The 115,343-nt window shown below is 75.1% G+C and carries 97 protein-coding genes and 2 tRNA genes (1 of these 99 running past the window's edge); 66 read left to right on the plus strand and 33 right to left on the minus strand.

Annotated features, from left to right (window positions below; translation table 11 throughout):
- From CHC04_RS03200 to CHC04_RS03235, 8 genes are all read left to right on the plus strand, one after another.
- Nucleotides 1–158 carry the 3' portion of a F0F1 ATP synthase subunit B gene (locus CHC04_RS03200; protein WP_089402403.1) on the plus strand. 424 nt of this gene lie to the left of the window's left edge, so the window shows 158 of its 582 coding nt (coding positions 425–582); the start codon falls outside the window, past its left edge; the stop codon is at nt 156–158.
- On the plus strand, nt 158–976 hold the full coding sequence (locus CHC04_RS03205) for a F0F1 ATP synthase subunit delta (RefSeq protein WP_089402404.1): 819 nt from the start codon (nt 158–160) through the stop codon (nt 974–976). Before CHC04_RS03200 ends, CHC04_RS03205 begins: the two co-directional genes overlap by 1 nt.
- Nucleotides 977–1,043: 67 nt before the next feature.
- Entirely contained in the window at nt 1,044–2,660 is a 1,617-nt protein-coding gene (gene atpA / locus CHC04_RS03210) for a F0F1 ATP synthase subunit alpha (RefSeq protein WP_089402405.1), read from the plus strand.
- A gap of 1 nt (nt 2,661) precedes the next feature.
- Complete coding sequence (locus CHC04_RS03215) at nt 2,662–3,606, plus strand: F0F1 ATP synthase subunit gamma (RefSeq protein WP_089402406.1); 945 nt, start codon at nt 2,662–2,664, stop codon at nt 3,604–3,606.
- 84 nt (nt 3,607–3,690) lie between these two features.
- Nucleotides 3,691–5,127 (plus strand): F0F1 ATP synthase subunit beta, encoded by a 1,437-nt coding sequence (gene atpD / locus CHC04_RS03220; RefSeq protein ID WP_089402407.1) that lies wholly within the window; start codon nt 3,691–3,693, stop codon nt 5,125–5,127.
- Nucleotides 5,128–5,395: 268 nt separating this feature from the next.
- The gene (locus CHC04_RS03225) at nt 5,396–5,608 is read left to right on the plus strand and encodes a hypothetical protein (protein ID WP_089402408.1); all 213 of its coding nucleotides are present in this window, start codon (nt 5,396–5,398) and stop codon (nt 5,606–5,608) included.
- 115 nt (nt 5,609–5,723) lie between these two features.
- Nucleotides 5,724–6,113: a F0F1 ATP synthase subunit epsilon gene (locus CHC04_RS03230; RefSeq protein WP_089402409.1), complete on the plus strand. Its 390-nt coding sequence runs from the start codon at nt 5,724–5,726 to the stop codon at nt 6,111–6,113.
- Between the two features lie 85 nt (nt 6,114–6,198).
- Nucleotides 6,199–6,600 carry a DUF2550 domain-containing protein gene (locus CHC04_RS03235; protein WP_089402410.1) on the plus strand — a complete coding sequence of 134 codons (402 nt, stop codon included), beginning with the start codon at nt 6,199–6,201 and terminating at the stop codon, nt 6,598–6,600.
- Nucleotides 6,601–6,671: 71 nt separating this feature from the next.
- Here CHC04_RS03235 and CHC04_RS03240 read toward each other — a convergent pair whose 3' ends face one another.
- Nucleotides 6,672–7,244: a cob(I)yrinic acid a,c-diamide adenosyltransferase gene (locus tag CHC04_RS03240; protein ID WP_089402411.1), complete on the minus strand. Its 573-nt coding sequence runs from the start codon at nt 7,242–7,244 to the stop codon at nt 6,672–6,674.
- Nucleotides 7,245–7,303: 59 nt separating this feature from the next.
- Here CHC04_RS03240 and murA point away from each other — a divergent pair, with 59 nt between their 5' ends.
- Nucleotides 7,304–8,584, plus strand: coding sequence for a UDP-N-acetylglucosamine 1-carboxyvinyltransferase (gene murA, locus CHC04_RS03245; protein ID WP_089402412.1), 1,281 nt, complete (start codon nt 7,304–7,306; stop codon nt 8,582–8,584).
- An 18-nt stretch (nt 8,585–8,602) separates the two neighbouring features.
- Here the strand turns inward: murA and CHC04_RS03250 are convergent, their stop codons facing one another.
- The gene (locus CHC04_RS03250) at nt 8,603–8,935 is read right to left on the minus strand and encodes a hypothetical protein (RefSeq protein ID WP_089402413.1); all 333 of its coding nucleotides are present in this window, start codon (nt 8,933–8,935) and stop codon (nt 8,603–8,605) included.
- A 128-nt stretch (nt 8,936–9,063) separates the two neighbouring features.
- Here CHC04_RS03250 and CHC04_RS03255 point away from each other — a divergent pair, with 128 nt between their 5' ends.
- On the plus strand, nt 9,064–11,082 hold the full coding sequence (locus CHC04_RS03255; protein ID WP_089402414.1) for a protein meaA: 2,019 nt from the start codon (nt 9,064–9,066) through the stop codon (nt 11,080–11,082).
- A gap of 12 nt (nt 11,083–11,094) precedes the next feature.
- On the opposite strand, the gene CHC04_RS03260 is transcribed toward CHC04_RS03255, so the two are convergent.
- Both CHC04_RS03260 and CHC04_RS03265 read right to left on the minus strand, forming a co-directional pair.
- Entirely contained in the window at nt 11,095–12,120 is a 1,026-nt protein-coding gene (locus tag CHC04_RS03260) for a Gfo/Idh/MocA family protein (protein ID WP_089402415.1), read from the minus strand.
- A gap of 23 nt (nt 12,121–12,143) precedes the next feature.
- Nucleotides 12,144–12,869, minus strand: a complete 726-nt coding sequence (locus CHC04_RS03265; RefSeq protein WP_089402416.1) for a YqjF family protein — start codon at nt 12,867–12,869, stop codon at nt 12,144–12,146.
- Nucleotides 12,870–12,929: 60 nt separating this feature from the next.
- Between CHC04_RS03265 and CHC04_RS03270 the strand changes: the two genes are divergently transcribed.
- On the plus strand, nt 12,930–13,703 hold the full coding sequence (locus CHC04_RS03270) for an enoyl-CoA hydratase-related protein (RefSeq protein WP_089402417.1): 774 nt from the start codon (nt 12,930–12,932) through the stop codon (nt 13,701–13,703).
- A 59-nt stretch (nt 13,704–13,762) separates the two neighbouring features.
- Here the strand turns inward: CHC04_RS03270 and CHC04_RS03275 are convergent, their stop codons facing one another.
- The gene (locus CHC04_RS03275; RefSeq protein WP_217897143.1) at nt 13,763–14,575 is read right to left on the minus strand and encodes a hypothetical protein; all 813 of its coding nucleotides are present in this window, start codon (nt 14,573–14,575) and stop codon (nt 13,763–13,765) included.
- An 89-nt stretch (nt 14,576–14,664) separates the two neighbouring features.
- Here CHC04_RS03275 and nucS point away from each other — a divergent pair, with 89 nt between their 5' ends.
- The 3 genes from nucS (at nt 14,665) to CHC04_RS03290 (ending at nt 17,506) form a co-directional block, all read left to right on the plus strand.
- Nucleotides 14,665–15,336 (plus strand): endonuclease NucS, encoded by a 672-nt coding sequence (nucS, locus tag CHC04_RS03280; RefSeq protein ID WP_089402419.1) that lies wholly within the window; start codon nt 14,665–14,667, stop codon nt 15,334–15,336.
- A 76-nt stretch (nt 15,337–15,412) separates the two neighbouring features.
- Nucleotides 15,413–17,194, plus strand: a complete 1,782-nt coding sequence (locus CHC04_RS03285) for a 3-hydroxyacyl-CoA dehydrogenase family protein (RefSeq protein ID WP_089402420.1) — start codon at nt 15,413–15,415, stop codon at nt 17,192–17,194.
- A 105-nt stretch (nt 17,195–17,299) separates the two neighbouring features.
- Entirely contained in the window at nt 17,300–17,506 is a 207-nt protein-coding gene (locus CHC04_RS03290) for a hypothetical protein (RefSeq protein WP_245816945.1), read from the plus strand.
- On the opposite strand, the gene CHC04_RS03295 is transcribed toward CHC04_RS03290, so the two are convergent.
- The 6 genes from CHC04_RS03295 to mce all read right to left on the minus strand — a co-directional run bounded on the left by CHC04_RS03295 (nt 17,503) and on the right by mce (nt 23,507).
- Nucleotides 17,503–18,165 carry a class F sortase gene (locus CHC04_RS03295; protein WP_245816946.1) on the minus strand — a complete coding sequence of 221 codons (663 nt, stop codon included), beginning with the start codon at nt 18,163–18,165 and terminating at the stop codon, nt 17,503–17,505. The genes CHC04_RS03290 and CHC04_RS03295 overlap by 4 nt on opposite strands.
- Entirely contained in the window at nt 18,162–19,025 is an 864-nt protein-coding gene (locus CHC04_RS03300) for a DUF4397 domain-containing protein (RefSeq protein ID WP_089402421.1), read from the minus strand. Before CHC04_RS03300 ends, CHC04_RS03295 begins: the two co-directional genes overlap by 4 nt.
- A 103-nt stretch (nt 19,026–19,128) precedes the next feature.
- Nucleotides 19,129–20,064, minus strand: a complete 936-nt coding sequence (locus CHC04_RS03305) for a hypothetical protein (RefSeq protein WP_089402422.1) — start codon at nt 20,062–20,064, stop codon at nt 19,129–19,131.
- Between the two features lie 59 nt (nt 20,065–20,123).
- Nucleotides 20,124–21,527 (minus strand): hypothetical protein, encoded by a 1,404-nt coding sequence (locus CHC04_RS03310; protein WP_089402423.1) that lies wholly within the window; start codon nt 21,525–21,527, stop codon nt 20,124–20,126.
- 118 nt (nt 21,528–21,645) lie between these two features.
- Complete coding sequence (gene ccrA / locus CHC04_RS03315; protein ID WP_089402424.1) at nt 21,646–22,977, minus strand: crotonyl-CoA carboxylase/reductase; 1,332 nt, start codon at nt 22,975–22,977, stop codon at nt 21,646–21,648.
- Between the two features lie 89 nt (nt 22,978–23,066).
- Nucleotides 23,067–23,507 (minus strand): methylmalonyl-CoA epimerase, encoded by a 441-nt coding sequence (gene mce, locus CHC04_RS03320; RefSeq protein WP_089402425.1) that lies wholly within the window; start codon nt 23,505–23,507, stop codon nt 23,067–23,069.
- 212 nt (nt 23,508–23,719) lie between these two features.
- On the opposite strand from mce, the gene CHC04_RS03325 reads away from it, so the two are divergent.
- The 3 genes from CHC04_RS03325 to CHC04_RS03335 are packed head-to-tail and all read left to right on the plus strand — an operon-like array spanning nt 23,720 to nt 27,462.
- Nucleotides 23,720–24,910: an acetyl-CoA C-acetyltransferase gene (locus CHC04_RS03325; RefSeq protein ID WP_089402426.1), complete on the plus strand. Its 1,191-nt coding sequence runs from the start codon at nt 23,720–23,722 to the stop codon at nt 24,908–24,910.
- Nucleotides 24,907–25,941, plus strand: a complete 1,035-nt coding sequence (gene meaB, locus CHC04_RS03330; RefSeq protein WP_245816947.1) for a methylmalonyl Co-A mutase-associated GTPase MeaB — start codon at nt 24,907–24,909, stop codon at nt 25,939–25,941. The genes CHC04_RS03325 and meaB overlap by 4 nt, the downstream gene beginning before the upstream one ends.
- Nucleotides 25,942–25,995: 54 nt before the next feature.
- Entirely contained in the window at nt 25,996–27,462 is a 1,467-nt protein-coding gene (locus CHC04_RS03335; RefSeq protein WP_089402427.1) for a phytoene desaturase family protein, read from the plus strand.
- A 75-nt stretch (nt 27,463–27,537) separates the two neighbouring features.
- Here CHC04_RS03335 and CHC04_RS23885 read toward each other — a convergent pair whose 3' ends face one another.
- Nucleotides 27,538–28,419 (minus strand): endonuclease domain-containing protein, encoded by an 882-nt coding sequence (locus tag CHC04_RS23885; protein WP_089402428.1) that lies wholly within the window; start codon nt 28,417–28,419, stop codon nt 27,538–27,540.
- 172 nt (nt 28,420–28,591) lie between these two features.
- On the opposite strand from CHC04_RS23885, the gene CHC04_RS03345 reads away from it, so the two are divergent.
- The gene (locus tag CHC04_RS03345) at nt 28,592–29,125 is read left to right on the plus strand and encodes a MarR family winged helix-turn-helix transcriptional regulator (RefSeq protein WP_089402429.1); all 534 of its coding nucleotides are present in this window, start codon (nt 28,592–28,594) and stop codon (nt 29,123–29,125) included.
- Between the two features lie 34 nt (nt 29,126–29,159).
- Nucleotides 29,160–30,131: a tetratricopeptide repeat protein gene (locus CHC04_RS03350; RefSeq protein WP_089402430.1), complete on the plus strand. Its 972-nt coding sequence runs from the start codon at nt 29,160–29,162 to the stop codon at nt 30,129–30,131.
- 90 nt (nt 30,132–30,221) lie between these two features.
- Here CHC04_RS03350 and CHC04_RS03355 read toward each other — a convergent pair whose 3' ends face one another.
- The 6 genes from CHC04_RS03355 to CHC04_RS03380 form a co-directional block, all read right to left on the minus strand.
- On the minus strand, nt 30,222–31,616 hold the full coding sequence (locus CHC04_RS03355) for a neutral zinc metallopeptidase (RefSeq protein WP_089402431.1): 1,395 nt from the start codon (nt 31,614–31,616) through the stop codon (nt 30,222–30,224).
- A 48-nt stretch (nt 31,617–31,664) separates the two neighbouring features.
- Entirely contained in the window at nt 31,665–33,050 is a 1,386-nt protein-coding gene (locus CHC04_RS23890; RefSeq protein WP_176449803.1) for a neutral zinc metallopeptidase, read from the minus strand.
- 189 nt (nt 33,051–33,239) lie between these two features.
- Nucleotides 33,240–36,119 carry a 1,4-alpha-glucan branching protein GlgB gene (glgB, locus tag CHC04_RS03365; protein WP_089402433.1) on the minus strand — a complete coding sequence of 960 codons (2,880 nt, stop codon included), beginning with the start codon at nt 36,117–36,119 and terminating at the stop codon, nt 33,240–33,242.
- A 124-nt stretch (nt 36,120–36,243) separates the two neighbouring features.
- A complete protein-coding gene (locus CHC04_RS03370; RefSeq protein ID WP_089402434.1) occupies nt 36,244–37,647 on the minus strand; it encodes a maltokinase N-terminal cap-like domain-containing protein in 1,404 nt (467 codons plus the stop codon).
- The gene (gene treS / locus CHC04_RS03375) at nt 37,644–39,497 is read right to left on the minus strand and encodes a maltose alpha-D-glucosyltransferase (RefSeq protein ID WP_089402435.1); all 1,854 of its coding nucleotides are present in this window, start codon (nt 39,495–39,497) and stop codon (nt 37,644–37,646) included. The genes CHC04_RS03370 and treS overlap by 4 nt, the downstream gene beginning before the upstream one ends.
- A 49-nt stretch (nt 39,498–39,546) precedes the next feature.
- Complete coding sequence (locus CHC04_RS03380) at nt 39,547–41,574, minus strand: alpha-1,4-glucan--maltose-1-phosphate maltosyltransferase (RefSeq protein ID WP_089402662.1); 2,028 nt, start codon at nt 41,572–41,574, stop codon at nt 39,547–39,549.
- Nucleotides 41,575–41,727: 153 nt separating this feature from the next.
- Between CHC04_RS03380 and glgP the strand changes: the two genes are divergently transcribed.
- Entirely contained in the window at nt 41,728–44,277 is a 2,550-nt protein-coding gene (glgP, locus tag CHC04_RS03385) for an alpha-glucan family phosphorylase (RefSeq protein ID WP_089402436.1), read from the plus strand.
- 118 nt (nt 44,278–44,395) lie between these two features.
- Complete coding sequence (locus CHC04_RS03390) at nt 44,396–45,409, plus strand: FHA domain-containing protein (protein WP_089402437.1); 1,014 nt, start codon at nt 44,396–44,398, stop codon at nt 45,407–45,409.
- Nucleotides 45,410–45,545: 136 nt separating this feature from the next.
- On the opposite strand, the gene glgX is transcribed toward CHC04_RS03390, so the two are convergent.
- Nucleotides 45,546–47,687 (minus strand): glycogen debranching protein GlgX, encoded by a 2,142-nt coding sequence (glgX, locus tag CHC04_RS03395; protein WP_245816948.1) that lies wholly within the window; start codon nt 47,685–47,687, stop codon nt 45,546–45,548.
- 63 nt (nt 47,688–47,750) lie between these two features.
- On the opposite strand from glgX, the gene CHC04_RS03400 reads away from it, so the two are divergent.
- The 6 genes from CHC04_RS03400 (at nt 47,751) to CHC04_RS03425 (ending at nt 53,611) form a co-directional block, all read left to right on the plus strand.
- Nucleotides 47,751–48,587: an ABC transporter ATP-binding protein gene (locus CHC04_RS03400; RefSeq protein ID WP_245816949.1), complete on the plus strand. Its 837-nt coding sequence runs from the start codon at nt 47,751–47,753 to the stop codon at nt 48,585–48,587.
- Between the two features lie 37 nt (nt 48,588–48,624).
- Entirely contained in the window at nt 48,625–49,413 is a 789-nt protein-coding gene (locus CHC04_RS03405) for an enoyl-CoA hydratase/isomerase family protein (protein WP_089402439.1), read from the plus strand.
- 116 nt (nt 49,414–49,529) lie between these two features.
- Nucleotides 49,530–50,684, plus strand: coding sequence for an ABC transporter substrate-binding protein (locus tag CHC04_RS03410; protein WP_176449804.1), 1,155 nt, complete (start codon nt 49,530–49,532; stop codon nt 50,682–50,684).
- 119 nt (nt 50,685–50,803) lie between these two features.
- Nucleotides 50,804–51,583 carry an ABC transporter permease gene (locus CHC04_RS03415; RefSeq protein ID WP_245816950.1) on the plus strand — a complete coding sequence of 260 codons (780 nt, stop codon included), beginning with the start codon at nt 50,804–50,806 and terminating at the stop codon, nt 51,581–51,583.
- Between the two features lie 10 nt (nt 51,584–51,593).
- Entirely contained in the window at nt 51,594–52,508 is a 915-nt protein-coding gene (locus CHC04_RS03420; RefSeq protein WP_245816951.1) for an ABC transporter permease subunit, read from the plus strand.
- Nucleotides 52,505–53,611, plus strand: a complete 1,107-nt coding sequence (locus CHC04_RS03425) for an ABC transporter ATP-binding protein (protein WP_089402440.1) — start codon at nt 52,505–52,507, stop codon at nt 53,609–53,611. The genes CHC04_RS03420 and CHC04_RS03425 overlap by 4 nt, the downstream gene beginning before the upstream one ends.
- Here CHC04_RS03425 and CHC04_RS03430 read toward each other — a convergent pair.
- Nucleotides 53,601–55,679 (minus strand): protein kinase domain-containing protein, encoded by a 2,079-nt coding sequence (locus CHC04_RS03430; protein WP_089402441.1) that lies wholly within the window; start codon nt 55,677–55,679, stop codon nt 53,601–53,603. The two genes, CHC04_RS03425 and CHC04_RS03430, sit on opposite strands and share 11 nt — an antisense overlap.
- A gap of 226 nt (nt 55,680–55,905) precedes the next feature.
- On the opposite strand from CHC04_RS03430, the gene cds1 reads away from it, so the two are divergent.
- The 9 genes from cds1 (at nt 55,906) to ligA (ending at nt 68,014) form a co-directional block, all read left to right on the plus strand.
- The gene (cds1, locus tag CHC04_RS03435) at nt 55,906–57,027 is read left to right on the plus strand and encodes an L-cysteine desulfhydrase Cds1 (RefSeq protein WP_089402442.1); all 1,122 of its coding nucleotides are present in this window, start codon (nt 55,906–55,908) and stop codon (nt 57,025–57,027) included.
- A 119-nt stretch (nt 57,028–57,146) separates the two neighbouring features.
- Entirely contained in the window at nt 57,147–57,926 is a 780-nt protein-coding gene (locus tag CHC04_RS03440) for an electron transfer flavoprotein subunit beta/FixA family protein (RefSeq protein WP_089402443.1), read from the plus strand.
- Between the two features lie 39 nt (nt 57,927–57,965).
- Nucleotides 57,966–58,946 carry an electron transfer flavoprotein subunit alpha/FixB family protein gene (locus CHC04_RS03445; RefSeq protein ID WP_089402444.1) on the plus strand — a complete coding sequence of 327 codons (981 nt, stop codon included), beginning with the start codon at nt 57,966–57,968 and terminating at the stop codon, nt 58,944–58,946.
- 80 nt (nt 58,947–59,026) lie between these two features.
- Nucleotides 59,027–60,424, plus strand: a complete 1,398-nt coding sequence (locus CHC04_RS03450) for an MFS transporter (RefSeq protein WP_245816952.1) — start codon at nt 59,027–59,029, stop codon at nt 60,422–60,424.
- Complete coding sequence (locus CHC04_RS03455) at nt 60,421–61,602, plus strand: cysteine desulfurase family protein (protein WP_089402446.1); 1,182 nt, start codon at nt 60,421–60,423, stop codon at nt 61,600–61,602. The genes CHC04_RS03450 and CHC04_RS03455 overlap by 4 nt, the downstream gene beginning before the upstream one ends.
- A 6-nt stretch (nt 61,603–61,608) precedes the next feature.
- Entirely contained in the window at nt 61,609–62,679 is a 1,071-nt protein-coding gene (gene mnmA / locus CHC04_RS03460; RefSeq protein WP_217897144.1) for a tRNA 2-thiouridine(34) synthase MnmA, read from the plus strand.
- A gap of 175 nt (nt 62,680–62,854) precedes the next feature.
- Complete coding sequence (locus CHC04_RS03465) at nt 62,855–64,669, plus strand: bifunctional metallophosphatase/5'-nucleotidase (protein ID WP_089402447.1); 1,815 nt, start codon at nt 62,855–62,857, stop codon at nt 64,667–64,669.
- A gap of 57 nt (nt 64,670–64,726) precedes the next feature.
- On the plus strand, nt 64,727–65,752 hold the full coding sequence (locus CHC04_RS03470) for a uroporphyrinogen decarboxylase/cobalamine-independent methonine synthase family protein (protein WP_089402448.1): 1,026 nt from the start codon (nt 64,727–64,729) through the stop codon (nt 65,750–65,752).
- 111 nt (nt 65,753–65,863) lie between these two features.
- Nucleotides 65,864–68,014, plus strand: a complete 2,151-nt coding sequence (gene ligA / locus CHC04_RS03475; protein ID WP_089402449.1) for an NAD-dependent DNA ligase LigA — start codon at nt 65,864–65,866, stop codon at nt 68,012–68,014.
- A 394-nt stretch (nt 68,015–68,408) separates the two neighbouring features.
- On the opposite strand, the gene CHC04_RS03480 is transcribed toward ligA, so the two are convergent.
- Both CHC04_RS03480 and CHC04_RS03485 read right to left on the minus strand, forming a co-directional pair.
- Nucleotides 68,409–68,819: a hypothetical protein gene (locus tag CHC04_RS03480; protein WP_089402450.1), complete on the minus strand. Its 411-nt coding sequence runs from the start codon at nt 68,817–68,819 to the stop codon at nt 68,409–68,411.
- Nucleotides 68,820–68,916: 97 nt separating this feature from the next.
- A complete protein-coding gene (locus CHC04_RS03485; RefSeq protein ID WP_089402451.1) occupies nt 68,917–69,585 on the minus strand; it encodes an ACT domain-containing protein in 669 nt (222 codons plus the stop codon).
- A gap of 193 nt (nt 69,586–69,778) precedes the next feature.
- On the opposite strand from CHC04_RS03485, the gene gatC reads away from it, so the two are divergent.
- From gatC to gatB, 4 genes are read left to right on the plus strand one after another with little or no spacing between them, the layout of a single operon-like run.
- A complete protein-coding gene (gatC, locus tag CHC04_RS03490) occupies nt 69,779–70,108 on the plus strand; it encodes an Asp-tRNA(Asn)/Glu-tRNA(Gln) amidotransferase subunit GatC (RefSeq protein ID WP_089402452.1) in 330 nt (109 codons plus the stop codon).
- Nucleotides 70,105–71,598, plus strand: a complete 1,494-nt coding sequence (gene gatA, locus CHC04_RS03495) for an Asp-tRNA(Asn)/Glu-tRNA(Gln) amidotransferase subunit GatA (RefSeq protein WP_089402453.1) — start codon at nt 70,105–70,107, stop codon at nt 71,596–71,598. Before gatC ends, gatA begins: the two co-directional genes overlap by 4 nt.
- Nucleotides 71,595–71,774 carry a hypothetical protein gene (locus CHC04_RS03500; RefSeq protein ID WP_089402454.1) on the plus strand — a complete coding sequence of 60 codons (180 nt, stop codon included), beginning with the start codon at nt 71,595–71,597 and terminating at the stop codon, nt 71,772–71,774. The genes gatA and CHC04_RS03500 overlap by 4 nt, the downstream gene beginning before the upstream one ends.
- Nucleotides 71,771–73,270, plus strand: a complete 1,500-nt coding sequence (gene gatB, locus CHC04_RS03505) for an Asp-tRNA(Asn)/Glu-tRNA(Gln) amidotransferase subunit GatB (RefSeq protein ID WP_089402455.1) — start codon at nt 71,771–71,773, stop codon at nt 73,268–73,270. Before CHC04_RS03500 ends, gatB begins: the two co-directional genes overlap by 4 nt.
- A gap of 62 nt (nt 73,271–73,332) precedes the next feature.
- Here gatB and CHC04_RS03510 read toward each other — a convergent pair whose 3' ends face one another.
- Nucleotides 73,333–74,505: a PQQ-dependent sugar dehydrogenase gene (locus CHC04_RS03510; protein WP_089402456.1), complete on the minus strand. Its 1,173-nt coding sequence runs from the start codon at nt 74,503–74,505 to the stop codon at nt 73,333–73,335.
- Nucleotides 74,506–74,584: 79 nt separating this feature from the next.
- On the opposite strand from CHC04_RS03510, the gene CHC04_RS03515 reads away from it, so the two are divergent.
- The gene (locus CHC04_RS03515; RefSeq protein WP_089402457.1) at nt 74,585–75,544 is read left to right on the plus strand and encodes a 2-hydroxyacid dehydrogenase; all 960 of its coding nucleotides are present in this window, start codon (nt 74,585–74,587) and stop codon (nt 75,542–75,544) included.
- Nucleotides 75,545–75,575: 31 nt separating this feature from the next.
- Entirely contained in the window at nt 75,576–75,956 is a 381-nt protein-coding gene (locus tag CHC04_RS03520; protein WP_089402458.1) for a PH domain-containing protein, read from the plus strand.
- On the opposite strand, the gene CHC04_RS03525 is transcribed toward CHC04_RS03520, so the two are convergent.
- Nucleotides 75,938–76,774 carry a helix-turn-helix transcriptional regulator gene (locus tag CHC04_RS03525; RefSeq protein ID WP_245816953.1) on the minus strand — a complete coding sequence of 279 codons (837 nt, stop codon included), beginning with the start codon at nt 76,772–76,774 and terminating at the stop codon, nt 75,938–75,940. The genes CHC04_RS03520 and CHC04_RS03525 overlap by 19 nt on opposite strands.
- Before the next feature lie 82 nt (nt 76,775–76,856).
- Between CHC04_RS03525 and ilvD the strand changes: the two genes are divergently transcribed.
- From ilvD to ilvC, 6 genes are all read left to right on the plus strand, one after another.
- Nucleotides 76,857–78,560 carry a dihydroxy-acid dehydratase gene (gene ilvD / locus CHC04_RS03530; RefSeq protein WP_089402460.1) on the plus strand — a complete coding sequence of 568 codons (1,704 nt, stop codon included), beginning with the start codon at nt 76,857–76,859 and terminating at the stop codon, nt 78,558–78,560.
- Between the two features lie 78 nt (nt 78,561–78,638).
- Complete coding sequence (locus CHC04_RS03535; protein ID WP_141233679.1) at nt 78,639–81,347, plus strand: putative bifunctional diguanylate cyclase/phosphodiesterase; 2,709 nt, start codon at nt 78,639–78,641, stop codon at nt 81,345–81,347.
- Nucleotides 81,340–84,024, plus strand: a complete 2,685-nt coding sequence (locus CHC04_RS03540; RefSeq protein ID WP_089402462.1) for a putative bifunctional diguanylate cyclase/phosphodiesterase — start codon at nt 81,340–81,342, stop codon at nt 84,022–84,024. Before CHC04_RS03535 ends, CHC04_RS03540 begins: the two co-directional genes overlap by 8 nt.
- Nucleotides 84,025–84,254: 230 nt before the next feature.
- Complete coding sequence (locus CHC04_RS03545; RefSeq protein ID WP_176449806.1) at nt 84,255–86,123, plus strand: acetolactate synthase large subunit; 1,869 nt, start codon at nt 84,255–84,257, stop codon at nt 86,121–86,123.
- A gap of 11 nt (nt 86,124–86,134) precedes the next feature.
- The gene (gene ilvN / locus CHC04_RS03550) at nt 86,135–86,662 is read left to right on the plus strand and encodes an acetolactate synthase small subunit (protein ID WP_089402463.1); all 528 of its coding nucleotides are present in this window, start codon (nt 86,135–86,137) and stop codon (nt 86,660–86,662) included.
- Between the two features lie 63 nt (nt 86,663–86,725).
- On the plus strand, nt 86,726–87,754 hold the full coding sequence (ilvC, locus tag CHC04_RS03555) for a ketol-acid reductoisomerase (protein ID WP_089402464.1): 1,029 nt from the start codon (nt 86,726–86,728) through the stop codon (nt 87,752–87,754).
- 70 nt (nt 87,755–87,824) lie between these two features.
- Here ilvC and CHC04_RS23380 read toward each other — a convergent pair whose 3' ends face one another.
- From CHC04_RS23380 to CHC04_RS03570, 3 genes are all read right to left on the minus strand, one after another.
- On the minus strand, nt 87,825–88,475 hold the full coding sequence (locus CHC04_RS23380) for a hypothetical protein (protein WP_141233680.1): 651 nt from the start codon (nt 88,473–88,475) through the stop codon (nt 87,825–87,827).
- A 119-nt stretch (nt 88,476–88,594) separates the two neighbouring features.
- Nucleotides 88,595–88,957: a hypothetical protein gene (locus CHC04_RS03565; RefSeq protein WP_141233681.1), complete on the minus strand. Its 363-nt coding sequence runs from the start codon at nt 88,955–88,957 to the stop codon at nt 88,595–88,597.
- 56 nt (nt 88,958–89,013) lie between these two features.
- Nucleotides 89,014–89,979: a purine-cytosine permease family protein gene (locus CHC04_RS03570; RefSeq protein ID WP_089402466.1), complete on the minus strand. Its 966-nt coding sequence runs from the start codon at nt 89,977–89,979 to the stop codon at nt 89,014–89,016.
- A 186-nt stretch (nt 89,980–90,165) separates the two neighbouring features.
- Between CHC04_RS03570 and serA the strand changes: the two genes are divergently transcribed.
- The 3 genes from serA (at nt 90,166) to cimA (ending at nt 94,633) form a co-directional block, all read left to right on the plus strand.
- Nucleotides 90,166–91,764: a phosphoglycerate dehydrogenase gene (gene serA, locus CHC04_RS03575; protein ID WP_089402467.1), complete on the plus strand. Its 1,599-nt coding sequence runs from the start codon at nt 90,166–90,168 to the stop codon at nt 91,762–91,764.
- A 15-nt stretch (nt 91,765–91,779) separates the two neighbouring features.
- The gene (locus CHC04_RS03580; RefSeq protein ID WP_089402468.1) at nt 91,780–92,802 is read left to right on the plus strand and encodes a 3-isopropylmalate dehydrogenase; all 1,023 of its coding nucleotides are present in this window, start codon (nt 91,780–91,782) and stop codon (nt 92,800–92,802) included.
- A 229-nt stretch (nt 92,803–93,031) separates the two neighbouring features.
- Entirely contained in the window at nt 93,032–94,633 is a 1,602-nt protein-coding gene (gene cimA, locus CHC04_RS03585) for a citramalate synthase (protein ID WP_089402469.1), read from the plus strand.
- Between the two features lie 285 nt (nt 94,634–94,918).
- Here the strand turns inward: cimA and CHC04_RS03590 are convergent, their stop codons facing one another.
- Together CHC04_RS03590 and CHC04_RS03595 are read right to left on the minus strand one after the other, a co-directional pair.
- Entirely contained in the window at nt 94,919–95,248 is a 330-nt protein-coding gene (locus CHC04_RS03590; RefSeq protein ID WP_089402470.1) for a putative quinol monooxygenase, read from the minus strand.
- 118 nt (nt 95,249–95,366) lie between these two features.
- A complete protein-coding gene (locus CHC04_RS03595) occupies nt 95,367–95,747 on the minus strand; it encodes a VOC family protein (protein WP_089402668.1) in 381 nt (126 codons plus the stop codon).
- Nucleotides 95,748–95,802: 55 nt separating this feature from the next.
- Between CHC04_RS03595 and CHC04_RS03600 the strand changes: the two genes are divergently transcribed.
- From CHC04_RS03600 to CHC04_RS03640, 9 genes are all read left to right on the plus strand, one after another.
- Nucleotides 95,803–96,615 (plus strand): fumarylacetoacetate hydrolase family protein, encoded by an 813-nt coding sequence (locus tag CHC04_RS03600; protein WP_089402471.1) that lies wholly within the window; start codon nt 95,803–95,805, stop codon nt 96,613–96,615.
- Complete coding sequence (gene gltX / locus CHC04_RS03605; protein WP_089402472.1) at nt 96,612–98,081, plus strand: glutamate--tRNA ligase; 1,470 nt, start codon at nt 96,612–96,614, stop codon at nt 98,079–98,081. The genes CHC04_RS03600 and gltX overlap by 4 nt, the downstream gene beginning before the upstream one ends.
- Complete coding sequence (locus tag CHC04_RS03610) at nt 98,078–99,313, plus strand: CPBP family intramembrane glutamic endopeptidase (RefSeq protein ID WP_089402473.1); 1,236 nt, start codon at nt 98,078–98,080, stop codon at nt 99,311–99,313. The genes gltX and CHC04_RS03610 overlap by 4 nt, the downstream gene beginning before the upstream one ends.
- Nucleotides 99,314–99,375: 62 nt before the next feature.
- Nucleotides 99,376–99,447: transfer RNA gene (locus CHC04_RS03615), tRNA-Gln, on the plus strand.
- Nucleotides 99,448–99,498: 51 nt separating this feature from the next.
- Nucleotides 99,499–99,571, plus strand: a tRNA-Glu gene (locus CHC04_RS03620).
- Nucleotides 99,572–99,703: 132 nt separating this feature from the next.
- On the plus strand, nt 99,704–100,804 hold the full coding sequence (gene galT, locus CHC04_RS03625; RefSeq protein WP_089402474.1) for a galactose-1-phosphate uridylyltransferase: 1,101 nt from the start codon (nt 99,704–99,706) through the stop codon (nt 100,802–100,804).
- Nucleotides 100,801–101,979 carry a galactokinase gene (gene galK, locus CHC04_RS03630; RefSeq protein WP_089402475.1) on the plus strand — a complete coding sequence of 393 codons (1,179 nt, stop codon included), beginning with the start codon at nt 100,801–100,803 and terminating at the stop codon, nt 101,977–101,979. The genes galT and galK overlap by 4 nt, the downstream gene beginning before the upstream one ends.
- Before the next feature lie 22 nt (nt 101,980–102,001).
- Nucleotides 102,002–103,684, plus strand: coding sequence for a sodium:solute symporter family protein (locus tag CHC04_RS03635; RefSeq protein ID WP_089402476.1), 1,683 nt, complete (start codon nt 102,002–102,004; stop codon nt 103,682–103,684).
- Nucleotides 103,685–103,700: 16 nt separating this feature from the next.
- On the plus strand, nt 103,701–104,015 hold the full coding sequence (locus tag CHC04_RS03640; protein WP_089402477.1) for a hypothetical protein: 315 nt from the start codon (nt 103,701–103,703) through the stop codon (nt 104,013–104,015).
- A gap of 75 nt (nt 104,016–104,090) precedes the next feature.
- Here CHC04_RS03640 and CHC04_RS03645 read toward each other — a convergent pair whose 3' ends face one another.
- Nucleotides 104,091–104,840 (minus strand): IclR family transcriptional regulator, encoded by a 750-nt coding sequence (locus tag CHC04_RS03645; RefSeq protein WP_342743460.1) that lies wholly within the window; start codon nt 104,838–104,840, stop codon nt 104,091–104,093.
- Nucleotides 104,841–104,856: 16 nt separating this feature from the next.
- On the opposite strand from CHC04_RS03645, the gene leuC reads away from it, so the two are divergent.
- On the plus strand, nt 104,857–106,281 hold the full coding sequence (gene leuC / locus CHC04_RS03650; protein ID WP_089402479.1) for a 3-isopropylmalate dehydratase large subunit: 1,425 nt from the start codon (nt 104,857–104,859) through the stop codon (nt 106,279–106,281).
- 1 nt (nt 106,282) lies between these two features.
- Complete coding sequence (gene leuD / locus CHC04_RS03655; protein WP_089402480.1) at nt 106,283–106,879, plus strand: 3-isopropylmalate dehydratase small subunit; 597 nt, start codon at nt 106,283–106,285, stop codon at nt 106,877–106,879.
- Here leuD and CHC04_RS03660 read toward each other — a convergent pair.
- The 3 genes from CHC04_RS03660 to cofC are packed head-to-tail and all read right to left on the minus strand — an operon-like array spanning nt 106,876 to nt 110,597.
- On the minus strand, nt 106,876–107,802 hold the full coding sequence (locus CHC04_RS03660) for an NUDIX hydrolase (protein ID WP_089402481.1): 927 nt from the start codon (nt 107,800–107,802) through the stop codon (nt 106,876–106,878). The two genes, leuD and CHC04_RS03660, sit on opposite strands and share 4 nt — an antisense overlap.
- Nucleotides 107,792–109,897: an RNA degradosome polyphosphate kinase gene (locus CHC04_RS03665; protein ID WP_245816955.1), complete on the minus strand. Its 2,106-nt coding sequence runs from the start codon at nt 109,895–109,897 to the stop codon at nt 107,792–107,794. The genes CHC04_RS03660 and CHC04_RS03665 overlap by 11 nt, the downstream gene beginning before the upstream one ends.
- A gap of 49 nt (nt 109,898–109,946) precedes the next feature.
- Entirely contained in the window at nt 109,947–110,597 is a 651-nt protein-coding gene (gene cofC, locus CHC04_RS03670; protein WP_245816956.1) for a 2-phospho-L-lactate guanylyltransferase, read from the minus strand.
- Nucleotides 110,598–110,707: 110 nt separating this feature from the next.
- Here cofC and CHC04_RS03675 point away from each other — a divergent pair, with 110 nt between their 5' ends.
- From CHC04_RS03675 to CHC04_RS03690, 4 genes are read left to right on the plus strand one after another with little or no spacing between them, the layout of a single operon-like run.
- Nucleotides 110,708–111,526 carry a lysophospholipid acyltransferase family protein gene (locus CHC04_RS03675; protein ID WP_089402484.1) on the plus strand — a complete coding sequence of 273 codons (819 nt, stop codon included), beginning with the start codon at nt 110,708–110,710 and terminating at the stop codon, nt 111,524–111,526.
- Nucleotides 111,523–112,524, plus strand: a complete 1,002-nt coding sequence (locus tag CHC04_RS03680) for an NAD(P)H-dependent glycerol-3-phosphate dehydrogenase (RefSeq protein WP_089402485.1) — start codon at nt 111,523–111,525, stop codon at nt 112,522–112,524. Before CHC04_RS03675 ends, CHC04_RS03680 begins: the two co-directional genes overlap by 4 nt.
- Nucleotides 112,521–113,660 carry a cystathionine gamma-lyase gene (locus tag CHC04_RS03685; RefSeq protein ID WP_245816957.1) on the plus strand — a complete coding sequence of 380 codons (1,140 nt, stop codon included), beginning with the start codon at nt 112,521–112,523 and terminating at the stop codon, nt 113,658–113,660. The genes CHC04_RS03680 and CHC04_RS03685 overlap by 4 nt, the downstream gene beginning before the upstream one ends.
- Nucleotides 113,661–113,664: 4 nt before the next feature.
- The gene (locus CHC04_RS03690; protein ID WP_089402486.1) at nt 113,665–115,305 is read left to right on the plus strand and encodes a TIGR03767 family metallophosphoesterase; all 1,641 of its coding nucleotides are present in this window, start codon (nt 113,665–113,667) and stop codon (nt 115,303–115,305) included.
- The last annotated feature ends 38 nt before the right edge of the window (nt 115,306–115,343 follow it).

Consider the following 115,343-nt stretch of genomic DNA (forward strand, 5'->3'; position numbering starts at 1 on the left):
ACCTCGCCGGCCGGGTGGTGGGCGAGTCCCTCGAGGACGAGGCGCGCCGCCGCGGCACCGTCGACCGGTTCCTCGACCAGCTCGACGGCATGAGCGCCGGGGGTGCCTCCGACGGCCGGACCGGCAGCACCGTATTCGTCCCCGGGACGGACCGCTGATGGACGCCGCCAGCCGGGAGGCGCTCGCGGTCACCCGCGAGCGCCTGGCGGCGACCACCCGCGGCGCCGCGGGTCCGGGGCTGCTGGCCCTGGCCGACGAGCTGTTCGCCGTCGCACGGCTGCTCGACGGGCAGGTCTCGCTGCGCCGGGCGCTGTCGGACGCGTCGGTGAAGCCGGTCGACCGCGCGGGCCTGGCCCGCCGGATCCTCGGCGGGAAGGTCTCCGAGGCCACCGTCGACCTGGTCGAGACGACGGCGCGGCAGCGCTGGTCGCGGCCGCTGGACCTCGTCGAGGCCACCGAGGTGCTCGCCACGGAGGCGGGACTGGACGCGGCCGAGGCGCGCGGCGAGCTCGAGGGCGTCGAGGACGAGCTGTTCCGGTTCGGCCGGATCGTCGCCGGCGACCCGGAGCTCTCGCGCATCCTCTCCGACGACCGCGCGCCCGCCGCCGGCAAGACGGCGCTGCTCGACCGGCTGCTGACCGGCCGGGTCAGCCCGGTCAGCGAGCTGCTGCTGCGCAACACGCTGACCGCGCGGCACGTCGGCAGCGCCGAGAACCGGATCGAGCGGCTCTCCACCGCGGCGTCGGCGCGGCGCGGCCGGTCGGTCGCCCACGTCACGACCGCGGTGCCGCTCACCGCCGCGCAGGAGCGGCGGCTGCAGGCCGTGCTCGGCCGGATCTACGGGCGCACCATCGGCCTGCAGGTCACCGTCGACCCCGCGGTGCTCGGCGGTCTCGTCGTCCGCGTCGGCGACGAGGTCATCGACGGCAGCGTGGTGAACCGACTCGAGGCCGCCGGCCGCCGGCTCACCGGCTGACCGGCGCCCACCCAGACCACCAGAGACCACCCAGCAGCACCACCCAGCAGGGAAGAGGACGCGACCCATGGCCGAGCTGACGATCTCCGCAGACGAGATCCGCAGTGCCATCCAGAACTACGTCACCGAGTTCTCCCCGGACGTCTCCCGGGAAGAGGTCGGCATCGTCACCGAGGCCGGCGACGGCATCGCCCGGGTCGAGGGGCTGCCCTCGGTCATGACCAACGAGCTGCTCGAGTTCGAGAGCGGCGTCCGCGGCCTGGCCCTGAACCTCGACGTGCGCGAGGTCGGCGTCGTCATCCTCGGTGACTTCGCCGGCATCGAGGAGGGCCAGCAGGTCCGCCGCACCGGTGAGGTCCTCTCCGTGCCCGTCGGTGACGGCTACCTCGGCCGCGTCGTCGACCCGCTGGGCAACCCCATCGACGGCGGCGGCCCGATCGCCAGCACCGGCCGCCGGGCCCTCGAGCTGCAGGCGCCCACCGTGGTGCAGCGGCAGTCGGTCAAGGAGCCGCTGCAGACCGGCATCAAGGCGATCGACGCCATGACGCCCATCGGCCGCGGCCAGCGGCAGCTGGTCATCGGCGACCGGCAGACCGGCAAGACCGCCATCGTCACCGACACGATCATCAACCAGCGCGAGGCCTGGGCCACCGGTGACCCGGCGCAGCAGGTGCGCTGCATCTACGTCGCGGTCGGCCAGAAGGGCTCGACCATCGCCGCGATCCGCGCCTCCCTGGAGGAGGCCGGCGCGATGGAGTACACGACCATCGTCGCGGCCCCGGCATCGGAGTCGGCCGGCTTCAAGTACATCGCCCCCTACACCGGCTCGGCCATCGGCCAGCACTGGATGTACGAGGGCAAGCACGTCCTGATCGTCTTCGACGACCTGTCCAAGCAGGCCGAGGCCTACCGCGCCGTCTCGCTGCTGCTGCGCCGTCCGCCGGGCCGCGAGGCCTACCCCGGCGACGTCTTCTACCTCCACTCCCGGCTGCTGGAGCGCTGCGCGAAGCTCTCCGACGAGCTCGGTGCGGGGTCGATGACGGGCCTGCCGCTCATCGAGACCAAGGGCAACGACGTGTCGGCCTACATCCCGACCAACGTCATCTCGATCACCGACGGGCAGATCTTCCTCGAGACCGGTCTGTTCAACTCCGGTGTCCGCCCCGCCATCAACGTCGGCATCTCGGTGTCGCGGGTGGGCGGCTCGGCGCAGATCAAGGCCATGCGCTCCGTGGCCGGCCGGCTGCGGCTGGACCTGGCGCAGTACCGCGAGCTCGAGGCCTTCGCCTCGTTCTCCTCCGACCTCGACGCCAGCAGCCGCGCCACCCTGGACCGCGGTCAGCGGCTGGTCGAGCTGCTCAAGCAGGGTCAGTATCAGCCCTACCCGGTCGAGCGCGAGGTCGTCTCGCTGTGGCTGGGCACCACCGGCAAGCTCGACCGCATCCCGGTGAGCGACGTGCGGCGGTTCGAGTCGGAGTTCCTCGACCACATCGCCCGCGCCGAGCCCGGCGTCTACGACGAGATCCGCACCTCGCGGGTGCTCGGTGACGACGCCGTCAACAGCCTCGAGCGGGCCGTGACCTCGTTCTACGGCCAGTTCACGACGTCGGACGGCAGCTCGCTGGACGGCGACGACGAGGCCGGCGCCACCGCCCAGGGCGTCTCGACGGCGAAGAGGGCCTGACGTGGCCGGATCGCTGCGCGCGCTGCGGCGCCGCATCCGCTCCACGCAGTCGACGAAGAAGATCTTCTCGGCGCAGGAGCTGATCGCCGGTGCCCGCATCGTGCGCGCCCAGGCCCGGGTGGAGGCGTCCAAGCCCTACGCCCGCGAGATCACCCGCGTGCTGTCGGCGCTGGCGTCGTCGGCGTCGCTGGAGCACCCGCTGCTCAACGAGCGGACCGGCACCGGGCGGGCGGCGGTCCTCGTGGTCACCTCCGACCGCGGGTTCGCCGGCTCGTACAACGTCAACGTGCTGCGCCGCACCGAGGAGCTCCTCGGCACGCTGCGCCAGCAGGGCAAGGACCCGGTGCTGTACGTGATCGGCCGCAAGGGCGAGACGTACTACTCCTTCCGCGACCGCCCGGTCGAGGAGACCTTCACCGGGTTCTCCGAGCAGCCGGCCTACTCCGACGCCCAGGAGGTCGGCCGGTCGCTGATCGACGTCTTCGCCCCCGGTGACGACGCCGGCCGCAGCGCCACGGTGGACGAGGTGCACATCGTCTACACCGAGTTCGTGTCGCTGCTGAGCCAGGTGCCGGTCGCCCGGCGGCTGGCCCCGGTCGACACCGAGGAACTGCAGCGCGACGACGAGGACTCCGCGGACGGCACGGGCGTCGGCCCGTCCGGCGTGCCGACGTCCTACGAGTTCGAGCCCTCGCCCGACGCGCTGCTCGACTCGCTGCTGCCCAAGTACGTCACCACCCGCATCTACGCGGCGCTGCTCGAGGCGGCCGCCTCGGAGTCCGCGTCGCGCCGGCGGGCGATGAAGTCGGCCTCGGACAACGCCGAGGAGCTGGCCAAGAACCTCTCCCGCCAGGCCAACCAGGCCCGGCAGGCCGAGATCACCCAGGAGATCAGCGAGATCGTCGGCGGCGCCGACGCGCTGGTCAGCGCCGGCGCCGACGACTGACCCCCTCCGTCCTCCGCCGTCGCGGCGGCCGGAGGACACTGGACTGCGAGACCACCGAGGCCCGAAGGGCAGGAGAGCACCCCCATGACCGTCACCGAGGACCGTCCGACCACCCAGACGACCGGCCGGGTCGTCCGGGTCACCGGCCCGGTCGTCGACGTCGAGTTCCCGCGCGACGCGATCCCGGACCTGTTCAACGCCCTGCACGTCGACGTCACCCTGGCCGACCTGGGCAAGACGCTGACCCTCGAGGTCGCCCAGCACCTAGGTGACAACGTGGTCCGCACCATCTCCATGGCCCCGACCGACGGCCTGGTCCGCGGCGCCGACGTCCGCGACACCGGCGCCCCGATCAGCGTCCCGGTGGGTCCCGAGGTCACCGGTCACGTCTTCAACGCCCTCGGCGAGTGCCTCGACACCCCCGGGTACGGCCAGGACCTGCCGCGCTGGTCGATCCACCGGCACGCGCCGCGCTTCGACCAGCTCGAGGGCCGCACGGAGCTGCTCGAGACCGGCATCAAGGTCATCGACCTGCTGACCCCGTACGTGGCCGGCGGCAAGATCGGCCTGTTCGGCGGTGCCGGCGTGGGCAAGACCGTGCTGATCCAGGAGATGATCCGCCGCGTCGCCCAGGAGTTCGGTGGCGTGTCGGTGTTCGCCGGCGTCGGCGAGCGCACCCGCGAGGGCAACGACCTCATCACCGAGATGACCGAGTCCGGCGTCATCAACTCCACGGCGCTGGTCTTCGGCCAGATGGACGAGCCGCCGGGCACCCGGCTGCGGGTCGCGCTGTCGGCGCTGACGATGGCGGAGTACTTCCGCGACGAGCAGAACCAGGACGTGCTGCTCTTCATCGACAACATCTTCCGGTTCACCCAGGCCGGCTCCGAGGTCTCCACGCTGCTCGGCCGCATGCCGTCGGCCGTGGGCTACCAGCCCACCCTCGCCGACGAGATGGGCGAGCTGCAGGAGCGGATCACCTCGACGCGCGGTCACTCGATCACCTCGCTGCAGGCGATCTACGTGCCCGCCGACGACATCACCGACCCGGCGCCGCACACCACCTTCGCCCACCTCGACGCGACAACGGTGCTCTCCCGGCCGATCTCGGAGAAGGGCATCTACCCGGCCGTCGACCCGCTGGACTCCACCAGCCGGATCCTCGACCCGCAGTACGTCGGGCAGGAGCACTACCAGGTCGCCCAGACGGTGAAGCAGATCCTGCAGCGCTACCAGGAGCTGCAGGACATCATCGCCATCCTCGGCATCGACGAGCTCTCCGAGGAGGACAAGGTCACCGTGCAGCGCGCGCGGCGGATCGAGCGGTTCCTCTCGCAGAACATGTTCGTCGCCGAGGCCTTCACCGGCCAGCCCGGCTCGTTCGTGCCGCTGTCGGAGACCCTCGAGGCCTTCAAGGCGCTCACCGAGGGCAACTACGACCACGTGCCCGAGCAGGCGTTCTTCATGTGCGGTGGCCTCGAGGACCTCGAGCGCAACGCCGAGAAGCTCAAGCGCGGCTGACGCAGCACCGGCCAGTCGACGGCCGGGCGCCCTCCACCGGGTGCCCGGCCGTCGTCGTCTCCCGGGTCCGGCGGCGGGTGGGGCCGGCCGGTGTCCGTGCTCGGCCGGTCACCGTGCGTCGAGACGGGCCACGGCGCGCCCGATCGGGTGGTTGGACACCGGTCGGCCGTGGGCAGGTGTGTGGCGCACAACCCTCAAGCGCGGGAGCCTTTCTGCCGATCGAGCAGACGGCGCCCGGAGGGACCGGTCGCGCGGCGCAGGAGACACGATGGACTGGCTGGACGGGGCGAGCGCTCAGGGCACGGTGAGCGGACTTCCGGTCACCACCCCGGACCTGGAGTGGTCCTGGCCGCCGTCGGCTCCCGTCTCGCACGTCACCGACATCCGGTACGACACCGAGGAGTGGGCTCCGGCCTCCACGGTCCGCCACCCCTGGGTGCGCGTGGGCCGCTGGACGCTGCTCTACCGCCGGGCGGCGTGAGGGAGGACCCGTCCCGGACCCCGGGGACCCCGCCGCTAGAGTGGGCGGGTCCGTCGCCGTGCCTGCCCGGCCGGCGTCCCCAGCACCGCAGCCCCGGTGGGCCCGGAGGAGTGTCGTGGCGACCCTGCAGGTCGAGTTGGTGGCCGTCGAGAAGACGATCTGGTCCGGCGAGGCCAGCATGGTCATCGCCCGCACCACCGAGGGGGAGATCGGTGTCCTGCCCGGCCACGCCCCGCTGCTCGGTGAGCTCGCCCCCGGCGGCGTCGTCACCATCCGCAGCACCGAGGGCCCCGACGTGGTCGTGGCCGCCCACGGGGGCTTCCTGTCGGTGACGCCGCAGGGGGTCTCCATCCTCGCCGAGAACGCCGAGATCAGCTCCGACATCGACGTCGAGCGCGCTCGCGAGGCGCTGCGCCGCGCCGAGAGCGCCGGCGACGACCCGGAGTCCCTGGCCGCCGCGCGCCGGGCGCAGTCCCGGCTGCGGGCCGCCGGCCAGGCCGTCTGAGCGCGACCTCCGTGCGCCCGGGACCCCGCTCCACCAGGCCCGGGCTGCTGCGCGGGGGTCGGGTCCTTCCCCGCGCTCCCCGCCGGTGACCACCGCCCTGCTCCTGCTCGCCGGGGTGCTGGTCGTCGCCCTGGTGGTCGCCTTCCTGCTGCGCCGCCGGCTGCTGCTCATGGGGCTGGGCGCGGTCCCCATGTGGCTGCGCCCGGTGGGCAGCTCGCGGTGGTCGGTGGGCGTCGCCTGGTACGGCGGGGACGCCCTGCTCTGGTACCGCGCGGTGTCGCTGTCGGTGCGCCCGCAGCAGCGGCTGTGCCGGACGGAGTTCCGGGTGGCCGCCCGCCGACCCGCCGGCCGCGACGACGTCGCCCTGCCCGACGACGCCGTCGTCCTCACCTGCGAGACCGACAGCGGACCCAAGGAACTGGCCATGGACACCTCGACGGTGACCGGGTTCCTGTCCTGGGTGGAGTCGGCCCCGCCCGTTCACTAGTCGAAGGACCCTCGTGCCCCCGACGCTCGCGAGCTCGCGCCGGGCCCCTTCACGAGGGCCGTTCCAGGCGGTCACCTGTGCGCGCCGGGCTCCCAGAGCACGTCGCCGTCCGGGTTGGCCTCCCGGGCGAGGATGAACAGCAGGTCCGACAGCCGGTTGAGGTAGCGCGCCGTCTCGGCGTTGGTCCGCTCGCCGTCGGCGGCCAGCAGGGCCCAGACGCTGCGCTCGGCGCGCCGCACCACCACCCGTGCCTGGTGCAGCAGCGCCGCCAGCGGGGTCCCGCCGGGCAGCACGAAGCTGGTCAGCGCGGGCAGCGCCTCGTTGTGCACGTCGCAGGCGGCCTCGAGCCGCTCGGTGTACGCGGCGGTGACCCGCAGCGGCGGGTGCGCCGGGTCGGGGACGACCGGCGTCGCGAGGTCGGCGCCGACGTCGAACAGGTCGTTCTGCACGCTGCGGACCAGCTCGACCAGCTCCGGTGACGGCGACCCCAGCGCCAGCGCGACGCCGAGCACGCTGTTGGCCTCGTCGACGTCGGCGTAGGCGACCAGCCGGGGGTCGGTCTTCGCGACCCGGCTCATGTCGCCGAGGTGCGTCTGCCCGGCGTCACCGGTCTTCGTGTAGATGCGGGTGAGCCGGACCGTCATGGCGCCCGAGCCTATGCGGTCGCCGGAGGCGGGTCGCACGGCCGCCGTAGGGTGGCCCGGTGCAGTGCTTCGAGGTGACCGGCGGCACGCCGCTCAAGGGCCGGGTCCGCGTCACGGGGGCGAAGAACAGCGCCCTCAAACTCATGGCCGCGGCGCTGCTGGCGTCGGGGCGCACGACCATCGACGAGGTCCCCGACATCCTCGACGTGGCCATCATGAGCGAGGTGCTGCGCCGGCTGGGCTGCGGTGTCAGCTACGAGCGCTCCGGCGAGGCCGGTGGCGGCGGCCGGGTCGTCGTCGACGTGCCCGAGGCCCCCGCCACCGAGACCGACTACGACCTGGTCCGCAAGATGCGCGCCTCGATCAGCGTGCTCGGTCCGCTGGTCGCCCGCTGCGGCAGCGCCAAGGTGGCCCTTCCTGGTGGGGACGCGATCGGCTCCCGCGGGCTGGACATGCACATCTCCGGGCTGGAGCGGCTCGGCGCCGCGATCCACAGCGAGCACGGCTTCCTGGTCGCCAGCGCGCCCCGGCTGCGCGGCACCTCGATCTGGCTGGACTTCCCCTCGGTCGGCGCCACGGAGAACCTGCTCATGGCCGCGGTGCTCGCCGAGGGCACCACCGTCATCGACAACGCCGCCCGCGAGCCGGAGATCGTCGACATCTGCTCGATGCTCACCGCGATGGGCGCCCGCATCGACGGCGCCGGCTCGTCCACGCTCACCGTGGAGGGCGTCGAGGCCCTGCAGCCGGTCACCTACAGCACCGTGCCCGACCGGATCGTCGCCGGCACCTGGGCCATCGGTGCGGTGATGACCCGCGGCGACGTCGTCGTCGAGCGGGCGGTGGCCGACCACCTCGCCGTCCCGCTGGACAAGCTGGTGAGCGCCGGGGCCACGGTCGAGGTGGTGCCCGACGGCGTGCGGGTGGCGATGGACGAGCGGCCGCGCGCGGTCGACGTCGTCACGCTGCCCTTCCCCGGGTTCCCCACCGACCTGCAGCCGATGGCCGTCGCGCTGGCGGCGGTCTCCACCGGGACGGCGCTGGTCACCGAGAACGTGTTCGAGGGCCGGTTCATGTTCGTCAACGAGCTGGTGCGCCTCGGGGCCGACGTGCGCATCGACGGCCACCACGCGGTGGTGCGCGGCCGCGAGCGGCTCTCCAGCGCGCCGGTGCTGGCCACCGACATCCGGGCCGGCGCCGGGCTGGTGCTGGCCGGGCTGCTCACCGACGGCGTGACCGAGGTGCAGGACGTGCACCACGTCGACCGCGGCTACCCCGACTTCGTCGAGCTGCTGCGCGGCCTGGGCGCGCAGGTGGAGCGGGTCGAGCGCCCGGACTGAGCGGCTGGAACGGCCCCGCTACGCCGCGGGGAAGGAGGCGACCAGCTCGCGGGCGCGGGCGGCGTCCTCGGGGAAGACGAGCACGTCGGCCCGGTGCGCCTCGGGGAAGCGGATCGTCGAGCGGATCCCGGCGTCGGAGAGCACCGCGCGCAGCGCCAGCGCCGACTCGCGGCGGGAGAGCGTGGCCACGCGGGTCAGCAGGCCGTCGTCGGTGGGCGCGGGCCGCCGGCGGCGCATCCCGCCGGTGGCGGCGCCGCCGAAGGCCCAGCGCATGAACAGCGCGAGCAGCACCATGACGACGATCGCGACGACCGGCCCGGCGATGTAGCTGAGACTGCCCGGCTGCAGCATCCCGGCCTCCCTCGGCGCACCGGCGTCCGGACCCCGCGGCCCGGTCGCCCGCGATCGAGTGTGCCACCGCCGGAGCGCTCCGTCCGCCGCCTGTTACCGGCGGGTAACTGCCCTTACACTCCGCTGGCATGCCCTTCCCCTCGACGCCGGACGAGCGCGACCGTCCCTGGGTCATGCGCACCTACGCCGGGCACTCCTCGCCGGCCGAGTCCAACGCGCTGTACCGGCGCAACCTGGCGAAGGGGCAGACCGGCCTGTCGGTCGCCTTCGACCTGCCGACCCAGACCGGCTACGACCCCGACGACGAGCTCGCCGCCGGGGAGGTCGGCAAGGTCGGCGTCCCGGTCGCGCACGTCGGGGACATGCGGGCCCTCTTCGACGGCATCCCGCTCGACGGGATGAACACGTCGATGACGATCAACGCCACCGCCATGTGGCTGCTCGCGCTCTACCAGGCCGTCGCCGAGGAGCACGGCCACGACGTCGCGGAGCTCGCGGGCACGACGCAGAACGACATCATCAAGGAGTACCTCTCGCGCGGGACGTACGTCTTCCCGCCGGGTCCGAGCATGCGGCTGATCACCGACATGGTCGCCTACACGGTGACGGCCATGCCGCGGTGGAACCCGATCAACGTCTGCAGCTACCACCTGCAGGAGGCCGGGGCCACGCCGGTGCAGGAGATCGCCTACGCGATGAGCACCGCGATCGCCGTCCTCGACTCCGTCCGCGACTCCGGGCAGGTGCCGCAGGAGCGCTTCGGGGAGGTGGTCGCGCGGGTCTCCTTCTTCGTCAACGCGGGTGTCCGCTTCGTCGAGGAGATGTGCAAGATGCGCGCCTTCACGCAGCTCTGGGACGAGCTGACGCAGGAGCGCTACGGCGTGCAGGACGCCCGGCACCGGCGGTTCCGCTACGGCGTGCAGGTCAACTCCCTGGGCCTGACCGAGGCGCAGCCGGAGAACAACGTGCAGCGGATCGTGCTGGAGATGCTCGCCGTCACGCTGTCGCGGGACGCCCGCGCCCGCGCGGTGCAGCTGCCGGCGTGGAACGAGGCGCTGGGGCTGCCCCGGCCGTGGGACCAGCAGTGGTCGCTGCGGCTGCAGCAGGTGCTCGCCTACGAGACCGACCTGCTGGAGTACGACGACCTGTTCACCGGCTCGGTGGTGGTGGAGCGCAAGGTCGCCGAGCTCGTCGAGGGGGCCCGCGCCGAGATCGCCCGGGTGCAGGAGCTGGGCGGGGCCGTGGCCGCCGTCGAGTCCGGGTACATGAAGGGGCAGCTGGTCGCCGCGCTGGCCGAGCGGCGTCGCCGGATGGAGAGCGGCGAGGACGTCGTCGTCGGGGTCAACCGGTTCGAGGCCACCGAGCCCAACCCGCTGCTGGCCGACCTCGACACCGCCATCCAGGTCGTCGACCCCGCCGTCGAGACCGCCGCCCGGGAGGCCGTGGCCGCGTGGCGGGCCGCGCGCGAGCCCGAGCCGGTGCGGCGGGCCCTCGACCGGCTGCGGGCGGCCGCCGGCACGGACGAGAACCTGATGGCGGCCACCCTGGAGTGCGCCCGGGCGGGCGTGACGACGGGAGAGTGGTCCGGGGTGCTGCGCGAGGCGTTCGGCGAGTACCGCGCCCCGACCGGCGTGGCGGCGGCCACCGGTGGCGGCGAGGCCGACGCCACGCTGCTGGCCGTGCGCGAGCGGGTGCGGGCCACCGGCGAGGAGCTGGGCGGCCGGCTGCGGTTCCTCGTGGGCAAGCCCGGTCTCGACGGGCACTCCAACGGCGCCGAGCAGATCGCCGTCCGCGCCCGCGACGCCGGCTTCGAGGTGGTCTACCAGGGCATCCGGCTCACGCCGGCGCAGATCGTGTCCGCGGCGGTCGAGGAGGACGTGCACGTCGTCGGCCTGTCGGTGCTGTCCGGGTCGCACCTGCAGGTGGTGCCGGCGGTGCTCCGGGGGCTGCGCGAGGCCGGGCTCGACGACGTCCCGGTGGTCGTCGGCGGGATCATCCCCGATGGCGACGCCCGCCGGCTGCGCGAGCAGGGCGTGGCCCGGGTCTTCACGCCCAAGGACTTCGGGCTCACCGACATCATGGGCCAGGTCGTCGACGTCGTCCGCGCCGCCCACGGTCTGGACGAGCGGGTGCCCGCGCCCGCCTGAGCGGGTCGGCCCTCAGAGCGCGACGACGACGCCCTCCGTCGCGCTGCGGCGGGCGGCGTCGAGCACCGCGGCGGTGGCGACGGCGTCGCGCGGGTCCACCGGGACCGGCCCCTCGCCGCGGACGGCGGCGGCGAAGGCCGGGTAGAAGGTGTCCCAGCGGCCGCGCTCGGTGGGCACCACCACGGCGTCCTCGCCGCGGCGCAGCCGGCCCCAGCGCTCCTCCGGCTCGACGCCCCAGGCCTCGCCCAGCGTGGCCGGCGTCTGCCCGGCCAGCAGCGCGGCCTCCTGGCCGTCCATCGGTCCGCCGACGACGTAGGCCCCCGCGGTGCCGGTGACGCGGAACCGGTCACCGGGAGCGCCCTCGCTCCAGCTGCCCGACAGGTGCGAGCGGGCGCCGCCGGCGTGGGTGAGGGCCACGAACACGTCGTCGTCGAGGCCGCTGCCGCGCAGTCGCCACTCGGCGTAGACGTGCGTCACCGGGCCGAGCAGCACCAGGGCCTGGTCGACGAGATGGCTGCCGAAGTCCAGCAGCGAGCCGCCGCCCGCGGCCGGCGGCCCGGACTCGGGCGCGAACCGCTCGAAGCGCGACTCCAGGCGCGTCACCGTGCCCAGCCGGCCCGCGTCGACCAGCGCGCGCACGGTGCGGAAGTCGGAGTCCCAGCGGCGGTTCTGGTAGGGCGCGAGCGGCAGCCGGCGCTCCGCGGCCAGCGCCACCGTGCCGCGCGCCGACGGGGCGTCGAGGGCGAAGGGCTTGTCGCAGACCACGGCCAGGCCCAGCCGCAGCGCCTGCTCGGTCAGCGCCGTGTGGGTGTCGGCGGGGGTGGAGACCGCCACCGCCTCGGCCCCCGCGCCGGCCAGCTCCTCCAGGGAGTCGAGCGTGCGCACCCCCGGGTGCTCGGCGGCCACCTGGGCGCGGCGGTCCGGCGAGGTGGTCACCACGCCCAGGAGGTCGACCTGCGGTGCGGCGGCCAGCAGGGGGGCGTGGAACCACCGGCCGCCGAAGCCGTAGCCGACCAGTCCGAAGCGCACGGGGTCCATGCGCAGATCCTGCCGCGTCCGCGTCAGCGCACGCGCGGGCCGAAGCGGACGTCGACGCCGGGGGAGAACAGCACGCTGTCGGGCGGTCCGCCGACGCCGGGCAGGCCGGCCGCGGCGAGCAGGTCGACGTCGCAGGCCAGCAGCTCGGCGCGGTGCAGCGGCCAGGCGGGGTGCTCGTTGGGCCAGTAGCGGGTGCGGCCGAGCACGGTCTGGTGCAGGCCCCAGCGGCCGGTGAGGAAGCGCTCGAGCGGGCCGGGATCGGTCAGCCGCTCGCCCACCCGCAGCTCGATCCGCCCTCCGGCGCCGCGGGGACCGGGCCAGCGCCGGCGGGAGGAGCAGGTCAGCCGGTCGCCCTCGCGGGCGAACCGCATCCGCGACCACAGGTAGGGCAGCCCGGCGGCGCGGGCGACGAGGACGGGCAGCAGCCGGTCGGCGTCGAGGGACCGGAAGACCACGCCCCGGCGGCCGCGGTCGTCGACCGAGTACAGCCGCACGTTGGTCTCCAGGAACGACCCGACCCACGGCAACCCCGGGGAGCCGAGCACGCCGATGCGGCGCATCCGGAAGGGCACCAGGCCGACCCAGCTCGACCCGGCGTGCACGTCGGGGCGCGTGCCCGGCGGCAGCAGCGGCGCGACGACGGCGGGGTCGACCGCCCAGTGCACGAAGGCCACGTCGCGCCAGCCCTGGGTGAACAGCGCCCGCCCGGCGGCGCGGGGGGCGGTGTCGGTGACCGGCTCGGGTTGCACGGCTCCCAGCCTCCCCACCGCCGTTGCCGACGGCGAGCCGCTCGTGGTGAGGTCGCTCACATGACTGCCGAGGGTGCGCCCCGCGTCGAGCGGGACGGCGACGTCGTCCGCCTCACCATGTGCCGGCCGCAGCGGCGCAACGCGCTGTCCCGCGACCACCTGCAGCAGCTGCTCGCCGCGGTGACGGAGGTGGGGGAGAGCGACGCGGCCGGGATCGTGCTCGGCGCCGAGGGGCCGGTGTTCAGCGCCGGCCACGACTTCCGCGACGTCCTCGACGCGCCGCTGCCCGAGGTGCGCAGCCTGCTGGCGCTGTGCACCGAGCTCATGCAGACGCTCGAGCAGGTGCCGCAGGTCGTCGTCGCCCGGGTGCACGCGCTGGCCACCGCCGCCGGCTGCCAGCTCGTCGCCTCCTGCGACCTCGCCGTCGCCGCCGAGTCGGCCGGCTTCGCCGCCCCGGGCGGCAAGGGCGGCTGGTTCTGCCACACGCCGATGGTCGCCATCGCCCGCAACGTCGGCCGCAAGCGGGCGATGGAGATGGCGCTCACCGGGGACGTGGTCGACGCCGCGACCGCGCTGCAGTGGGGCCTGGTCAACCGGGTGGTGCCCGACAGCGGGCTCGACGCCGCCGTCGACGACCTGATGGCCCGCGCGATCCGCGGCTCCAGGGCGAGCAAGGCGTGGGGCAAGCAGACGATGTACGCCCAGCTCGACCGGCCCGAGCGCGACGCCTACGCCACCGCGATCGAGGTCATGGCCGCCGCCAGCCAGATCGACGGCGCCCGCGAGGGCATGCGCTCGTTCCTGGAGAAGCGCCCGCCGGTCTGGACGGACTGAGGAAGGACCCCCTGCTCCCCGCCACTCGCAGGCTCGCGGCGGGACCCTGCAGGGGGCCGTCACCGGACGGAGAGGTCGGCGCAGCCGGACTCGTGCGGCAGCACCGGCCGGAACGCCACCGACCAGCGGCTGCCGTCGGCGGTCACCCACGGGGTGAGCACGCTCGCCGACGCCGCCGCGCCGAGCACGTCGGCGGCCTGCTGCCCGGTCGCGGTCACGCAGCCCAGCCCGGCGCCCAGGGAGGTGCCGGGCAGCTCGGGGCCGGGCCAGGCGACCTCGGGCTGCGGCGGTTCCGGGTCGCCGGTGTACGGCTGCACGACGGCGGCCACCGTCTGCGGCTCGTAGGGCTCCGCCGGTCCGGCGGCCAGGGCGGTGAGCTCGTCGACCAGGTCGCGCAGCCGCCCGCGGGCCTCGGCCTGCTCGGGGGTCACGCTGTCGTCGGGCGTCTCGGCCAGCGCGTACACCTCCCGCACCGTCGCGCCCTCGGCGGTCACGAGGGTGAACCGGGTGGCGGCCGCGTCGGCCAAGGGCGGCGAGCCGAGGTCACCGGTCCCGGTCACGCCCGCCTCCACCGCCTGCTCGACCAGGTCGCGGACGGTGGCGTCGTCGACCCGGGTCACCTGCACGCTGGGCAGCGCCGGCGCCGGCCAGATCGCGATCTGCGCGCCCTGGGTGAGCACGCGGCCGTCGCCGTAGACGCTCACCAGCGGCAGCCGGGTCGCCAGCTCCTCCGGCGTGGTGAACCCGCCGGTGAGCGCCACCTGCAGCACCAGGCCGGCGGGCAGCGGGGCCGGTGACGGCGGCGCGGCGGCCTCCCCGCCGCGCCCCGCGCAGGCGCTGAGGACCAGCGCCCCGGCCAGCACGGACGCCACACGCGCCGCCGTCGTCGTCGCCACGGACCTGCCACGCCCGGCCCGGCTCGGCGGTTCCCGTCGTGACCGGACCGGTACCGTCGGCGCCCGTGCGCCTGGTCATCGCCCGCTGCTCGGTCGACTACATCGGGCGGCTCACCGCCCACCTCCCCATGGCCCCCCGGCTGCTGCTGGTCAAGGCCGACGGCTCGGTGTCGGTGCACGCCGACGACCGGGCCTACAAGCCGCTCAACTGGATGACGCCCCCCTGCACGCTCAAGGACGAGCTGGTCGACGGGGCGGGGACCTGGACGGTCACCAACAAGGCCGGTGAGCAGCTGGTCATCACCATCGAGTCGGTGGAGCACGACTCCTCCCACGAGCTGGGCGTGGACCCGGGTCTGCAGAAGGACGGCGTCGAGGCGGAGCTGCAGCGGCTGCTCGCGCTGCACGTGGAGACCTTCGGGGCCGGCTGGCAGCTGGTCCGCCGCGAGTACCCGACGGCGATCGGCCCGGTCGACCTGCTCTGCCGCGACGCCGACGGCGCGACCGTGGCCGTGGAGGTCAAGCGGCGCGGCGAGATCGACGGCGTCGAGCAGCTGACCCGCTACCTCGAGCTGCTCAACCGCGACCCCCTGCTGGCGCCGGTCAAGGGCGTCTTCGCCGCGCAGGAGATCAAGCCGCAGGCGCGGGTGCTCGCCCACGACCGCGGCATCGACTGCGTGACCGTCGACTACGCCGTCCTCAAGGGCACCGACGACCCCACCCAGCGGCTGTTCTGAGCCGGGCACCCAGCGCCGGTTCCCGCCCTCCCGGGTGCGACACTGCCCCGGTCAGGCGACGGGAGGAGACGGCAGCGTGGCCAGAGAACTGACCGAGGTCGGCGTGGTGGGCCTGGGCACCATGGGGGCGGGCATCGCCGAGGTCATGGCCCGCGCGGGCCTGTCCGTGACCGCCGTCGAGGTCGACGAGCAGGCGCTCGACCGCGGCCGTGCCCACGTCGAGCAGTCCACCGGCAAGGCCGTCGCCCGCGGCAAGCTCGAGCCGGCCGACCGCGACGCCATCACCGGGCGGATCCGGTTCACCACCTCGCTGGAGGACCTCTCCACCGCCGAGCTCGTGGTCGAGGCCGTCCCGGAGCGGATGGAGCTCAAGACCGACCTGTTCGGCAAGCTGGACAAGATCTGCCCGCCGGACACGATCCTGGCGACCAACACCTCCAGCCTGTCGGTGACCGAGCTGTCGGTGGCCACCGGCCGGCCGAGCAAGGTCATCGGGATGCACTTCTTCAACCCCGCGCCGGTCATGAAGCTGGTCGAGGTCGTGCGCACGGTCGTGACCGAGCCGGCGGTCGTCGAGGACGTCGAGGCGCTGGCCACCCGGCTCGGCAAGGTCGACGTGACCATCGGCGACAAGGCCGGCTTCATCGCCAACGCGCTGCTGTTCGGCTACCTCAACCACGCGGTCGCCATGTACGAGCACCGCTACGCCAGCCGCGAGGACATCGACGCGGCCATGCGGCTCGGCTGCGGCCTGCCGATGGGCCCGCTGGCGCTCATGGACCTCATCGGCATCGACACCGCCTACGAGATCCTCGACACGATGTACAAGCAGTCGCGCGACCGGCTGCACGCCCCCAGCCCGGTGATCAAGCAGATGATGACCGCCGGCCTGCTGGGCCGGAAGTCCGGGCGCGGTTTCTACACCTACGCCGCCCCGGGCTCGGCCGAGGTCGTCCCCGACGAGCGGACGCCGTCGGCGGGCAGCGTCACCGAGGGCGCCCGCCCGGTCTCGACCGTCGGCGTCGTCGGCTCGGGGACGATGGCCACCGGCATCGTCGAGGTCGTCGCCAAGGGCGGCTTCGACGTGCTGGTGCAGGCCCGCTCGCCGGAGAAGGTCGAGGCGGTGCTGACGGCGCTGCGGCGCTCGCTGGACAAACAGGTCGCCCGCGGCCGTCTCGACGAGGCCGAGCGCGACGCGGTGCTCGGCCGGGTCCGCGGGACCACGGCGCTGGACGACCTGGCCGACCGCGACCTGGTGATCGAGGCCGTCGTCGAGTCGCTGGCGGTCAAGCAGGCGCTGTTCGCCGCGCTCGGGGAGATCGCCAGGCCCGGCGCGGTCCTCGCGACCACCACCTCGAGCCTGCCGGTGATCGAGTGCGCCAGGGCCAGCGAGCGCCCCGGCGACGTCGTGGGGCTGCACTTCTTCAACCCCGCGCCGGTGATGAAGCTGGTCGAGGTGGTCAGCACCATCGCCACCGCCCCGGAGGTCGCGGCCACCGCGCACGCGGTCTGCGCACAGCTGGGCAAACACGCGGTCTCCTGCGCCGACCGGGCCGGGTTCATCGTCAACGCGCTGCTGTTCCCCTACCTCAACGACGCGGTGAAGATGCTCGAGGCGCACTACGCGACCGCCGACGACATCGACGCCGCGATGAAGGTCGGCTGCGGCTACCCGATGGGGCCCTTCGAGCTGCTCGACGTCGTCGGCCTCGACGTCGCGCTGGCGATCGAGCGGGAGCTCTACACCGAGTTCCGCGAGCCCGGCTTCGCCCCGGCCCCACTGCTGGAGCACCTGGTCACCGCCGGGTACCTCGGCCGCAAGACCGGCCGCGGGTTCCGGGACTACTCCGGCCGCTGAGTGGCCCGGCGGGGACGACGGACCGGCGGCGGGCGGCCGGGGAGCCGCCCTCCGCTGTCCGCTCGCCCCGAGCGGGTCGAGGAGGCCGGCGACGGCGACTGGGTCGTGCGGTCGCTGACCGGCGCGGCCAGCACCAAGCCCTACCGCTGCCCCGGGTGCGACCAGGAGATCCGGCCGGGGACGCCGCACCTGGTGACCTGGCCGGCCTACGCGCGCGACTCCGACCTCGACCCCTGGGACACCGACTCGGCGGCCGACCTGCGCCGGCACTGGCACGCTGCCTGCTGGCGCGCCCGGGACCGCCGCCGCTAGGCCGCCCGCGCGAAGACGACGACGTTGTCCTCGTAGCTGCGGGCCGAGCGGTCGAAGTCGCCGCCGCAGGTGACCAGCCGCAGCTGCGCGTCCGGCGTCGGGCCGTAGACCCGCTCGGTCGGGAACGCGCCCTTGGGGTGCCGCTCGACGGCGGTCACCGTGAAGCGCGCGGTGGTGCCGTCGGAGCGGTCGACGAGCACCTCGTCGCCGTCCGCGAGCCCGGCCAGCCGCGCGAAGACCGCCGGCCCCCGCGCCGAGTCGACGTGCCCGGCCACCACCGCGGGACCGACGTCGCCCGGTACCGGACCGGCGGCGTACCACCCCGCCACGGCGGGGTCGGCCGGCGCCGCGAGGGCACCCGCGGCGTCCAGGCCGAGCTCGACCAGGGTGCTGTCGACGCCGGCCGCCGGCACCCGTACCCGCACGGGCACCGCCGGAGCCGCCGACGGCTGGGCGGCGAGCACCACCGGGCCGGGGACGGAGGCCGGGGCCGACGTCGCCCGGGCGGGGGCCGGCGACCCGGGGACGAACAGCCAGACCGCGCCCGCGACGAGCGCCAGCACGCCTGCGACCACGCCCGGCAGCACCGCCGCGCCCCGGTGGCGGGTGCGGTACCGGGCGCCGCGCCGGGGGGCCCGGTGGCGGGCCGGCGCGGTCACCGGCCCCGCGAGGCGGCGTGCCTCGGCCGGGCCGCCGCGCGCCGCCTGGTCCTCACGAGGAGTCCCGCGCCGGCCGCCAGCGACCCCGCGGCGGTCAGGACGACCGGCAGCGACGGGTCCTCGGCGGGTGCGGTGCCGCCCGCGCCGGCCTCCACGCCGCCGCTCGGGACGACGGCGGGGCCGGCGGCGTCGAGCACGGCCCGCACGGTCAGGCCGCCCCCGGGCCGGTCGAGCACCAGCACGCTGTAGACCGAGCCCGCGGCCGTCTCGACCGGCAGGTCCGTGGCCTGCCCGCCGCCGGGGGTCACGGTGAGGCTCGTGGTCCCGGCGGGGACGTCGACGTAGCCGGTCGCGTCGGCGAAGGCGACGTCGTCGGCCACCTGCGGCCCGCCGGCCACCGCGACGTCGAGGGTGGGCGCCGTCGAGGCGGCCGCGACCACCCGCAGCCGCGACGCCCCGGCTGCCGGTGGTGCCAGGTCGTCCTCGAGGACCTCGAGCCCGACCTCGGCGAACGGGCCGACGCCGGCCACCGTGCGGGCGGTGCCGTCGCCCACCTCGACCGTCGTCGACAGCACCGGGGGTGCGTCCGGCGCGGCCCCCGCGGCGCGCATGCTGATCGCGTAGGTGCCGGCCGGCACGGTCTGGTACTCCGACACCGTGCCGTAGCCGACCGCGGTGAACACCTGCCCCGCGGCGGGGTCGGCGACCGAGTCGACGTAGACGTCGACCGCCGGCGTGTCGGGGGACAGGTGCGCCAGCCGCAGCAGGCCACCCTCCTCCGCGCCCGCCGCGGACAGCGGCAGCCCGGCCAGCGCGGCGGTCAGTGCCGCCACGGTCAGGACGCGGCCGGTCCTCGTCACTCGTGCCTCCCCCGTCTCAGGACCCGGCCGGCGGGGTCCGCACCGCGGCCGGGACGTCCCCACGTCTACCCCCTCGCCGGCGGGTGCGCACGCCGGGGTGGTGTCACCGGGTGGCGTCGGCGACCAGGGCGTCGGGGTCCGGGGCGTAGCGGAAGGAGACCAGCACGCCGTCGTCGGTCACCTGGACGTCGTCGGGCCGGAACGGCGGTCGCTGGGCCGCCAGCCAGGCCCGCAGCCGGTCGGCGGCCGCCGGGTCGTCGGGGACCGCGGCACCGCCGACGGCGTCGAGCAGCACCCGGCGGGCCGGTGTGGCGGCGCCCTCCTCGCCGGGGAGGACCGGGAACGCGGCGACGCCGACGCCCTCGCGGGCGGCGAGTGCGGCGAGCAGGCTGAGCAGCCGCAGGTCGACCTCGCCCGACCGCAGGACGTCGGCGGCCTCCGGGCCGGCGCCCGTGGTCGGGTTGGCCAGCAGCGCCTCGGCCAGCGACCGGCGCCGCTCGAGCTGCTCGGCGGTCGGCTCGCCCGGTCGCGGGTCGACCACGAGGAGCTCGCCACCGCCGGGCCGGTCGAACCGCGCGACGACGCGCGAGTCCGGGGGAGCCGCACCGGTCACGGCGAGCAGGCTCCCGGACGCGACGCCGGCCCCGGCGGGGCGCAGCCGGTCGGGTGGGACGCCGGAGGCGGACAGCTCCTCGCGGACGGCGTCCGCGGCGGCCAGGTCGGTCGTCGGCGGCAGGGCGGCGGACAGCCACGCGGCCGGCGTACCGGGCTCGCCGGCCGTGGGCGGGGGAGCGGCGGTCCCCGCCTCGCCGGGCGGGGCGCCGGTCAGCCGGGGGACCAGCGCAGCGGCGACGACGAGTGCGGCCAGCACCAGCGCCAGGAGGCCGCCGCGGACGAGCGGACCCGGCCGGGTGGACCGGTCGCGGTGCCGGGCCCGGTGCCCGAGGCGGGGGAGTGCCCGTGCCGGGGTGTCGTCGGGGTCGGCGTGGCGGGGCCCGGCCGCCGGACCGGAGCCGGCCGGTCCGGCGGCGTCGGGCACGCGTCCTGCCTACCGTGCCGCCGCGCGGCCCGCGCGCGGGAAGGCGTGCCCCCTGGGTGTCAGCGGCGCCCGGGGACGGCCGGCTGCCCGCCGGTGTCCTGCGGGCCGGCCGCGGGCTGCACCAGCGTCGGCGGGTCCGCCGGGGGCTGCTCCTGCCCGGCCGGGCGCTCGCCCTCGGGGACGCGGCTGGCACCGCCGGCGTGCCGTCCCTCGTCCTGACCGCCGGAGTGGATCGGGCGGATGGCCTGCGTCCGCTCCGGAGAGGTGTCCGGCTGCTGCACGGCCGGCTGGGTGGACGGCGCGCGGGTGGGCTGACGGGCGGCCGCGGCCTCCCCGGCGCCGGCGGCCGGCGTCTCGACGGTGCGGGCGTGCGTCGCCTGGCGCGGCGCGGCCTGCTGGCCGCCGCCGGAGGCCCCGACGCCGGGCTGCACGGCGGCCTGCGGACCCACCGCGGGCTGCATCCCCGTCTGCGGCCCGGCGACCGGCTGGACGGCGGTCGGCGGCCCCGCGGGCTCCCGGCGCGGCAGCCGCACCTCCTCGGTCGCCCCGGGCCGCGGCGGCTGGCTCTGCTGGGGAGCCCGGCCCGGCTGGGCCTGACCCTGCTGCGGCTGGCCCTGCTGGCCCCCCTGGCCCTGCTGCGGGGTCGCCGGGCGCGGCTGGTGCCGGTCGGCGAGGTCGGGCAGGGCGGAGAGCACCCGCCGTGCCTCGGTGAGCCGGCCGGTGAGCTCGTCCCGGATCCGGCGGATGGCGGCGGCCGAGGCCTCGGCCTCCCCGACGACGCGGGCCGCGTGCGCCTCGGCCGCGGCGACCCGGTCCTGCGCGGCCTGCACCGAGGCGCGCTCGCGCTCCTCCTCGATGCGGGCGGCCTCCATCCGGCGGGCGCGCTGGGCGATCTCGAAGTCCTCCTCCGCCTTGGTGCGGCGGGCCTGGGACTCCGCCTCCAGGCGGGCCACCTTCTCCTGGGCCTTGGCGACGAGCTCGTCGGCGCGGATCTGCGCCTTGGTGGCGATCTGCTCGGCGTTCTGGCGGGCCTCGGCGAGCATCCGCTCCACCTCGGCCCGGCCGGCGGCGTGCCGCTCGAGCATCGCCCGCTCCTCGGCGGCGGTCTGCTCGCGCAGCGCGCGCGCCTCCTGCTCGGCGGCGCCGCGGATGTCGGCGGCCTCCTCCTCGGCGAGCCGGAGCATGTGCGAGATGCGCTCGCTCATGTTCTCGAAGGTGGCCGGCCCGGAGGTGGCCGCCTTGCGGCGCAGCTGCTCGATCTCCCCGTGCATCGCCGACAGCTGACCGGCGAGGTCACCGGCGCGGCCGACGGCGGCGTCCCGGTCGGCGAGGGCGACCCGGATGTCGGCCTCGAGGCGCTCGATGGTCTCGGCGACCTGGTGGCGGTCGTAACCCCGCAGCACCACGTCGAACGAGTGCTGGGCCTCGCGCATCGGCAGCAGGTCGCGGCGGGGATCGGTCATGCGCTCATCCTCGCAGAGTCCGGGAGTGTCGTCAGCGTGTCCGGCGGACCGTGCGGTCCGCTCCCTCCGGTCCCCGCGGCGGCCCGGCCGGCCCCACCCGGCCGGGCCGCCGCCGGGCTCACACGCCGCGGAAGCGGTTGATCGCGGACAGGTGCCGCTCGCGCTTCTGCGCGTCCTTGACCCCGAGACCCTCCTCCGGGGCGAGGGTCAGCACGCCGACCTTGCCCTGGTGCAGGTTGTGGTGGACGTCGTAGGCGGCCTGGCCGACGTCGGCCATGGCGTAGGTGCGCGACAGGGTGGGGTGCACGAGGCCCTTGTCGATGAGCCGGTTGGCCTCCCACGCCTCCTTGTAGTTGGCGAAGTGCGAGCCGACGATCCGCTTGAGGTTCATCCACAGGTAGCGGTTGTCGTAGGAGTGCATGTACCCGCTGGTGGAGGCGCAGGTGACGATCGTGCCGCCCTTCTTGGCGACGTAGACGCTGGCGCCGAAGGTCTCCCGGCCGGGGTGCTCGAAGACGATGTCGACGTCGTCGCCGCCGGTCAGCTCGCGGATCCGCTTGCCGAACCGCTGCCACTCCTTCGGGTCCTGGGTCTGCTCGTCCTTCCAGAACCGGTAGCCCTCGGCGGAGCGGTCGATCACCAGCTCCGCGCCCAGGGAGCGCACGATGTCGGCCTTCTCGGGGCTGGAGACGACGCAGACGGGGATCGCGCCGCCGTTGAGGGCCATCTGGGTGGCGTAGGAGCCCAGGCCGCCCGAGGCGCCCCAGATGAGGACGACGTCGCCCTGCTTCATGCCCGCGCCGTTGCGGGACACCAGCTGCCGGTAGGCGGTGGAGTTGACCAGCCCCGGCGCGGCCGCCTCCTCCCAGGACAGGTGCGCCGGCTTGGGCATGAGCTGGTTGCTCTTGACCAGCGCCAGCTCGGCCAGGCCGCCGAAGTTGGTCTCGAAGCCCCAGATGCGCTGCTGGGGGTCCATCATCGTGTCGTCGTGGCCGGCCGGGTCCTCCAGCTCCACCGACAGGCAGTGGGCGACCACCTCGTCACCGGGCCGCCACTTGTTCACCCCGGGGCCCACCCGCAGGACGACGCCGGCGAGGTCGGAGCCGACCACGTGGTAGGGCAGGTCGTGCCGCTTGGTCAGCTCGTTCTGGCGGCCGTAGCGCTCGAGGAACCCGAAGGTGCTGACCGGCTCGAAGATCGACGTCCAGACGGTGTTGTAGTTCACCGACGACGCCATCACGGCCACGATCGCCTCGCCCGGGCCCAGCTCCGGGGTGGGGACCTCCTCGACGTGCAGCGACTTGCGCGGGTCCTTCTCCTTCGTCGGCATCCCGGCGAACATGTCCTGCTCGTCCTTGCGGACGACGACCGCCCGGTAGGACTCCGGTACCGGCAGCCCGCCGATGTCGGCCAGCTGGTCGGCGAGGATGGCGTCCCTGATCGCGTCCACGGATCACTCCCGGGTCTTCGTCGGCTCGGAGGGCGGTGCTGCGGTACGGGCGGTGCGGCGGCAGGTTACCGGCCGGTAACCGGCGACGTTCAGGAGGCCGGGGGGGCGGGCTCGACGAGTTCCACGAGCACGCCGCCGGCGTCCTTGGGGTGCACGAAGTTGACGCGGCTGCCCGACGTCCCCCGCCTCGGGGTGTCGTAGAGCAGCCGCAGGCCGCGCTCGCGCAGGGTGGCGGCGGCGGCCTCGACGTCGTCGACCCGGAAGGCCAGCTGCTGCAGGCCCGGGCCGGAGCGGCCGATGAACTTCGCGATCGTCGACTCGGGCGTGAGGGGCGCGAGCAGCTGGATGCGCGTCTCGCCACCGCCGACGGCGAGCATCGCCTCGCGGACGCCCTGCTCCTCGTTGGTCTCCTCGTGCACCGAGCGCACGCCGAAGGTCCGCGCGTAGAAGGCGATCGCCTCGTCCAGGTCCGGCACGGCGATCCCGACGTGGTCGACGGTGGTGAACAGCTCGGCGGGCAGACCGGTCATCGGGCCATGATGGCGCAAGACGTCTGAGACGACTCTCGGGTGTGGCGCGCATCACGCCGGCACGCCCGCCCGCCCGCCGGCCCCGGTCGGGCCGTCGCCCCGGTTGGAGAACCGATCTATCCTCGCCGCAGGCCCTGTCACCGCCCTGCGATCCCCGCGGGCGCGACCCGACCCGTCGCCGCCAGCGTCGGCGGCGCGCTCCAGGAGGCAGCATGTCCCGCTCGGTGATCGTCAGCGGCGCCCGGACCCCGATGGGCCGGCTGCTCGGCTCGCTCAAGGACTTCTCCGCGGCCGACCTCGGCGGCGTCGCGATCAAGGCGGCCCTGGAGCGGGCCGGCATCAGCGGGGACCAGGTCGAGTACGTGATCATGGGTCAGGTGCTGCAGGCCGGCGCTGGGCAGAACCCCGCCCGCCCCGCCGCCGTGGCCGCCGGCATCCCGATGACCGTCCCGGCGATCACCGTGAACAAGGTCTGCCTGTCCGGCCTGAGCGCCATCGCGCTGGCCGACCAGCTCATCCGCGCCGGCGAGTTCGACGTCGTCGTCGCCGGTGGGCAGGAGTCGATGACGCAGGCGCCGCACCTGCTGCCCAGCGGCCGCACCGGCACCAAGTACGGCGACGCCCGGCTCGTCGACGCCATGGCGCACGACGGGCTGACCGACACCTTCGACCAGGTCGCCATGGGCGCGCTGACCGAGCAGGCCAACGACCGGTACGGGCTGACCCGCGAGGAGCAGGACGCCTTCGCCGCGGAGAGCCACCAGAAGGCCGCCCGCGCGGGCAAGAACGGCGTCTTCGACGAGGCGATCACCCCGGTGCTCGTCCCGCAGCGCAAGGGCGACCCCATCGAGTTCCGCGACGACGAGGGCGTCCGCGCCGACACCACGGTCGAGACCCTCGCGCGGCTCAAGCCGGCCTTCGCCGAGGACGGCACCATCACCGCCGGCACCGCCTCGCAGATCTCCGACGGCGCCTGCGCGGTCGTGGTCATGAGCGCGGACAAGGCCGCGGAGCTGGGCATCACCCCGATCGCCGAGATCGGCGCCCACGGCGTCGTCGCCGGGCCCGACGCGACCCTGCAGAGCCAGCCCGCGCGCGCGGTCCGGCGGGCCTGCGAGCGGGAGGGCATCGACCCCGTGGACCTCGACCTCGTCGAGTTCAACGAGGCCTTCGCCGCCGTCGCCCTGGTCTCGACGCGGGAGCTCGGCCTCGACCCGGAGAAGGTCAACCCCAACGGTGGCGCCATCGCCCTGGGCCACCCGATCGGCATGAGCGGTGCCCGCATCGTGCTCGACGTCGCGCTGGAGCTGCGCCGTCGCGGCGGCGGCGTCGGTGCCGCCGCGCTGTGCGGCGGTGGCGGCCAGGGTGACGCGCTGATCCTGCACGTGCCCGCTCCCGCGTGACGCCCGACGGCCACGTCCTGGAGGGCACGGCCGTCGCGACGCCCGGCCCCGCCGCCCCGCGTGGGAGGCGGGGCCGGCGCGCGGTCGACGTCCCCGACCTGGTCGCCCGCGCCCGCGACGGCGAGGCCCGCGCGGTCGCCCGGTTGATCTCGCTGGTCGAGGACGCCGGTCCCGCGCTGCGCGACGTCGCCGCGGCGCTGACCCCGCACACCGGCTCGGCCCAGGTGCTGGGGCTCACCGGTGCGCCCGGCGTCGGCAAGTCCACGACGACGACGGCGCTGGTGCGCGCGCTGCGGGCCGCCGGCCGGCGGGTCGGCGTGCTCGCCGTCGACCCGTCCTCACCCTTCTCCGGCGGGGCGCTGCTCGGCGACCGGGTGCGCATGCAGGACCACGCCGGCGACCCCGGCGTCTTCATCCGGTCGATGGCCTCGCGCGGGCACCTCGGCGGGCTGGCCTGGGCGACGCCGCAGGCGCTGCGGGTGCTCGACGCGGCCGGCTGCGACGTCGTCCTGGTCGAGACCGTCGGCGTCGGGCAGTCCGAGCTGGAGGTCGCCTCGCTGGCCGACACGACCCTGGTGCTCGTCGCGCCCGGGATGGGCGACGGCATCCAGGCGGCCAAGGCCGGGATCCTCGAGGTCGCCGACGTCCTCGTCGTCAACAAGGCCGACCGCGACGGCGCGGACCGTACGGTGCGCGACCTGCGCTACGCGCAGTCCCTGGGCGGGCGGCACACCGGGCCCGGCGCCTGGCGGCCGCCGATCGTGCGCACGGTGGCCTCGCGCGGCGACGGCGTCGACCGGCTGCTCGACGAGGTCGAGGCGCACCGCCGGTGGCTGGCCGGCTCGGGGGAGGGCGCCCGCCGCCGCACCGAGCGAGCCGCCCGGGAGATCGAGGCGATCGCGCTGACCGGGCTGCGGGAGCGGATCGGCGAGGTGCGCGGGTCGGCGGCGCTGGCCGCGCTCGCCGGGGCGGTGGTGGCGGGGGAGACCGACCCCTACCGCGCCGCCGACCGGCTCCTCGCCTCCCTCTGACCGCGCAGCACCGAGCACCCGCGGGCAGACTGGCCGGGTGAACGGGGTCTGTCGATGAACGGGAAGCCGGACGCCGTCGTCGTCGGGTCCGGACCCAACGGCCTGGCCGCGGCCCTGCGGCTGGCGGCGGCCGGGCTGCGCGTGCAGGTGGTCGAGGCGGCGGAGCGGCCCGGCGGGGGGATGCGCACCGAGGAGCTCATGCGGCCGGGCTACCGGCACGACGTCTGCTCGATCGTGCAGCCGATGGCCGCGGCGTCGCCGTTCTTCCGCGAGTTCGACCTGCCCAGCCGCGGCGTGCGGCTGGTGCAGCCAGAGGTCAACTACGCCCACCCCCTCGACGGCGGCCGCGCGGCGGTCGCGTACCACTCGCTCGAGGAGACCGCGGACGGGCTGGGCCCCGACGGGGCCGCCTACCGCCGGTTGTTCGGGCCGCTCGTCGAGCACGGGCAGGACGTCGTCGACTACTTCCTCAACAGCCGGCTGCGCCGCCTGCCCACCCGCAGCGTGCCGCAGATCGCGCACTTCGGGCTCAACGGGCTGCCCAACGTCAGCTGGCTGGCGCACCGGTACTTCGAGACCGAGGAGGCCCGCGCGCTGCTCGGCGGCGCGGCAGCCCACGGCATGCTCGACCTGAGCCAGCCGCTGACCTCCGCGCTCGGGATGCTGCTGACGATGCTCGGCCACCACGTCGGCTGGCCGCTGATCGAGGGCGGGTCGCAGAACCTCGCCGACGCGATGGTGACCGCGCTGGAGCAGCAGGGCGGCGAGGTGGTCACCGGGCACCTGGTCACCGACCTGCGGGAGTTCGACGGCGTCCCGGCGGTGCTGCTCGACACCACGCCGGAGGCGTTCGTGTCGATGGCCGGCGACCGGGTGCACGAGGGCTACCGGCGGTGGGTGCGGCGGTACCGCCACGGCGCCGGCGTCTTCAAGATCGACTGGATCCTGTCCGACCCGGTGCCGTGGACCCACCCCGACGTCCGGCGGGCCGGGACCCTGCACGTCGCCGGGACGCTGGAGGAGACCATCGCCGGCGAGCGGGCCCCCAACCAGGGACGGACCACCGACCGCCCGTACGTGCTCGCCGTCCAGCCGACCGTGCCCGACCCGACCCGCGCGCCTGCCGGCGGCCACGTCTTCTGGGCCTACGTGCACGTCCCGCACGGCTCCGAGGTGGACATGACCGCGGCCATCGAGGACCAGGTCGAGCGCTTCGCGCCGGGGTTCAAGGACACCGTCGTCGAGCGCGCCACGAAGAACGCCGTCCAGATGGAGGCGTGGAACCCGATGTACCTCGGCGGGGACATCTCCAACGGCCAGGCGACCCTGCGGCAGATGCTCTTCCGCCCGGTGCCGCGGTGGAACACCTACAAGACGCCGGTGCCGGGGGTCTTCCTCGCCTCGTCGGCCACCCCGCCCGGGCCGGCGGTGCACGGCGCCTGCGGGGACAACGCCGCGCAGGTCGCGCTGCGGGAGGTCTTCGGCGTCCGCGAGGTGCCCCGCCTCCGCCCCGCCGCCTGAGGCTCCCCGCCTGCCCGTTGTCGACCTGGTGTCGTCTCAGGCGGACGGAGGCCGCGTCAGGTCGACGACGGGCGCTCACCCGAGCAGTAGTGCGGCGAGGCGCGCGACCACCAGGTCGGGATCACGCAGGTCCTCGGCGGTCACGAACACGACCCGCCACCCGGCGGCGGTCAGGCGGTTGAGCCGGGCGCGGTCCGAGGCCACGTGCTGAGGGCGTCCGTGCCACCGGCCCTCGTACTCGACGGCGAGCCGCTTCGCGGGCCACGCGAAGTCCACCCGCGCCACGAAGTCTCCGTTCGCGTCCAGGACGGTGTGCTGGGCGACCGGGCGGGGCAGTCGCGATGCGTGCAGCAGCAGTCGCAGACGCGTCTCCTGCGGTGACCCGGCCAGCCCGTCAGCCAGGTCGGCGACCCGTCGTGCCCGCCTGCAGCCCGACCCGGTCGCGGCCGCGGCGGCGGTGCGGACGGCCGCCAGCTCCGTCGCGCCGCACGCGACCAGGGCGTCCACCAGGACCACCGACTCGGCGAGCGGGACCGGCGCGCGTCCGATGTCGACGGCGGTGGTCGCGGGGACGGTGACCGGGATGCCGCGGCGGGTGGTGATCTGATCGGGCAGCAACGCCCACCGGCGGACGCGGACACCCGGGACGGTGCAGGCCGGCGACCCCGGCGGCACGGTCACCTCGACGTCGTCGTCCGGCCCGGCGGCGTCGACTCCCCACAGGACGGCGGCGCTGCGGCCGCAGACCACGGCGCCGGGGAGGAGCAGGAGGGCTGCCGCCCCCGCGCGCACCTCGTGGGTGAGCGCGACCGAGGAACAGGCGTAGACGTCGCGGAACAGGCGCTGCCAGGCGGCGCTGCGCAGCTGTCCCTTCGTCAGGTGTCCGGCGGCGACCTGCGCCGAGCCGCGGAACACGCGGCCGCGCAGCGCTGCCGGGGCGACGGGTCGAGTGGGCACCGCCGGAGGATGGCCGATCGGCGCAGCGCGGGCCCGGTGCTGTCCACAGGGCCGCCCTTCGTCGACCTGGTGTCGTCTCGACGTGATCGAGACGACACCAGGTCGACACCGCGCGGGTGACCGGTCGGTGCGGACACGGGGCCGCGGGCGGGGGGCAGGTAGCGTCGGGCGCATGGTCCGGGCGCTGGGGCTGCCGTTCGACCCGATCGAACGGGCCGGGGAGACCTGGGAGCAGCGCTTCGGGCCGGCGTCGGCGATGCGCGCCGCGACGTCGGTGTTCCGGGTGCAGCAGATCCTGCTCGCCCGCTTCGACGAGGTGCTCCGCCCGCACGGGCTGACCTTCGCCCGCTACGAGGTGCTGGTGCTGCTGACCTTCAGCCGCACCGGGCAGCTGCCGCTCAAGGTCATCGGCAGCCGGCTGATGGTCCACCCGACCAGCGTCACCAACGCCATCGACCGGCTGGCCGCGGCCGGCTACGTCGACCGCCGGCCCAACCCCGCCGACGGGCGCGGCGTCCTCGCCGGCATCACCGACCGCGGCCGCGCGGTGGTCGAGACGGCCACCGCGCAGCTCACCGCGCTCGACTTCGGGCTCGGCGACCTGCCCGACGCCGAGCAGGAGACGCTGTTCGCGCTGCTCCGGCGGGTGCGCCTGGGCGCCGGCGACGTCGCGGACGTCGATCCGGCGCCGTCCGCCGAGGGCTGACACCGCGCCGGCCCGCCGGTGGGATCATGGGGGCATGCAGCCCACCCGTCCCGGACGCCCCGACCCGCGCGCGCAGGCCCAGCAGGCACAGCTGGCCGCCTCCCTGGCCGGGGCGGTCGACCTCGCCGCCGTGAAGGCGCGCTCGGAGGCCGCCGCGCGTGCCCAGGCGGCCCCGCCCCCGAGCGCCGCCACCCCCGCGGGTGCCCCGGGCTCGGCGGTCGTGGACGTCACCGAGGCCACCTTCCAGACCGAGGTCCTCGACCGCTCCTTCCAGGTGCCGGTCGTGCTCGACCTGTGGGCCGAGTGGTGCGGCCCGTGCAAGCAGCTCTCCCCGGTGCTCGAGCGGCTGGCCGCCGAGGGCGGCGGCTCGTGGGTGCTGGCCAAGGTCGACGTCGACGCCAACCCGGCACTGGCCCAGGGCCTGCGCGTGCAGGGCATCCCGGCGGTCAAGGCCGTCTGGCAGGGCCAGCTCGTCGCGGAGTTCACCGGCGCCATCCCCGAGGAGCAGGCCCGCCAGTTCGTCACCGAGCTGGTGCGCGCGACCACCGGCGGCGCGGTCCCCGGGGCCGGTCCCGACGCCGAGGACGAGGGGATGGACGACCCCCGGCTCGACGCCGCCGAGGCCGCCCTCGACCGCGGTGACCTCGAGGCCGCCGAGGCCGCCTACGCCGCGATCCTCGAGACCGAGCCCGACCACCCGGTCGCGGGGCTGGCGCTGCGCCAGGTCCGGCTGATCCGCCGCGCCGAGGCCGCCGGCCCCGGTGCGGTCGCCGCCGCCGACGCCGCCCCCGACGACGTCGAGGCGCAGACCCGCGCCGCGGACTTCCAGCTGGGCACCGGCGACGTCGAGGGCGCGTTCACCCGCCTGGTCGACGTCGTCCGCCGGACCGCCGGTGACGACCGCGACCGCGCCCGCCAGCACCTGGTCGAGCTGTTCGACGTCGTCGGGCCCGAGGACCAGCGGGTCGTCGCCGCCCGCCGCCAGCTCATGGCCGCTCTGTACTGACCAAGGACCCCCTCCTCCCCACCACTCGCTCCGCTCGCGGCGGTGCCCTGGAGGGGGCCGAACTGCGGCCGGTCCCTTCGGGGGAGCCCGTCACACTCCGACGTCGCAGGACCCCGCGCCGTTGACGAAACCGGCGCGGAACAGGTCGACCAGCTGGAACCCGGTCAGCTCGACGTCGGCGAGCACGTCGGGGTCGTTGCCGTAGGTCAGCAGGAACTGCACGCTCTCGTCGATGTCGCCGGGGGAGATCCGCACGCTGGTCAGCTGCTGGTTGTAGACCTGCGCGGCGTACCAGCCTGTCAGGCAGACCGCCGACTGCAGCGCGGCGGTGTCGTCGGTGGACAGGCCCAGCTGGTCGCGGGCGGCCAGCGCGTAGGGGATCGCCACCCCGGTGACGACGGCGAAGTCGCCGAGTTCGTAGGCCTGGTCGGCGAACCGCTCGTCGTAGGCCACCAGCCCGTCGCCGTCCCCGCCGTCGGGGCAGTAGACCAGCGCGACGTCGGCGGGGGCGCAACCCGGTGGGCTGGTGGTGCCCTCCAGCTGCGGCTCGGCGAACTGCGCGTCGAGCACCTCGGTGAACGCGCGGCTCCAGAACTCCGGCAGCGAGCTCTCGATGAGGCTCAGGGTGTCGGGGAAGGAGGCGTTGCCGCCGGTGGCGAAGTCGGCGTCGCTGGTGAACTCGCCCTGGGTGAAGACCCGGTCGGGGCCGAAGTCGTCCCGGCAGGCCGTGGCGCCGTCGTCGAAGCCCTCCTGGAAGGCCGAGACGCGGTCGAAGTAGGAGCCGTGCGCCTGCTGCTCGCCGGTGCCGGTGCCCACCGGGTCGCGCAACAGGAAGTAGCCGCGCAGCAGCTGGTCGAGGTCGTCGGTGTCGATCGAGGAGAACTCGGCGTCGCCGGCGGCGACCCACGCCGTCCACGCGCCGGCCATGCAGTCGGCCTGCGTCTCGGTGGCGATCGAGGTCTGCGGGTACCCGACGCGGGCCTGGACGGCGTGGCCGTACTCGTGCGCCATCACCAGCTGCGGCAGGACCTCGCCGTACCGCGCGGCGAGCTCGCCGAGGAAGGCCCGGTCGTAGCTGATGGAGTCGGAGTTGGGCGCCTCCTGCGAGGAGCAGTAGAAGGCGTTGTTCTCCAGCTCCCGCGGGTCGGTGCCGCAGCCGATGCCGTCGGGGTAGAGCGAGGGGTCGACGTCGTCGGGGTCGACGCTGAAGTAGCCGCCGGTCAGCGGCGGGAACTGCTGCCCGTAGACGTCGGGGAAGCTCTCCGACCAGAAGGTCTGCAGGTCGGCCAGCGCGTTGCGGGCGAGGGTGTCGATCGGCCCGTCGGTGGCGCCGACGATCCGCAGCGTCCCGTCGTCGACCGACTGGGTGGGCATCCCCTGGGAGCGGGGGGTGCCGACGACGACGAACGAGCACGCCGACGTCACGAGGACGCCGAGGGTCAGCAGCGCGGCGAGGGCGCCCCGGGCGCGCACGGTGTGGCTCATCGGAGCCGCTCTACCCGGCTGGTGACGTGCTGGAACGGCCTCCCCTCGTCAGAGGCCGATGTCGCAGCCGACGCCGCCGTTGAGGAAGCCGTTGCGGAAGGCGTCGACCATCTCGAAGCCCGACAGCTCGGTGTTGGGGAAGACCCCGTCCTCCTGCCCGTAGGTGAGCAGGAAGATCGCCGCCTCGTCGACGTCGCCGGGGGAGAGGCTGCCGAGCTGGTCGAAGTCGCCGGTCCAGAACCGGGCGGTGTACCAGCCGGTCAGGCACACCGCGGAGGAGATGGCCGCGGCGTCGTCGATGGGCAGGCCGAGCTGGGCGCGCGCGGCCTGGGCGTAGGCGACGGAGATGGCCGAGGCGACGGCGAAGTCGCCGATGTCGTCGTAGGCCGACCCGAGCAGCTCGGCGTCGAGGTAGACGGTGTCGTCGGCCTCGCAGTAGCCCAGGTCGCGGTTCTCCGCGCCCATGTCGCCGCAGTCGGGGGCGTCGCCCTCGAAGGTCTCGATCGCCGGCTCGGTGAACTGCGCGCCCAGGCCCGGGAACACCGACTGGTAGAACGCCGGCAGGGTGGTGGCGACCAGGTCGACGATCTCGTCGGCGGGCAGGTTGCCGGCGTTGTCGAGGTCCTCCTCGGTGGTGAACTCGGTGGCGGTGAAGAGCCGGTCCTCGGTGAAGTCGTCGCGGCACGAGCCCACGCCGCTCTCGTAGCCGGCGTAGAAGGCCGACATCCGGTCGAAGCCGGAGCCGTGCGCCCGCTGGTCGTCGGGGTCGGTGCCGACCGGGTCGCGCAGGCCGATGACCCCGAGGACGACCTGGTCCAGCTCGGCGGCGCGCAGCGCGATGTGGTCGGCGTTGCCGTCGATCACCCAGCGGGTGAAGGCGCCGGCCAGGCAGTCGGCCTGCGTCTCGACGACGATCGTCGAGTCGGCGAAGCCGAACCGGCCCTGCATCGCGTGCCCGATCTCGTGGGCCATGACCGCCGGGCCGAGGTAGGGCCCGTAGGCGTCGCTGAGCTGCTGCAGCAGCGCGCGGTCGTAGGCGACGACGTCGCAGTTGGGGTCGTAGTGGGCGTTGTTGGCCACGCCCTCGGGGTCCTCGGGCGCGCGAGCACAGCCGATCCCGGTGTCCGGGTAGGCCGACTCGTCGATGTTCGTGGAGTCGACGGAGAAGTAGCCGCCGGTGATCGGCTGGTACTCCTCGCCGAAGTACTCGGGGTAGGCCTGCGACCAGAAGGTGTCCAGGTCGGCGAGGGCGTTGCGCGCGAGCCGGTCGGCCTCGGTGTCGGCGACGCCGGTGATCGGGAAGTCCGCGGAGGTGACGTCGACCGGCACGTCCGGGCCGCGGGACGCGGTGCCGGAGACGGTGCTCGTGCAGCCGGTGAGCAGCACGCTGCCCGCCGCTGCCGCGACGACGACGCGGCGCAGGACATGCCTCATGGAGCTGGTGTTCCTTCTCTGCCGGGGTGCCGGCACCCGGGGAACGGGTGCCCGTGGACCGGTCCGCGCCACCGGGGGCGGCGCGGAGCCGGGCCATGATGCACGGGCGGGGCAGGGGGCGGAACAGATCTGCGCACGGCGACGGCCGGGCCACTCCGGAGGAGGAGCGGCCCGGCCGTCGGCGGGGGGTCAGCCCTCGTGCAGGAGCCAGACGGTGCCCAGCGGCGGAGCGGACACGGTGGCCGAGAACGGCTGGCCGTGCCAGGACTCCTCGACGGCGTCGACGCCGCCGTAGTTGCCGACACCGGAGCCGCCGTAGCCCTCGGCGTCGGTGTTGAGCACCTCCCGCCAGCGGCCGCCGCGGGGCAGGCCGATGCGGTAGCCGTGGTGCGGGGTGCCGGAAAAGTTGCAGACGACGGCCAGCGCCTGGCCGGCGGTCTGCCCGCCCTCCGGGGTCCCGCCGCCGGCGCCGGACTCGGCCGCCTGGGTGGGCGTGGGGACGTCGGCCACCTTCGGCGTGCCGTAGCGCAGGAAGGTGAGGACGTTGCCGGACGCGTCGTTGGCGTCGATCCACTGGAACCCGGCCGGGTCGACGTCGAGGGACCACAGCGCCGCGATCTCGCGGTAGCGGGCGTTGAGGTCGGTGACCAGCTGCAGCACGCCGCGGTGGGCGGGGTCGTCGAGGTGCCACCAGTCCAGCGAGCGGCTCTCGGCCCACTCGCCGTCCTGGGCGAACTCCGAGCCCATGAACAGCAGCTGCTTGCCGGGGTGGGCCCACATGTAGGCCAGGAAGCCGCGGACGCCGGCCAGCTGCTGCCACCGGTCGCCGGGCATCTTCCGCAGCAGCGAGCCCTTGCCGTAGACGACCTCGTCGTGGCTGATCGGCAGCACGTAGTTCTCGGAGTAGGCGTACATCATCGAGAACGTCAGCTGGTTGTGGTGGTAGCTGCGGTGCACCGGCTGCCGGGAGACGTAGGACAGCGAGTCGTGCATCCAGCCCATGTTCCACTTGAACCCGAAGCCCAGGCCGCCCAGGTGGGTGGGCCGGGTGACACCGGGCCAGGCGGTGGACTCCTCGGCGATGGTGACCACGCCCGGCACCTCGCGGTAGACGGTCGCGTTGACCTCCTGGAGGAACGACACCGCCTCGAGGTTCTCCCGCCCGCCGTACTGGTTGGGCACCCACTCGCCGTCCTCGCGCGAGTAGTCGAGGTAGAGCATCGAGGCGACGGCGTCGACCCGCAGCCCGTCGATGTGGAACTCCTGGCACCAGAACAGCGCGTTGGCGACGAGGAAGTTGCGCACCTCGGTGCGGCCGAAGTTGAACACGAAGGTGCCCCAGTCCGGCTGCTCGCCGCGGCGGGGGTCGTCGTGCTCGTAGAGGGCGGTGCCGTCGAAGCGGCCCAGCGCCCAGGCGTCCTTCGGGAAGTGCGCCGGCACCCAGTCGACGATGATCCCGAGACCGGCCTGGTGGGCCCGGTCCACGAGGTAGCGCAGGTCGTCGGGGTGGCCGAAGCGCGAGGTCGGGGCGTAGTAGCTGGTGACCTGGTAGCCCCAGGAGCCGCCGAAGGGGTGCTCGGCGACCGGCAGGAACTCCAGGTGGGTGAACCCGGCGGCGACGGCGTAGTCGACGAGCTCGTCGGCCAGCTGCCGGTAGGACAGCCCCTGCCGCCAGGAGCCCAGGTGCACCTCGTAGATGCTCATCGGCCGCTCGTGCCAGCCGCCGCGCGCGCGCTCGGCCAGCCACGCGTCGTCGTTCCACTCGTAGCTGGACTCGGTGACGACCGAGGCGTTGTGCGGCGGCACCTCGGTGGCGAAGGCCATCGGGTCGGACTTCTCCCGCCACACGCCGTCGGCGCCGAGCACGTGGAAGCGGTAGCGGCTCCCGACCCGGACGCCCGGGACGAAGATCTCCCAGACGCCGATCGACCCGAGCTGGCGCATCGGGTAGAGCCGGGCCTCCCAGTAGTCGAAGTCGCCGGTGACCTTCACGCCCTGCGCATTGGGCGCCCACACCGCGAAGGAGACGCCCTCGACGGTGCCGCGCGGGGTGTCGTAGCGGCGCACGTGGGCGCCGAGCACGTCCCACAGCCGCTCGTGCCGGCCCTCGCCCACCAGGTAGCGGTCGAGCTCGCCGAGCGTGGGCAGCCACCGGTAGGGGTCGTCGACGGGGAAGGTGTCCGCGCCGTAGGCCACCTCGAGCCGGTAGTCGCCGGGCTGCGCCGGGAGCCGGGCCTCGAAGATGCCGCGCGGGTGGATCTGGCGGGCATCGTGGCGGGCGCCGTCCTCGGCGACGACGACCACGCCGGACGCGTCGGGCCGCAGTGCGCGCACGACCCAGCCGTCGCCGGAGGGGTGGGCGCCGAGGACGCGGTGCGGGTCGCGTGACCAGCCGTCGACGATGGCGCGCAGGTCCTCCTCGGACACGGCGTCGGCCGGGACCGCGGTGCCCTCGCCGCCGGCGCCGGAGGCCGGCCCGCCGTCGGGACCCGTGCCGGTCCCGGCGTCCTCGCCGGGTGCCTGCGGCGCCATCGGCTGCGCCGCGTCGGGCTCCGCCGCGGGCGCGCCCGTGGGCGAGCCGGGCTCGGCGATCGGCGCGGGGGCGACGACCGGTGCGGTCGTGCCGCCCTGCTCGGCGACGACGTCGGCGGCGGGCACGGCCGCGGTGTCGGCCGCGGTCCGCTTCGCGGGGGTCCGCTTGCGGGTGGCCTTCACCGGCGCCTCGCCCTCGGCGGCCTTCTTCGCGGTCCGCTTCGCCGTCTTCCGCGGGGCGGCGGGCTCGGCGGCGCCGTCCCCGTCGGCGACCGCGGCCGCCGTCGCGGCAGGCGTCGCCGCAGCCGTCGCCTTCCTGGCCGGGGCCTTCTTCGCCGGTGCCTTCTTGGCCGCGGCCTTCTTCGCCGGTGCCCGCTCGGCCGGGCCCGCGTTCACGACCGGCTCGCTCTCGGCCGCCTGGGCCTGCGCGGCCCGCTCGTCGACCACCCGCTGCAGCTCCTCCTTGGAGGCCGGCGCCTCGGCGGTCTCGTGGGCGGTGGGCGTGCCGGGAGGGGGTGTCGAGTCGCTCGTCGTCATCGTCGCTTGCCGTCCTCTGCCGTCGTCTGGTGCCGTCGTCTCGTCTGCGTGCTGGGTCTCTCCGGGCGGTGCGCCGTGCGGTGGAGCCGTGCCGGTGGCCGTGCGGTCGCCCCGGGGCGGGCGTTCAGGACTCCCCGGCGGTGAGCCGGGACAGCGACTGCAGCGGGATCATGAGCCAGTTCGGCCGGTTGCGCGCCTCGTAGACGCACTCGTAGACCGCCTTGTCCGCCTCGAAGGCGCGCAGGAGGGGGGAGTCCCCGCACGGGTCCATCCCGCTCGCCGCCGAGTAGCCGGAGCAGAATGCGCCGCGGTTGCGCACTGCCCACTCCTGCGCCCGGTACGCGCGCTGGGCGTCGTCGGGTTGCTCCACGAGCATGTGACGTGCGGCGTAGTCGAAGCTGCGGAGCATGCCGGCGACGTCGCGCAGCGGGCTGTCGAGCTGCCGGCGCTCGGCCAGCGGGCGGGCCGGCTCGCCCTCGAAGTCGAGCACCACCCAGCCGGTCGCCGTCCGCAGCACCTGGCCGAGGTGGAGGTCGCCGTGCACCCGGTGGCGCAGCACCTCCTCGGGGCTGTCGGCGACGGCGGCGTACACCTTCCGCAGGGCCGCGAGGTGCTCCTCCAGCTGCGGGACGACGCCCAGCGCCGCCTCCAGCCGCTCGGTCATGCCCCGGGCGGTCGCGGTGAACCACTCGCGGTCGGCCGGCGCGGTCGGCAGCACCCGCGCGAGGTCGGCGTGCACCGACGCGGTGGCCGCGCCGAGCCGCTCGCTGTCCGCGGCGAAGTCCCCGCCCACCTCGTCGGCGTGCAGGTCGCCCTCGGCGTAGAGGTCGCGGACGCTGGCCGTGGCCAGCCGCCACCCGTCGCTCGCGCCCCGGACGAAGGTCTGCAGCATCGCCACCGTGGCGGGCTCGGCCGACGGGTCGGGGTCGTCGATCTCGACGTACCCCAGCAGCGGGGCGATGTGCGGGTTCTCCGTGCGCCGCAGCGCCTCGCCGATCTCCACGTCGGGGTTGAGCCCGGGCTCGAGCCGGCGGAACAGCTTGAAGATGGCGTCCTGCCCGTAGACGAGCGAGGTGTTGCTCTGCTCGGTGGACACGATGTCGCCGGGCACGCCCTCGGGGATCGGCGCGGGGTCGGTCTGGCTGCCGGCCGGGTGGAAGTGCATCGGCCCGACCGTGGCGGCGGCCGCCAGCTGGGTCAGCCACGGCGTCGTCGCGTCGCGGTCGCGCATCGCGTCGTAGGCGTAGTTCTCCCGGTCGGCGCCCTCGGCGTCCTTGGCCGGCACCGCCCCGATGAACGCGGCGTTGAGGTCCTCCTCGGGGTGCGCGCGCCAGGACAGCGGCACGAGGTAGGTCTCGACGGCGCCGTCGGTGTAGGTGACGCGCACCCGGTGCACCGAGAGCACCGGCTCGGCGCGGGAGAGGAAGAAGCCCTCCTCGCTGACGTCGGCCCACTCCCGGCCCTTGCCGCCGAACCACCGCTGGTGCGGCATCCAGTCCCGCAGCACCTCGGCCAGGGCCGTGCTCATCGGGCACCTCCGGTGTGCTCGTCGTCGGTGCGCGTGTCGCTGTCACCGGGGATCTGCTCGGCCTCGTTGACCAGCCCGGAGGCCAGCAACGAGTCGGCCAGCGGGCTGCTCTCCGTGCCGGCGGCCCCGGCCTGCTCCTCGACGTGCTCGGCGGCCGGCTCCTGCGGGCGGGCCAGCTCGAACCAGTAGAAGCCGTGCCCGGCGAGGGTGAGCATGTAGGGCAGCACGCCGATCTGCGGGAACTCCACCCGGCCGGTCAGCTCGATCGGCGTGAACCCCTCGAAGCGGCGCAGGTCGAGCTCCACCGGCTGCGGGAAGCGGGAGAGGTTGTTGACGCACAGCACGATGTCGTCGCCGAACTCGCGCACGAACGACAGGACCGTCGGGTTGCGGGAGCCGACCTCCTCGTAGGTGCCCAGGCCGAAGGTCGGGTGCTCCTTGCGGACGGCGATCATCCGGCGGATCCACTGCAGCATCGAGTTGGTGTTGCGCAGCTGCGACTCGACGTTGGTGGTCTGGTAGCCGTAGACGGGGTCGGCGTTGAGCGGCAGGTACATCCGCTGCGGGTCGGCGGTGGAGAACCCGCCGTTGCGGTCCGGGGTCCACTGCATCGGCGTGCGCACCCCGTCGCGGTCGCCGAGCCAGATGTTGTCGCCCATGCCGATCTCGTCGCCGTAGTAGAGGACCGGCGAGCCGGGCAGGCTCAGCAGCAGCGCGTTGAACAGCTCGAGGGTGTTGAGGTCGTTCTCCAGCAGCGGCGCCAGCCGGCGGCGGATGCCGATGTTGGCCTTCATGCGGGGGTCCTTGGCGTACTCCGCCCACATGTAGTCGCGCTCCTCGTCGGTGACCATCTCCAGGGTCAGCTCGTCGTGGTTGCGCAGGAAGATGCCCCACTGGCAGTTGTCGGGGATCGGCGGCGTCTGGGCCATGATCTCCGAGATCGGGAACCGCTGCTCCCGGCGGGCGGCCATGAACAGCCGCGGCATCACGGGGAAGTGGAAGGCCATCTGGCACTCGTCGCCGTCCTCGCCGAAGTACTCCACGACGTCGGCCGGCCACTGGTTGGCCTCGCACAGCAGCACGCGGTCGGGGTAGTCGGCGTCGACCACCTTGCGCACGTGCTTGAGGAACTCGTGGGTGCGGGGGAGGTTCTCGCCGTTGGTGCCCTCCTCCTCGAACAGGTAGGGGACCGCGTCGAGCCGGAAGCCGTCGATGCCGAGGTCCAGCCAGAAGCGCAGGGCGTCGATGATCGCCTCCTGCACCGCCGGGTTCTCGAAGTTGAGGTCGGGCTGGTGGGAGAAGAAGCGGTGCCAGAAGTACTGCTTGCGGACCGGGTCGAACGTCCAGTTCGAGCTCTCGGTGTCGACGAAGATGATCCGCGCGTCGGCGTAGCCGGTGTCGTCGTCGGCCCACACGTAGAAGTCGCCGTAGGGGCCCTCGGGGTCGCTGCGGCTGGCCTGGAACCAGGGGTGCTGGTCCGAGGTGTGGTTCATGACGAAGTCGATGATCACGCGGATGCCCCGCGAGTGCGCCGCGGCCAGGAACTCCTGGAAGTCCTGGATGTCGCCGAACTCCGGCAGCACCGCGGTGTAGTCGCTGACGTCGTAGCCGCCGTCGCGCAGCGGGGAGGCGAAGAACGGCGGCAGCCAGAGGCAGTCCACGCCCAGCCACTGCAGGTAGTCGAGCTTGTCGATCATGCCGCGGAGGTCGCCGATGCCGTCGGCGTTGCTGTCGGCGAAGCCGCGGACGAGCACCTCGTAGAAGACGGCGCGCTTGTACCAGAGGGGGTCGGTGCCGCGCGCCGGCAGCGCGGAGCCCGTCTGGGTCGGGTCGGGCACGGGGAGCGTCATCGGTGCGGGTCGTCCTCGCGTGTGGGTGGTCCGGGGGTGGGGCGGGCGGTCAGGGCACGGCCGGCGGCCAGGTCACCGGCCGCGGCAGGTGCACCGAGAGGACGTGCGCGGGCTCCCAGTAGGGGTCCAGCTCGACGTAGTTGAACTGGCCCCAGTCGTAGCGGGCGCCGGTGAGCTCGTCGGTGACGGCGAAGCGCTCGTGCCAGTCCAGCCCGAGCGCGGGCAGGTCCAGCGACGTCGTCCCGATCTGCCGGTTGTGGCTGTCGAGCGCGCAGACGACGAGGACGGCGTCCTGCGAGCCCGGGTCGGTCTTGGAGAAGCAGATCAGGTTGCCGTTGTCGACCGGGTGGAACCGGAGCGTGCGCAGCTGCTGCAGCGCCGGGTGCTGCCGGCGGATCTCGTTGAGCCGGCGCAGGTAGGGCGCGAGACTCCGCCCGGCGGCCTCGGCGCCGGCCCAGTCCCGCGGCCGCAGCCGGTACTTCTCGCTGTCGAGGTACTCCTCGCTGCCCGGCCGCACCGCCACGTGCTCGTAGAGCTCGTAGCCGGAGTACACGCCCCAGGTGGGGCTCATCATCGACGCGAGCACCGCCCGGATCTTGAACATCGGCGGCCCGCCGTACTGCAGGCTCGCGTGCAGGATGTCGGGGGTGTTCACGAAGAAGTTCGGCCGCATGTAGTGCGCGTTGGCGGCCAGCTCGCGGCCGTAGTCCTCGAGTTCCTCGCGACCGGTCCGCCAGGTGAAGTACGTGTAGGACTGGGTGAACCCGAGGCGGGCGAGCTGGTGCATCATCGCCGGCCGGGTGAACGCCTCGGCCAGGAACAGCACGTCGGGGTCGGTCTCCTTGACCGTCCAGATCAGCCAGTGCCAGAAGTCCAGCGGCTTGGTGTGCGGGTTGTCGACCCGGAACACCCGCACCCCGGCGTCCATCCACACCCGCACGACCCGCAGCACCTCGGCGTAGATGCCCTCGGGGTCGTTGTCGAAGTTGACCGGGTAGATGTCCTGGTACTTCTTCGGCGGGTTCTCCGCGTAGGCGATCGTGCCGTCGGGCTTGGTGGTGAACCACTCCGGGTGCTCCTTGACCCACGGGTGGTCCGGTGCGGCCTGCAGCGCGAGGTCGAGCGCCACCTCCATGCCCAGCGCCCGGGTGCGGGTGACGAAGGCGCGGAAGTCCTCCATCGTGCCCAGCTGCGGGTGGATCGCGTCGTGGCCGCCCTCGGCGCTGCCGATCGCCCACGGCGAGCCGACGTCGTCGGGGCCGATCTCGTTGGGGTTCCCGCCGGGGTACTGCGGGGTGTTCGGGCCCTTGCGGTTGACCGTGCCGATCGGGTGGATGGGCGGCAGGTAGACGACGTCGAAGCCCATCTCGGCGATCGCCGGCAGCCGCTCGGAGGCGGTGGCGAAGGTGCCGTGCGTGGGCCGGCCGTCGACCACCGGCCCCTCCGAGCGGGGGAAGAACTCGTACCAGGAGCCGAACAGGGCGCGCGGCCGGTCGACCCACACCTCGTGGTCGGCGGTCGGGGTGACCAGCTCCCGCACCGGGTGCGCGTCGAGGTACTGCTGCACCGCCGAGGCCAGCGCGGGGGCGACCCGGTCGTGCAGCGTCAGGGAGGTGTCGCGCAGCGCGGCCACGGCCTCGCCGAGCCGGCCGCGCCACTCGTCGTCGGCGTCGGCGGCCACGCGCTCGAGCAGCCGCGCCCCCTCCTCGAGGTCGTTGGCCAGCTCCCCGGGGCCCTGCCCGGCGTCGATCTTCACCTCGACGGCGTGGTGCCAGGTGGCCAGCGGGTCGCTCCAGGCCTCGACCCGGAAGGTCCAGCGCCCCTCGCGGTCGGGGACGACGGTCGCGATCCAGCGGTCGGGCTGGTCGCCGTACCGGCGCATGCGCGTGAACGCGCCGCGCGTCCCGTCCGGAGCGGTCCAGACGACGTCGGCCGCGACGGCGTCGTGGCCCTCGCGGAACACGGTGGCCGTGACCGGCAGGTGCTCACCGACCACGGCGCGGGCCGAGAAGGACCCGCAGGACACGACGGGGGCGACATCGGTGATGCCGAGGCGGAGGTCAGTGCGGCGAGTCATCCCGGCCACGCTATCCACCGCGGGGGTCGCCCACACCTCGGCCGCCGGGGCGGGGGAGCGGACCGCGCGGAGCCGGAACCGGGAGGGTGAGACGGGGGTGGGACGCACCGGAGCCGACCTGTCCCGTCCCGCGTCGCTGGCTAGGCTCCCCGCGTGCGAGCACTGCGTCGGTTCACCGTCCGGGCGGCCCTGCCCGAGGCCCTCATGCCCCTGTCCCAGCTGGTCACGAACCTGCGCTGGTCGTGGCACCCGGAGACCCGCGACCTGTTCGAGGCGCTCGACCCGGAGTTGTGGCGCCGCTGCAACAACGACCCGGTCAAGGTGCTCGGCGAGGTCTCCGCCGAGCGGCTGGCGGCGCTGTCGACCGACCGCCGGTTCCTGCGGCGGCTGCAGGACGCCGTCGACGACCTCGACGACTACCTGTCCGCCGAGCACTGGTACCAGTCGCTGGGCCCCGACGCCCCGCGGACCATCGCCTACTTCTCCGCCGAGTTCGGCATCACCGAGGTCCTCCCGCAGTACTCCGGCGGCCTGGGCATCCTCGCCGGCGACCACCTCAAGGCCGCCTCCGACCTCGGGGTGCCGCTGATCGGCGTGGGGCTGCTCTACCGGGCCGGCTACTTCGAGCAGGGCCTGTCGGCCGACGGCTGGCAGCTGGAGCACTACCCCTCGCTGGACCCGCACGGCCTGCCGGTCAAGCTGCTGCGCCAGCCCGACGGGTCCGCCGTCGTCATCTCCGTGCCGCTGCCGGAGGGGCGCACGCTGCACGCGCACGTGTGGCGGGCGCAGGTCGGCCGGGTGTCGCTGCTGCTGCTCGACAGCGACATCGAGGAGAACGCCCCCGCCGAGCGGACCGTCACCGACCGGCTCTACGGCGGCGACGAGGACCACCGGCTGCGGCAGGAGATGCTGCTGGGCATCGGCGGGGTCCGGGCGCTGCGTGCCTACTGCCAGCTCACCGGCACCCCACAGCCGGAGGTGTTCCACGCCAACGAGGGCCACGCCGGCTTCCAGGGCGTCGAGCGGATCCGCGAGCTGACCGAGTCGCACGGGCTGTCCTTCCCCGAGGCGCTGCAGGCCGTCCGCGCCGGCACGGTGTTCACCACGCACACGCCCGTCCCCGCCGGCATCGACCGCTTCCCGCGGGCGCTCATCGAGCGCTACTTCGCCGGCTTCGGGGTCCCCCTGGACCAGCTCATCCCGCTGGGCGCCGAGGAGGACCCGGCGAAGTTCAACATGGCGCACATGGGCCTGCGGCTGGGCCAGCGGGCCAACGGCGTGAGCCAGCTGCACGGGCACGTCAGCCGCGGGATGTTCCGCGACCTGTGGCCCGGGTTCGACGAGGCCGACGTGCCGATCGGCTCGATCACCAACGGCGTGCACGCCCCCACGTGGACCGCGCGGGAGCTGGTGGAGCTGGGCACCCAGACCTCCCGCGCCGGCGACCCGGTCGAGAGCCGCGGGCCGGTCTCCTTCGACGGCGTCGACCGCATCCCCTCGTCGGAGCTGTGGGCCACCCGCCGGATGCTGCGGGCCCGGCTGGTCGACGAGGTCCGCCGCCGGCTGCGGGACACCGCGCTCTCGCGCGGGGCGGCCGAGGCCGAGGTCGGCTGGACCGACGGCGCCTTCGACCCCGACGTCCTCACCATCGGCTTCGCCCGCCGCGTGCCCTCCTACAAGCGGCTCACGCTCATGCTGCGCGACCCCGCCCGGCTCAAGGCCCTGCTGCTGGACCCGGAGCGGCCGATCCAGCTGGTCATCGCCGGCAAGAGCCACCCGGCCGACGACGGCGGCAAGCAGCTGATCCAGCAGATGGTGAAGTTCGCCGACGACCCCGAGATCCGGCACCGCATCGCGTTCCTGCCCGGCTACGACATCGGGATGGCCCGCTACCTCTACTGGGGCTGCGACGTCTGGCTGAACAACCCGCTGCGCCCGCTGGAGGCCTGCGGCACCTCGGGCATGAAGGCCGCGCTCAACGGCGGGCTGAACCTGTCCATCCGCGACGGCTGGTGGGACGAGTGGTTCGACGGCCAGAACGGCTGGGCGATCCCCACCGCCGACGGCGTCGCCGACCACGACCGCCGCGACGAGGTCGAGGCCCGCGCCATCTACGACCTGCTGTCCACGCAGGTGCTGCCGCGGTTCTACGAGACCGACCGCGACGGCATCCCGACCCGGTGGGTGGAGATGGTGCGCCACACGCTGCGCGAGACCGGCCCGAAGGTGCTGGCCACCCGCATGGTGCGCGACTACGTCGAGCAGCTGTACGTGCCGGCCGCCGGGTCGGCCCGCTCGATGGCCGACGGCGGCTACGCCCCGGCGCGCACCGAGGCGCACTGGCGGGCCCGGATCCTGGAGAGCTGGAGCGGCGTGCGCGTGGCGCACGTGGAGGCCACCGGTGCCGGGGACACCCCGGAGATCGGCTCCACGCTGGCGCTGCGGGCGGAGGTGGAGCTGCCGCACCTGACCCCGGCCGACGTCGAGGTGCAGGCGGCCTACGGGCGGGTCGACGACGCCGACGGCCTGCACGAGGTCACCACGGTCCCGATGGAGCACGAGCAGACCGAGGGCTCCCGGCACTGGTTCACCGCCACGCTGCCGCTGGAGCGCACCGGCGCCTTCGGGTACACGGTCCGGGTGCTGCCGCACTCCGAGCACCTGGCCACCCCCGCGGAGCTGGGCCTGGTCCGCAGCGCATAGGGGAAGGGCCGGCGACCCACCCGTCACGCCGGTCGCAGCGCCCCCAGGGGCAGCGGCGACCGGCGTGGCGGTGTCACCGGGCCGCCCACTACCGGCCGAGGTCACTAGGCTGGCGCGCATGCCCGACCGCTGTGAAGTCCTGCCCGGAGACGCCGTCGTCGCACGACGCGGCGGGGGACTGCTCTGGGTCGACGCTCCGGGCTCGCCGGCCCTCGTCGCCGCCCTGCACGCCTGCCTGGGCGTCGCCGGCCCCGGCGCCGACCGCGTGCTGGCCGCGGTGGCCTCCCAGGTCCCCGCGCTCGGCGGCAGCTCGGCGTCCTTCGCCCTCGTCCTCGTCGACTCCGAGGGCGGCTCGGGCACCGGCGTCGCGCTGTGGGCCGGCAAGGGGCAGCCCGCCGTCGACGGCGTCCCGGTCTCCGGCCAGCCGGCCGACGGGTGCACCGTGGCCGCCGGCTTCCCGCTGGGCGGCACCCTCTACGTCGGCCCCGGGCAGGCCGCGCCGTCGATGCCGCCCGGTGTCGCCTACGACCTGCACACCGGCACCGTCCCCGGGTCCGGCGCGCTGCTGCACCTGGCCGCGCCCGCCCACGCCGGCGCCGCCGCGGCGCCGGCGTCCGCCGCGCCGTCGTCGTTCACGGCCGGTTCCGACGCCGGCTTCGCCGGTTCCTCCTCCTACGGTGCCGCCTCGGGCACGCCGTCCTACGGCTCCTCCGGCTCCTCGGTCGTGGGGTCGGCCGCCCGCGCCGACGAGGGCGAGGAGACGGCGTTCTGGAAGCCCGACACCGCCTCGGCCCCCGTGCTGCGCTTCGACGACGGCCTGGTCGTCACCGTCGACGAGGACCTCGTCCTCGGCCGCCGGCCCGACAGCCACGAGCTGGTGACCTCGGGCAACGCCCGGCCGGTGCCGATCGCCGACACGCAGAACGTGCTGTCCTCGGCGCACGCGGCCATCCAGCGCACCGGCCGCGAGGTCACGCTGACCGACCTCGGCTCGCTCAACGGCACGCACGTCGCCGGGCCGGAGGCCACCGAGTGGACCCAGCTCGAGCCCGGCGTCGCCCACCCGCTCGCCGACGGTGACCGGCTGCTGCTCGGCTGGACGGTCATCACCTACGAGCAGCCGCAGGACTGACGAAGGCCCTCCCTGCCCCCACCGCTCGCACGCTCGCGGCGGGACCCTGCAGGAGGGCCGCCGTCCCGGCTCACCGTGCTGCGTCCTGGCTCACCGTCGACGGTGAGCCAGGACGCAGCACGATCAGCTCACCTGGTCACGCGGGGCGGCGGAGGACCCGCAGCAGCCACACCGTGCGCGCCGGGACCTCGATCGGCCCCGGCGCGACGACGGCCGGCCGCGGCGGTGCCCCCGTGGCGTACTCGGTGCTGACGACGAACTCGTAGCCGTCGGCCCACGGCGCCCCGGGCAGGTGCACGGTGACCGGCTCGGGCCCGGCGTGCAGCTGCACGAGGTAGGAGTCGTCGACCACCGGCCGGCCGTAGGGGTCGCGGTGCCGGATCGCGCGGCCGTCGAGGTACATGCCGACCGTCTGCAGGTCGGCGTCGAACCAGTCTCCTGTGGTCAGCTGGCCGCCGGCGGGGGCGAACCAGGCGACGTCGCGGGTGCCGCCGGTGGCGGGGATCTCGTGGCCCTCGAAGAACGCCTCCTGGCGCAGCACCGGCGAGTCGCGGCGCACCCGCAGCAGCCGGCGGACGAAGGCCAGCAGGTCCGCGTCGACGCCGTCCCAGTCGATCCAGGACACCTCGTTGTCCTGGCAGTAGGCGTTGTTGTTGCCGCCCTGGCTGCGGCCGAGCTCGTCGCCGGCGGTGAGCATCGGCACGCCGGTGGACAGCAGCAGCGTGGCCAGGTGGTTGCGCACCTGCCGCGCCCGCAGCGCCTGCACCGCCGGGTCGTCGGTGGGCCCCTCGACGCCGCAGTTCCAGTTGCGGTTGTGGCTCTCGCCGTCGCGGTTGTCCTCGCCGTTGGCCTCGTTGCGCTTGCGCTCGTAGGTGACCAGGTCGGCGAGGGTGAACCCGTCGTGGGCGGTGACGAAGTTGATGCTGGCGAAGGGGCGCCGGCCGTCGGAGCGGTAGAGGTCCGACGAGCCGGTCAGCCGGTAGGCGAGGTCGCGCACGCCGACGTGCGCCCCGGACCAGACGTCGCGCACGGTGTCGCGGTAGCGGCCGTTCCACTCGGTCCACAGCGGCGGGAAGTTGCCCACCTGGTAGCCGCCCTCACCGATGTCCCACGGTTCGGCGATCAGCTTGACCTGGCTGACCACCGGGTCCTGGTGGACGACGTCGAAGAACGCCGAGAGCCGGTCGACGTCGTGCATCGAGCGGGCGAGTGCCGCGGCGAGGTCGAACCGGAAGCCGTCGACGTGCATCTCGGTGACCCAGTAGCGCAGCGAGTCCATGAGCAGCGCCAGCACCTGCGGTCGGCGGACGTCGAGGGTGTTCCCGCAGCCGGTGTAGTCGGTGTAGCGGGCCGGGTTGGCGCCGTCGAGCCGGTAGTAGCCGGGGTTGTCGATGCCCCGCAGCGACAGCGTCGGGCCGGTGGCGTCGCCCTCGGCGGTGTGGTTGTAGACCACGTCGAGGACCACCTCGATGCCGGCCGCGTGCAGCGCCTTGACCATCGCCTTGAACTCGGTGACCTGCGCACCGCCGGACCCCGCCGAGCTGTAGGCGGCGTGCGGGGCGAAGAAGGCCAGCGAGTTGTAGCCCCAGTAGTTGGTCAGCCCGCGGCGCAGCAGGTGCGGCTCGCTGACGAAGTGGTGCACCGGCAGCAGCTCGACGGCGGTCACCCCGAGCGACTGCAGGTGCTCGACGAACGCCGGGTGCGCCAGGCCCGCATAGGTGCCGCGCAGCGCCGGCGGGACCTCGGGGTGGCGCATGGTCGCGCCCTTGACGTGCACCTCGTAGATCACGGTGTCCGACCACGACGTGCCCGGCCGCCGGTCGCCGTCCCAGGGGAAGGAGTCGTGGACGACGACGCCGCGCGGCACGAACGGGGCCGAGTCGCGGCCGTCGGGCGTGCCCGCGTCGGGGCGGAAGCCGAACAGCGCCGGGTCGAGGGTCTGCTCGCCGTCGACCGCGCGGGCGTAGGGGTCCAGCAGCAGCTTGGCGGGGTTCCACCGCCACCCGGCACCGGGGTCGTAGGGGCCGTGCACGCGGTAGCCGTAGCGCTGCCCCGGGCCGACGCCGGGCAGCCGGCCGTGCCAGACCTGGTGGGTGGTCTCCTGCAGCCGGTGGCGGTGCTCGGTCCCGTCGGGGTGGAACAGGCACAGGTCGACGGCGGTCGCCCCGGCCGACCACACCGCGAAGTTGGTGCCGGTGCCGTCCCAGTGCGCGCCCAGCGGCGCGGGGGACCCCGGCCACACGTCCGCGTCGTCGGGGCTGTCGTCGGCGGTGATCACCCGCCGATACTGCACGGTCCGTCCGTCGGGCGGAGGGATCAGGGCAGTTGGTTGGATGGGGCCGTGTCGAGCAGCGCCGTCTCCAGCGGTGGAGTGTCCCCCCGGCCCGCCGGAGCCGAGCCGGTCGTCGAGATGCGCGGTGTGGACGTCGTCCGCGGCACCTCGTACCTGCTGCGCGGCGTCGACTGGACGGTCCTGCCCGAGCAGCGCTGGGTCGTGCTCGGGCCCAACGGCGCGGGCAAGACGACGCTGCTGCAGCTGGCCGGCGCGCACCTGCACCCGACCCGCGGCGAGGTGCGGCTGCTCGGCGAGACGATGGGCGCGGTCGACGTGTTCGAGCTGCGCCCCCGGATCGGGCTGACCAGCGCCGCACTCGCCCAGCGCATCGAGCCGGGGGAGCGGACCGGCGACGTCGTCCTGTCGGCCGGGTACGCCGTCGTCGGGCGGGGCCGGGAGCGCTACGACATCCACGACCTCACCCGGGCCGCCACCCTCATGCAGCAGTGGGGGGTGCAGGCGATCGCCCACCGCCCCTTCGGCACGCTGAGCGAGGGCGAGCGCAAGCGGGCCCAGATCGCCCGCGCGCTGATGCCCGACCCGGAGCTGCTGCTGCTCGACGAGCCCGGTGCCGGTCTGGACCTCGGCGGCCGCGAGGACCTCGTCAGCCGGCTGTCCGACCTCGCCCGCTACCTCTACGCCCCGGCGCAGGTGCTGGTCACCCACCACGTCGAGGAGATCCCGCCGGGCTACACGCACGCGCTGCTGCTGCGCGAGGGCGCCGTCGTCGCCTCCGGCCCGCTGTCGCAGGTCGTCACCGGTGAGGCGCTGTCGACCACCTTCGGGCTGCCGCTGCGCCTGGAGCGCTCCGACGGCCGGTTCACCGCCCGCCGCCGCGGCTGAGCACCCCCGGCCGGGCGGCCTGGCTAGGGTGCCCGGCATGTCAGCAGCGCCGCAGTTCGTGACCCTGTCGGTCGAGGACGGGGTCGGCACCATCCGCCTCGACCGCCCCAAGATGAACGCGATCGACGAGCAGCTGCACACCGAGGTCCGCGCCGCTGCCCTGGAGGCCGGCGAGCGGGCCGACGTGCGCGCCGTCGTCCTGTACGGCGGCGAGCGGGTGTTCGCCGCCGGCGCCGACATCAAGGCGATGTCTCAGCTCGACGGGCGGTCGATGGTCGCCTGGGGCCGCGAGCTGACGAACAGCTTCACCACCGTGGCCCGCGTCCCCAAGCCGGTCATCGCCGCGATCACCGGGTACGCCCTCGGCGGTGGCTACGAGCTCGCGCTGTGCGCGGACTTCCGGGTGATGGGCGCCGGCGCGAAGATCGGGCAGCCGGAGATCCTGCTCGGCGTCATCCCCGGCGCCGGCGGCACCCAGCGGCTGGCCCGACTGGTCGGCCCGGCCAAGGCCAAGGACCTGGTGTTCACCGGCCGGCACGTCGGCGCCGAGGAGGCGCTGGAGATCGGCCTGGCCGACGCCGTCGTCCCCGACGGCGAGGTCTACCCGACGGCGGTGGCGATGGCGCGGAAGTTCGCCGCCGGCCCGCCGCTGGCCCTGGCCGCCGCCAAGCGGGCGGTCGACGAGGGGCTCGACCTGCCGCTCGACGGCGGCCTGGAGCTGGAGAGCCGGCTGTTCGCTGGGCTGTTCGACACCGAGGACCAGAAGACCGGCATGCGCTCGTTCCTCGAGAACGGGCCGGGGAAGGCCACCTTCAGCGGCCGCTGAGCCCGCCGACGCCGAGTGTTCCCCGCGCCGTTCCCGGATCGGCCCCTCGGGACGGTGCGGTTCTGTCACCATCCGCGAGGCCGCCCCGGCCGACCCACCGCTCCCCTGGAGGACCCGTGCGACCCACCCCCACCCTGAGGACCGCGACCGTGCTGGCGGCCGCGACCCTCGTGCTGTCGGCCTGCGGCGGGGGTGACGACGGCGGCAGCGGCAGCGGCTCCGGCGGCGGCACCGACGCGGCCGGCGCCCGCTCGGCCGAAGACCTCGGCGGCATGGACGCCCTCGTCGAGGCCGCGCAGGAGGAGGGCACGCTCAACGTCATCGCGCTGCCCCGCGACTGGGCCAACTACGGCGAGATGCTCGACACCTTCAGCGAGAAGTACGGCATCGAGATCGACGAGGCCAACCCGACCGGCTCCAGCCAGGACGAGCTCAACGCCGTGGAGAGCCAGCGCGGCCAGGACCGCGCGCCCGACGTCCTCGACCTCGGCACCGCCTTCGCCCGGCAGGCGCAGGCCCAGGACCTGCTCGCGCCCTACCAGGTGGAGACCTGGGACGAGATCCCCGAGGGCCAGAAGGACCCCGAGGGGCACTGGTACAACGACTACGGCGGCTACATCTCCATCGGCTGCAACGCCTCGGTGATCGCGCAGTGCCCGACCTCGTTCGAGCAGCTGCTCGACCCGCAGTACGCCGGCCAGGTCGCCCTCAACGGCAACCCGACGCAGGCCGCGGCGGCCTTCGCCGGCGTCTGGGCGGCCTCGCTGGCCAACGGCGGGGACCTCGACGACATCGGCCCGGGCATCGACTTCTTCAAGCAGGTGAAGGACGTCGGCAACTTCAACCCCGTCGAGATCACCCCGGCGACCATCCAGAGCGGCGAGACGCCCCTGTCGATCGACTGGGACTACCTCAACGCCGCGCAGACCGCGACGTTCGCCGAGCAGGGCGTCGACTGGCAGGTGAACGTGCCCAGCGACGGGCTCTTCGGCGGCTACTACAGCCAGGCGATCAGCGCCTACGCGCCGCACCCGGCCGCCGCGCGGCTGTGGCAGGAGTTCCTCTACAGCGACGAGGGCCAGAACATCTGGCTGCGGGGCGGCGCCCGGCCGGTGCGACTGCCGGCGATGGAGGAGGCCGGCACGGCCGACGCCGAGGCGCTCGCCGCGCTGCCGCCGGTCGAGGGCACCGCGGACTTCCCGACCCAGGAGCAGGAGAGCGCCGCGCAGCAGGTCGTGGCCACCCGCTGGAACCAGGAGATCTCCGGCTGAGCACCGTCGTCCCCGCTGCCGCGCCGGCGTCCCCCCGGGGGCGCCGGCGCGGCAGCCTGCTGTCCGCGCTCGGGATCGTCCCGTTCCTGCTCTACGTCGCGGTCTTCCTCCTGCTGCCCGTGGGCGTGCTGGCGGTCGAGGCCTTCCGCGCGGTCGACCCGGTCACCTTCGAGGAGTCCTGGTCGACGGCGAACATCGGCACGATCACCGGCGGCGCCTACGCCCGCGCCTACCTCGGCAGCCTGCAGCTGTCGGCGGTCACCGCCGTGCTGGGCGCCGTCCTCGGGCTGGCGCTGGCGTTCGCCGTCGCGCGCTCCCGCCGGGGCCGGCTGCTGCGCCGGCTGGTGCTCACCGCCTCGGGCGTGCTGGCCAACTTCGGCGGCATCCCGCTGGCCTTCGCCTTCATCGCCACCATCGGCACCGCCGGGGTGGTCACCGCGCTGCTCACCGGCCCGCTCGGGCTGGACGGCTTCTCGCTGTACTCGACGACCGGCCTGGCGGTGGTCTACCTGTACTTCCTGGTCCCGCTCATGGTGCTAACGATCCTCCCGGCGATCGAGGCGCTGCGCCCGCAGTGGCGCGAGGCCTCCGACGTGTCCGGCGCCGGCGGCTGGCAGTACTGGCGGTACGTGGGCGGCCCCGTCCTCGCCCCGCCCGTCCTCGGCGCCACGGTGCTGCTGTTCGCGTCCGCGTTCGCCGCCTACGCCACGGCCAAGGCGCTCGTGGGCAGCAGCGTGCCGCTGGTGACGCTGCAGATCGCCGACTCGCTGTCGAGCAACGTCGTCGTCGGCGCGGAGAACCTCGGCAAGGCGCTCGCGCTGGGCATGGTCGGGCTCGTCGGGCTGGTGATGGTCTTCTACACCTGGGTCCAGCGGCGCACGTCGCGGTGGCTGTCGTGAGCGGGCCGTCGTGAGCGCCACCGCCGGACCGGCGACGTCGACCGGGCTGTCCACCGCGGCGGTCACCGGTTCCGGCGGCGTCGAGCCGGAGACCCCGGCCCGCCCCGCCCGCAGGGGTCGCGGCTGGTGGCGCTGGGTCGTGTTCGCCGTCCTCGGCGTCTACTTCCTCGTGCCGCTGGGCGCCTCGGTGTGGTTCACCGTGCGCGACCGGGGACGCGGCGGGGTCAGCGCCGACGTCTACGCGGGCATCCCGTCGGCGGAGGGCTTCGCGGAGAACTTCGGCCGCTCGCTGGCCCTGGGCGCGCTGACCGTGCTGATCGCCCTGCTGCTCATGGTGCCCACCGTGCTGCTGGTGGAGCTGCGCCTGCCTCGGCTGCGGCCGCTGGTGGAGCTGCTCACCCTCGTGCCGCTGCTGCTGCCGCCGATCGCGCTGGTGGTGGGCGTGCGCAGCGTGCTCGCGTGGGCGCCCGAGTACTTCTTCGGCACCCCGCTGGCCGAGGCGTTCTTCGCCCTGCAGGAGCCGGCGCTGCCGTGGATCCTCGTGCTCGTCTACGTCGTGCTGGCGCTGCCGTTCGTCTACCGGGCGCTGGACGCCGGTGTGCGCGGCGCCCAGCTGCGCACGCTGACCGAGGCCGCGCGGGTGCTCGGCGCGTCCTGGCCCCGCGTGGTGCTCACCGTGGTGCTGCCGGTGCTGCGGACGTCGGTGCTCAACGCCGCCTTCCTCACCCTGGCGCTGGTGCTGGGCGAGTTCACCGTCGCCAACATCCTCGGCTTCGAGACCTTCCCCACCTGGATCGTGCGGATCTCCGGCTCGCAGCCGCAGCTGTCGGTCGCCGTCTCGGTGCTCTCGCTGCTGCTCACCTGGGCGCTGCTTCTGCTGATCTCCGCGCTGGACCGCCGGCGCCGCGAGGAGGACCCCGCATGACCGCCGTCCGCCCGGGCTCCCGGGTCTCCGCCCCCGCCGACCTGCGGGAGGCCCCCGGCGTCGCCGTCCGGCTCGAGGGGCTGACCCGCCGCTACGGCGGGGTGCTCGCCCTCGACGGGCTGGACCTGCAGATCGCCGGTGGCGAGTTCCTCGCCCTGCTCGGGCCCTCGGGCTGCGGCAAGACGACGGCGCTGCGCGCGATCGCCGGCTTCGAGGTCCCCGACGCCGGGCGGGTGTGGTTCGACCGCCGCGACGTCACCGGGCTCCCGCCGGCCCGGCGCGACGTCGGCATGGTGTTCCAGGCCTACAGCCTCTTCCCGAACATGACCGTGGCCGACAACGTCGCCTACGGCCTGCGGGTGCGCCGCCGGGGCAGGGCCGAGCGGGCCGCCCGCGCCGCCGAGCTGCTGGAGCTGGTCGGCCTGGCCGACCGCGGGAGCCGCTACCCCCACCAGCTCTCCGGCGGCCAGCAGCAGCGGGTGGCCCTGGCCCGCGCGCTCGCCGTCGCCCCGCAGGTGCTGCTGCTCGACGAGCCGCTCTCCGCCCTCGACGCCCAGGTGCGCGTGCAGCTGCGCGAGGAGATCCGCCGCATCCAGCTCGAGCTCGGCACCACCACGGTGTTCGTCACCCACGACCAGGCCGAGGCGTTGTCGGTGGCCGACCGGGTCGGCGTCATGCGGGCCGGGCGGCTGGAGCAGGTCGCCTCGCCCGACGAGCTCTACGAGCGCCCCGCCACGGCGTTCGTGGCCTCCTTCGTCGGCACGATGAACCGCATCCCGGCCGTGCTCGGCGACGGCGACGTCGAGTTCCTCGGGGTCCGCCGCGAGGTGCTCGGCGCTCCGCCGCCGCCCGGCCCGGCGTTCGCGCTGGTCCGCCCGGAGGCGCTGGCGGTCGGGGCCGACCCGCAGGGCGCCGGCCGCGTCGTCACCCGCACGTTCTCCGGCGCCACCACGCGGCTGGCGGTCGCGCTGCCCGACGGCGTCGAGGTGCAGGCCGACGTCCCCAGCGCCGGCAGCCAGGGCCTCACGCCCGGCACGCCGGTCACCGTCACCCCCGCCGAGCGGCCGGTGCTGGTCGAGGCCGCCGCCCCGGTCACGCCGTGAGCCGGTAGACCACCACGGTGGCGTCGTCGAGGTTGGTGACGTAGGCCCGCTGCCCGTCCGCGGACACGGCCACGCTCGTCGGCGACGTGCCCGGGGTCGGGGAGGCGGTGACGTCGAGCGTCGCGGCGTCCACCACCGACATGGTGTTCCCGTCGACGTCGGTGGTGTAGAGGTGCCGGCCGTCGGGCGCCCACGCCACGTCCTGCGGGCTGCGGCCCACGGGACCGGTGTCCAGGAGGGTGTCGGTCGCGGCGTCGACCAGGCGGATCTCGTGGCTGCCGAAGGAGACGACGGCCACGCGGCTGCCGTCCGGCGAGAGCGCGACGCTGTGCGGGGCGACGCCGGCGGGGATCTCCTGCAGCACCCGTCCGCCGTCGTCCAGGGCGAGCACGGACAGCACGCCGGACTCGTGGTTGGCCGCCCAGGCGCGCCGGCCGTCGGGGGAGACGGCGATCCAGTGCGGGTTCGGCGCCACGGGGTAGGAGTCGACCTCCTCGCCACTGGCGGTGTCGAGCACCTGGACCCGCGCCTCCTCGTGCAGCGGGACGTAGAGCCGCGTGCCGTCGGGGGAGACCTCCGGGGCGTAGGGCCGCAGCCCGACCGGGGCCGTCTGCAGCACCTCGGTGGTGGCCGTGTCGACGACGACGACCGCGTGCACGGTGTCCGCGTCGTCGTAGACGGTGACGTACGCCCGGCTGCCGTCGGGGGAGAAGGTGACGAACCGGGGCGGCCCGGCCTCGATGGGGATCTCGGCGCTCACGCTCAGCGAGGTCAGGTCGAGGACGCTGACCACGCCCGCGTCGCGGTGGGTGACGTAGGCGTACCGGTCGTTGGGCGCGATCGCGAGGTAGCCCGGCGTCGGGGGGACGCGGATGGGGTCGCCGAGGCGGGTCGGCACCGCGAGGCTGGCCGGCGGCGGCCCGCTCGGAGTGGGCGCCGGGGCGGTGCCCTCGGGGGCCAGGGTGCTCTCCGGCGAGCCGGAGGGGGTCCCGGCCGCGTCGGCCCCGCCGTCGTCGCGGGGCCACAGGAGGACCGCGAGGCCCGCGGCGACCAGGGCGAGGACGAGCGCGGCCACCAGCGCGGCCCGCCGTCCCGGGCGCCGGGCAGCCGGGGTGCGGGACGGGACCGCGGGCAGCTGCTGCACGGAGCTGTGCGTGCCGTCGCCCGAGCGCACGCCCAGGACGGCGGTCGCGGCGGGAACCGTGCTCGCGGGCACGGTGGCCGTCGAGGAGGTCCCGGACCGTGGTGCGGCGGGCGGCTCCAGGGCGCGGCGAGCGGCCTCGATCAGCGCGCGGGGCGTCGGGTGGCGGTCCTCGGGTCGCTTGGCCATGCCGCGGGCGATGACCGCGTCGAGCGCCGGGGGGACGCCGGGCACCAGCTCGCTGGGCCGGGGCGGGTCGGCGTAGAGGTGGGCGTAGAGCAGCGCGGGCAGGTCCTCGCCGCGGAAGGGGCGGCGTCCGGTCAGGCACTGCGCCAGGACACAGGCCAGGGAGTAGACGTCGACCCGGCCGTCGATCGGCTGGTCGGTGAAGCGCTCGGGCGCCATGTAGTCCAGCGTCCCGACCGTGGCCCCGGTGATCGTCAGCGACGTCCGGGTGCTGCCGATGGAGCGGGCGATGCCGAAGTCGACGACGTAGACGAAGTCGGTGGGTGTCACCAGGACGTTGCTCGGCTTGACGTCCCGGTGCACGAGGTGGTCGGCGTGGGCGGCCTCCAGGGCGTCGGCGACCTGGGACAGCAGCGCCACCGTCCGGGCCGGCGGCAGCGGGCCCTCGCGGAGCAGGTCGCCGAGGTCGCGGCCGTCGACCAGCCGCATGTCGATGAACAGCCGGCCGTCGATCTCGCCGTAGTCGTGGATGGGGACCACGTGCGGCTCGCGCAGCCGCGCCGCGACGTGCGACTCGCGCCGGAAGCGGCTGGCGAACTCCGGGTCCCCGTTGAGGTTCTCGGGCAGCAGCTTGAGCGCCACGAGCCGTTGACGGCGGGTGTCGCGGGCCCGCCACACCTCGCCCATCCCGCCCGTCCCGATCAGCTCCTCCAGGACGTAGGGGCCGAAATCGCGCGACATCGGGGCTCCTCGGCTGGTCGGCCGGGCCACCGCGGGCGGCCGTCACCGGCAGGGGATCGGGGTGCGCGCCGGAGCGTAGGGAGCCCACCGCCTCCTCCCGGGCCCGGTCCGACCCGCCCCGGCACCGGACGCCGCGCGCCCCGTCGCACCGCCAGCGCCCGGCGACACAGTGTCCGCGGGCGCAGTGTCCGCGGGGAGGGGCGCCGGCGTGCACGAGGATGGCCGCGTGAGCCAGCACCCGCCGCCCGGTCCCGAGGTCGTCGACGTCGACCGGTCCGACCCCGCCGGGCGCGCGTGGGTGGAGCGGGCCATCGCCGTCGTCGAGGCCGACGCGGTGCGCAGCGCCGACACCCACCTGCTGGTGCACCCCCTGCCGCCGGAGTGGGGCGTCGACCTCTACCTCAAGGACGAGTCGACCCACCCGACCGGCAGCCTCAAGCACCGCCTGGCGCGCTCGCTGTTCCTGCACGCGCTGTGCTCGGGCTGGATCACCGAGGGCAGCACCGTCGTCGAGGCCTCCAGCGGGTCGACGGCGGTGAGCGAGGCCTACTTCGCGCGGATGCTGGGCCTGCCGTTCGTGGCGGTCATGCCGGCCTCCACCAGCCCGGAGAAGGTCGCGCTGATCGAGTTCGCCGGCGGCCGCTGCCACTTCGTCGAGCGTGCCTCCGACGTCTACGACGAGGCCCGCCGGCTGGCCGACGAGTGCGGCGGGCACTACCTCGACCAGTTCACCCACGCCGAGCGGGCCACCGACTGGCGGGGCAACAACACGATCGCCGAGTCGGTGTTCGAGCAGCTGGCCCTCGAGCGCCACCCGGTGCCCGAGTGGGTCGTCGTCGGCGCGGGCACCGGCGGCACCAGCGCCACCTTCGGCCGGTACCTGCGCTACCGGCGGCACCCGACCCGGCTGGCCGTCGTCGACCCGGAGAACTCCGCGTTCTTCCCCGGCTGGGTGGAGGACGAGCCGGCGTGGACCACCGGCACACCGTCGCGGATCGAGGGGATCGGCCGGCCGCGGGTGGAGCCGTCGTTCCTGCCGTCGGTGGTCGACCGGATGATCCGCGTCCCCGACGCCGCGTCGCTGGCGGCGGTGCGGCACCTGGAGCGGGCGACCGGGCGGCGGGCCGGCGGCTCCACCGGCACCAACCTGTGGGGCGCGTACCGGCTCATCGCCGAGATGGTGGCCGCCGGGCGCACCGGCAGCGTCGTCACCCTGCTCTGCGACGGCGGCGAGCGGTACGCGCACACCTACCACTCCGACGCCTGGGTGGCCGCGCAGGGGCTGGACCCGGCGCCGTACGCGGCGGTCCTCGAGGAGTTCTGCGCGACCGGCCGGTGGACGGCGTGAGCGGGGTCACCGGCACCCCGGCACGGCGCCCCGTTACCCGGCAGTAGCCTCCACTATCGGAGCCAGGCGGGCCCTCGGGTCCGCGTCCCCCATGACCGATCGCGGAGGTAGGTCTGGCGATGAACATCGTCGTTCTGGTCAAGCAGGTCCCCGACTCCGGCACCCAGCGCTCGCTGGACCCGTCGGACAACACCGTGGCCCGCGCCGCCGCGGACAACGTCATCAACGAGATCGACGAGTACGCCATCGAGGAGGCGCTGCAGGTCAAGGAGGCGCAGGGCGGTGAGGTCACCATCCTGACCGTCGGCCCGGCCAGCGCCACCGACGCGATCCGCAAGGCGCTGTCGATGGGCGCCGACAGGGCCGTCCACGTGCAGGACGACGCCATCCACGGCTCGTGCGCGATCCAGACCTCCGGGGTCCTGGCCGCGGCGCTGCAGCAGCTCGAGTACGACCTCGTCCTCATGGGCGCCACCTCGACCGACGGCCAGGTCGCGGTCATGCCGGCGCTGCTGGCCGAGCGGCTGGGCATCCCGCAGCTGTCGGGCGCGCAGAAGCTCACCGTGGAGGGCTCGACGGTGAAGGTGGAGCGGCAGACCGACGGCGGCTTCTGGGCGCTGGAGGCCCCGCTGCCGGCCATCGTGTCCACCTGGGACACCATCAACGAGCCGCGCTACCCCTCCTTCAAGGGGATCATGGCCGCCAAGAAGAAGCCGGTGGAGACCAAGTCGCTGGCCGACCTCGGCGTCGACCCCTCCAGCGTGGGCCTGGCCACCGCCACCAGCGCGGTCGTCGACGTCACCGGCCGCCCGCCGAAGGGCGAGGGCGTCAAGGTGACCGACGAGGGCGACGGCGCGGAGAAGCTCGTGGGCTTCCTGGCCGAGCAGAAGCTCGTCTGACCCGGCCGGCGATCGCAGCGAAGAGGAGACTGAACACCCATGGCAGAGGTCAACGGTTCTGAGGTGCTGGTCCTCGTCGAGCTGAACCCGGCCGACGGCACCGTCCGCAAGGGCACCCTCGAGGCGCTCACCGCCGCCCGCGCGCTCGGTGAGGTCTCGGCGGTCGTCGCCGGCGGCCCCGGCGTGGCCGCCGGTGCGCGCGAGCAGCTCGCCGAGTACGGCGCGGCGAAGGTCTACGCCGCCGAGTCCCCCGAGATCGACGAGTACCTCGTCGCCCCCAAGGCCGAGGTGCTCGCGCAGCTGGTGGCGCAGGTGTCGCCGGCCGCCGTCGTCATCCCCTCCTCCCCGGAGGGCCGGGAGGTCGCCGGCCGGCTGGCGCTGAAGACCGGCAGCGGCTTCCTCACCGACGTCACCGAGATCGCCCCGGACGGCACCGCCACCCAGGTGATCTTCGCCGGGGCGCAGATCGTGCACTCGAAGGTCACGGTCGGCACCCCGATCTACACCCTGCGCGGCAACTCGGTCACCCCCGAGCCGGCGCCGGCCGCCGGGGAGACCGTGCCGGTCGAGGTCGCGCTGTCCGAGAAGGCGAAGCTGACCCGCGTCGTCGACAAGGTCGTCGAGCAGAAGAGCAACCGGCCGGAGCTCACCGAGGCCTCGATCGTCGTCTCCGGTGGCCGCGGGGTGGCCAGCGCGGAGAACTTCGCGCTCATCGAGGCCCTGGCCGACTCCCTCGGCGGCGCCGTCGGTGCCTCCCGCGCCGCGGTCGACTCCGGCTTCTACCCGCACAGCTTCCAGGTGGGGCAGACCGGCAAGACGGTCTCGCCGCAGCTCTACATCGCCGTCGGCATCTCCGGTGCGATCCAGCACCGCGCCGGCATGCAGACGTCGAAGACGATCGTGGCCGTCAACAAGGACCCCGAGGCCCCGATCTTCGAGCTGGCCGACTTCGGCGTGGTCGGTGACCTGTTCCAGGTCACCCCGAAGGCCACCGAGTTGATCCGGGCCCGCAGGGGCTAGCAGCACCAGCACGTCGAGCGCCGGCCCCGCGGGGCCGGCGCTCGACGCGTCTGCGGGGACGGGACCGAGGACGGGCGGACGTGGACGGGCGGGACCCCACCGGGGCGAGCATCTGGGACGCCGCCCACCGGCGGACGACGATCGGCCTGCTGACCCTCGTCACCCTCGTCGCCTTCGAGGCGATGGCCGTCGGGACGGCGATGCCGCGCGCGGTCGCCGAGCTCGACGGCGTCGCCTGGTACGCGTGGCCGTTCAGCGCCTTCCTGGTCGCCTCGGTCGTCGGGATGGTCCTCGGCGGCGAGGTGGGGGACCGGCGGCCACCGGGGCCGGGCGTCCTCGCCGGCGTGGTGGCGTTCGCCGCGGGACTCGTGGTCGCCGGCCTCGCCCAGGACATGGCCGTGCTCGTCCTCGGCCGTGCCGTGCAGGGGCTCGGGGCCGGCGTGGTCATCGTGCTGCTCTACGTCGTCGCCGGGCAGGCCTACTCCTCCCGGCTGCGCCCCCGCCTGTTCGGCGCCTTCGCCGCGGGCTGGGTGCTGCCGGCGCTCGTCGGGCCGCTGGCCGCCGGCCTGGTGACCACGCACGTCGGCTGGCGGGCGGTCTTCCTGGGGCTGGTTCCCCTCGTCGCGGCCGGTCTCGCGCTGCTGCTCACCGCCGGTCCCGGCGAGGCACCTCCTGTCGGGCAGGCGGCCCCGCGCGGGCGCGGCCGGGTGGCGTGGGCGCTGCTGGCCGGCGGCGGCATCGCGGCGCTGCAGTACGCCGCGCAGCGGCTGGACCTCGCCGCCGTCGGCATCGCCGTCCTCGGCGCGGCCGGCCTGGCCGCCGCGCTGCGCCGGCTGCTGCCGCGCGGCACCGTCCGGGCCCGTCCCGGCATCCCGGCGGTCGTCGCCGCGCGCGGCCTGATGGCCGGCGCCTTCTTCGGCATGGACGCCCTGCTGCCGCTCGTCCTGACCGAGCAGCACGGGTGGAGCGCGGCCACGGCCGGGCTCCCGCTGACCGCCGGCGCCGTCGGCTGGGTGGTCGCCGCCCAGTTGCAGGGGCGGCGGCCGGACGTCCCGCGCCAGCGGGTGCTCCGGCTCGGGTGCCTCGTGCTGGCGACGGGCCTGGCCGCCACGGCGACGACGGCGGTCCCCGCGCTGGGCGGGTGGCCGGCGTACCTCACGTGGGCACTGGCCGGGGTCGGCATGGGCCTGGGCATGCCGAGCGTCGGGGTGCTGCTGCTCGACCAGTCGCCGGAGGCCGAGCGGGGGGCCAACTCGGCCGCCCTGCAGATCTCCGACGTGACCGCGTCGGCGCTGTGCGTCGGGCTCTCGGGGGTCCTGGTGGCCGGCGCGGCCGACGCCGGCGGCCCGCTGTGGCCCGCCGTGCTCGCGGCGGTCGCCGTGCTGACCCTCCCGGCGCTGCTGGGTGCCCGGGTGGCCGGGCGGACGGTCGCGCTCGCCCGGGCGGGTTCGTCGCGCGCGACTAACCTGGGCCGGTGACCTACCTCGACCACGCGGCGACCACGCCGGTGCTCCCCGAGGTGCTCGCCGCCATGACCGAGCAGTGGGGCCGGGTGGGCAACGCCTCGTCGCTGCACGCCGCCGGCCGCGCCGCGCGGCGGGAAGCCGAGCAGTCCCGGGAGCGGCTGGCCGAGGTCCTCGGCGCCCGCCCGTCGGAGGTGCTGTTCACCGGCGGCGGCACCGAGAGCGACAACCTCGCCGTCAAGGGCCTGTTCTGGGCGCGGCGGGAGGCCGACTCCCGCCGCCGCCGGCTGGTGGTCAGCCCCGCCGAGCACCACGCCGTCCTCGACAGCGCCGAGTGGCTGGCCAAGCACGAGGGCGCCGAGGTCACCTGGCTGCGCCTGGAGCCCACCGGGCGGATCACGCCCGACGCGCTGGCCGAGGCGCTGGGCGACGGGTCCGACGTCGCGGTGGCCAGCGTGATGTGGGCCAACAACGAGATCGGCACGGTCAGCGACGTCGCGGCCCTGGCCGAGGTGGCGCACGCGGTCGGGGTGCCGCTGCACACCGACGCGGTGCAGGCCGTCGGCCAGGTGCCGGTCGACTTCGCCGCCAGCGGCGTCGACGCGCTGACCATGACCGGGCACAAGCTCGGCGGCCCGATGGGCGCCGGCGCGCTGCTGCTGCGGCGCGAGGCCGAGTGCACGCCGCTGCTGCACGGCGGCGGCCAGGAGCGCGACGTCCGCTCGGGCACGCTCGACGTCCCGGCCATCGTCGGCCTCGCCGTCGCCGCCACCACCGCCGTCACCTCCCGGCCGGAGCGGGCCGCGCGGCTGGCGGCGCTGCGCGACCGGCTGGTGGCCGGCGTGCTCGAGCAGGTGCCCGACGCGCAGCTCAACGGCGCCCCGCTGGACGACGTCGTCGCCGGCGGCCCGGGCCGGTTGCCGGGCAACGCGCACCTGTCCTTCCCCGGCGCCGAGGGCGACGCGCTGCTCATGCTGCTCGACGCCCGCGGCATCGAGTGCTCCACCGGCTCGGCCTGCAGCGCGGGGGTCGCCCGGCCCAGCCACGTGCTCACCGCCGTCGGCGCGGAGGCCGCCCGGGCGCGCAGCTCGCTGCGGTTCAGCCTCGGCACGACGAGCACCGACGACGACGTCGACGCCCTGCTGGCCGTGATCGCCCCCGTGGTCGAGCGCGCCCGCCGGGCGGGGAGGTAGCCACCGGTGCGCGTGCTCGCCGCGATGAGCGGCGGCGTGGACTCCGCCGTCGCCGCCGCCCTGGCCGTCGACGCCGGCCACGACGTCACCGGCGTCCACCTGGCGCTCTCGCCGGACCGGCAGACGCTGCGCAGCGGCGCCCGGGGCTGCTGCAGCGTCGAGGACGCCCACGACGCGCGCCGGGTCGCCGACGAGCTGGGCATCCCGTTCTACGTCTGGGACCTCGCCGAGCGGTTCACCGAGGACGTCGTCGACGACTTCGTCGCCGAGTACGCCGCCGGCCGCACGCCCAACCCGTGCCTGCGCTGCAACGAGCGGATCAAGTTCACCGCGGTCCTCGACCGGGCGCGGGCGCTGGGCTTCGACGCCGTCGTCACCGGTCACCACGCGCGGCTCGAGGGCGGCCGGCTGCGCCGCTCGGTCGACGCGGCCAAGGACCAGTCCTACGTCCTCGGTGTGCTCACCGCCGAGCAGCTGGCCGGCGCGGCGTTCCCGCTCGGTTCGATGACCAAGGAGCGGGTGCGGGCGATCGCCGCCGAGCGCGGCTTCGCGGTGGCGGCCAAGCCCGACTCCCACGACATCTGCTTCATCCCCGACGGCGACACCCGCGGCTTCCTCACCCGGCGGCTCGGCGCCCGGCCGGGCCCCGTCGTCGACGCCGCCACGGGAGCCACCCTCGGCACGCACGAGGGCACCCACGGGTTCACCGTCGGCCAGCGGCGGGGGCTCGGCGTCGCCGTCGGCGACCAGCGGCCGCGGTACGTGCTGTCCATCGAACCGGTGACGCGCACGGTCACGGTCGGCACCGCCGACCTCGCCGGCGTCGACGTCGTCCGCACCGGCCGGCCCACCTGGACCGGCCCGCCCCCGCAGCTGCCGCTGCGGGCGCAGGTGCAGCTGCGGGCCCACGGTGCCCCGGTCGGCTGCCAGGTCACCGCCGGCCCCGGCGGCGGGCTGGTGCTGGCGCTGGAGCAGCCGCAGCGCGGGGTCGCTCCCGGGCAGTCGGCCGTCCTCTACGCTCCCGACCCGGTCCGCGGTGACCTGGTGCTCGGCCAGGCGGCGGTCGCGCGTCCCTGAGGTGTCCCCGGGACGTCACCGCGGCGTCACCGGAGCGATCTGGTGCCGGAACGGTTCGTCACCTACGGTGTGCGGCGAGCCACGTCCTGCGTGTGCGTGTGCAGCCCGGCTCGGAACACCCGCCCCGGCCGTCGCCCCCGGCGGCCCGGACCCGCACGTCCTCCGGAGGACCCCCTTGCGCCGAACGCGCTACCCCCTCGCCGCCGCCGTCGCGGCCGCGACCACGGCCGGCCTGCTGGCCGTCCCCGCCGCGGCGCAGGCCGCGCCCAAGCCGCCCGTCCCGGTGCAGCTCCTGGCGATGAACGACTTCCACGGCCGGATCACCCCGCCGAGCGGGGCCGACGGCGCGCTGGCCACCTCGCCCGGTCCGGACAACGTCTACGGCAACACCGACGACGTGACCGTCCCGGTCGGGGGCGCCCAGCACGTCGCGGCCACCGTCGAGGCGCTGCAGGCGCAGTTCGCCCAGCAGAACGGCGGGTCGGCGGACTCGTTCTTCGTCGGCGCGGGCGACCTGATCAGCGCCTCGCCGTTCGAGTCCAGCGTCTACAAGGACGAGCCGACCATCGAGGCGCTCAACGCCATGGGCCTCGACGTCTCCTCCGTGGGCAACCACGAGTTCGACCGGGGCACCGAGGAGCTGCGGCGCATCTCGGCCGCGACCGACGGCACCTACACCGACGACGTGACGGCCTGCGAGGGCATCGAGCCGGGCGTGGACGGCTGCTTCGGCACCGGTGAGCACGCGTTCGAGGGCGCGCAGTTCCCGTACCTGGCCGCGAACGTCGTCTCCCGCGAGACCGGCGAGCCGATGCTGCCGCCGTACCAGGTCTTCGACGTCGCCGGCGGGCAGCAGGTCGCCCTCATCGGCGTCGTCACCGAGACCACCCCGACCATTGTCTCGCCGGACGGCGTCGCCGACGTCGAGTTCATCGACGAGGCCGACGCGGTCAACCGCTGGACCAAGGAGCTCAAGAAGCAGGGCATCCGGGCCGTCGGGGTGCTCGTCCACGAGGGCGGGTCGGTCAGCGACCCCAACGCCGCGGCGACGGCGAACAACTGCACCGACCTGACCGGCCCGATCGTCGACATCAACGCACGCATCGACAAGGACGTCGACTTCATCGTCAGCGCGCACACCCACCAGGCCTACAACTGCCTGCTGCCCGTCCGCGGCAGCCAGCCCCGGCTGGTCACCCAGGCCGGCTTCTACGGTCGCCTGGTCACCGACATCCGGCTGACGCTCAACCCGAACACCGGCGACGTCGACCGGCGGGCCACCTACGCGGCGACCAACGTCCCGGTGACCCGCACGGCCGCCGACCCCGAGGTCCAGGCGATCGTCGACTACTGGAACGCTCGGGCCGCCGAGACCCGCAACGTCGTCGTCGGTGAGGCCGCCGCCACCATCGGCACCGCCGGGTCGGCCGGCCGCAACGCGGAGCAGCCGATCGTCAACCTGGTCGCCCAGGCCCAGCTCGAGGCCATGCAGCAGGACCAGTTCGGCAACCCGGTCATCGCCTTCATGAACCCCGGCGGCGTGCGCACCAACATCGAGGCCGGCGAGGTGACCTTCGGCGAGCTGTTCAACGTGCAGCCCTTCGGCAACACGGTCAACGCGATCACGCTGACCGGCGCGCAGATCGACGACGTGCTGGAGGAGCAGTTCCAGCTGAACGGCGGCCCGCGCAACAGCCAGCTGATCCTGGGCACGTCCGAGGGCTTCGCCTACACCTACGACCTCGACCTGCCCTACGGCGACCGGGTCGTCGACACCTCGATCACCCTCGACGGGGTGACCATCGACCCGGCGGCCAGCTACCGCGTCGTGGCCAACTCGTTCCTCACCGCCGGCGGTGACTCGTTCACCACCTTCGCCGGCGGCACGGGCCTGACCGTCGGCCCGGTCGACGTCGACACCCTGGTGGCCTACTTCGAGGCCAACTCCCCGGTCAGCCCGCCGCCGGCGAACCACGGCACGGCGATCTGACCGACCGCACCACCCGGGCGACCGGGGCACGGCGGCGGCGGTACTAGCGTCGCCGCCGTGGCCACCCCGACCGAGCCCGAGACCACTCCCGACCCGAGGCCGGTCCCCGCACCGTGGGGGCCGGCCTCGGGCGTCGGGTCGCTGCCCGGCACCGACCCGGCGGAGGCGCTGCGGGTCGTCCTCGGCGAGCTGCCCGAGCTGCCGCACCTGCCCGAGCTGCCCGCGCGCGGCCCGGGCGCCGACCTGATCGGGCGCAGCGCCGCCCTCCTCGTCGACCTCGCCGTCGACCTCACCCCCGGCGGCTGGCGGCTGGTGCCGCGCGGCGGGATCGACCTGCGCCGGGCCCAGGAGCTCATGAGCCGCGACCTCGACGCCCTGCACGACGTCGCCGAGCCCCACCGGGGACCGTTCAAGGTCCAGGCGGCCGGTCCCTGGACGCTGGCCGCGGGGCTGGAGCGCGAGCGCGGCGAGCGGGCCGTCGTCGACCCCGGCGCCCGGCGGGACCTCGGGCAGTCGCTGGCCGAGGGCATCGCCGCGCACGTCGCCGCGGTGTCGGCCCGCGTGCCCGGCGCGCGGGTCGTCGTCCAGCTCGACGAGCCCTCCCTGCCCGCGGTGCTGCAGGGGGCACTGCCGACGGCGAGCGGGTTCGGCCGGCTGCCCGCCGTCGCCGCGCCCGACGTCGAGTCCGAGCTGGCCGCCGTCGTCGCCGCGGTCCCCGCTCCGGTCGTCGTCCACTGCTGCGCGAACCGGGCGCCGCTGGACCTGCTGCGCGCCGCCGGCGCGGCCGCGCTGTCGTTCGACCTCGGCCTGGTGCAGGACCTCGACGCGCTCGGGTCCGCCGTGGAGGCCGGCACCCACCTGTTCACCGGCGTCGTGCCCGGCACCGACGCGCCGCTGCCGGCGCCCAGGGCGACCGCCTCGCGGCTGCGGGCCTGGTGGCGCGAGCTGGGCTTCCCCGCCGACGACCTGCACGCCGCGGTCACCCTCACCCCGGCGTGCGGCCTGGCCGGGGCGAGCCCCGGCTACGCCCGGGCGGCCATGACCCACGTCCGCGAGGCGGCCCAGTACCTCCTCCCGGAGTAGAAGGACCCCGTCCTCCCCACCCCTCGCGGGCTCGGGGCGGTGCCCTGGACGGGGCCACCTGATCGGGCGGGTGCGCGGGTCGGCGTCGTATCCGGCGGATACCGTCCAGGCGTGAGCACGGACGCCGAGCTGGACACCCCGCAGGTCGCCGCGGTCGCCGACCGGGAGGACCTCACCGAGGTCCCCGACGACGCGCGCACGCGCCACCGGGACCTCTCCGAGGAGCTCGACCGCTACGCGTTCGCCTACTACGTGCAGGACGCGCCGCTGGTCAGCGACGGCCAGTACGACGAGCTGATGGCCGAGCTCAAGGCCATCGAGGCGCAGCACCCGGCCCTGGTTACGCCCGACTCGCCGAGCCAGAAGGTCAACGGCGGCTTCACCGCCACGTTCGCGCCGGTCGCCCACCTCGAGCGCATGCAGAGCCTGGACAACGTCTTCGACGGCGACGAGCTGTCGGCCTGGGCGAACCGGGTGGCGCGTGACGCCGGGGCCGGGGTGGCCTGGCTGTGCGAGCTCAAGGTCGACGGTGTCGCCGTCGCGCTGGTGTACGAGCGGGGCCGGCTGGTGCGCGCGGCCACCCGCGGCGACGGCACGACGGGGGAGGACGTCACCGCGAACGTCCGCACGATGCGCGACGTCCCCCAGCAGCTCACCGGCGACGACCTGCCGGAGCTGCTCGAGGTGCGCGGCGAGATCTACTTCCCGGTGAGCGGGTTCGCCGAGGTCAACGCCGGCATGGTCGAGCAGGGCAAGGCGCCCTTCGCCAACCCGCGCAACGCCGCCGCGGGCTCCCTGCGGCAGAAGGACCCGCGGATCACCGCCTCCCGGCCGCTGCGGCTGGTCGTGCACGGCCTCGGCGCGCGCCGTGGCTTCGACCCCGAGCGCCAGTCGGAGGCCTACGAGCGGCTGCGTGCGCTGGGCCTGCCGGTCAGCGACCGGTTCGAGGTGGTCGACGACCTCGAGGCGGTGGAGGCCTACATCGAGCGCTACCGCGAGCAGCGGCACTCGGTCGAGCACGAGATCGACGGCGTCGTCGTCAAGGTCGACCAGGTGGCGCTGCAGCGGCGGCTGGGGTCGACCGCGCGGGCGCCGCGCTGGGCGATCGCCTTCAAGTACCCACCGGAGGAGGCGACGACCAAACTCCTCGACATCCGGGTCAACGTCGGGCGCACCGGCCGGGTGACGCCGTTCGGCTACATGGAGCCGGTCAAGGTCGCGGGGTCGACGGTGCAGCTGGCCACGCTGCACAACGCCAGCGAGGTGCAGCGCAAGGGCGTGCTGATCGGCGACACCGTCGTCATCCGCAAGGCCGGCGACGTCATCCCCGAGATCCTCGGCCCGGTGGTCGCCGCGCGGACCGGCGACGAGCGGCCGTTCGTCATGCCCACGCACTGCCCCGAGTGCGGCACGGAGCTCCGGCACGAGAAGGAGGGCGACGCCGACATCCGCTGCCCGAACGCGCGGTCGTGCCCGGCGCAGCTGCGGGAGCGGGTCTTCCACGTGGCCGGCCGCGGTGCCTTCGACATCGAGGTGCTCGGCTACGAGGCGGCGATCGCGCTGCTGGCCGAGCACCTGCTGGAGGACGAGGGCGACGTCTTCGACCTCACCGAGGAGGCGCTGTCGCGGACGAGCTTCTTCACCAAGAAGGACGGCACCCTGTCGGCCAACGGGCAGCGGCTGCTGGCCAACCTGCAGGCGCGCAAGGACGTCCCGCTGTGGCGGGTGCTCGTGGCGCTGTCGATCCGGCACGTCGGGCCGACGGCCGCGCAGGCGCTGGCCCGCGACTTCCGCTCGCTCGACCGGATCGCCGAGGCGTCGGAGGAGGAGCTCGCCGCCGCCGACGGCGTGGGCCCGACGATCGCCCGGTCGGTGCGCGACTGGTTCGCCGTCGACTGGCACCGCGGGGTCGTGGAGAAGTGGCGCCGGGCCGGCGTGCGGCTGGCCGACGCCGGGGAGGACGCGCCGCCCGGGCCGCTGACCGGCGTCACCGTGGTCATCACCGGCTCGCTGCGCGACCTCTCGCGCGACCAGGCGATCGCCGCGGTGCAGGAGCGCGGCGGCAAGGTCACCGGCTCGGTGTCGAGGAAGACCGGGTTCGTCGTCGTCGGGGCCGACCCAGGCAGCAAGTACGACAAGGCCGTGCAGGCCAAGGTGCCGATCCTCGACGACGACGGTCTGCGGGTGCTCCTCGAGGACGGGCCGGAGGCCGCCCGCGAGGTGGCGACGATCGGCGACGGCAGCCAGCCCGCGGGGAAGTGAGGCGGCTCGGGCCGGCGTCCGCCGGACGGAGACGTGCGCCCGGCTGTCGCTGGTGAACGGCCGGCGGTGCCAGTCCTCCCAGCGGGCCTGCGGCTCGAGCCCGGCCAGTGCGGCCACGAGGTCGAGCTCGGCCGGCCACACGTAGCGGAACGGCACCGAGACGACGTCCAGGTGCCCGTCGGTGACGGTGTGGTGGTGCGACACCAGGCGCTGGGTGGCGACGTCGTCCTCGTCGAAGCGGAGGGGCCGGGCGCTCACCGGGCGGCAGGCGCTGCAGGTCGGGGACGCCGACCGCGACGACGAAGGCCCCGCCGGGGCGCAGGCGGGCTGGCGGCGTTGCGGAAGCAGGCCACCTGCTGGTCCTGGGCGGTCAGGTTCCGGCGTCGCTGCGCTGCTACCTGCGCCAGACATCGACCGTGGTGCCGGCCATCTGCTCGCTGAACCGTCCATCGGGACCGGCCGCTGCGAGGAGCTGCCGGAGCCCGGCCTCGACGTCGCCGACCCGGTCACCGAAGAGGTGAGGAGCTGCGCTCGACAGGGAGAACACACTCGCCACGACGTCGTCGGCGCTGCGGACGACCACGTGACCGGGGATCTCGATGCGGGTCGGGCCGGTGAAGCCGGCGGCCCGGTACACCTCGCCCTCGCGGGCGCCCAGGTCCTCGTCGGCGGCTGCGACCTCGGGCAGGATCCCGTGGCCGGCGCGGCGGCGCGGGCCGAGGAAGCTCCTGACGAGGTCGTCGATCTCCTGCCGCGGCGGCCTCGGGTGGGGCAGGAGCGCCGTGGACAGAGAAGTGCTGCTCAAAGGCGCACCCGGAACGTCGGACCGTCCGAGCGCAGGCCGCCACGGCGGGGTCCGCGTCGCCGGAGGTGGGCGCATCCGACCGCAACTCCAGGGCAGCTCAGACCGGCGGCAGGTGCGCCACCGTGGCCGCGATGCCCGTCAGGTGGGTCAGCCGGAGCAGCTCCGACCGGCGGAACGCCGGACCGCCCGAGCGGCCGAGGACCACGGCGGTGGCGGGATCGCCGAAGGGAGCCGCCATCATCTCGATCGCCATCTCCCGCCAGCGCTCGGGCAGCCAGTCGTCCTCACTGGGCAGCAGCCGGGGCGTCGACAGCGGGAGCCAGGGCAGCTGCACGCCCTCGAGGGCGGGGGCGGCGTCGGAGGCGGCCAGCACCTCACCGCCACCGGCGCCGTCGGCCAGCACCACCGCCGACCAGCCGCCGTGGAACACCCGCGGCAGCTCGACGGCGAGGATCTTGACCGCGGTGCCCTCGGGGGCGCGGGCGAGGGCCTCGAGCAGGTCGAGCTCGCGGTGGGTGTCCAGTGCGCCCGCGAAGGGCCGCAGCGACTCCACCTGCACCCCGGGCACCGCCTGCGCGGCGGTGATGAGGCTGTCGGGCAGGCGGCCGGGGGGCAGGTCGACGACGACGTCGTCGACGGCGACGCCGCCACCGCGCTCGAGGACGTCGAGGGAGACGATGTCGACCCCCGCGTCGCCCAGCGCGGTCGCCACCGCGCCGAGCAGGCCGGGACGGTCGGGCACGACCAGCCGCAGGAGATAGGACACGGTTCCTCCGCTGACGACGTCGAGGGGCAGCCGATCGGCGTCGATCGAGTGGCGCCAGCAGCTTCCCCCACCGGGCACCCCGCGGTCGAGCGCACTCCCCGGCCCGATCGGGGCCCCCGGCGGCCCGCGTACAGTGACCGGGTTGCGTCCCTGGCGCCGGCGCGGCGCCGACGACAGGAGTCCCGCCCCAGTCATGAGCACCACCACCCCCGCATCCGGAGCGGCACCCGCCCTCGGCCGCCAGGACATCGCGCACCTCGCGCGGCTGGCCCGGCTCGCCGTCACCGACGAGGAGCTCGACCGCTTCGCCGGCCAGCTGGGGGCCGTCCTCGACGCGGTGGCCCAGGTGCAGCGCGCCGACGTCGGCGACGTCGCCCCCACCACGCACGCCGTCCCGCTGACCAACGTCCTGCGGGCCGACGTCGCCACGCCGTGCCTGCCCCGCGACGCCGTCCTGGCCGCCGCCCCCGCCGCCGAGGACGGGCGCTTCCGCGTCCCGCGCATCCTGGGGGAGGAGGAGTGAGCGACCTCACCGCCCTCACCGCCGTCGAGCTGCAGGCGGCCCTGGCCGCCGGCGAGACCTCCTCGGTGGAGGTCACCCGTGCCCACCTCGACCGGATCGCCGCCGAGGACGGCGCCCTCGGCGCCTTCCTGCACGTCACGGCCGACGCCGCGCTCGCCCGGGCCGCGGAGGTCGACGCCTCGGGCACCGCGGGCACCGGCCTGGCCGGCATCCCGGTCGCCCTCAAGGACGTGTTCGTCACCGAGGGCGTGCCCACCACCAGCGGCTCGCGCATCCTCGAGGGCTGGCGGCCGCCCTACTCGGCGACGGTCGCGAGCCGCCTCGCCGACGCCGGCACCGTGCTCCTCGGCAAGACCAACATGGACGAGTTCGCCATGGGCTCGTCCACCGAGAACTCCGCCTACGCGGTGACCCGCAACCCGTGGGACCACGACCGGATCCCGGGTGGCTCCTCCGGCGGGTCGAGCGCGGCGGTGGCCGGCCGGCTCGCGCCGCTGGCGCTGGGCACCGACACCGGCGGCTCGATCCGCCAGCCCGCGGCGGTCACCGGCCTGGTCGGGCACAAGCCCACCTACGGCTCGGTGTCGCGCTACGGGCTGATCGCCTTCTCCTCGAGCCTGGACCAGGCCGGCCCGATGGCCCGCACGGTGCTGGACGCCGCCCTGCTGCACGAGGCCATCGGCGGCCACGACCCGCGCGACTCCACGAGCATCGACGCGCCCGTGCCCACCGTCGTCGAGGCCGCCCGCCGCGGTGCCGGCGGCGACCTGTCGGGCCTGCGCGTCGGCGTCGTCCGCGAACTCGGCGGCGAGGGCGCCCGCGAGGGCTACGAGCAGGGCGTGCTCGACCGGTTCGCCGAGGGGGTCGCCCTGCTCGAGGCCGCCGGCGCGCAGGTGCGCGAGGTGTCGTGCCCGTCGTTCGGGCTGGCGTTGCCGGCGTACTACCTCATCGCCCCCAGCGAGGCGTCGTCGAACCTGGCCCGCTTCGAGGGCATGCGGTTCGGCATCCGGGTGGGCGACGACGGCAGTCACGACGTCGACGAGGTCATGGCCCTGACCCGCGAGCAGGGCTTCGGCCCCGAGGTCAAGCGGCGGATCATCCTCGGCACCTACGCACTGTCGGCCGGCTACTACGAGGCCTACTACGGGCAGGCGCAGAAGGTCCGGACGCTGATCAGCCGCGACTTCAGCGCCGCGTACGACGACGTCGACGTGCTGGTCAGCCCCACCAGCCCGACCGTGGCCTGGCCGATCGGCGCCCGCGTCGAGGACCCGCTGGCCATGTACGCCGCCGACCTGTGCACGCTGCCGGCCAGCCTCGCCGGCGTCCCGGCGATCTCGGTGCCCTGCGGGCTGTCCGACGGCCTGCCCGTCGGCCTGCAGGTGATGGCGCCGGCGCTGGCCGACGACCGCTGCTACCGCGTCGCGGCCGCCGTCGAGGCCGCGCTGGGCGCGCCGCTCACCGACCGCCTGCTGGAGCGTGCCGCGTGAACGGCGCGCTCAAGGCCGCCTGGGGGCTGACCGCCTTCGTGGTGCTCGCCGGGCTGGTCCTGTGGCTGGTCACCGGCGAGGCCGTCTTCGCCGTCTTCATCGTCCTGGGCCTGCTGACCGGCGTCGGTGCCTGGCTGACCGGGCGCACCGCCCCGAAGGGAGACCGCACCCCGTGAGCGAGCCCCTCGTCGAGTTCGACGACGTCCTCACCCGCTACGAGCCGGTCATCGGCCTGGAGACCCACGTCGAGCTGGGCACCGAGTCGAAGATGTTCTGCGGCTGCACGACCGCCTTCGGCGCCGAGCCCAACACCCAGACCTGCCCGGTGTGCCTGGGCCTGCCCGGCTCGCTGCCGGTGGCCAACGCCGCCGCGGTCGAGTCGACCATCCGGATCGGCCTGGCCCTGGGCTGCCGGATCGCCTCCTGGTCGCGCTTCGCCCGGAAGAACTACTTCTACCCGGACATCCCCAAGGGCTTCCAGACCAGCCAGTACGACGAGCCGCTGTGCACCGCCGGGCACCTCGACGTCGAGGTCGACGGCGAGACGTACCGGGTGGAGATCGAGCGGGTGCACCTGGAGGAGGACACCGGCAAGAACCTGCACGTGGGCGGGGCCACCGGCCGCATCCACGGCGCCGAGTACTCGCTGGTCGACTTCAACCGGGCCGGCATCCCGCTGGTCGAGATCGTCACCCGGCCGGTCGCCGGGGCCGGCGCGAAGGCGCCCGAGGTCGCCCGCGCCTACGTCACCGAGCTGCGCGAGATCATCCAGACCCTCGGCGCCTCCGACGTGCGCATGGAGCAGGGCAGCCTGCGCTGCGACGTGAACACCTCGCTGGCCCCGGTCGGCAGCCTGGAGTGGGGCACCCGCACCGAGACGAAGAACGTCAACTCGCTGCGGTCGGTCGAGCGGGCCGTGCGCTACGAGATGCGCCGGCAGGCCGCCGTCCTCGACGCCGGCGGGCGGATCGTGCAGGAGACCCGCCACTTCCACGAGGACACCGGCAGCACGTCGCCGGGGCGCAGCAAGGAGGAGGCGACCGACTACCGGTACTTCCCCGAGCCCGACCTCGTCCCGCTGGCCCCCGACGCCGAGTGGGTGGAGAAGCTCGCCGCCGGGCTGCCCGAGCTGCCGGCCGCCCGCCGCGCGCGGCTGCGCGAGGAGTGGGGCCTGTCGGCCACCGAGATGGCCTGGCTGGTCAACGCCGGCGCCCTCGGGGTGGTGGAGGGGACCGTCGCCGCGGGCGCCTCGCCGGCCGACGCGCGCAAGTGGTGGCTGGGCGAGCTGGCCCGCCGCGCCAACGACGCCGGCGTGGAGCTGACCGCGCTGCCGGTCACCCCGCGGCAGGTCGCCGAGCTCAGCGCGCTGGTCGCCGAGGGCACGGTCAACGACCAGCTGGCCCGGCAGGCGCTCGACGGCGTGCTGGCCGGCGAGGGCGACCCGCGCGCCGTCGTCGAGTCGCGGGGGCTGGCCGTGCTGGGGGAGTCCGACGAGCTGGTGGCCGCCGTCGACGTCGCGATCGCCGGCGCCCCCGACGTCGTCGCCAAGGTGCAGGGCGGCAAGGTGCAGGCCCTCGGCGCGCTCGTGGGCGCGGTCATGAAGGCCACCCGCGGCAAGGCCGACGCGGCCACGGTGCGCCGGATGCTCGAGGAGCGCGTGCTCGGGAGCTGAGCCCGTGCACTTCCGCGGACGTGCCCGCCCTGGCGGCGTGCACGTCCGCGGAAGTGCACCGGTCAGACGGGGGAGGAGCCCGTCGAGGACGGGGGGAGGATCCGCAGCACGCGGTCGTCGTCCTCGGCGGGGGTGCCGACGCCGTCCCGGTTCGACGTCGTGATCCACAGCGCGCCCTCGCCGTCGAGGACGACGGTGCGCAGCCGCCCGTAGCGGCCGCCGAGCAGCTCCTCGGGCACCTCGACGACGCCGCCCTGGCCGTCGACCTGCACGGCGTAGACCCGCTGCCCGTCGAGCGCGCCGAGGAACACCGTGGTGCCGGCGGCGGCGCACCCGCCCAGGCCGCCGGCACCGTTGTCGACCGTGTGCACCGGCGGGACCGTCGCGGCGCCGGGGGTGGGCCAGCCGTGGTCGGTGCCTTCGCTGAGCCGGTTGAGCTCGTCGGGGCCGGCCGCGGACTCGTCGACGGCGTAGACGACGGTCGGCTGGTCGCCGGTCAGGCAGACCGCGGTGACGTCGGAGAAGCCGCTGCTGAACACCGGCCCCGCGGCGTTGGCCGGCTGCCCGAAGACGTCGATGTGCAGCACCTTGCCGCCCAGCGACGCCGGGTCCTGCGCCAGCGCCGGGTTCCCCGTGTCCCCGGTGCCGACGTAGAGGGTGCCGTCGGGGGCGAACTGCAGACCGCCGCCGTTGTGCGTCTCCCCGCGCGGGATGCCGGTGTAGACCGGGTTGGGCGTGCCCCCCATCGGGAAGCGGACGACGCGGTTGTCGGTCGCGGTCGAGACGTAGGCGTAGAACAGCCCGTCCTCGTCGAAGGTCGGGGACAGCGCGAGGCCCAGCAGCCCGCCGTCGCCGGCGGTGTCGACGCCCGGCAGGACCATCAGCTCGCGCGGGGGCGACCGGTCGGGGAACACCTGAAGCAGCCGGCCGGTCTCCCGCTCGCCGACCACCGCGCTGCCGTCGGGCAGCACGACCAGCCCGGTGGGCACGGTCAGGTCGGTGGCGACGACGTTCGGGTCGCCGGCGGTCTGCCCCGAGCCGGGCTCGGCCGGCTCACCGGGCGCCGGGGCGGGGGAGGACTCGGTGGGCGGGCCGACCTCGGGCGGCGCGCCCTCGGGCAGCGGCCGGAACGGCCCGCGCGGCTCGTAGCCGTCGTCGCCGCAGCCGGCGAGGACCAGGGTCAGGGCCACCGCGCAGGCGGCGCCGGCCGCCCGCCGTCCCCGCTGCCGCCTCACCCGACCCACAGTACGGGCGGATCCCGGGGCCACGGTGCCACCGGGCGGCCCGCGGCGGTGGGTGCCAGTCTCGGAGGCCGTGGCCCCCGAAATCCGCGGTACCGACGTCGCCGGACCCGACGAGACGCTCACCGTCCTGGTCCCCACCCCGGAGCTGGCCGACGCCGCCGGGGCGCTGTCCCCGCGGGTGCGCGCGCTCGTCGCCGACCCCGGTGACGGCCCGCCGACCGGGGAGGCCGCGCACGCCCAGGTCTGGGTGCCGCCCTTCGGCGGGTCGGTCCCCCCGCCGGAGTTCCTCGACGCGCTGCCGCGGCTGCGGCTGGTGCAGCTGCTCAGCGCCGGCGCCGAGCGCTTCGCCGGCCGGCTGCCCGACGGCATCGCGCTGTCCAACGCCCGCGGCGCGCACACCCCCGCGACGGCCGAGTGGGTGGTGGCCGCGACGCTGGCCGCGCAGCGCGGGCTGCCCGACCTGGTGCGCGAGCAGGACGCCGGGCGGTGGTCGCCGCGCACCTTCTCCTCGCTGGTCGGGACGCGGGTGCTCGTGGTCGGCGCCGGCGACATCGGCCGCCGGGTCGGCGCGATGCTGTCCGGCTTCGACGTCGAGCTCACCTACGTCGGTCGGACCGCCCGCGACGGCGTGCACGCCACCGCCGAGCTGCCGGACCTGCTGCCGCACGCCGACGTCGTGGTCGTCCTCGTGCCGGTCACCGACGAGACCACCGGCCTGGTCGACGCCGCCTTCCTCGCCGCGATGCCCGACGGCGCCCTGCTGGTCAACGCCGCGCGCGGGGTCGTCGTCGACACCGCCGCCCTGCTCGCCGAGCTGACCGCCGGCCGGCTGCGCGCCGCGCTCGACGTCACCGACCCCGAGCCGCTGCCCGAGGGCCACCCGCTGTGGTCGGCGCCCGGGCTGCTGCTGACCCCGCACGTCGCCGGCACGGTGCCCGACGCCGGCCCCCGGGCGCAGGCCGCCGTCCTGGCCCAGCTGCGGCGGGTGCTGGCCGGCGAGCCGCTGGCCGACGTCGTCGACGCGTACTGAGACGCCTGCCGAGCGGGGATGATCGGCAGACGTGGCTGTCCTCGCACGTCTGCGGCTGAGCAAGGTCGCGCTGCTGCCCGTCGTCTTCCTCGCCGTCTGCGTGCTGCCCTTCGCCGCCGCGTCGCCCGCCGCCGCGCTGGTGCTGCTGCTGCCGCTGGCCGCGGCGGCGTGGGTGCTGCGGGTCGGGGTCGACGTCGACGACACCGGCATCACCACCCGCGGGCTGCTCGGGCAGCGCCGGGTGGCGTGGGACGACCTGGCCGGCATCCGCGTCGTGCGCAACGCCCGGCTGCGGCTGGTCACCCGCGGCGGCGGTGAGGTGTCGCTGCCGGTGCTGCGCGCCCGCGACCTGCCGCGGCTGGCCGGGTGGTCCGGCGGCCGCTTCGACGTCCCTCAGCCGCCGTCGGCCTGACCGGCGAGCACCTGCAGCCGGGCGGCGGTCCCGCTGCCCTCGGCCGCGGTGTAGACGACGACCTGCAGGCCTGGGGCGTCGGCCGGCGCGAGCTGGTGGTGCTCCAGGAACAGCGTGCCCACCTCGGGGTGCTCGAAGCGGCGCTCGGCGGAGCTGAACCGGTCGACGTCGTGGCTGGCCCACCCGGCGCGGAAGTGCGCGCTGGCCGCCTCCAGCCGCGACACCAGGTCGACGACGGCGGGGTCGGCCAGCCGCGGGCCGACCTCCGCGCGGAACTGGGCGAGGAAGCGCCGGCTGTCGGTGGCCCAGTCGCCGAGCAGCGCGCGCACCGCGGGGTCGGTGAACACCAGCCACAGCAGGTTGCGCTCGGCGGCGGGGACGCGGGCGACGCCGGGATAGAGGCGCTCGTAGGCGCGGTTCCACCCGGCGATCGACCAGTCGGCGGTGATGGCGTAGGCGGGGGAGGGGCCCAGCGCGTCGAGCAGCCGCTGCACGTGCCCGGGCATCCCCTCGGCGGCGCCGTCCGGGGCGGGGCCGCCGTGCCCGGTCAGCCCCAGCACGTACCCGTGCTCGGCCGGTGACATCCGCAGCGTGCGGGCCAGCGCGTCGACCACCTGCCGGGACGGGTGGATGTCGCGGCCCTGCTCCAGCCACGTGTACCAGGTGTGGCTCACCCCGGACAGCAGCGCGACCTCCTCGCGGCGCAGCCCAGGGGTGCGGCGCGCCCCGGACGCCGGCAGCCCGGCGGCCCGCGGGTCGACCTGCCGCCGCCGCGAGCGGAGGAAGTCGGCGAGCTCACGGCGGGCGGGAGCGGACACGGGCGGCCTCCTCGGTGGTGGTACCGGTACCAGTATCAGGCGCATCTGGGAGCCGCCCGGATCCCGGCCTACGCTCGCGCCCGTGACCACGGTCGAGGACCCCGGCACCAGCGCCGACGTCAAGCCCCGCAGCCGGGAGGTGACCGACGGCATCACCCGGGCCCCGGCGCGCGCGATGCTGCGCGCGGTCGGCATGGGCGACGACGACTGGGACAAGCCGCAGGTCGGCGTCGCCTCGTCCTGGAACGAGATCACCCCCTGCAACCTCTCGCTGGACCGGCTGGCCAAGCGGGCCAAGGAGGGGGTGCACGCCGCCGGCGGCTTCCCGCTGGAGTTCGGCACCATCTCCGTCTCCGACGGCATCTCCATGGGCCACGAGGGCATGCGCGCCTCGCTCGTCAGCCGCGAGGTCATCGCCGACTCGGTGGAGACGGTGGTGTTCGCCGAGCGCCTCGACGGCACCGTGCTGCTGGCCGGCTGCGACAAGTCGCTGCCCGGCATGCTCATGGCCGCCGCCCGCCTCGACCTCGCCAGCGTCTTCCTCTACTCCGGGTCCACGCTGCCCGGCCGGCTCGGCGACCGCGACGACATCACGATCATCGACGTCTTCGAGGCGGTCGGCGCCTGCGCCCGCGGGCTGATCACCGAGGAGGAGCTGGGCGCCGTCGAGCGCGCCGCCTGCCCCGGCATGGGCTCCTGCGGCGGCATGTACACCGCCAACACCATGGCCAGCGTCGCCGAGGCGCTCGGCATGGCGCTGCCCGGCAGCGCCGCCCCGCCGGCGCCGGACAGCCGCCGCGACGCCTTCGCCGTCGCCTCCGGCGAGGCGGTGGTCAACCTGCTGCGGAAGGGGATCACCGCGCGGCAGATCATGACCCGCGAGGCGTTCGAGAACGCGGTCACCGTGGTCATGGCGCTGGGCGGCTCCACCAACGCCGTCCTGCACCTGCTGGCCATCGCGCACGAGGCGCGGGTCGAGCTGACCCTCGACGACTTCAACCGGATCGGCGACCGCACCCCGCACCTGGCCGACGTCAAGCCGTTCGGCCGCTACGTCATGACCGACGTCGACCGCATCGGCGGCGTCCCGGTGGTGCTGCGGGCGCTGCTCGACGCCGGCCTGCTGCACGGCGACACGCTCACCGTGACGGGGAGGACGATGGCCGAGAACCTCGCCGAGATCGCCCCGCCGGACCCCGACGGCGCGATCATCCACGCCATGTCCGAGCCGATCCACAGGACCGGCGGGCTGACGATCCTGCGCGGGTCGCTGGCGCCCGAGGGCGCGGTGGTGAAGTCCGCCGGCTTCGACCGCGACGTCTTCGAGGGCACCGCCCGCGTCTTCGACGGCGAGCAGGGCGCCATGGACGCGGTCACCGAGGGCACGCTGCAGGCCGGCGACGTCGTCGTCATCCGGTACGAGGGGCCCCGGGGCGGGCCGGGCATGCGCGAGATGCTCGCCGTCACCGGCGCGATCAAGGGCGCCGGTCTCGGCAAGGACGTCCTGCTGCTCACCGACGGCCGGTTCTCCGGCGGCACCACCGGCCTGTGCATCGGCCACGTCGCGCCGGAGGCCACCGAGGGCGGCCCGATCGCGCTGGTCCGCGACGGCGACCCGGTCCGCCTCGACCTCACCACCCGCACGCTGGACCTGCTGGTCGGCGACGACGAGCTGGCCCGCCGCCGCGCGGACTGGGCGCCGCTGCCCCCGCGGTACACCACCGGCGTCCTCGGCAAGTACGCCAAGCTCGTCGGCTCGGCGGCCTCGGGCGCCATCTGCGGCTAGGGCCCGCCACCCCCTCCTTGGGGTGAGCGGGCGCCCCGGCGGGTGTCCCCGGTCGGCCGGGGTGCCGATCCCCGGGGTGTGGACCGACGGACGAGGTGGCTGTTCGCGGCGGCCGTGCCGGCCGTCGCGGTGTGCGTCGCCGCCGCCGTCGACCCGGCCCTGCACCTGTCCGGGGACGTCGTCGCCGGCCTCGCCGGGGTGGCGACGGCGGCCGCGCTGTGGGCCGCCAGCCGCTCGGGCGAGGCCGCCGACCGCCCGTGGCGGCTGCTCGCCCTCGCGCCGCTGTTCCCCGTCCTCGCGCTGCTGGTCTCGTGGACGGCGCAGCCGGACACGGTGCTGCACCAGGTCGTGCTGCGCTGGCTGCCGACCGTCCCCGGCTACGTCGTCACCGTCGCCGCGCTGCTCGGCATGGCCGGTCGCGCGGGCCTGCGCCGCACCGGCCCGCGCACGGTGCTCGAGCTGGCCCTGTTCGGCGCGGCGGCGCTGGTGGTCATGCAGGTGCTGATGGTCGGCCCCGGCAACAGCTGGACTGCCCTCTCGCTCGGCGCGCAGCTCGTCCTCGGTGCCGCCGTCGTGGCCACCGGCGCGGTCATGGCCGCCGCGCTCACCGTCCTCGGGGCCGTCGAGGCGCACCGCCAGCGCATGGCCGCCGTGCTGCTCGGCGCGCTGGTCCTGCTCGCCAGCGCCCGCGGTGCGGGCACCTCGGCCGCGCTCCTCGGCGCGCCCGACGTCGTCGCGGCCACCCGCGTCGCCGTCGTCGTCGGCCTGGCGCTGCTGGTCCTGGCCCGCTCGCTCGACCCCGGCCCGGCCGCCGACCCCGACGCGGCCCGCGTCCCCGTCAGCGGCCCCGCCGTCCAGCTGCGGTCGGTGCTGCCCCAGCTCGCCCTGGTCGTCGTGGTCGCCATCGTCGTCGGGTCGCTGGCCCTCGGCACCGGGCCCACCTGGGTCACCCTCGCCGGCGCGCTGCTGTGCGTGGCGCTGTCCGCGGCGCACCGCTGGGTCACCGCCCGCGAGGACCACCAGCGCAGCGCCCGTCTCCGCCACGACGAGGCCTACTTCCGCAACCTGCTGCACTCCACCCGCGAGGCGGTGCTCGTCCTCGACCGCCGGCTGCGGGTGGACTGGGCGTCCCCGGCGCTGACCGCGCTGCTGGGCGTCGCGCCGGGCGACCTGACCGGACGTGACCTGCTCGGCGGCGCCCCCGGCCGGCCCGGGACGATGGACCCCGAGGACGCCGCCCGGCTGCGCCGTGCCCTCGACGGTGCCCCCGACGGGCTGGTCGTGCTGCGGGTGCGCGACGCCGCCGGGAGCACCCGCCACCTCGAGGCCAGCGTCTCCGACCTGCGCGCCGACGACGCCGTCGCCGCGGTCGTGCTGCACTGCCGCGACGTCACCGAGCGCGAGGCCCGCGAGCGCGCGCTGGAGGAGGTCGCCTACACCGACGGGCTCACCGGGCTGCCCAACCGGGCCGGCTGGGAGGCCGCCCTCACCGCCGCCCTGACCGCCGACCCGACCGCCGACCCGACCGGCTCGGCCGTGCTGCTGGTCGACGTCCGCGGCCTCGACGCCGTGCGGGAGGACGCCGGCCGCGACACGGTGTCCGCCGTCCTGGTCGAGCTCGGCCGGCGGCTGCGCGCCACCGTCCGCGGCGACGAGGTGGTCGCCCGCATCGCCGGCGGCACGTTCGGCGTCCTCGCCGCCGGCCCGCCCGGCACCGCCACCCTGCTCGCCGACCGCTGCCTGGCCGTCGTCGAGCAGCCGGTGGCCACGCCCGCGGGCGTCTTCGACCTCACCGGCGACGTCGGCGTCGTCCCCGCCGGGCCCGGCCTCGACGTCGCCGAGCTCACCGCCCGCGCCGAGCTGGCCGTGGCCACCGCCCGCACCTCCGGCTCGGCGCGCGCCACCGTGTGGACCCCGGCGCTCGGGGCGGCCGCCGTCCGCCGCGACCGGCTGCGGGAGGACGTCGCCGGCGCCGCCGCGCGCGGTGAGATGTGGGTGGCCTTCCAGCCGATCGTGTCGATGGAGGAGCAGCGGGTCACCGGCGTCGAGGCGCTGCTGCGCTGGCGGCACCCCGAGCTCGGCGACGTCCCGCCGCGCGAGTTCGTCCCGGTCGCCGAGCGCGCCGGCGTCATCGCCGACCTGCAGCGCTGGGCACTGCGGGAGGCCTGCACGGTCACCGCCGCGCTGCCGCTGGTGGAGGGACTGCCGCTGCGGCTGGGCGTCAACATCTCCGCCGTCCACGTCGCCGCCCGCACGCTGGTCGAGGACGTCGCCGCCGCGCTGTCGGCCTCCGGCCTGGAGCCCGAGCGGCTGGTCCTGGAGATCACCGAGGCGACCGTGCTCGCCGACGACGGCCCCGCGGCCGGCGACATCCAGGCGCTGCGGCTCATGGGCGTGCACGTGGCGCTCGACGACTTCGGCACCGGCTCCTCCTCGCTGGTGACCCTCGTGCGGCTGCCCATCGACGTGCTCAAGCTCGACCGCGCCTTCGTCTCCCGCGTCGACCGCGACCGGCAGAGCCGCGCGCTGTGCGAGTCGGTGGTGACCATCGGCCGCACGCTCGGCCTCGACGTCGTCGCCGAGGGCGTGGAGACCCCCGCGCAGCTGGGCGTGCTGCGCGGCTTGGGGATCGGCTTCGCGCAGGGCTTCCTGCTGTCCCGTCCGCTGCCGCCGGCCGAGCTGGTGCAGGTGCTGCGCGAGGGCGCGGGCGCCCTGTGGCCCGGCCTGGTCGGGCTGTCGGCCGACGGTGACGAGACGCGGGTGGTCCCGGTGGTGCGCGGTGCCTGACCCGCGCCCGCGCGCCGTCCCCGCCACGCTGGGCCTGCTCGTCGTGCTCGCCGCCGGTGCGACCGCCGTCTCGCTGACCGGTGCCCCCGGGGCCGCCGGGCTGGTGCACGGCGCGCTCGCGCTCGCCGCGGGCGCCGCCGCCGCCGTCCTCGCCGGGTCGGCCGGCCGCCGGCCGGGGCGGTCGGGCCGCCCGTGGCGGGTGCTGGCCGGCGCCGCCGGCCTGCTGGCCCTCGGCCAGCTGCTCACCGTCGCCTCCCCGTCGGGCGGTCCGGCCACGGGCGGCGCCGGGGACCTCCCCACGCTGCTCGCCGGCCCGGTCGCCGTCGCCGCCGCGGTCTGCCTGCTGCCGCCGCGCGCGCAGCGCCGGCTCGGCAGCCGGGTGCTGCTCGACGGCGTCGTCGTCACCGCCTCCGTGGTGCTGCTCGGCGGCGTCCTGCTCGCCGACGTCGTCCGCGCCGCCGGCACGCCGGGGACGGTCGCCGGCGGCCACCCCCTGGTCGGGGCGCTGCTGTGCGGCGTCGGCCTGGTCACCGTCACCGCGGTGTCCGAGCAGCGGCGCCGCGCCGCCGGCTGGCTGCTCACCGCCTTCGGGGCCATGGCCGCCGGCGCGCTCGGCAACGCCGCCCTCCGCTCCGTCCCCGACGCCGGGCAGGCCCGGCTGTGGGGCGTGCTGACCGTGCTCGCCTGGCTGGGCGCGCTCGGCGCCGCCCTGTGCGCCGCGGCCGCCGACCCCACCGGCGCCGGCGCGGTCGCCCCGGACGGCGGGCGGCGCCGCGCACTGCCGCTGCGCGGCGGGGTGCTGGCGCACGTCGCGGCCACCGCCGCGCTGGTCAGCCTCAGCGCCGGCGTGGTCGCCGGCCGGCCGCTGACCGTCGCCGAGGCCGGCGGTGCCGCCGTCCTGCTGCTGCTCACCTCCGCCCGCACGCTGTGCTGGGCCCTCGACGCCGCCCGCCTCACCCGCCGGCTGGAGCGGACCGAGGGCTGGTTCCGGGCGCTGGTGCACAGCGGCGACGCCGTCACCGTGGTCCTGGACGGCACCGGCACCATCACCTCGGCGACCGGGCCGGTGCAGGCCCAGCTCGGCCGCGCCGAGGCCGACCTGCGCGGCCGGGCGCTGGCCGACCTGCTGCACCCCGAGGACCACGACCTGCTCGCCCGGGTCGCCGCGGCGCTGCGCGACGGCACCCCCGACGGCCTGCCCGACACCGGCCGGCTGCGCACCGAGGACGGCACCTGGCGCGACGTGGAGGTGTCCGGCGCCGCCCGCACCGGCGACCGGCGCGCCGGCGACGGCCTGGTGCTGCACCTGCGCGACGTGACCGAGCGCCGCGCCACCCACCGCGAGCTCGAGCGGATGGCCTACACCGACTCGCTCACCGGCCTGCCCAACCGGGCCCGGTTCATGGCCGCGCTCGAGGCCGCCCTCGACCGCGCGGGCCGGGGCCGCAGCGCCTGCGTGCTGCTGGTCGACCTCGACGGCTTCAAGGCCGTCAACGACGTCGCCGGCCACGACGCGGGCGACCGGCTGCTGTGCGAGGTGGCCGACGCGCTGCGTGCCGAGGCCCGCGCCGGCGACCTGGTCGCCCGCCTCGGCGGTGACGAGTTCGCCCTCGTCGTCGACGCCGGGCCCGAGGACGCGCTGGTCCTCGCCGAGCGGCTGGTCGCCCGGCTGGACCACACCCGCCGCCACGGCGAGGCCGGCCCGCTGCTGCACGTCTCGGCCAGCGTCGGCGTCACCGAGGTGCTGCCCGGCGCCGACGTCTCGGCGACCGTCCGCGAGGCCGACCTGGCGCTGCGCACCGTCAAGGCGCAGGGCAGGAACGGCGTGCGGGCGTCGGGGGAGGCCCTCGTCGAGGAGGTCGCCCGGCGCAGTCGGCTGGCCCGCGACCTGCCCGGCGCCCTCACCGGCGGCCAGCTGCGGCTGGTCTACCAGCCGGTCGCCGGCACCGCGCAGCAGCGCGTCCTCGGCGTCGAGGCGCTGGTCCGCTGGGACCACCCGGAGCTCGGCCCGGTGTCCCCGGAGGAGTTCATCGGCCTGGCCGAGGAGGACGGGCTGATCGTGCCGCTGCAGCGCTGGGTGCTGCAGACGGCGACCGCCGAGCACGCCCGGCTGCTGGCCGGCGGCCGCGACCTCAAGCTCGGCGTCAACATCTCGGTGCGCCACCTGCAGGCCCGCTGCCTGGTCGAGGACGTCACGCGCGCCCTGCAGCGCTCCGGCCTGCCGGCGCACCTGCTGATGATCGAGGTGACCGAGAGCGTCCTCATGGACGACGACGAGCGGCTGCTGGCCGAGCTCGCCGAGCTCTCGGCCCTGGGCTGCATCGTCTCCCTCGACGACTTCGGCAAGGGCTACTCGTCGCTGGCCTACCTCGCCCGGCTGCCCGTGCAGGTGCTGAAGATGGACCGCGGCTTCGTCTCCGGCATCGACACCGACCCCCGCGGGGCGGCGCTGGTGGGCAGCGTCGTCGACCTCGGCCGCACCCTCGGCATGGACGTCGTCGCCGAGGGGGTCGAGACCCCGGAGCAGCTGGCGGTGCTCACCGGGCTGGGCTGCGCCTTCCTGCAGGGCTGGCTGATCGGCCGCCCCGTGCCGGCCGCCGAGCTGCCCGCGCTCGTCGACGGGTTCGACCCCGCGCCGCTCGCCGGGGCCGTCCCGGTCCCCGTCACCGTCCCATGAACCGAGCGGTCCCGTCCCGCTCTGTGGGACGGCCTGGTTGACGTCGCGGCGGCGGAGGCGCACAGTGTCGTCGTGCCCTCCGCCTGCCAGCTCCTCGTAGTCGCCTAGCGCGCCGGTCGCCCGACCGACGCGCTGTCCCCCTCTGTGCCCGCGGCACGAGGGGTTTTTTGTTGCCCGAGCTGGCACCCGAACCGCACGCCCCCGCACGTCCGGCCCAGGAGACGCCCCGCATGACCACCACCCCGAGCGAGTCCGCAAGCCGAGAGGCCGCCGCCGCCCTCACCGGTGTCGAGACGACGGCCCGCTCGATCGCCGAGTCCGCCGCCCGGCCCGCGTCGGGCATCACCGGTGCGCAGAGCCTGGTCCGCTCACTGGAGGCCGTGAGGGTCGAGGTGGTCTTCGGCATCCCGGGCGGGGCGATCCTGCCGGCCTACGACCCGCTGTTCGACTCGCACGTCCACCACGTCCTGGTGCGGCACGAGCAGGGCGCCGGCCACGCGGCCACCGGGTACGCGCAGGCCACCGGCCGGGTCGGCGTCTGCATGGCCACCTCCGGCCCGGGCGCGACCAACCTGGTGACCCCGCTGGCCGACGCCTACATGGACTCGGTCCCGATCGTGGCCATCACCGGCCAGGTGCCCAGCGCCGCGATCGGCACCGACGCCTTCCAGGAGGCCGACATCCGCGGCATCACGATGCCGATCACCAAGCACAACTTCCTGGTGACCGACGCCGCGGAGATCCCGCAGCGGATCGCCGAGGCCTTCCACCTGGCCGCCACCGGCCGCCCCGGCCCGGTCCTGGTCGACATCCCCAAGGACGTCCTGCAGGCCACCACCGACTTCGCCTGGCCGCCGCGGCTGGACCTGCCCGGCTACAAGCCGACCACCCGCCCGCACGGCAAGCAGGTGCGCGAGGCCGCGGCGCTGATCGCCGGCGCCCGCCGCCCGGTCCTCTACGTCGGCGGCGGGGTGCTCAAGGCCGGCGCCACCGCCGAGCTCGCCGAGCTCGCCGCGCTCACCGGCGCCCCCGTCGTCACCACCCTCATGGCCCGCGGCGCGTTCCCCGACAGCTCGCCGCAGCACCTGGGCATGCCCGGCATGCACGGCACCGTCGCCGCGGTCACCGCGCTGCAGAAGGCCGACGTCCTCGTCGCCCTCGGCGCCCGCTTCGACGACCGGGTGACCGGGAAGCTGTCCACCTTCGCGCCCGGCGCGCTGGTCGTGCACGCCGACATCGACCCCGCCGAGATCGGCAAGAACCGCAGGGCCGACGTCCCGATCGTCGGGGACGCCAAGGAGACGATCGCCGAGCTGGTCGGCGCCCTGCGCGCCGAGCACGAGGCCGGCCGCCGGCCCGACCTCGCCGCCTGGTGGGCGCAGCTCGACGACTGGCGCACCCGCTACCCGCTGGGCTACGACTGGCCCGAGGACGGCTCGCTGTCGCCGCAGTACGTCATCGAGCGGCTCGGCGCGATCGCCGGGCCCGACGCGGTCTACACCTCCGGCGTCGGCCAGCACCAGATGTGGGCCGCGCAGTTCATCCGCTACGAGAAGCCGGGCACCTGGCTCAACAGCGGCGGCGCCGGGACCATGGGCTACGCCGTCCCCGCGGCCATGGGCGCCAAGTACGGCCGGCCGGAGGCCACCGTCTGGGCCATCGACGGCGACGGCTGCTTCCAGATGACCAACCAGGAGCTGGCCACCTGCGCCATCGAGGGCATCCCGATCAAGGTCGCCGTCATCAACAACGGCAACCTCGGCATGGTCCGGCAGTGGCAGACCCTCTTCTACGAGGGCCGCTACTCGAACACGCGGCTGCACGCGCGCAACGCCGACGGCACCCCGAAGCCGGTGCGCATCCCCGACTTCGTGGCCCTCGCCGAGGCGCTGGGCTGCGTCGGGCTGCGCTGCGAGACCAAGGACGACGTCGACGCCGTCATCGAGAAGGCCATGGCCATCGACGACGCCCCCGTGGTCATCGACTTCGTCGTCGGTGCCGACGCCCAGGTGTGGCCGATGGTCGCCGCGGGTGCCAGCAACGACGACATCCTCGCCGCGCGCGGCCTGCGCCCGGTCTTCGGCGACAACCAGGTCTAGGGGACCCACGCATGAGCCGCCACACCCTGTCGGTCCTGGTCGAGAACAAGGCCGGTGTCCTCGCCCGCGTCTCGGCGCTGTTCAGCCGGCGCGCGTTCAACATCGAGTCCCTCGCCGTCGGGCCGACCGAGAACCCCGACCTGTCGCGGATGACGATCGTCGTCGACGCCGAGTCCGCGCCGCTGGAGCAGGTGACCAAGCAGCTGAACAAGCTCGTCGAGGTCATCAAGATCGTCGAGCTGGACGGCGGCGCGGCGGTGCAGCGCGAGCTGCTGCTGGTCAAGGTGCGCGCGCCGCTGGCCGAGCGCACCACGGTGCTGCAGACCGCCGAGCTGTTCCGCGCCCGCGTCGTCGACGTCAACACCGACACGGTGACCCTCGAGGCCACCGGCACGCCGGACAAGCTGCAGGCCCTGCTCGCCGTCCTCGCCCCGCTGGGGATCAAGGAGATGGCGCAGTCGGGCACCGTCGCCCTGGGCCGTGGGCCGCGCTCGATGAGCGGCGCCGGTACCTTGCGCCCGGTCGACCGCAGCGCCTGAACCCCGACCGTCCGAACCGGCCTTTATCGCGATAAAGGCACCACACCAGAGGAGCACCACCGCATGGCCGCCGAGATCTTCTACGACGACGACGCCGACCTGTCGATCATCCAGGGGCGCACCGTCGCCGTCATCGGCTACGGCAGCCAGGGGCACGCGCACGCGCTGTCGCTGCGCGACTCCGGGGTCGACGTCCGCGTCGGCCTGCCCGAGGGCTCGACGAGCCGGGCCAAGGCCGAGGCCGAGGGCCTGCGGGTGGTGACCCCCGCCGAGGCCGCCGCCGAGGCCGACCTGGTCATGGTGCTCGCGCCCGATCACGTGCAACGGACGCTCTACACCGAGTCCATCGAGCCCAACCTGCAGGACGGCGACGCGCTGTTCTTCGGCCACGGCTTCAACATCCGGTTCGGCTACGTCAAGCCCCCGGCCGGCGTCGACGTCGCCATGGTCGCTCCCAAGGGCCCCGGGCACCTGGTCCGCCGCGAGTTCGAGAACGGCAAGGGCGTGCCCTGCCTGGTCGCCGTCGAGCAGGACGCCAGCGGGGAGGCGCTGCAGCTGGCGCTGTCCTACGCCAAGGCCATCGGCGGCGCCCGCGCCGGCGTCATCCGGACGACGTTCGCCGAGGAGACCGAGACCGACCTGTTCGGCGAGCAGGCGGTGCTCTGCGGCGGCATGTCGCACCTGGTGACCGCCGGGTTCGAGACGCTGACCGAGGCCGGCTACCAGCCCGAGATCGCCTACTTCGAGTGCCTGCACGAGCTGAAGCTGATCGTCGACCTCATGTACGAGGGCGGCATCGCCAAGCAGCGCTGGTCGGTGTCCGACACCGCCGAGTACGGCGACTACACCTCCGGCCCGCGGGTCATCGACGCGCGCGTCAAGGAGACGATGAAGGACGTCCTGGCCCGCATCAAGGACGGCTCCTGGGCCGCGGAGTTCATCGCCGACCAGGACGCCGGTGCCCCCGACTTCAAGCGCCGCCGCGCCGAGGCCGAGGCGCACCCCATCGAGGAGACCGGCCGGCAGCTGCGCGGCCTGATGAGCTGGGTGTCGGCCTCCGACGACTACACCGGCACCGCCGCCCGCTCGTAGCGTCCGGCGACGCGAACGGCCCCCGCTGCCACGGGCAGCGGGGGCCGTTCGCGTGTCCGGGCCCGGGGGCTCAGTAGGACAGGCCCCGCGAGGCGAAGTACTGCTTCGACTGCGGCTGCTGCAGCAGGAAGATGATCAGCCCCGGCAGCAGGAAGCCGAGCAGCGCGGAGAACTCGAACCCGCCGCCGACGGCCAGCGAGACGACCAGGGTCAGCAGCTGGATGCCGACCGAGGCGTAGCTGCCCAGCAGCAGCAGCCGGGGACCCTTGCCGGTGAGCACCTGGATGCCGCCCACGAGCACCACCACCGCGGTGGCGATCGCCAGGAGGGTGACCAGCCCGAGGAGCGGGCTCAGCGCGAACAGCAGGCCGATGCCCAGCAGCGCCAGGAGTCCGAAGAGCGACCCCAGGCCGCCGATGACGACACCGATGACCGCCGCGGCCGTGACCTGACCGGGACGCTGCCCGGCCGGGCCGCCGCCGTGGGGGGACGGGCCGCCGAAGCCGCCGTAGGGCGCCGCCTGGCCGTACGGCTGCTGACCCTGGGCCGGCTGGCCGTACGCCTGCTGGCCGTATGCCTGCTGGCCGTACGCCTGCTGGCCGTAGGGCTGCTGACCCTGGACGGGCTGGCCGTAGGGCTGCTGCCCGTACGGCTGGCCGGGTGCCCCGGCTCCGGGCTGACCCCCCGGCGGCGTGTTCTCGTCGAAGCTCGGGCTGGTCATGTGCCTGCGGATCTCCTCTGGACGGGACGGGCGCCGGGTCGGCGGTCGGCGGAGTGTAGGGCGGGGGACACGATCCGTGGGGAGCGCGCGGCGCGGCCGGTCCCTCCTCCGGGGGACGGTCAGCGGCGCTCGCGCACGGCGGCGAACCAGGACCGCGACGCCGGCCGGTTGGGCAGCACCGCGACGGCGACCCCCACGGCGAGCAGGACGACGGGCCACAGCCCCACGCTGCCGGTGACCAGCGCCGTGACCAGTCCCAGGCCCGTGAGCAGCGCGAACGCCGCACCGCCGGCCGTCAGCAGCCGGCTGCCCCGGCCCAGCAGCGTCTGCACGGCGCCGACGGCGGCGAGCCCCGAGATGCCGAGGAAGACGGCGCCGACGACGGCGTACCCGAGGCTGATCGACACCGCGGAGAAGAGCAGCAGCGCGTACACCAGCGTGTAGGCGGCCAGCAGCAGCCCCAGCACCCCCGCGGCGACCACCGATCCCGGGCGCGGGACCGGCCCGCCGGGGCCGGGGACCGGACCGCCGCCCACCGTCAGCGCCCGCGGCGGGCGCGGTGCGCGGCGAAGAAGGCGGCGGCCGGCTTCATGGACAGCAGGACGACGATCGCCAGCGCGCCCAGGAAGAACAGCAGGCTGGTGATGATCCCGCCGGCCCCCGCGGTCTGGGAGTCGGCGAGGTTCCCGACCAGCCCCAGGAGCGTGACCGCCAGGGCGATCGCGCCGCCCACGAGCAGCAGCACGCGGCTGCGCCCGGTGAGCGCCCACACCGAGCCCCAGATCATCAGGATCGTCCAGACGAGGGCCAGCAGGCCGAAGACCAGGAGCACGCCGCCGAGCGCGCCGGCGACGGCCTCGAAGCCGGGGATCTCGTTCTCGACGTCGCTGCCCGCGCTGCTGGTCACCGCTCCGGCGAACAGCAGCAGCAGGCTGAACAGCACGCCGATGGCGCCGAAGACGAAGCCGAGGACCACGGCCGTCACCACGCTGCCGGGCTTCGCCGGGACACCGCCCTGCCCGTACTGCTGGGCGTACCCGGGCTGGCCGTACTGCTGGCCGTACTGCTCGGTGCCGTAGCCCTGCTGCCCGTACTGCTGGGCGTACCCGGGCTGGCCGTACTGCTGGCCGTACTGCTCGGTGCCGTAGCCGGCCTGCCCGTACTGCTGGCCGTACTGCTGGGTGCCGTACTCCTGCTGCGGGGGCTGGGGCTGCCGGGTGTAGGGCTGGGTGTACTGCCCGGGCTGGCCGTACTGCCCCGGCTGCTGCCCGTGGGGCTGTCCCGGGGTCTGGCCGGACGACTGCCCCTGCGGGTCGTACTGCGACGCGCCGGCCGGCTGGTCCTGCCCGCCGTACGGCTGGTCCTGTCCGCCGTACGGCTGGTCCTGTCCGCCGTACGGCTGGTCCTGTCCGCCGTACGGCGAGGCGCCACCCTGCCCGGCGTCGCGTCCGTGGTCGCGCCCGGGGTCCCGGCCCTGGCCCTGGTCCTTGCTGAAGTCGGTCATGGTCCCCTCCGGAGGCGTCGGCCCGTGCCGGCGCTGCTGGCCGCCAGGATGCTGTGACGCCCCGGACGACGGCAAACACCCACTACCCCGTCGGCGGGGTGTCGTGGCCCCTGGGACGGGAAGTTCCCCGCCCGTGACCGGCCCGTGACCGGCCCGGATCGGCGTCGCTCCCTACGCTGTGGCCCCGTGACCCAGCGCCCCGTCGTCCTGATCGCCGAGGAGCTCGCGCCCAGCGTCCTGCAGGTCCTCGGCGACGACGTCGAGATCCGCCACGTCGACGGTGCCGACCGGTCCGCGCTGCTGCCCGCCCTCGCCGACGCGGCGGCGGTGCTGATCCGCAGCGCCACGCGGATCGACGCCGAGGCGCTGGCCGCCGCGCCGGGCCTGAAGGTGGTCGCCCGCGCCGGCATCGGCCTGGACAACGTCGACGTCGCCGCGGCCACCGAGCGCGGCGTCATGGTGGTCAACGCCCCGACGTCGAACACCGTCAGCGCCGCCGAGCACGCCGTCGCGCTGCTGCTGGCCGCCGCCCGCCAGATCCCGGCCGCCGACGCGTCGCTGCGCCGGGGCGCCTGGGAGCGGTCGCGGTTCACCGGCGTCGAGGTCGCCGACAAGGTCGTCGGCGTCGTGGGCCTGGGCCGGATCGGCCAGCTCGTCGCCCAGCGGCTGGCCGCCTTCGGCACCACGCTGATCGCCTACGACCCCTACATCCAGCCCGGCCGGGCGGCCGGGCTGGGCGTGCGGATGGTGTCGCTGGAGGAGCTGCTCCGGGAGGCGGACTTCATCACCATCCACCTGCCGAGGACACCGGAGACCCTCGGCCTCATCGGCGCCGCGGAGCTGGCCACCACCAAGCGCGGCGTCATCGTCGTCAACGCCGCCCGCGGCGGGCTGGTCGACGAGGCGGCGCTGGCCGACGCGCTGCGCTCGGGACAGGTCGCTGCCGCCGGCATCGACGTCTACGCGCAGGAGCCGACCACGGACAGCCCGCTGTTCGGGCTGCCGACCACCGTCGTCACCCCGCACCTGGGCGCCTCGACGACGGAGGCGCAGGACAAGGCCGGCACCGCCGTGGCCCACTCGGTGCGCCTGGCGCTGCAGGGCGAGTTCGTCCCCGACGCGGTCAACGTGCAGGCCGGCGGCGTCGTCGCCGAGGACGTCCGGCCCGGGCTGCCGCTGGCCGAGAAGCTGGGCACCGTGTTCACCGCCGTCGCCGGCGGGCTGGCGCAGTCGGTCACCGTCGACGTCCGCGGCAAGCTGGCCGAGTTCGACGCCTCGGTGCTGCAGCTCGCCGTCCTCCGGGGCGTGTTCGCCGACGTCGTCGAGGAGCAGGTCACCTACGTCAACGCCCCGCTGCTGGCCGCGCAGCGCGGCCTGGAGGTGTCGCTGACCAGCGACGTCGAGAGCCCCGACTACCGCAACCTGGTGCGGGTGCACGGCGTGATGGCCGACGGCCGGGAGATCGCCGTCGCCGGCACCCTGTTCGGCAAGAACCAGGTGCCCAAGCTGGTCGAGGTGGACGGGTTCGACATGGACCTCGACCTGTCCGGGCACCTGCTGTTCTTCCTCTACCAGGACCGGCCGGGGGTGGTGGGCACCGTGGGCGCGGCGCTCGGCGAGGCCGGGATCAACATCGCCGGCGCGCAGGTCAGCCGGACCACCCGCGGCGGCGAGGCCCTCATGGCCGTCGTCGTCGACAGCCCGGTCGGCGCGGAGCTGCTCGGCGACATCGCCGGCCGCATCGGCGCGCGCGAGGCCCGCTCGGCCGACCTCGACCCGCGCTGACCTAGGGTCCTCGCCATGCGCCTGGCTGTGATCGCGGGAGACGGCATCGGCCCCGAGGTGGTCGCCGAGGGCCTCAAGGTCCTCGGTGCGGTCACGCCCGACCTGGAGACGACGGCCTACGACCTCGGCGCCGCCCGCTGGCAGCGCACCGGGGAGCTGCTGCCCGACACCGTGCTCGACGAGCTGCGCGGGCACGACGCGATCCTGCTCGGCGCCATCGGCGACCCGGGCGTGCCGCCGGGCATCCTCGAGCGGGGGCTGCTGCTGCGGCTGCGCTTCGAGCTCGACCACCACGTCAACCTGCGCCCGGCCCGGCTCTTCGACGGCGTCCGCAGCCCGCTCGCCGAGCCCGGCGAGATCGACATGCTGTGCGTGCGCGAGGGCACCGAGGGCCCGTACGTGGGCAACGGCGGCGTGCTGCGCCGCGACACCCCGCACGAGGTGGCCACCGAGGTCAGCCTCAACACCGCCTTCGGCGTCGAGCGGGTCGTGCGCTACGCGTTCGAGCGGGCCACCGCCCGGCCCCGCCGCCACCTCACCCTGATCCACAAGACCAACGTGCTCACCCACGCCGGGTCGCTGTGGTCGCGGACGGTGGAGGAGCTGTCCGCGGAGTTCCCCGAGGTCACCGTCGCCTACCAGCACGTCGACGCGGCGTCGATGTTCTTCATCACCGACCCCGGCCGCTACGACGTCATCGTCACCGACAACCTCTTCGGCGACATCGTCACCGACGTCGCCGCGGCGGTCACCGGCGGCATCGGCCTGGCGGCCAGCGGCAACCTCGACGTCTCCGGCACCAACCCGGCCATGTTCGAGCCGGTGCACGGCTCGGCGCCCGACATCGCCGGGCAGGGCGTCGCCGACCCGACCGCGACCGTGCTGTCGATCGGGCTGCTGCTCGAGCACCTCGGCCACGCCGACCTCGCGCGCCGGGTCGACGCCGCCGTCGCCTTCGACCTGTCCACCCGCGACCCGCGCGGCCCGGTCCGCACCACCGAGGTCGGCGACCGGCTGGCCGCCCTCGCCGGTCGCTGACGAAGGGCCCTCCTGCTCCCCACCGCTCGCAGGCTCGCGGCGGGTCCCTGCAGGAGGCCGCTCCGGCACCTCACCGACGGGCTAGACTCCGCGCCGATGCACCTGCTCGGCAGCACCCTCATCATCTGCTAGCGCGCGGTCACCGCCCCGACCGCGCGCAGACCTCCCGTTCCCGGGGGGTCTTTCTCGTGTGAGGGGCCTGATCGCCGTCGAACCCCCGGGAGCACCCGTGGCCACCGACCGCCCCGCCACCCCCGACCTCCACGTCTTCGACACCACGCTGCGCGACGGCGCCCAGCGCGAGGGGATCAGCTTCTCCGTCGCCGACAAGCTCGCCGTCGCCCGGCTGCTCGACGAGATCGGCGTCGGCTACATCGAGGGCGGCTGGCCGGGGGCGCTGCCCAAGGACACCGAGTTCTTCGCCCGCGCCCGCACCGAGCTCAAGCTGCGGCACGCGGTGCTCGTCGCCTTCGGCGCCACCCGCAAGGCCGGCGTCCGGGTGGAGGACGACCCCCAGGTGCGCGCCCTGCTCGACGCCGAGACGCCGGTGGTCTGCCTGGTGGCCAAGTCCGACGTGCGGCACGTGCGCGACGCGCTGCGGACGACGCTCGAGGAGAACCTGGCGATGGTCTCCGACACCGTCGCCTTCCTCGTCGCGCACGGCCGCCGGGTGTTCGTCGACTGCGAGCACTTCTTCGACGGGTACGCCGCCGACCCCGACCACGGCGTCGCGGTGCTGCAGGCGGCGTTCGACGCCGGCGCGGAGGTCGGCGTCCTGTGCGACACCAACGGCGGGATGCTGCCGATGGGGGTGGGCCGGGTGGTGGCCGAGGTCCGCTCCCGCGTCGACGGGCGGCTGGGGATCCACTGCCAGGACGACACCGGCTGCGCCGTGGCCAACTCGCTGGCCGCCGTCGAGGCCGGCGTGACGCACGTGCAGGGCACCGCCAACGGCTACGGGGAGCGGGCGGGCAACGCCGACACGTTCGCGCTGGTGGCCAACCTGGTGACCAAGATGGGCCTGCCGGTGGTCCCCCCGGAGTGCCTCGCCGAGCTGCAGCGGGTCAGCCACGCGATCGCCGAGCTGGCCAACATCGCCCCCGACGACCACCAGCCCTACGTCGGCGCCTCGGCGTTCGCGCACAAGGCCGGCCTGCACGCCAGCGCGATCAAGGTCAGCCCGGAGCTCTACAACCACCTCGACCCGGCCGTCGTCGGCAACGACATGCGCATCCTGGTCACCGAGATGGCCGGCCGGGCCTCCGTCGAGCTCAAGGGCCGCGAGCTCGGCGTCGACCTGGCCGGGCACGGCGACGCCGTCGGCCGCGTCGTCGACCGGGTCAAGGTCCTCGAGGCCGACGGCTGGTCGTTCGAGGCCGCCGACGCCTCCTTCGAGCTGCTGCTGCGCTCCCAGCTGCCCGGGGCCCCGGCGCCGCTGTTCACGCTGGAGAGCTACCGGACGACCGTCGAGCACTGGGGCAACGGCGTCGTCGTCAGCGAGGCGACGGTGAAGGTGCACCTGCCCGGCGCCGACGGCACCAGCGAGCGGGTGATCAGCACCGCCGAGGGCAACGGCCCGGTCAACGCGCTGGACAACGCGCTGCGTCAGGCGCTGGTGAGCCGCCACCCGGAGCTGGCCGACGTCTCGCTGGCCGACTACAAGGTCCGCATCCTCGGCTGGAAGGGCGGCACGAGCGCGACGACGCGGGTCCTGGTCGACACCACCGACGGCGTGGGGGAGTGGACCACCGTGGGCGTCCACGCCAACATCGTCGAGGCCTCCTGGCACGCCCTCGTCGACGCCCTCACCTACGCCGTCCACTGCCGCTGACGACGGCGGGCGCGCAGGTGCAGCTCGCTGGTGCGATCGAGCAGCTCCGCCCGGGTGGCCCAGCCGGCGGGCCCGGCATCCGCCGCGGCTCGCTGCTCGCGACGGTCGGCTGGCAGACGCTGCGTACGGCTACCGACGCCTGACGAGTGCGCCCGGGGCCTGCCGGCGCGACGTCCTCGCGACGTACCAGGCCCGCCGTCGGCTGCTGGGCGGGCACAGCGTGCGCTGGGGTGCAGCGGAGGGCGCTCCACCTGCACCCCGGCGCACGCTGTCGCCGCGCACTCGTCAGCCCCGGGGCTTGACCTCACCCATCGGGCCGAAGCCGCTGACCTCCGGCGCGTCCACGTAGATGATCTGCGGCTGCTCGGCGACCAGGTCCGACATCCAGTCGAACGCCGCCTTCGCGTGCGGCGTGGCCACGTGCGAGGCGCCGGCGTCGGAGTCCCGGAAGCCCTCGATGCAGACGAACGTGTTCGGGTCGAGCACGCTGCGCGACCACTCGAAGAAGAGGCTGCCCTCCTCGGCGTTCACCGCCGCGGCGTACTCGTCGGCCTTCGCCCGGAACTCGTCGATCCGGTCGGGGCGGACGGGGAACTTGATGACGATCAGGATCACGGCATCTCCTGTGGTCGGTCCGAGTGGGGCCCGGAGGGCTCCGCGCAGGAGCGGCCGAGGGGGCTCCGCCCGGCCGGGGACGGCTCCTGGCCGCGGTGTCGTCCGGAGGACGACAGTGTCACAGCGGGTCGAGCCGGCGGCGCAGCAGGCAGAAGGGGTTGCCCTCGGGGTCGGCGAGCACGTGCCAGCTCTCCTCCCCGCTCTGCCCCACGTCGGCGCGGGTGGCGCCGAGGTCGAGAAGCCGCTGCAGCTCGGCGTCCTGGTCGCGGTCGGTGGCGTTCACGTCGAGGTGCAGCCGCGGCTTCGCCGGCTCCCAGTGGTCGACGGGGGTGAAGACCAGCGTGGGCGCGGCACCGCCGAACCCCGCCTCCGGGCCGATCTCGACCGCGCCGTCCTCGTCGCGGCCGAGCACCCGGTAGCCGAGCACCTCCGCCCACCAGGCGGCCAGCGCCTCGGGGTCGCGGCTGTCGACGACGATCTCGCTGAGACGGCAGGCCACGACGGTCACCGTAGGCCGGACGGCGGCGCCCCGCGGGGTCAGTAGCCTCGACCGCGTGCGCATCGTCCGCTTCGCCTCGCCCTCGGGCCTGTCCTTCGGCGTCCTCGACGGCGACGGCCAGGTCGCCCAGGTCGAGGGCCACCCCTTCGCCACCCTGTCCTTCACCGGCCGGCGCTTCGCGCAGGCGGACGTGCGGCTGCTCTCGCCGATCCTGCCGAGCAAGGTGGTCTGCGTCGGCAAGAACTACGCCGAGCACGTCAAGGAGATGGACACCGGGGACGCCCCGGAGCGGCCGCTGCTGTTCCTCAAGCCCTCGACGTCGGTGATCGGCCCGGGCGACGCCATCCGCATCCCCGCCGGCAGCACCAACGTCCACCACGAGGTCGAGCTCGCCGTCGTCATCGGCGGCTCCGGCGCCCGCAACCTCACCCCCGAGCAGGTCCCGGCCGCCGTCTTCGGGTACACGATCGGCAACGACGTCACCGAGCGGGACATGCAGAAGGCCGACGGGCAGTGGACCCGCGCCAAGGGCTTCGACTCCTTCTGCCCGCTGGGGCCCTGGATCGAGACCGACCTGCGCGGCCTGGGCAAGGACCCCGCCGACCTGGAGATCACCTGCACCGTCGACGGCGAGCCGCGGCAGGCCGGCCGCACCAGCCAGCTGCTCTTCGACGTCCCCACCCTGGTCTCCCACATCTCCCAGGTCATGACGCTGCTGCCCGGCGACGTCGTCCTCACCGGCACCCCCGCCGGGGTCGGCCCGATCCGGCCCGGCCAGCGCGTCGAGTGCTCCGTCGAGGGCCTGGGCTCGCTGGTCAACGGCGTCAGCGGCGCCGACACCGTCTCCACCGCCGGCGGTGCCCGGTGACCGTCACCCGCTTCTGCCCCTCACCGACCGGCCTGGTGCACGTCGGCGCCATGCGCACGGCGCTGTTCAACTGGGCGCACGCCCGGCACACCGGCGGCACCTTCGTCTTCCGCATCGAGGACACCGACGCCGCCCGCGACTCCGAGGAGTCCTACCGGCACCTGCTCGACTGCATGCGCTGGCTGGGGCTGGACTGGGACGAGGGCCCCGAGGTCGGCGGCCCGCACGGCCCCTACCGGCAGTCCGAGCGGCACGAGGTGTACCGCGAGGTCGCCGCGAAGCTGGTGGCGGCCGGGCACGTCTACGAGTCCTTCTCCACCAACGAGGAGGTCGAGGCGCGGCGGCGGGCGGCCGGTCAGGATCCCAAGCTCGGCTACGACAACGCCGACCGCTCCCTCACCGACGCGCAGAAGGCGGCCTTCCGCGCCGAGGGCCGCGAGCCGGTGTTGCGGCTGCGGATGCCCGACACCGACCTGGTCTGGGCCGACCTCATCCGCGGGGAGGTGCGCTTCGCCGCCGGGTCGGTGCCCGACTTCGTGCTGCTGCGCGGCAACGGCGTGCCGCTCTACCCGTTCACCAACCCGGTCGACGACGCCCTGATGGGCGTCACCGACGTGCTGCGCGGCGAGGACCTGCTGCCCTCGACGCCCCGCCAGCTGGCCCTGTACCAGGCGCTCACCGACGTCGGCGTGGCCCAGGGCACCCCGCGCTTCGGGCACCTGCCGCTGGTGTTCGGCGAGGGCAACAAGAAGCTGTCCAAGCGCGACCCGCAGTCGAACTTCGACGTCTACCGCGAGCGGGGCTTCCTCCCCGAGGGCCTGGTCAACTACCTGGCGCTGCTCGGCTGGGCGATCGCCGACGACCGCGACGTGTTCTCCCCGGCCGAGATGGTCGAGGCCTTCGACGTGACCCGGGTCAGCGCCAACCCCGCCCGCTTCGACCTGAAGAAGGCCGAGGCGATCAACGCCACGCACGTGCGCGCGCTGCCGGTCGACGACTACGTCGCCCGGGTGGTGCCCTTCCTCGCCCGCGCCGGGCTGGTCGCCGACCCGCCCACGCCCGGGCAGGACCGGGTGCTGCGCGCGATCGCGCCGATGGCGCAGGAGCGCACGGTGGTGCTCTCCGACGCCGTCGGCCTGCTCGGGTTCCTGTTCACGGAGGACGTCGAGGTCGACCCCGCGGCCGCGGCCAAGAACCTCCGGCCCGAGGACGGCGAGGTGCTCGACGCCGCCGCGGCCGCGCTGCGCGACCTGGAGGAGTGGACGACGCCGCGCATCGAGCAGGCGCTCAAGGAGGCGCTGGTCGAGGGCCTGGGCCGCAAGCCGCGCCAGGCGTTCGGCCCGGTGCGGGTGGCGCTCAGCGGCCGCACGGTCTCCCCGCCGCTCTACGAGTCCATCGAGCTGCTCGGTCGCGACCGCACGGTCCGCCGCCTCGAGAACGCCCGCGAGACCCACACCCGCGGATGAGCACGCCGTCCGGCGGGCCGCCCGGGGGGCCGTGGCCCGGCGACCCGGCCGACGAGCCCTACGCCGGCCCGCCGCCCACCGGTCCCTACGGGGCGCCGGCGCGGGTGCCCGGGACGCTCGGCGCGGGAGTGCCGCCCTGGGCCGGCGCGGGTCCCGGTGCGCCCGCCGGCCCGGTGCCGTGGCCGCTGGGGCCGGTGCCCCTGCCGCCGGGCCACGCCTGGCCGGCACCGCCCCCGCCCGGCCCGCACGGGTCCGCGCCGCTCCCGCCCGGGGTCGTGCTGGCGCCGCCGCCGGGCACCCCGCCGCACGACGTGCCGGTGCCCTACCTGCTGGTCATGCGCGCGCGGGACTGGGCGTGGTGGCGGCCGCTGCTGGGCCTGCTGCTGTTCACCGTCGCCTACGCCGTCGCGGCGTTCGTCGTCGTGCTCGCCGTCCTGCTCACCGGCGTCGAGCCCGACCTGCAGCTGCTGGACCTGGTCGACCCGGGCGTGCTGCTGCTCACCAACCTCTCGCTGATCGTCGCGATCCCCATCGTCTGGCTGCTGTGGGTGGTCGCCCACGGGATGCGGCCGGGCTGGTCCTCGTCGGTGCTGGCGCGGCTGCGCTGGCGGCTGTTCGCGCCGCTGACCCTGCTGGCGCTGGCCACCCTCGGCGTCGGCATCGCCGTGTCGGTGGGGCTGGGCTTCGCCTTCGGCGAGACCGGCGCCACCGGACCGGTCGACGACCTCGCCTGGCTGCTGCTGGTCGTGGTGCTCACCACGCCGCTGCAGTCGGCCGCCGAGGAGTACGTGTTCCGCGGCTACCTCAGCCAGGCGATCGCCGGGTGGCTGGGCAACCCGCGCACCGGGGCGGTCACCGCCGCGGTCGTGACCGCCGCGCTGTTCTCGCTGGCGCACGCGCCCGGCGACGTCGTCACCTTCCTCGACCGGTTCGTCTTCGGCCTCGCCGCGTCGGCCGTGGTCTGGCTCACCGGCGGGCTGGAGGCCGCGATCGTCCTGCACGCGGTCAACAACGTCGTCGTCTTCGCCCTCGCCGGGACGCTGGGCGAGGGCGTGGCCACCGACGAGGTCGAGCCCGGGGTCGGGCTGGTGTCCCTGCTGCTCACGGTCCTGGCGATGGCGGCCTACGTGACGGCGGTCGGGCGCTCGCGCCGGCGGCTGCGGTACGAGGTGCTCACCGGCGCGCGGGACCTGCGCGTCCCGGCCCCCGACCCGCGGACCCGGGGGTGGTGACACGGGCGTCCGGGACGTCGGGTATCGTTCTCCCCGGCGCCGCGAGGTGCCGGCCAAGACCTTGGGGTATGGGGTAATTGGCAGCCCGACGGATTCTGGCTCCGTTAGTCTAGGTTCGAGTCCTGGTACCCCAGCGAGGAAGCACCACCTCCTCAGAGCACCACCGCACCACCGCACCACCGCACGGCCCCGTCGTCTAGCGGCCCAGGACGCCGCCCTCTCACGGCGGTAGCGAGGGTTCGAATCCCTTCGGGGCTACAGCGCAGCGAGAGCCCCCGGTCACCGACCGGGGGCTCTCGCCGTCCCGTGCCCCGAGTGGCCCATGATCGCCGGGGGGAATAGCGTTCGCGGGGCCCCTCCTCACCGGGCCGTGAACGGAGGTAGCGCAGGGTGATCCGGACCTCTCGCCGGCTGGCCGACGGCCGCGAGATCATCTACTTCGACGCCGACGGCAGCGTCCCCGCCGAAGGGGCCCACGCCGCCGAGGACACGCGCGACCTGCCGCCGGTGAGCACCCGCTCGCAGCTGCGGTGGGACGCGCTGCTGGGCGAGTGGGTGGTCGTCGCCGCGCACCGGCAGACCCGCACGTTCCTGCCGCCGGCCGACCAGTGCCCGCTGGACCCCTCCCGGCCGGGCCGGCCCACCGAGGTGCCCGACTCCGAGTACCAGGTCGTCGTCTTCGAGAACCGCTTCCCGTCGCTGTCCACGGGGGTCGACACCGACCTCCCGCCGATCGCGCCCGGGGCCCCGCTGGCCGAGCTGCGCCCCGGGCTGGGCCGCACCGAGGTCGTCCTGTTCACCAGCGACCACGACCAGCACTTCGCCGGCCTGGGCCGCGACCGGGCGCGCCTGGTCGTCGACGTGTGGGCCGACCGCACCGCCGAGCTGGGCGCGATCGACGGCGTCGAGCAGGTGTTCTGCTTCGAGAACTCCGGCGAGGAGATCGGGGTGACGCTGTCGCACCCCCACGGGCAGATCTACGCCTACCCGTTCGTGACGCCGCGGGTGGAGCGGCTGCTGACCTCGGTGCGCCGGCACCGGGAGGCCACCGGCGGCGACCTGTTCGCCGAGGTGGTCGAGGCCGAGCGCAGCGGCCCGCGGGTGGTGGCGGCCAACGACTCGTGGGTGGCCTTCGTGCCGGCCGCGGCCCGCTGGCCCTACGAGGTGCAGCTGTTCCCCACCCGCCGGGTGCCCGACCTGCCCGCCCTCGACGACGCCGAGCGCGACGACCTCGCCGCGATCTACCTCGACGTGCTGGGCCGCTTCGCGCACCGCTTCGACACCCCGATGCCCTACATCGCCGCCTGGAACCAGGCGCCGGTGCGCACCGGCCGCGAGGACTGGTGGCTGCACCTGCAGCTGTTCTCGCTGCGCCGCGCGCCGGGCAAGCTCAAGTACCTGGCCGGCTCGGAGTCGGGCATGGGGGCGTTCATCACCGACACCAACCCCGAGGACGTCGCCGAGCAGCTGCGGGCCGTGGTGGTCCCGTGAGCGTCGCCCCCGACAGCGGCGTCCCCGACGACGCGACGGCGGCGGCCCGCGCGGCCGAGGCCTTCACCGACCGCTTCGGCGCCGCGCCCGAGGGCGTCTGGGCCGCGCCCGGCCGGGTCAACGTCATCGGCGAGCACACCGACTACAACGGCGGGCACGTCCTGCCCGTCGCCCTGCCGCACACCACCCGGGCCGCCGTCGCCCGCCGCGACGACGGCCGGCTGGTCCTCGCCTCCCTGCAGCACCCGGGGTCCGACGCCGACGTCGCGGTCGCCGACCTCACCCCCGGCACGCCGGGCGGCTGGGCCGGCTACCCCGCCGGCGTCGTCGAGCAGGTGCGCGCGTCCGTGCCCGGCGGGCTGAGCCTGGTCGTCGACGGCGACGTGCCCTCCGGTGCCGGGCTGTCGTCGTCGGCGGCCCTGGAGTGCGCCGTCGCCCTGGCGGTGAGCGACCTGCTCGGGCTGGGGTTGAGCCCCGACGACCTCGTCGACGTCGCCCGGCGGGCCGAGAACGACTTCGTCGGCGCGCCCACCGGCATCCTCGACCAGTCGGCGTCGGTGCTGTGCACCGCCGGTCACGCGCTGCACCTCGACACCCGCGACCGCAGCTGGGACCAGGTGCCGCTCGACCTCGAGGCCGCCGGCCTGGCGCTGCTCGTCGTCGACTCCGGCACCACCCACGACCACGCCGAGAGCGGCTACGGCGAGCGCCGCCGGCAGTGCGAGGAGGCCGCCCGGCGGCTGGGCGTCGAGCTGCTGTGCGACGTGCACGACGTCGCCGACCTCGCCCCGCTCGACGACGGCAGCGAGGAGGGCGCGGTGCTGCTGCGCCGGGCCCGCCACGTCGTCACCGAGGACGCGCGGGTGGCCGAGGTGGTCGCGCTGCTGCGCGGCGGGGCCGACCCGCGCGCGATCGGGCCGGTCCTCACCGCCGGGCACGCCTCGCTGCGCGACGACTTCGAGGTCTCCGTGCCCGCGCTCGACGCCGTCGTCGAGGCGGCGCTGGACGCCGGCGCCCACGGTGCCCGGATGGTCGGCGGCGGCTTCGGCGGCAGCGCCGTCGCGCTGGTCGACGCCGGGGCCGTGGACGCCGTCAGCACGGCCGTCGCCGACCGTGCGAGTGCCCCCCGCTCCTTCGTCGTGGTCCCCTCGGCGGGAGCCCGACGCCTGACCTGACCGACCTCGACTGGAGGCCCCCGTGGAGGACCTGAGACTCGACGCGACGTTCGTCGACTACCTGCTGGTGGCCGCCTACTTCGGCGTGGTGCTGATGATCGGTGCCGCTGCACGCAGACGGGTGTCCGACAGCCTGGACTTCTTCCTGTCGGGCCGCTCGCTGCCCGCGTGGGTCACCGGGCTGGCGTTCATCTCGGCCAACCTCGGGGCCGTCGAGATCGTCGGCATGTCGGCCAACGGCGCGCAGTTCGGCCTGGCCACCATGCACTACTTCTGGATCGGCGCGGTCCCGGCCATGCTGTTCCTGGGCGTCGTGATGATGCCCTTCTACTACGGGTCGAAGGTCCGCAGCGTCCCGGAGTTCATGCGCCGCCGGTTCGGCACCGGGGCCCACCTGGTCAACGCGCTCAGCTTCGCCCTGGCGCAGATCCTCATCGCCGGCATCAACCTCTACCTGCTGGCCACGATCGTCGAGGCGCTGCTGGGCTGGCCACTGTGGCTGTCGCTGATCGTCGCGGCCGCGGTGGTGCTCAGCTACATCACACTCGGCGGGCTGTCGGCGGCCATCTACAACGAGGTCCTGCAGTTCTTCGTCATCGTGGCCGCGCTGCTGCCGCTGACGCTGATCGGCCTGCACCGCGTCGGCGGCGTCGGCGGGCTCGTCGACCGGGTCACCGACTCCGGCCGCGCCGAGGAGCTCACGTCGTGGCCGGCCACGGAGCTGTCCGGGATCGGCAGCCCCGTCCTGTCGGTGATCGGCATCGTCTTCGGCCTCGGCTTCGTGCTGTCCTTCGGCTACTGGACGACGAACTTCGTCGAGGTCCAGCGGGCGATGGCGACCAAGTCGATGTCCGCGGCCCGGAGCACGCCGATCATCGGTGCCTTCCCGAAGATGTTCGTGCCGTTCATCGTCGTGATCCCGGGCATCATCGCCACGGTCCTGGTCCCGGAGGTGGTCGAGGCCCGGGCGTCGTCGGCGACGGACTTCGACTACAACAACTCGATCCTGCTGCTCATCCGCGACACCCTGCCCAACGGGCTGCTCGGGGTGGCGCTCGCCGGCCTGCTGGCGGCGTTCATGGCGGGCATGGCGGCCAACATCTCCGCCTTCAACACCGTCTTCAGCTACGACCTGTGGCAGCAGTACGTGAAGAAGGACCGGCCCGACGGCTACTACCTCGCCGTCGGCCGGTGGGCGACCGTCGGCGCCACCGTCGCCGCCATCGGGACGGCGATCATCGCGTCCGGCTACACCAACCTGATGGACTACCTGCAGACGCTGTTCGGCTTCTTCAACGCCCCGCTGTTCGCCACGTTCATCCTCGGCATGTTCTGGAAGCGGATGACGCCGACGGCGGGCTGGATGGGCCTGGTGTCCGGGACGCTGGCCGCGGTCGCCGTCGCCTTCCTCAGCGAGGACGCGTTCGGGGCGGCGTCGCTGGGTGTCCTCCCGATCGGTGGACAGGGCGCGAGTTTCGTCGCCGCGAGTGCCGCCTTCCTCGTCGACATCGTCGTCAGCGTCGTGGTCAGCCAGGTCACCGCGCCCAAGCCGGTCGCCCAGCTCGCCGGGCTCGTCTACTCCGAGACACCCAAGGAGCAGCGCACCGACCCCGACGCGCACCGGCTGCCCTGGTACCAGTCGCCGACCAAGCTGGCCGGCATCGCGCTGGTCATGGTCATCATCCTCAACGTGATCTTCCGCTGACGTCAGGAGCACGGTCATGAGCAGCAGCACCTCCGGCTCCGCCGGGACGAAGCACGCGGCCGGCGCCTTCGACGTCCGCAACGTCATCGCCGCACTGATCGGCTTCTACGGGGTCGTGCTGGTCCTCGTGGGTCTGTTCGGCGACACCCCGTCCGACCGGGACCGGACCGGTGACGTCAACGCCAACCTGTGGGCGGGGCTGGCGATGCTCGTCTTCGCCGCGGCCTTCGCGCTGTGGGTACGGCTGCGCCCGATCGTCGTCGAGGCGCCGCCGGACCGGCAGGACCCCGAGGACGACGGCAGCGGCACGCCGCAGGCCCGGGGGCACTGAGCCCGGCGGGCCCGGCGGCGGCGTGTGCGCAGGCGCCGCGTTCCACGCGCTGGAACGCGGCGCCCGCGCCCACCCTCAGCTCGCGGCGCGGGCGATGGCCGCGGCGGTCTCCAGCACCGCGCCGACCACCTCCGGGCTGGGCCGGCGGCCCAGCCGCTCGACCGGGCCGGAGATCGACACCGCGCCGAGCACGGCGCCGGCAGGGTCGCGCACCGGTGCCGACAGCGAGGCCACGCCGGCCTCGCGCTCGGCGACGCTGTGCGCCCACCCGCGCCGGCGTACGTCGAGCAGCGTGCGGGCGGTGAAGCTGGCGCCCGGCAGCAGCGGGGTGACCTCCTCGGCGGGCGCGAACGCCAGCAGCGCGTGCGCCGCCGAGCCCGCCGTCATGGGCAGCCGCGCCCCGACCGGGACGGTGTCGCGCAGGCCGTGCGCCCGCTCGGCCACCGCCACGCACACCCGCGAGCCGCCCTCGCGCACGTAGAACTGCGCGCTCTCGCCGCTCACGTCGCGCAGCGCCACCAGGTGCCGGCCGGCCACCTGGGCGAGGTCGACGCTGCCGTGGCTGAGCTCGACCAGCGCCGGCCCGGGCGCCCAGGCGCCGGCCGCGGTGCGCCGCAGCAGCCGGTGGCCCTCCAGCGCGACGGCGAGGCGGTGGGCGGTCGCGCGCGGCAGCCCGGTGCGCCCGACCAGGTCGGCGAGCGACGCGGGCTCGTGCGCGACGGCACGGAGGATCGTCACGGCTTTGTCCAGCACGGCCACCGGGTTAGGCTGTCCCACACCGCGATACTCCCATCTCACGTCGTGGGATGGCCACCGTGGGACCACCCACCTGGAGGGACCCGTGCCGAAGACCCTGGCCGAGAAGGTCTACGACGCGCACGTCGTGCGCAGCGCCGAGGGCGAGCCCGACCTGCTCTACATCGACCTGCACCTCGTGCACGAGGTGACCAGCCCCCAGGCCTTCGACGGCCTGCGGGCGGCCGGCCGCCCGGTCCGCCGTCCCGACCTCACCATGGCGACCGAGGACCACAACGTCCCCACCCTCGACGTGCTGGCGCCGATCGCCGACCCGGTGAGCCGCGCGCAGGTCGAGGCGCTGCGGGCCAACGCCGCCGAGTTCGGCATCCGGCTGGCCCCGATGGGCGACCGCGACCAGGGCATCGTGCACGTCATCGGCCCCCAGCTCGGCCTCACCCAGCCCGGCATGACGATCGTCTGCGGCGACAGCCACACCTCCACCCACGGCGCGTTCGGTGCGCTGGCCTTCGGCATCGGCACCAGCGAGGTCGAGCACGTGCTGGCCACGCAGACGCTGCCGCAGAAGCGGCCCCGGCAGATGGCGGTCACCGTCGAGGGCGAGCTGCCCGAGGGCGTCTCGGCGAAGGACGTCATCCTCGCCGTCATCGCCCAGATCGGCACCAACGGCGCCGCCGGTCACGTCATCGAGTACCGCGGCAGCGCCATCCGGGCGCTGTCGATGGAGGCCCGGATGACGATCTGCAACATGTCGATCGAGGCCGGCGCCCGCGCCGGGATGATCGCCCCCGACGAGACCACGTTCGCCTACCTGCAGGGGCGCCCGCACGCCCCGCAGGGCGCCGACTGGGACGCCGCCGTCGAGCACTGGCGCTCGCTGCACACCGACGACGGCGCGGTCTTCGACACCGAGGTCGTCCTCCACGCCGCCGACCTCGCGCCGTTCGTCACCTGGGGCACCAACCCCGGCCAGGGCCTGCCGATCACCGGCCGGGTACCCGACCCGGCCGAGTTCGCCGACGACCACGAGCGGCGCGCCGCCGAGCAGGCGCTGGCCTACATGGGCCTGACCCCGGGCACCCCGCTGCGCGAGATCGAGGTGGACACCGTCTTCCTCGGCTCGTGCACCAACGGCCGCATCGAGGACCTGCGCACCGCCGCGGAGCTGCTGCGCGGCCGGCGCATCGACCCGAACACCCGCATGCTCGTCGTCCCCGGGTCCGTCGGCGTCAAGCTGCAGGCCGAGGCGGAGGGCCTGGACCGGGTGTTCACCGAGGCCGGCGCCGAGTGGCGGGGGGCCGGGTGCTCGATGTGCCTGGGCATGAACCCCGACCAGCTGGCGCCGGGGGAGCGGTCGGCCTCGACCAGCAACCGCAACTTCCAGGGCCGGCAGGGCAAGGGCGGGCGCACCCACCTGGTGTCCCCGTCGGTCGCGGCCGCCACCGCGCTCACCGGCCGGCTCACCGCCCCGGCCGACCTGACCGACGCCCCCGCGACCGCTGGAGTCTGAGATGCAGCCCTTCACCACCCACACCGGCACCGCGGCCCCGCTGCGGCGCAGCGCCGTCGACACCGACCAGATCATCCCGGCCGAGTACCTCAAGCGGATCACCCGCACCGGGTTCGAGGACGGCCTGTTCGTCGCCTGGCGCACCAACGAGCCGGACTTCGTGCTGAACCGGCCCGAGCACGCCGGGGCCTCGATCCTGGTGGCCGGCCCCGACTTCGGCACCGGCTCGTCGCGGGAGCACGCCTGCTGGGCGCTGCTCGACGGTGGCTTCCGCGTCGTCATCAGCTCGCGGTTCGCCGACATCTTCCGCAACAACTCGACCAAGTCGGGGCTGCTCACCGTCGTGCTGCCGCAGGCCGACGTCGAGGCGCTGTGGGCGGCGGTCGAGGCCGAGCCCGCGACGCCGGTGACGGTCGACCTGCAGGCGCGGACGGTGACCCACGGCGACACGACGGTGCCGTTCGAGATCGACGACTACACCCGCTGGCGGCTGCTGGAGGGCCTCGACGACGTCGGGCTCACCGAGCGGCACCTCGCCGACATCGAGGCCCACGAGGCCCGCCGCCCGCCCTGGCTGCCGACGGCGCTGCCTGCCTAGGGGGCGTCGGGGTCGGGGCCGAGGTCGCGGTAGTAGTCGGCCGACAGCTGCCCCGGGCGGCCGCCGAGGACCCACACGCTGCCCTTGGCCGCCGGCGGGGCCACCCGGGTGCCGCCGAAGCGCACGCCGAGCCCGGCGAGCGCGGCCGGGATCGCCCCGCCCTGGCTGCACACCACCCGCACGCCCGGGGTGGGCGGGGGTTCCAGCAGCCGCTCGAGCGCGGCTAGCCCGGCCTGCGGGTCGGCGGAGTACTCCTCCTCGCCGAGCTCGGGCAGCGGGCGGACCTCCAGCCCCAGCCGCTGCGCCAGGGGCTCGAGCGTCTGCCGGCAGCGCACCCGCTCGGCGCTGAACAGCTCCAGCGGGCCGAACACCGGCAGCACCGCGGCCAGCTGCTGGGCCTGCCGCCGTCCCTGCGCGTCGAGGGGGCGCTCCTCGTCGGGGCCGTCCCACTCGCGCCGGCTGCCGGCCTTGGCGTGCCGCACGAGCAGCAGCGACGGCGCCCGCGGGACGTCGTCGCGGTCGAGGTCGGTGAGCACCGCGCGGTCGTGCGGGTGGGTGACCAGCGCCGCGGCGTCGGCCACCGACAGCCAGCGCAGCTCGTCGACCTCGTCGTTGGGCTCGAACGCCCCCGCGTCCACCGCCTGCATGAGCCAGTAGTCGACGTGCTTGGGGCCGACGGCGACCTCGTAGTGGGTGCGCACGCTGCGCCGGCCGGCCACCACCTGCAGGCCGGTCTCCTCGCACACCTCGCGGACCGCCGCGGCCAGCGCGTTCTCCCCGGCGTCGAGCTTCCCCTTGGGCAGCGACCAGTCGTCGTAGCGCGGGCGGTGGACGACGACGGTCTCGACGCCGCCGCCGTCGGCCGGGCGCCACACCACCCCGCCGGCCGCCGCGACGACGGCGCGCGTCCGCTCAGCCGGCATGCTCGGTCACCGCGCGCACGAGACGGGCCTGGTAGTCGAACTCGCCGGTGCGGACCCACGCGCCGTCGGGGCCGAGCTCCCAGCACCGCACGCCCGGGGCCATCGAGGCGTCGAACACCCGCTGCAGCTCGCGCTGCGCGGTGTCGTCGCAGACCCGCAGCAGCACCTCCACCCGCCGGTCGAGGTTGCGGTGCATGAGGTCGGCGCTGCCGATCCACCACTCCGGCTCGCCGCCGTTGGTGAACGCCATGACCCGCGAGTGCTCGAGGAAGCGGCCCACGACCGAGCGCACCCGCACGTTCTCCGACAGCCCGGACACCCCGGGGCGCAGCGCGCAGATGCCGCGGATGAACAGCTCCACCGCCACCCCGGCCCGCGAGGCCTCGTAGAGCGCGTCGATGACCTGCTCGTCGACCAGCGAGTTCACCTTGATGCGGATGCCGGCGGGGCGGCCCTGCGCCGCGTGCCGCGCCTCGCGGCGGATCTTCTCGACCAGCCCGGTGCGGATGCCGTGCGGCGCCACCATCAGCTGCCGGTAGCTCGTCTGCCGCGAGTAGCCGGTCAGCACGTTGAAGAGGTCGGTGAGGTCGGCGCCCACCCGCGGGTCGGCGGTGAGGATGCCGAGGTCCTCGTACAGCCGCGCCGTCTTGGGGTTGTAGTTGCCCGTGCCGATGTGCACGTAGCGGCGGATGACGCCGCTCTCGCGGCGCACCACCAGCGCCGTCTTGCAGTGGGTCTTCAGCCCCACCAGCCCGTAGACGACGTGGCAGCCGGCCCGCTCCAGCGACCGGGCCCAGGTGATGTTGGCCTCCTCGTCGAAGCGCGCCTTGATCTCCACCAGGACGACGACCTGCTTGCCGGCCTCGGCCGCCTCGATCAGCGCGGTGACGATGGGCGAGTCCCCCGAGGTGCGGTACAGCGTCTGCTTGATCGCCAGCACGTGCGGGTCGGCGGCGGCCTGCTCGATGAACCGCTGCACGCTCGTGGCGAACGAGTGGTACGGGTGGTGGACGAGCACGTCGCCCTCGCGCAGCGTGGCGAACACGCTCTTGGGCGTCTCGCCCTCCGACAGCCGCGGGTGCGTGGCCGGGACGAACGGCTCGTCCTTGAGCTCGGGGCGGTCCAGGCCGTAGAGCGCCCACAGCGCCGAGAGGTCCAGCAGCCCCGGGACGGTGACGACGTCCTGCGGGTCGACCTCGAGCTCGGAGACCAGGACGGCGAGGATCTGCGGGTCCATCGTCTCGGTCACCTCCAGCCGCACCGCCGGGCCGAAGCGGCGGCGGGCCAGCTCCCGCTCGAGGGCCTGCAGCAGGTCCTCGTCGCGGTCCTCCTCGACCTCGACGTCGGCGTTGCGGGTCACCCGGAACAGGTGGTGGTCGACCACGTCGAGACCGGGGAACAGCGCCGGCAGGTGCGCGGCGATGAGCTCCTCCAGCGGCAGGAAGGTGGCGGAGTCCCGCGAGCCCACCGTCACGAACCGCGGCACGTTGTTGGGCACCTTGAGCCGGGCGAAGCGGGGGGCGCCGGTCTCGGGGTCGCGCACCTGGACGGCGAGGTTGAGCGAGAGCCCGCTGATGTAGGGGAAGGGGTGCGCGGGGTCGACCGCCAGCGGCGTGAGCACCGGGAAGACCTGGTCGCGGAAGTACTCGCGCAGCCGCCGGGTCTCGGTCTCGGCGAGGTCGCCCCAGTGCACGATCCGGATGCCCTCGGCCTCCAGCCGTGGCGCGACGTCCTGCTGGAACACCAGCGCGTGCCGGTGCACCAGCTCCTGGGTGCGGGCGGTGACCCGCGCCAGCTGCTCGCGGATGGTCAGCCCGTCGGGGGAGCGCACCGTCAGGCCCGTGCTCTGCCGGCGCTTCAGCCCGGCGATGCGGACCATGTAGAACTCGTCGAGGTTGCCGGCGAAGATCGCCAGGAACTTGACCCGCTCGAGCAGCGGCAGGGAGGCGTCCTCGGCGAGCTCGAGCACGCGGCTGTTGAAGTCCAGCCACGACAGCTCGCGGTTGAGGAAGCGGTCGGCCGGCAGCGCCGCGCCCTCCTGCGGTGCGGCGGTGCTCTCGGGCCCGGCGAGCGGGGAGGTCGTCTCGGCTACCACGCCGTCATCGTGCCCCACCCGGGTGAACGGCGACGGGCGGCGGCCGGTGTCAGGCCGCCGGCCGGGGGAGCCGGGGGAGCAGGGCCGCCGTCGCCGGGCCCAGGCCGAGCCCGGCGGCCTCGCGCAGGTCGGCCGGGGTGTCGACGTCGCGGCGCAGGCCCGGCCAGTCCCCGGTCAGCGCGAGCGCCCCGGAGGCGGCGTGCGCGGCGGCCGAGCCGCGGCCGAACCGCGGGTCCAGGGCAACGCCGACCGCGGTCAGCAGCGTGGTGCCGGTGGCGGCGGCGTCGGCGACGAACCCGCGCGGGACGGCGGCGGCCGCCCCCAGCGCGGCGGCCAGCTCGCCCGGCCGCAGCGCCGGCAGGTCCGACGACAGCGCCGCGACGGCGGCCGACCCGCTGGCCCGCGCGCCGTGCGCCAGCGCCGGGTTGAGCCCCCGGTCGGGCTCGTCGGGCACGGTGCGCGCCCCCAGCGCCCGCACGACCGCCGCGGCGCGCTCGTCGTCGGTGACCACGAGGACGTCGGCCACCGCGGGGCAGGCGCGCCCCGCGGCGACGGTGTCGGCGAGCAGGGCCAGCACCAGCTCGGCGTGCAGCCCGTGCCCGTCCCCGTGCCCGCTCCCGTGCCCGCCGCCGGTCAGCGGCGCCAGGCGGGTCTTGGCCGCGCCGAGCCGCTTCGCCGGGACGACCAGGGACCACCGCACGGTCCCATGTGAGCACACCGGCGACGGCGCGCGTGCGGTGCGGGACCCCCGGTGCGCACGCCGGCGCCGGGGAGGGTCGATCATGTGCCGGTCGCCACCAGAGCGGAGGGATGCCGGTGACCGAGGACCCGACCCCGGGGACCCCCGCGGTCCCGGGGCAGGCAGGGCCGCGGGTGCTGCACGAGCGCGGACGGCTGCCCTGGTCGCTGCGGCTGGCCGTGGTCGTGGTCTACCCGGTGGCCTCGCTGCTGTTCCGGCTGCGCTACCGGCACGGCGAGCGGATCCCGCGCACCGGCCCGGTGCTGCTGGTGGTCAACCACGTCTCGGTGCTCGACCCCCTCGCCTGCGCCCGCCTGGTCTACGACAACGGCCGGATCCCGCACTTCCTGGCCAAGGCGGCGGTCTTCAAGGGTGTCGCCGGCGCGATCCTGCGCCACGCCGGGCAGATCCCGGTCGCCCGCGGCTCGTCCGAGGCCCGTGGCGCGCTGGCGGCGGCCGCCGCCGACCTCGAGGCCGGCAACGTCGTCGTCATCTACCCCGAGGGGTCGGTCACGCGCGACGCGCGGTGGTGGCCGATGCAGGCCCGCACCGGCGTCGCGCGGCTGGCGCTGACCACCGACGCGGTGGTGCTGCCGGTGGCGCAGTGGGGCCCGCAGCGGGTGCACGACTACCACACCAAGAAGCTGCACCTGCGGCTGCGCACGCCCACGGACTACCTGGTCGGCGAGCCAGTGGACCTCTCGGCGCTGCGCGCGGAGGTCCGCGCCGGGCGCCCGCTCACGCCCGACCTGCTGCGCGAGGTCACCGACACCATCATGGGCCGGGTGCGTGACCAGCTGGCCGTCGTCCGCGGCGAACCGGCGCCGCCCGGCTTCGCCGCCCGCCCGGGCCGGCAGCTGCCCGGCGACGTCCCGGGGAGCGCCGCGTGAGCGGGACGCGCGCCGCCGTCCTCGGGGCCGGCTCCTGGGGGACGACGTTCGCCAAGGTGCTCGCCGACGCCGGCTGCTCGGTCACCCTGCACGCCCGCCGCCCGGAGCTGGCCGCGGCGATCACCGAGGGCCGGGAGAACCCGGACTACCTGCCCGGCGTCCGGCTGCCCGAGGCGCTGACCGCGACCACCGACGCCGGGCGGGCCCTCGACGGCGCCGACGTCGTCGTCCTCGCCGTCCCCTCGCAGTCGCTGCGGGCCAACCTGCAGCAGTGGACGCCGCTGCTGCCGCCGGACGCCACGCTGCTGTCGCTGATGAAGGGCATCGAGCTCGGCAGCACCAAGCGGATGAGCGAGGTCATCTGCGAGGTCACCGGCGCGGGCCCGGACCGGGTGGCGGCGCTGTCGGGCCCCAACCTCGCCCGGGAGATCGCCGAGGAGCAGCCGGCGGCCACCGTGATCGCCTGCCCCGACGGCGACCGCGCGGCCACCGTCCAGGCGGCCTGCCACACGCCCTACTTCCGGCCCTACACCAACCTCGACCTGGTCGGCTGCGAGCTCGGCGGGGCGGTGAAGAACGTCATCGCGCTGGCCTGCGGCATCGCCGAGGGGATGGGGTTCGGCGACAACACCCGCGCCTCGCTCATCACCCGCGGCCTGGCCGAGACCGCCCGGCTGGGCATCGCGCTCGGTGCGGAGCCGGCCACCTTCGCCGGGCTCGCGGGCCTCGGCGACCTGGTGGCCACCTGCAGCTCGCCGCTGTCGCGCAACCGCACGTTCGGGGAGAAGCTCGGCCGCGGCCTGTCGCTGGAGGAGGTGCAGGCCACCACCCGCCAGACCGCCGAGGGCGTCAAGAGCTGCCGGCCGGTGCTCGACCTGGCCCGCGCGCACGGCGTCGACGTCCCGCTCACCGAGGCCGTCGTGAAGATCTGCCACGACGGCGTCCCCGCCGGCGCGGTGCTGAAGGAGATCATGAGCCGGGAAGCCAAGCCGGAGTGAGCAGGCTGCCCGACGGGTGGGGGGACGGCACCCGGTCGGTCCGCGCGGGTGAGGCGCCCCCGGTGCCCGGCACGCCGCTGCGGCCCTCGCCGGTGTTCGCCGCGCCCTTCCACCTCGGGGACCGCCCGCCGCGGGCCGACGGCGCCGACGCCTACGCCCGCACCGAGCACCCCACGTCCCGCGCGTTCGAGACCGCGGTCGGCGAGCTCGACGGCGGCCGCTGCCTGTCCTTCGCCACCGGGATGGCCGCGATCACCGCCACGGTGATGGCGCTGGTGTCGGCCGGCGACCGGCTGGTGCTGCCCGCCGACGGCTACTACACGACCCGGCTGCTGGCCCGCGACGAGCTGGAGCGGCTGGGGATCCGGGTCGAGTACGTGCCGACCACCGGGATCGCCGACGCCGCCGCCCGCGGGGACCTCGACGGCGCCCGCATGGTGGTCCTCGAGACGCCGAGCAACCCGCAGCTCGACGTGTGCGACGTCGCCGCCGTCGCCCGGGCCACCCGCGCCTCCGGGGCGCTGCTGGCCGTCGACAACACCACCGCCACCCCGCTCGGGCAGCGGCCGCTGGCACTCGGCGCCGACCTGACCGTCGGCGCCGACACCAAGGCGCTCACCGGGCACAGCGACCTGCTCCTCGGCCACGTCAGCACCGCCTCCGACGAGCTGTACGACCGGCTCAAGGGCTGGCGCGACCACACCGGCGCCACGCCGGGCGCGTTCGACGCGTGGCTCGGGCACCGGTCGATGAGCACGCTGGACCTGCGGCTGGCCCGCCAGGCGGAGACCGCCGCCGCCGTCGCGGAGGTCCTGGCCGCGCACCCCGCGGTGACCGGGGTGCGGTGGCCGTGGCGCCCGGAGGACCCCTCGTACGCGCTGGCCACCCGGCAGATGCTGCGCCCGGTCGGCGTCGTCTCCGCCGGGCTCGCCGACGAGGCCGCCGTCTCCCGCTTCCTCGCCGCGGCCCGGCTGTGGACGGCGGCGACGAGCTTCGGCGGCGTGCACTCGACCGTCGACCGCCGCGCGCAGTGGGGCGGTGACGCGGTGCCCGGCGGGTTCCTGCGCTTCTCCTGCGGCATCGAGGACACCGCCGACGTCGTCGCCGACCTCACCGCCGCGCTCGACGCCGTCTGATCGGATGAGCCGCACCACCCTCGACCGCGTCCTCGCCGCCGGCCCCGTGCTGCACCGCGGCCGCGACGGCGACTACCGGGCGCTGGCGTGGACCGCGGGGGAGCCGCACCGGGTGCGCCGCGAGCTGGTCGGGCGGGCGTGGGAGCCGCCGCGGCGCGGGGTGCGGGCGCTGGCCTGCCTGGCGCACGTCACCGACCTGCAGCTGGCCGACGTCTGCTCCCCGGCGCGGTTCGAGTTCTTCCACCGCTTCGAGGCCGACCCCCGGATGCGCGCGCTGGTGCCCATGCACCGGCCGCAGGAGGCGCTGACCGCGCACGCCGTCGACGCCCTCGTGCGCACGCTCAACGGCCTGGCCGGCGCGCCGCGCACCGGCGAGCCGCTGCAGGTGGTGGTGACCACCGGCGACGCCATCGACAACGCCCAGTGGAACGAGCTGGAGCTGTTCCTCGCGGTGCTGCGCGGGGGAGCGGTCTCACCCGGTGCGGGCCTGACCGCCTACGACGGCGTCCAGGCCTCCGGCTGGCCGCACGACCTGTTCTGGCGGCCCGACGACGACGGCGGCCTGTACCGCGAGCGGTTCGGCTTCCCGGCGCGGCCGGGGCTGCTGGAGGCGGCGTTCGCGGCGTTCCCCGCCGAGGGGCTGCAGGTGCCGTGGCTGGGCTGCCACGGCAACCACGAGGCGCTCATCCAGGGCGTGGGCGTGCCCACGCCCGCGCTGGCCGAGGTGCTCGGCGCCGGCCGCAAGCCGGTCGACGTCGACCCCGGGCTGGCCCTCGACGACGCGCTGGCGCTGTTCACGCACTCCTCGGAGGTCTTCACCACCGCCGTCTCGCGGCCGGTGACGCCGGTGGCCGACCGCCGGTTCATCGACCGCCGGTCCTTCGTCGCCGCGCACCTCGCCGACCCCGGGCAGCCGGCCGGGCACGGCTTCACCGAGGACAACCTGCGCGAGGGCACCGCCCACTACGCCTGGGACGGCGTGCCCGGCGTCCGCGTCGTCTGCCTGGACACCACCCGGGTCACCGGCGGCGCGGCCGGCTCGGTCGACGCGGCGCAGGCGCGGTGGCTGGAGGAGCGGCTGCGCGAGGTGTCCTCGTCGGCCCCCGGCCCCGACGGCACCCGGGTGGCCACCGGCAACGCCGACCGGCTGGTGGTGCTGCTGTCGCACCACGGGTCGAGCACGCTGACCCGCTCCGACGCCCTCGGCGGGCGTCCCGCGGCCGGCGACGACGCGCTGGGCGCCCCCGAGCTGCTGCGGCTGCTGCACCGCTGGCCGAACGTGGTGCTGTGGCTCAACGGGCACACCCACGTCAGCGAGGTGCGGGCCTGGGCCCACCCCTCCGAGCCCGGCCGCGGGCTGTGGGAGGTGGCCACCTGCGCCGTCGTCGACTGGCCAGGGCAGGCCCGGCTGGTCGAGGTCCTCGACAACGGCGACGGCACGCTGTCGCTGGTCTGCACGATGGTCGACCACGGCAGCCCCGCGCGGCCGCCGGGCGCCGCCGACCCCGCCGCGGGGGAGCCGGCGGCGCTGGCCGCGCTGCACCGGGAGCTGTCGGCCAACGTGCCGTGGGCGGGGCTGGGCTCGCCGCTGGCCGGCACGCCCGCCGACCGCAACGTCGAGCTGGTGGTGCGCGCCCCGTTCTGAGCACCGTGACCCCAGCGTGTGCGCCGGCGCCGCGTCCC

Source organism: Geodermatophilus saharensis (assembly GCF_900188205.1).
Classification (GTDB): Bacteria; Actinomycetota; Actinomycetes; order Mycobacteriales; family Geodermatophilaceae; genus Geodermatophilus; species Geodermatophilus saharensis.

Excerpts from the sequence above, each read along its gene's own strand:
- CHC04_RS03205 (WP_089402404.1), top strand. The coding sequence starts at position 158 with ATGGACGCCGCCAGCCGGGAGGCGCTCGCGGTCACCCGCGAGCGCCTG.
- atpA (WP_089402405.1), top strand. The coding sequence starts at position 1,044 with ATGGCCGAGCTGACGATCTCCGCAGACGAGATCCGCAGTGCCATCCAG.
- atpD (WP_089402407.1), top strand. The coding sequence starts at position 3,691 with ATGACCGTCACCGAGGACCGTCCGACCACCCAGACGACCGGCCGGGTC.
- CHC04_RS03225 (WP_089402408.1), top strand. The coding sequence starts at position 5,396 with ATGGACTGGCTGGACGGGGCGAGCGCTCAGGGCACGGTGAGCGGACTT.
- CHC04_RS03240 (WP_089402411.1), bottom strand. The coding sequence starts at position 7,244 with ATGACGGTCCGGCTCACCCGCATCTACACGAAGACCGGTGACGCCGGG.
- CHC04_RS03250 (WP_089402413.1), bottom strand. The coding sequence starts at position 8,935 with ATGCTGCAGCCGGGCAGTCTCAGCTACATCGCCGGGCCGGTCGTCGCG.
- CHC04_RS03255 (WP_089402414.1), top strand. The coding sequence starts at position 9,064 with ATGCCCTTCCCCTCGACGCCGGACGAGCGCGACCGTCCCTGGGTCATG.
- CHC04_RS03260 (WP_089402415.1), bottom strand. The coding sequence starts at position 12,120 with ATGGACCCCGTGCGCTTCGGACTGGTCGGCTACGGCTTCGGCGGCCGG.
- CHC04_RS03270 (WP_089402417.1), top strand. The coding sequence starts at position 12,930 with ATGACTGCCGAGGGTGCGCCCCGCGTCGAGCGGGACGGCGACGTCGTC.
- CHC04_RS03310 (WP_089402423.1), bottom strand. The coding sequence starts at position 21,527 with ATGACCGATCCCCGCCGCGACCTGCTGCCGATGCGCGAGGCCCAGCAC.
- mce (WP_089402425.1), bottom strand. The coding sequence starts at position 23,507 with ATGACCGGTCTGCCCGCCGAGCTGTTCACCACCGTCGACCACGTCGGG.
- CHC04_RS03325 (WP_089402426.1), top strand. The coding sequence starts at position 23,720 with ATGTCCCGCTCGGTGATCGTCAGCGGCGCCCGGACCCCGATGGGCCGG.
- CHC04_RS03335 (WP_089402427.1), top strand. The coding sequence starts at position 25,996 with ATGAACGGGAAGCCGGACGCCGTCGTCGTCGGGTCCGGACCCAACGGC.
- CHC04_RS03345 (WP_089402429.1), top strand. The coding sequence starts at position 28,592 with ATGGTCCGGGCGCTGGGGCTGCCGTTCGACCCGATCGAACGGGCCGGG.
- CHC04_RS03350 (WP_089402430.1), top strand. The coding sequence starts at position 29,160 with ATGCAGCCCACCCGTCCCGGACGCCCCGACCCGCGCGCGCAGGCCCAG.
- CHC04_RS03355 (WP_089402431.1), bottom strand. The coding sequence starts at position 31,616 with ATGAGCCACACCGTGCGCGCCCGGGGCGCCCTCGCCGCGCTGCTGACC.
- CHC04_RS23890 (WP_176449803.1), bottom strand. The coding sequence starts at position 33,050 with ATGAGGCATGTCCTGCGCCGCGTCGTCGTCGCGGCAGCGGCGGGCAGC.
- glgB (WP_089402433.1), bottom strand. The coding sequence starts at position 36,119 with ATGACGACGAGCGACTCGACACCCCCTCCCGGCACGCCCACCGCCCAC.
- CHC04_RS03370 (WP_089402434.1), bottom strand. The coding sequence starts at position 37,647 with ATGAGCACGGCCCTGGCCGAGGTGCTGCGGGACTGGATGCCGCACCAG.
- treS (WP_089402435.1), bottom strand. The coding sequence starts at position 39,497 with ATGACGCTCCCCGTGCCCGACCCGACCCAGACGGGCTCCGCGCTGCCG.
- CHC04_RS03380 (WP_089402662.1), bottom strand. The coding sequence starts at position 41,574 with ATGACTCGCCGCACTGACCTCCGCCTCGGCATCACCGATGTCGCCCCC.
- CHC04_RS03390 (WP_089402437.1), top strand. The coding sequence starts at position 44,396 with ATGCCCGACCGCTGTGAAGTCCTGCCCGGAGACGCCGTCGTCGCACGA.
- CHC04_RS03405 (WP_089402439.1), top strand. The coding sequence starts at position 48,625 with ATGTCAGCAGCGCCGCAGTTCGTGACCCTGTCGGTCGAGGACGGGGTC.
- CHC04_RS03425 (WP_089402440.1), top strand. The coding sequence starts at position 52,505 with ATGACCGCCGTCCGCCCGGGCTCCCGGGTCTCCGCCCCCGCCGACCTG.
- CHC04_RS03430 (WP_089402441.1), bottom strand. The coding sequence starts at position 55,679 with ATGTCGCGCGATTTCGGCCCCTACGTCCTGGAGGAGCTGATCGGGACG.
- CHC04_RS03440 (WP_089402443.1), top strand. The coding sequence starts at position 57,147 with ATGAACATCGTCGTTCTGGTCAAGCAGGTCCCCGACTCCGGCACCCAG.
- CHC04_RS03445 (WP_089402444.1), top strand. The coding sequence starts at position 57,966 with ATGGCAGAGGTCAACGGTTCTGAGGTGCTGGTCCTCGTCGAGCTGAAC.
- gatC (WP_089402452.1), top strand. The coding sequence starts at position 69,779 with ATGAGCACCACCACCCCCGCATCCGGAGCGGCACCCGCCCTCGGCCGC.
- CHC04_RS03545 (WP_176449806.1), top strand. The coding sequence starts at position 84,255 with ATGACCACCACCCCGAGCGAGTCCGCAAGCCGAGAGGCCGCCGCCGCC.
- ilvN (WP_089402463.1), top strand. The coding sequence starts at position 86,135 with ATGAGCCGCCACACCCTGTCGGTCCTGGTCGAGAACAAGGCCGGTGTC.
- ilvC (WP_089402464.1), top strand. The coding sequence starts at position 86,726 with ATGGCCGCCGAGATCTTCTACGACGACGACGCCGACCTGTCGATCATC.
- CHC04_RS23380 (WP_141233680.1), bottom strand. The coding sequence starts at position 88,475 with ATGACCAGCCCGAGCTTCGACGAGAACACGCCGCCGGGGGGTCAGCCC.
- CHC04_RS03570 (WP_089402466.1), bottom strand. The coding sequence starts at position 89,979 with ATGACCGACTTCAGCAAGGACCAGGGCCAGGGCCGGGACCCCGGGCGC.
- CHC04_RS03580 (WP_089402468.1), top strand. The coding sequence starts at position 91,780 with ATGCGCCTGGCTGTGATCGCGGGAGACGGCATCGGCCCCGAGGTGGTC.
- CHC04_RS03610 (WP_089402473.1), top strand. The coding sequence starts at position 98,078 with ATGAGCACGCCGTCCGGCGGGCCGCCCGGGGGGCCGTGGCCCGGCGAC.
- CHC04_RS03640 (WP_089402477.1), top strand. The coding sequence starts at position 103,701 with ATGAGCAGCAGCACCTCCGGCTCCGCCGGGACGAAGCACGCGGCCGGC.
- leuD (WP_089402480.1), top strand. The coding sequence starts at position 106,283 with ATGCAGCCCTTCACCACCCACACCGGCACCGCGGCCCCGCTGCGGCGC.
- CHC04_RS03660 (WP_089402481.1), bottom strand. The coding sequence starts at position 107,802 with ATGCCGGCTGAGCGGACGCGCGCCGTCGTCGCGGCGGCCGGCGGGGTG.
- CHC04_RS03675 (WP_089402484.1), top strand. The coding sequence starts at position 110,708 with ATGCCGGTGACCGAGGACCCGACCCCGGGGACCCCCGCGGTCCCGGGG.
- CHC04_RS03690 (WP_089402486.1), top strand. The coding sequence starts at position 113,665 with ATGAGCCGCACCACCCTCGACCGCGTCCTCGCCGCCGGCCCCGTGCTG.